At 62.7% G+C, this 86,395-nt stretch carries 62 protein-coding genes, 1 tRNA gene, 1 rRNA gene and 4 pseudogenes; 18 read left to right on the forward strand and 50 right to left on the reverse strand.

What is annotated here, in order from left to right; genetic code table 11:
* Nucleotides 1-279: 279 nt before the first annotated feature.
* Nucleotides 280-1,353 (reverse strand): fatty acid desaturase, encoded by a 1,074-nt coding sequence (locus AC07VG_RS25890; protein WP_495022133.1) that lies wholly within the window; start codon nt 1,351-1,353, stop codon nt 280-282.
* Nucleotides 1,354-1,449: 96 nt separating this feature from the next.
* Here AC07VG_RS25890 and AC07VG_RS25895 point away from each other — a divergent pair, with 96 nt between their 5' ends.
* Entirely contained in the window at nt 1,450-2,454 is a 1,005-nt protein-coding gene (locus AC07VG_RS25895; protein WP_495022134.1) for an AraC family transcriptional regulator, read from the forward strand.
* Between the two features lie 19 nt (nt 2,455-2,473).
* Here the strand turns inward: AC07VG_RS25895 and AC07VG_RS25900 are convergent, their stop codons facing one another.
* Nucleotides 2,474-3,160, reverse strand: a complete 687-nt coding sequence (locus tag AC07VG_RS25900; RefSeq protein ID WP_495003030.1) for a Crp/Fnr family transcriptional regulator — start codon at nt 3,158-3,160, stop codon at nt 2,474-2,476.
* An 86-nt stretch (nt 3,161-3,246) separates the two neighbouring features.
* On the opposite strand from AC07VG_RS25900, the gene AC07VG_RS25905 reads away from it, so the two are divergent.
* Complete coding sequence (locus AC07VG_RS25905) at nt 3,247-3,771, forward strand: Mpo1 family 2-hydroxy fatty acid dioxygenase (protein WP_495003029.1); 525 nt, start codon at nt 3,247-3,249, stop codon at nt 3,769-3,771.
* Between the two features lie 80 nt (nt 3,772-3,851).
* Here the strand turns inward: AC07VG_RS25905 and AC07VG_RS25910 are convergent.
* The 9 genes and pseudogenes from AC07VG_RS25910 to dibA form a co-directional block, all read right to left on the reverse strand.
* Nucleotides 3,852-5,705 (reverse strand): annotated as a pseudogene (locus tag AC07VG_RS25910) (GMC family oxidoreductase); the annotation flags it as partial.
* Nucleotides 5,702-6,214, reverse strand: coding sequence for a sorbitol dehydrogenase (locus AC07VG_RS25915; RefSeq protein WP_495003028.1), 513 nt, complete (start codon nt 6,212-6,214; stop codon nt 5,702-5,704). The gene AC07VG_RS25915 and the pseudogene AC07VG_RS25910, both read right to left, overlap by 4 nt.
* On the reverse strand, nt 6,211-7,584 hold the full coding sequence (locus tag AC07VG_RS25920) for a cytochrome C (RefSeq protein WP_495003027.1): 1,374 nt from the start codon (nt 7,582-7,584) through the stop codon (nt 6,211-6,213). The genes AC07VG_RS25915 and AC07VG_RS25920 overlap by 4 nt, the downstream gene beginning before the upstream one ends.
* A 271-nt stretch (nt 7,585-7,855) precedes the next feature.
* Entirely contained in the window at nt 7,856-8,845 is a 990-nt protein-coding gene (locus tag AC07VG_RS25925) for a sulfate/molybdate ABC transporter ATP-binding protein (RefSeq protein ID WP_495003026.1), read from the reverse strand.
* A gap of 3 nt (nt 8,846-8,848) precedes the next feature.
* Complete coding sequence (gene cysW, locus AC07VG_RS25930) at nt 8,849-9,721, reverse strand: sulfate ABC transporter permease subunit CysW (RefSeq protein ID WP_495003025.1); 873 nt, start codon at nt 9,719-9,721, stop codon at nt 8,849-8,851.
* Nucleotides 9,722-9,734: 13 nt separating this feature from the next.
* Nucleotides 9,735-10,553 (reverse strand): sulfate ABC transporter permease subunit CysT, encoded by an 819-nt coding sequence (gene cysT / locus AC07VG_RS25935; RefSeq protein ID WP_495022135.1) that lies wholly within the window; start codon nt 10,551-10,553, stop codon nt 9,735-9,737.
* 70 nt (nt 10,554-10,623) lie between these two features.
* Complete coding sequence (locus AC07VG_RS25940) at nt 10,624-11,634, reverse strand: sulfate ABC transporter substrate-binding protein (protein WP_495003023.1); 1,011 nt, start codon at nt 11,632-11,634, stop codon at nt 10,624-10,626.
* Between the two features lie 156 nt (nt 11,635-11,790).
* Nucleotides 11,791-11,973 carry a sulfur starvation response protein OscA gene (gene oscA, locus AC07VG_RS25945; protein WP_040071968.1) on the reverse strand — a complete coding sequence of 61 codons (183 nt, stop codon included), beginning with the start codon at nt 11,971-11,973 and terminating at the stop codon, nt 11,791-11,793.
* A gap of 337 nt (nt 11,974-12,310) precedes the next feature.
* A complete protein-coding gene (gene dibA, locus AC07VG_RS25950; protein WP_495003022.1) occupies nt 12,311-14,230 on the reverse strand; it encodes a phosphodiesterase DibA in 1,920 nt (639 codons plus the stop codon).
* 167 nt (nt 14,231-14,397) lie between these two features.
* Here dibA and desA point away from each other — a divergent pair, with 167 nt between their 5' ends.
* Nucleotides 14,398-15,582 carry a delta-9 fatty acid desaturase DesA gene (desA, locus tag AC07VG_RS25955; RefSeq protein ID WP_495003021.1) on the forward strand — a complete coding sequence of 395 codons (1,185 nt, stop codon included), beginning with the start codon at nt 14,398-14,400 and terminating at the stop codon, nt 15,580-15,582.
* Nucleotides 15,583-15,729: 147 nt separating this feature from the next.
* Complete coding sequence (locus AC07VG_RS25960; protein WP_495022136.1) at nt 15,730-16,719, forward strand: GGDEF domain-containing protein; 990 nt, start codon at nt 15,730-15,732, stop codon at nt 16,717-16,719.
* 174 nt (nt 16,720-16,893) lie between these two features.
* Here the strand turns inward: AC07VG_RS25960 and AC07VG_RS25965 are convergent, their stop codons facing one another.
* The 3 genes from AC07VG_RS25965 to gabD form a co-directional block, all read right to left on the reverse strand.
* Nucleotides 16,894-18,105: an HDOD domain-containing protein gene (locus AC07VG_RS25965; protein WP_495003019.1), complete on the reverse strand. Its 1,212-nt coding sequence runs from the start codon at nt 18,103-18,105 to the stop codon at nt 16,894-16,896.
* 132 nt (nt 18,106-18,237) lie between these two features.
* On the reverse strand, nt 18,238-19,521 hold the full coding sequence (gabT, locus tag AC07VG_RS25970; protein WP_495003018.1) for a 4-aminobutyrate--2-oxoglutarate transaminase: 1,284 nt from the start codon (nt 19,519-19,521) through the stop codon (nt 18,238-18,240).
* Between the two features lie 174 nt (nt 19,522-19,695).
* Nucleotides 19,696-21,138 (reverse strand): NADP-dependent succinate-semialdehyde dehydrogenase, encoded by a 1,443-nt coding sequence (gene gabD / locus AC07VG_RS25975; RefSeq protein ID WP_248797926.1) that lies wholly within the window; start codon nt 21,136-21,138, stop codon nt 19,696-19,698.
* Nucleotides 21,139-21,535: 397 nt separating this feature from the next.
* Between gabD and AC07VG_RS25980 the strand changes: the two genes are divergently transcribed.
* Nucleotides 21,536-21,612, forward strand: a tRNA-Arg gene (locus AC07VG_RS25980).
* Between the two features lie 323 nt (nt 21,613-21,935).
* Here AC07VG_RS25980 and AC07VG_RS25985 read toward each other — a convergent pair.
* From AC07VG_RS25985 to AC07VG_RS26025, 9 genes are all read right to left on the reverse strand, one after another.
* On the reverse strand, nt 21,936-22,859 hold the full coding sequence (locus AC07VG_RS25985) for a hypothetical protein (protein ID WP_495022137.1): 924 nt from the start codon (nt 22,857-22,859) through the stop codon (nt 21,936-21,938).
* A gap of 131 nt (nt 22,860-22,990) precedes the next feature.
* Nucleotides 22,991-27,208, reverse strand: coding sequence for a dermonecrotic toxin domain-containing protein (locus AC07VG_RS25990; protein ID WP_495022138.1), 4,218 nt, complete (start codon nt 27,206-27,208; stop codon nt 22,991-22,993).
* Nucleotides 27,209-27,340: 132 nt separating this feature from the next.
* The gene (gene pgaD, locus AC07VG_RS25995; protein ID WP_495003015.1) at nt 27,341-27,847 is read right to left on the reverse strand and encodes a poly-beta-1,6-N-acetyl-D-glucosamine biosynthesis protein PgaD; all 507 of its coding nucleotides are present in this window, start codon (nt 27,845-27,847) and stop codon (nt 27,341-27,343) included.
* Nucleotides 27,844-29,199: a poly-beta-1,6-N-acetyl-D-glucosamine synthase gene (gene pgaC, locus AC07VG_RS26000; RefSeq protein WP_495022139.1), complete on the reverse strand. Its 1,356-nt coding sequence runs from the start codon at nt 29,197-29,199 to the stop codon at nt 27,844-27,846. The genes pgaD and pgaC overlap by 4 nt, the downstream gene beginning before the upstream one ends.
* Nucleotides 29,200-29,202: 3 nt before the next feature.
* Complete coding sequence (gene pgaB, locus AC07VG_RS26005) at nt 29,203-31,200, reverse strand: poly-beta-1,6-N-acetyl-D-glucosamine N-deacetylase PgaB (RefSeq protein WP_495003013.1); 1,998 nt, start codon at nt 31,198-31,200, stop codon at nt 29,203-29,205.
* Nucleotides 31,201-31,212: 12 nt separating this feature from the next.
* Nucleotides 31,213-33,693 (reverse strand): poly-beta-1,6 N-acetyl-D-glucosamine export porin PgaA, encoded by a 2,481-nt coding sequence (gene pgaA / locus AC07VG_RS26010; protein ID WP_495022140.1) that lies wholly within the window; start codon nt 33,691-33,693, stop codon nt 31,213-31,215.
* Nucleotides 33,694-33,874: 181 nt separating this feature from the next.
* Nucleotides 33,875-36,184 carry a CHASE2 domain-containing protein gene (locus tag AC07VG_RS26015; RefSeq protein WP_495003011.1) on the reverse strand — a complete coding sequence of 770 codons (2,310 nt, stop codon included), beginning with the start codon at nt 36,182-36,184 and terminating at the stop codon, nt 33,875-33,877.
* Nucleotides 36,185-36,202: 18 nt separating this feature from the next.
* Nucleotides 36,203-37,201, reverse strand: a complete 999-nt coding sequence (locus AC07VG_RS26020; protein ID WP_495003010.1) for a FecR family protein — start codon at nt 37,199-37,201, stop codon at nt 36,203-36,205.
* 326 nt (nt 37,202-37,527) lie between these two features.
* Nucleotides 37,528-37,779 (reverse strand): hypothetical protein, encoded by a 252-nt coding sequence (locus tag AC07VG_RS26025; protein WP_495003009.1) that lies wholly within the window; start codon nt 37,777-37,779, stop codon nt 37,528-37,530.
* 235 nt (nt 37,780-38,014) lie between these two features.
* On the opposite strand from AC07VG_RS26025, the gene AC07VG_RS26030 reads away from it, so the two are divergent.
* The gene (locus AC07VG_RS26030) at nt 38,015-38,728 is read left to right on the forward strand and encodes a response regulator transcription factor (RefSeq protein ID WP_495003008.1); all 714 of its coding nucleotides are present in this window, start codon (nt 38,015-38,017) and stop codon (nt 38,726-38,728) included.
* A gap of 9 nt (nt 38,729-38,737) precedes the next feature.
* Here the strand turns inward: AC07VG_RS26030 and AC07VG_RS26035 are convergent, their stop codons facing one another.
* The 10 genes and pseudogenes from AC07VG_RS26035 to AC07VG_RS26080 all read right to left on the reverse strand — a co-directional run bounded on the left by AC07VG_RS26035 (nt 38,738) and on the right by AC07VG_RS26080 (nt 47,638).
* Nucleotides 38,738-40,252, reverse strand: coding sequence for a YdgA family protein (locus tag AC07VG_RS26035; protein WP_495003007.1), 1,515 nt, complete (start codon nt 40,250-40,252; stop codon nt 38,738-38,740).
* A gap of 276 nt (nt 40,253-40,528) precedes the next feature.
* Complete coding sequence (locus tag AC07VG_RS26040; protein WP_495003006.1) at nt 40,529-41,164, reverse strand: NADH:ubiquinone oxidoreductase subunit N; 636 nt, start codon at nt 41,162-41,164, stop codon at nt 40,529-40,531.
* 102 nt (nt 41,165-41,266) lie between these two features.
* The gene (locus tag AC07VG_RS26045; protein ID WP_495022141.1) at nt 41,267-42,715 is read right to left on the reverse strand and encodes an efflux transporter outer membrane subunit; all 1,449 of its coding nucleotides are present in this window, start codon (nt 42,713-42,715) and stop codon (nt 41,267-41,269) included.
* On the reverse strand, nt 42,712-43,611 hold the full coding sequence (locus AC07VG_RS26050) for an efflux RND transporter periplasmic adaptor subunit (protein ID WP_495003004.1): 900 nt from the start codon (nt 43,609-43,611) through the stop codon (nt 42,712-42,714). The genes AC07VG_RS26045 and AC07VG_RS26050 overlap by 4 nt, the downstream gene beginning before the upstream one ends.
* Nucleotides 43,608-43,817 (reverse strand): DUF1656 domain-containing protein, encoded by a 210-nt coding sequence (locus AC07VG_RS26055; RefSeq protein ID WP_040071952.1) that lies wholly within the window; start codon nt 43,815-43,817, stop codon nt 43,608-43,610. The genes AC07VG_RS26050 and AC07VG_RS26055 overlap by 4 nt, the downstream gene beginning before the upstream one ends.
* Nucleotides 43,814-45,898 carry an FUSC family protein gene (locus AC07VG_RS26060; RefSeq protein ID WP_495022142.1) on the reverse strand — a complete coding sequence of 695 codons (2,085 nt, stop codon included), beginning with the start codon at nt 45,896-45,898 and terminating at the stop codon, nt 43,814-43,816. The genes AC07VG_RS26055 and AC07VG_RS26060 overlap by 4 nt, the downstream gene beginning before the upstream one ends.
* Entirely contained in the window at nt 45,895-46,353 is a 459-nt protein-coding gene (locus AC07VG_RS26065) for a MarR family winged helix-turn-helix transcriptional regulator (protein ID WP_495003002.1), read from the reverse strand. Before AC07VG_RS26065 ends, AC07VG_RS26060 begins: the two co-directional genes overlap by 4 nt.
* A gap of 153 nt (nt 46,354-46,506) precedes the next feature.
* Nucleotides 46,507-46,731 (reverse strand): annotated as a pseudogene (locus tag AC07VG_RS26070) (Fic family protein); the annotation flags it as partial.
* A 90-nt stretch (nt 46,732-46,821) separates the two neighbouring features.
* The gene (locus AC07VG_RS26075) at nt 46,822-47,067 is read right to left on the reverse strand and encodes a DUF2789 domain-containing protein (protein WP_177091233.1); all 246 of its coding nucleotides are present in this window, start codon (nt 47,065-47,067) and stop codon (nt 46,822-46,824) included.
* Between the two features lie 109 nt (nt 47,068-47,176).
* Nucleotides 47,177-47,638 (reverse strand): aminoacyl-tRNA deacylase, encoded by a 462-nt coding sequence (locus AC07VG_RS26080; RefSeq protein WP_495003001.1) that lies wholly within the window; start codon nt 47,636-47,638, stop codon nt 47,177-47,179.
* A gap of 447 nt (nt 47,639-48,085) precedes the next feature.
* Here AC07VG_RS26080 and AC07VG_RS26085 point away from each other — a divergent pair, with 447 nt between their 5' ends.
* Complete coding sequence (locus AC07VG_RS26085) at nt 48,086-48,667, forward strand: NfeD family protein (protein WP_495003000.1); 582 nt, start codon at nt 48,086-48,088, stop codon at nt 48,665-48,667.
* 2 nt (nt 48,668-48,669) lie between these two features.
* A complete protein-coding gene (locus AC07VG_RS26090; RefSeq protein ID WP_495002999.1) occupies nt 48,670-49,437 on the forward strand; it encodes a slipin family protein in 768 nt (255 codons plus the stop codon).
* Nucleotides 49,438-49,599: 162 nt separating this feature from the next.
* Here the strand turns inward: AC07VG_RS26090 and AC07VG_RS26095 are convergent, their stop codons facing one another.
* The 6 genes from AC07VG_RS26095 to AC07VG_RS26120 form a co-directional block, all read right to left on the reverse strand.
* Nucleotides 49,600-50,589, reverse strand: a complete 990-nt coding sequence (locus tag AC07VG_RS26095) for a sulfotransferase family protein (RefSeq protein ID WP_495002998.1) — start codon at nt 50,587-50,589, stop codon at nt 49,600-49,602.
* A complete protein-coding gene (locus AC07VG_RS26100; RefSeq protein WP_495022154.1) occupies nt 50,577-51,368 on the reverse strand; it encodes an aspartyl/asparaginyl beta-hydroxylase domain-containing protein in 792 nt (263 codons plus the stop codon). The genes AC07VG_RS26095 and AC07VG_RS26100 overlap by 13 nt, the downstream gene beginning before the upstream one ends.
* 60 nt (nt 51,369-51,428) lie before the next feature.
* Nucleotides 51,429-52,943 carry a TolC family protein gene (locus tag AC07VG_RS26105; protein ID WP_495002997.1) on the reverse strand — a complete coding sequence of 505 codons (1,515 nt, stop codon included), beginning with the start codon at nt 52,941-52,943 and terminating at the stop codon, nt 51,429-51,431.
* Between the two features lie 75 nt (nt 52,944-53,018).
* On the reverse strand, nt 53,019-59,006 hold the full coding sequence (locus tag AC07VG_RS26110) for an Ig-like domain-containing protein (protein WP_495022143.1): 5,988 nt from the start codon (nt 59,004-59,006) through the stop codon (nt 53,019-53,021).
* Between the two features lie 120 nt (nt 59,007-59,126).
* Nucleotides 59,127-59,972: a sulfotransferase family protein gene (locus AC07VG_RS26115; protein WP_495022144.1), complete on the reverse strand. Its 846-nt coding sequence runs from the start codon at nt 59,970-59,972 to the stop codon at nt 59,127-59,129.
* Nucleotides 59,973-60,137: 165 nt separating this feature from the next.
* A complete protein-coding gene (locus AC07VG_RS26120; protein ID WP_495002994.1) occupies nt 60,138-61,724 on the reverse strand; it encodes a glycosyltransferase family 39 protein in 1,587 nt (528 codons plus the stop codon).
* 242 nt (nt 61,725-61,966) lie between these two features.
* Between AC07VG_RS26120 and AC07VG_RS26125 the strand changes: the two genes are divergently transcribed.
* Both AC07VG_RS26125 and AC07VG_RS26130 read left to right on the forward strand, forming a co-directional pair.
* A complete protein-coding gene (locus tag AC07VG_RS26125; RefSeq protein ID WP_495022145.1) occupies nt 61,967-62,557 on the forward strand; it encodes a phage tail protein in 591 nt (196 codons plus the stop codon).
* A 193-nt stretch (nt 62,558-62,750) separates the two neighbouring features.
* The gene (locus AC07VG_RS26130) at nt 62,751-63,062 is read left to right on the forward strand and encodes a DUF6916 family protein (RefSeq protein WP_495022146.1); all 312 of its coding nucleotides are present in this window, start codon (nt 62,751-62,753) and stop codon (nt 63,060-63,062) included.
* On the opposite strand, the gene AC07VG_RS26135 is transcribed toward AC07VG_RS26130, so the two are convergent.
* From AC07VG_RS26135 to AC07VG_RS26150, 4 genes are read right to left on the reverse strand one after another with little or no spacing between them, the layout of a single operon-like run.
* On the reverse strand, nt 63,055-63,549 hold the full coding sequence (locus tag AC07VG_RS26135) for a GNAT family N-acetyltransferase (RefSeq protein ID WP_495022147.1): 495 nt from the start codon (nt 63,547-63,549) through the stop codon (nt 63,055-63,057). The genes AC07VG_RS26130 and AC07VG_RS26135 overlap by 8 nt on opposite strands.
* A gap of 29 nt (nt 63,550-63,578) precedes the next feature.
* Nucleotides 63,579-65,675 carry a site-2 protease family protein gene (locus AC07VG_RS26140; protein WP_495002990.1) on the reverse strand — a complete coding sequence of 699 codons (2,097 nt, stop codon included), beginning with the start codon at nt 65,673-65,675 and terminating at the stop codon, nt 63,579-63,581.
* A complete protein-coding gene (locus AC07VG_RS26145; RefSeq protein WP_495002989.1) occupies nt 65,675-66,997 on the reverse strand; it encodes an efflux RND transporter periplasmic adaptor subunit in 1,323 nt (440 codons plus the stop codon). Before AC07VG_RS26145 ends, AC07VG_RS26140 begins: the two co-directional genes overlap by 1 nt.
* Nucleotides 66,994-67,776 carry an efflux RND transporter periplasmic adaptor subunit gene (locus tag AC07VG_RS26150; RefSeq protein WP_495022148.1) on the reverse strand — a complete coding sequence of 261 codons (783 nt, stop codon included), beginning with the start codon at nt 67,774-67,776 and terminating at the stop codon, nt 66,994-66,996. Before AC07VG_RS26150 ends, AC07VG_RS26145 begins: the two co-directional genes overlap by 4 nt.
* A gap of 225 nt (nt 67,777-68,001) precedes the next feature.
* On the opposite strand from AC07VG_RS26150, the gene AC07VG_RS26155 reads away from it, so the two are divergent.
* Together AC07VG_RS26155 and AC07VG_RS26160 are read left to right on the forward strand one after the other, a co-directional pair.
* A complete protein-coding gene (locus tag AC07VG_RS26155) occupies nt 68,002-70,176 on the forward strand; it encodes a PA5441 family protein (protein ID WP_495002987.1) in 2,175 nt (724 codons plus the stop codon).
* Between the two features lie 6 nt (nt 70,177-70,182).
* On the forward strand, nt 70,183-70,896 hold the full coding sequence (locus AC07VG_RS26160) for a DUF3142 domain-containing protein (RefSeq protein WP_495022149.1): 714 nt from the start codon (nt 70,183-70,185) through the stop codon (nt 70,894-70,896).
* Here the strand turns inward: AC07VG_RS26160 and AC07VG_RS26165 are convergent.
* The gene (locus tag AC07VG_RS26165; RefSeq protein WP_495002985.1) at nt 70,893-71,549 is read right to left on the reverse strand and encodes a DUF4276 family protein; all 657 of its coding nucleotides are present in this window, start codon (nt 71,547-71,549) and stop codon (nt 70,893-70,895) included. The genes AC07VG_RS26160 and AC07VG_RS26165 overlap by 4 nt on opposite strands.
* Entirely contained in the window at nt 71,546-72,646 is a 1,101-nt protein-coding gene (locus AC07VG_RS26170) for an AAA family ATPase (RefSeq protein WP_495022150.1), read from the reverse strand. Before AC07VG_RS26170 ends, AC07VG_RS26165 begins: the two co-directional genes overlap by 4 nt.
* A gap of 308 nt (nt 72,647-72,954) precedes the next feature.
* On the opposite strand from AC07VG_RS26170, the gene AC07VG_RS26175 reads away from it, so the two are divergent.
* Entirely contained in the window at nt 72,955-73,143 is a 189-nt protein-coding gene (locus AC07VG_RS26175; protein ID WP_495022151.1) for a DUF6124 family protein, read from the forward strand.
* Nucleotides 73,144-73,352: 209 nt separating this feature from the next.
* Here the strand turns inward: AC07VG_RS26175 and AC07VG_RS26180 are convergent, their stop codons facing one another.
* From AC07VG_RS26180 to AC07VG_RS26190, 3 genes and pseudogenes are all read right to left on the reverse strand, one after another.
* Nucleotides 73,353-75,899, reverse strand: a complete 2,547-nt coding sequence (locus tag AC07VG_RS26180; protein WP_495002982.1) for an EAL domain-containing protein — start codon at nt 75,897-75,899, stop codon at nt 73,353-73,355.
* A 283-nt stretch (nt 75,900-76,182) separates the two neighbouring features.
* A pseudogene (locus AC07VG_RS26185) lies at nt 76,183-76,290 on the reverse strand (ABC transporter permease); the annotation flags it as partial.
* Nucleotides 76,281-76,478 (reverse strand): annotated as a pseudogene (locus AC07VG_RS26190) (TauD/TfdA dioxygenase family protein); the annotation flags it as partial. The pseudogenes AC07VG_RS26185 and AC07VG_RS26190, both read right to left, overlap by 10 nt.
* A gap of 329 nt (nt 76,479-76,807) precedes the next feature.
* Between AC07VG_RS26190 and AC07VG_RS26195 the strand changes: the two are divergent.
* From AC07VG_RS26195 to AC07VG_RS26215, 5 genes are all read left to right on the forward strand, one after another.
* A complete protein-coding gene (locus AC07VG_RS26195; protein WP_495002981.1) occupies nt 76,808-77,497 on the forward strand; it encodes a GntR family transcriptional regulator in 690 nt (229 codons plus the stop codon).
* An 877-nt stretch (nt 77,498-78,374) separates the two neighbouring features.
* A complete protein-coding gene (locus tag AC07VG_RS26200) occupies nt 78,375-79,154 on the forward strand; it encodes a DUF3050 domain-containing protein (RefSeq protein WP_495022152.1) in 780 nt (259 codons plus the stop codon).
* A complete protein-coding gene (locus AC07VG_RS26205) occupies nt 79,151-80,080 on the forward strand; it encodes a diiron oxygenase (RefSeq protein WP_495002979.1) in 930 nt (309 codons plus the stop codon). The genes AC07VG_RS26200 and AC07VG_RS26205 overlap by 4 nt, the downstream gene beginning before the upstream one ends.
* A gap of 14 nt (nt 80,081-80,094) precedes the next feature.
* Nucleotides 80,095-83,538, forward strand: coding sequence for an amino acid adenylation domain-containing protein (locus AC07VG_RS26210; protein ID WP_495022153.1), 3,444 nt, complete (start codon nt 80,095-80,097; stop codon nt 83,536-83,538).
* 28 nt (nt 83,539-83,566) lie between these two features.
* Entirely contained in the window at nt 83,567-84,034 is a 468-nt protein-coding gene (locus tag AC07VG_RS26215; protein ID WP_495002977.1) for an SRPBCC family protein, read from the forward strand.
* 180 nt (nt 84,035-84,214) lie between these two features.
* On the opposite strand, the gene AC07VG_RS26220 is transcribed toward AC07VG_RS26215, so the two are convergent.
* Together AC07VG_RS26220 and rrf are read right to left on the reverse strand one after the other, a co-directional pair.
* A complete protein-coding gene (locus AC07VG_RS26220; RefSeq protein WP_495002976.1) occupies nt 84,215-86,095 on the reverse strand; it encodes a methyl-accepting chemotaxis protein in 1,881 nt (626 codons plus the stop codon).
* A 225-nt stretch (nt 86,096-86,320) separates the two neighbouring features.
* Nucleotides 86,321-86,395 (reverse strand): 5S ribosomal RNA (gene rrf / locus AC07VG_RS26225); the annotation flags it as partial.

Below are 86,395 nucleotides of genomic sequence, written 5' to 3' on the forward strand. Positions count from 1 at the left end.
ACTCCTACAGGGTTTCGCTCGGACACAAAATTTGCGAACCACTCGGACACTGTGGGAGCGGAGCTTGCCCGCGAAGGGGGCCTTGAGCCTTGCGGTGTCGATCCGGCCGTCATCGCCGGCAAGCCGGCTCCTACAGGGTTTCGCTCGGACACAAAATTTGCGAACCACTCGGACACTGTGGGAGCGGAGCTTGCCCGCGAAGGGGCCCTTGAGTCTTGCGGTGTCGATCCGGCCGCCATCGCCGGCAAGCCGGCTCCTACAGGGTTTGTATAACCACCTTCAGCCTTGTGCCGCACTCACTGCCTGCGGGCTCTGGCGCTCGGCCCGGACAAACCGATTGGCCCGCCCGAACGTCCCGAAATCATTGAAGCGCACGCCCATCTCGGCCATCACCTTGTGCGCCACCGGCGCGGTCATCTGGCGGATGTAGAACGGTTCCTTGACCACGAAATGATGAATCCCGTGGGTGCTGCCGAAGTTGAAACAGAACGCCTGCAACGGCCACAGCCACCAGGGATTGAGCACCTGGGTCTGCTGGATCACATTGCCCGCTTCAAGATCCCCGTAATAGTGCATGTTCGAACTGACGAAATGCAGGCAAAAGGTCCGCAGCACATTCGGCCCGATAATCACCACCGCGGCGATATCGATCACCTGCATCACCGCCAGGGTATGGGCCGACCAGTCGATGGAGATGCCCAACAGACCGGCGATCCCGTTGGCCGCATGAAAACCAAGAAATACATACCACGCCCCCCAGTGCAGCAGCGCCAGCGGCGCATAGACCCGGAGCGTGCGCTTGAGGAGGGTGAACTTGTGGCTCCAGGTCTTGGCCCGCAGCATGCGGATCAACGAGGACATCACGTTGTCGCCGACCATCAACAGACGGGCAATCCCCCACGGCTCGCCATTGGTAATGGCGCGCTCCTCCATGTCCGCTTCAGTGCCGGAGACCTTGTGATGATTGAGGTGCAGATGGCGCCGAATCCACGGGTTGATGGTGCTCGGCCGCGCCAGCCAGACCAGTGCCAGCATCAGGTTGTGTGGCAGCCGTTGCTTACGGAAATACATGCTGTGGATCAGGTCGTGTTCCAGCTCGTGGGTCAGCGAGGCAAAAAAAGCATTCAGTAACAAACACCCCCACCAGGCCAGATAGCCGTCCACATAAAGCACCGCCGATCCGATCATGCCGGCCAGGGCAAACGCCAGGATGCCCGTGCCCAGGGCGTCCTGATGGTTCAGCAGCGGATAGCGTCGGCGCAATTCGACGCCCCGGGCCATGACCGTTTCACGAATACCGGCTGATCGTTGTTGAGCATTCAGGCGCTCGGGACTTGCGCAAACACCGTCCATGATTCCATCCTTTGGTTATTGATGTTCGTATCCTGCGCCGTCGCCGCATCAAAGGTCGTAGCCGCGAACGCCAACCCGTTGACCGGATACGCCAACATGCCCGAACCGACCTCGCTCTCCAGCTGGACCCGCGCCCTGCGCAAGCAGCTCGACGCCCTGGGCCTCGACAGCGCCGCCCTGTGCCGCGAAGCCGGGCTCGACCCGCAATTGATGGACGACCCCAACGCCCGCTACCCGCTGTCGGCCACCACGCGCCTGTGGGCGCTGGCCGTGGCCAACAGCGGCGACCCGGCCATCGGTTTGCGGGTCTCGCGGTTTGTCAGTCCGACCACTTTCCACGCCCTCGGCTACGCGCTGGTGGCCAGCGGCAGCCTGCGCGAGGTATTCGAACGGATCGTGCGTTATCACCACGTGGTCAGCGATGCCCTGGAACTGGAATTCAGCCGCGAGGGCGAACGTTATCGTTTTCGCCTGCAAGTGCCCAAGGACGGCCCGGCGCCCGCCCCCGAAGCCATCGATGCCTTCGTTTCGATCTATGTGCGCACCTGCCGCAACCGCCTGGGTCGCGATTACGCGCCGTTGGCGGTGTATCTGCGACGCCCGGCACCGGCCGATCCAACGCCCTGGCACACGGTGTTCCGCGCTCCGGTGTTCTTCGCCGCCGAGGAGGACCGGCTGGAGTTCGCCTGTAGCGATTTCGACAGCCACCTGGACGATGCCAACCCGGAACTGGCCGAGCACAACGAGACGGTGCTCAACCGCACCCTGGCGCAATTGAAGCCGCTGACCTGGGAGCGCCGCGTGCGTGAGGCCATCGAGGCCCAGTTGCCGGAAGGCGAGCCATCGGCGGAACGCATCGCCCAGACCCTGCATCTGAGCCTGCGCAGCCTGCAACGGCACCTGGCCGATGAAGGCGCGCGCTACGACACCCTGCTCAACGAATGTCGGGAGAACCTCGCACTGCTGCACCTACGCGACCCGCAGTGCTCGCTGAGCGAGGTCAGCTATCTGCTCGGTTTTGCCGACACCAGCAGCTTCAGCCGAGCGTTCAAGCGCTGGACCGGGATCACTCCGGGGCAGTTTCGCGACGGCTTGCGCTGAGCGCACCAGTAACAGATTTTCACTCACTCGCCACGGAACGCAGGCGCTCCAGATCGAGGATCTCGAGCCCGCCATAGTGGGTGCGCAGGATGCCCTGCTGCTGGAAATCCTGGAGGATCTGGTTGGTGGTCTGGCGCGACAGCGACAACATCGCCGCCAACTGCTCCTGGGACACCTCGATCAATTGTCGCGAACGGTTCAGTTCGCCGTAGCCTTCGGCAATCAATAACAGACGGTGCGCCAGGCGCGCCGGGGCCGACATCAGGCTCAACTGTTCCAGGCCGAGAAAGGTCAGGCGCAGTTTCTGGCTCATCAGCAAGGCGAACTGCCGCCAGTACTCCGGATGTTCGTCGAGCAGCTTGAGTAAAACATCCTGAGGCACCTGCAACAGAATGGTATGCCCCACGGCATAGGCATCGTGGGTCCGTGGCAGGCCATCGAACAGAGAAATCTCGCCGAACCAGTAAGGCAGTTCGATCACCCCGAGCAAGGCCTCCTTGCCCTTCTCGCTGAGGGTCCCGACCCTGATCGAACCTTCCAGCACCGCATACAGCCCGCACGGCGGATCGCCGCGCTGGAACAGGCGCTGGCCGGGCGTCAGGCGCCGGCCCTTGGCGGCGGCGAGCAGGCTATCCTGCAAGTGAGCGGGCAGGTGGTTGAACCAGTGTCCGGTCAGCAGGCGCGAGCGCCAGGCAGATACATCCATGAGAACTCCGAGACGATTGTCGTGTAGCTGACAGAGTGAAGGTTTCGCGTAGGGCATGATCCCATCACCCTACAGGAGGAATAACAATGAAAAACCTCGTCGAGCATCTCAGTCAATACGCCGACTATCACCGTGACCCGCGCAATATCGCCAGCCACTTCATCGGCATTCCCCTGATCGTGGTCGCCGTGGCGGTGTTGTTGTCACGGCCGGAGTGGCCGGTGGCCGGGCTCGGGATCAGCCCCGCAGTGTTTTTGGCGGTGGTCGCGGCGGTGTTTTATCTGCGCCTGGAACGGGACCTCGGACTGCTGATGACAGTGCTGCTCGGCCTATCCGTTTGGGCGGGCCAAACCCTCGCGGCACAGAGCACGCTGGTGTGGTTGGCGAGCGGAATCGGCCTGTTCGTGATCGGCTGGGCGATCCAGTTCGTCGGGCATTACTACGAAGGGCGCAAGCCGGCGTTTGTCGATGATCTCAGCGGGCTGATCGTCGGGCCGTTGTTCGTGGTGGCGGAGTTGTTGTTTTTGCTCGGGCTGCGCCAGGGCTTGAAACGCGCCATCGAGGAACGTTCAGGCCCGGTCGCCTTGCGCAGTAAAAATATCTCGGTATGAAACGGCGGGTACCGGAGCGCTGAGCACTCGCTCCGGTTCGATCCTTCAGCCGCAACCGACCTGCCCCCGTCCCCTCACTTGAGATCCTTGATCAGCACATCGGCGGCCTGGAACGACAGCGCGGCGATGGTCAGGCTCGGGTTGGAGGTCCCGCTGCTGGGGAACACCCCATCGCCGACCAGGAACAGGTTGGCGTGATCCCAACTGCGCTGATCCTTGTTGACCACCGAGGTCCTCGGATCGGCGCCCATGCGGTAAGTGCCCATCAGGTGCCCGGCCCCCTGGAAAGGGTAACGCTGGCCCTCGTAGTCGAAAATACCGGCATTGAAGGCAGGGTCTGGATTGAGGTCGGTCAGCTCGGTGGCCCCCAGCAACTCCTTGATGATGTAGCTGGCGGCGATACGTGCCTGCTTGAACCCTTCCTTGGTGTAGTTGGACAGGTCATAGTGGATCTCGGGTCGCGGGATACCCAGGCGATCCTTGTAAACGGCCGAAGGGCTGATGTAGCAGTTGGCACGGTCCGGATCATCTTCCACCTGCTCCACCAGGAAGCCGATGCGGAACTGGCGGATCAACCGGTCGTTGAGGGCCTTGATCAACGCGCTGCCATAGAGCGTCTGTGTTGGCTGGTCGGTGCCCGGCAGTGGATTGCTCTTACTGGCGTTCTTGCCATCGACCAGGTCGGAAACCGTGGTATAGGGGTCACCGACCGGCCAGTTCCAGCCTTCATTTCCGATCTCTATCCGCCAGGCCGCGCGCTGGCGGCGAAACGCCCCGTCGCGCAGGCTCTCGATACCGGCGGTGGACACCGGTCCACGATATGGGAACACCGATTTCCCCTCCGGCATCATCCCCCAGGCGAGATAGATCGGATGGTCCGACAGGCTGCGCCCGACCTGCCCGCTGCTGTTGGCAACGCCGTGAGGCCACTGGGTGCTGGTGGAGTTGAGCAACAATTTGGGGGTCTCAATGGCATGTGCGGCGATCACATAACGCTGCGCGGTCGCCACCCCGGTACCGGTGGGTGGGCCATCGCCGAGTTGATACTGGATGAATTCGATGCCGCTGATGCCCTTGTCCGCCGCCACCGTCACCCGACTGGCCACGGTCTTGTAGAGCACCCGCACATTGCCGGTTTCCAGGGCCTTGTTCAGGGTCACCGTGGCATCGTACTTGGCCTGGATCGGACAGATCGGCGTGCAGTTGGTATTGCCCGCGCACACTCGTCGGCCGGCATAAGGCTCGGAGTTCCGGCCAGCGGGAGTCGGACTCACCACCAGCGGCAAGCCGGCGAACGACTTGCCCTGTACCGCCTGCACAAAGCTGCCGTCAACCAGTGACAGGGGAATGCTGTGCATCGGAAACTCGTAACCTTGCGAGAAGGTCAGGCCCAGGTAGCCCTGGTCGGCTACCGCGGCCGACACACCGATCTCCTCCTCGGCCCGGCAATAGGCGCTCTGCAAATCGTCATAGCCAATCGGCCAGTCGACGCCGACACCGTAAAGAGTCTTTAGGCGGAAGTCGTTGGGCAGCATCCGCAGGCAGGTGCCGACCCAATGCCAGGTGGTGCCGCCACCGACGCGCTCATAGGTGCTGGCGAAGGCCAGCGGACCTTTCTGTACCAGATAACTGATATTCGGGTCCTTCCAGCCATTGATCAGATCGGCGATGGTGGGCCGTGGCGCGTTTTGCATGGCGGGGTTGAGCTCGGGGTGCAGCACAGGCTCCAGCGTGCTGGCCGGCGGGTAAGGCGACTCCGGCGTTTTCAGGGTGGCGGTGTAGAAGCGCTCCATGTATTCGCTGCGGTTGGCCGGTATCGACGGACCCGACTCCAACACCAGGACCTTCACTCCAGCCAGGCCCAACTGGTAGGCGATGATGCTGCCCGCCAGGCCGGCACCGACGATGACCACATCCGCATGTTCAGTGCTCATGACCAGGCTCCTTGTTTTGCACTCGCCGGTACGCCGGTGAAAGCCTCCAGGCTCGGCGGTGTTTCACTCCAATAACCGAAATGAAACTGGCTGTAGCCCATGGGATGGGCCTGCGCGACCTTCCACGCCCAACTCTCCTGATAGGCCAGGTCAGAGACCACCCATTGCCGGTCCTTCTTGGAGAAACCGACGTTATAGGGTTGGTACCAGACCCCCAGCAGCCAGAGCTTCATGATCGAACGGGCCGCCTCGGCGGTTTGCGTCTGAGCCGGCTGTGCGCCACTCATGAGGATCGCCTGGGCAATCTGGTCAGGCGTCTGATGATCGGCCAGCAGCGTCGCATACTGGCTGAGCAGCGCGGTAAGCACCCGGTCCGTAAGCTTGGGCCGGATGTAGGTCAGAAATTGCGGTGCCAGTGCGATGGGATCGATCGGTGGCGCCAGCTTGTCGGCCGAAATACCCAGCAGGGCCGAGGACAAACCGATGAAATTATCCAGATCAGTACTCATGGCTTACTCCCTGTGCCCGTGGTGGATTGGGCACGTTCAAGCAAATAGGTGAAGTCGGCAAAAGCGGTACGCGGGTTCTGCGTCACACGGGTCGTGGCGTTGTTATGGCATTCCATGCAACTGGACGACGCCTGCGGCACCGAGCCCTGGATAAAGGTTTCCAGGGTGGTGTTGGCCAGGAAGGTCGGCGCCGGAGTGCCCAGCGGGTTGGTCGGGGACGGCACCTCGCAGTCGGCGGCCGGTTGGGTCGGCCACTGGGTGCTGATCAACTGGTAGTTGGCCCAGACACTATTGCGATTCACCGTGCGCAGCAGGCTCTGATAGGTGCTGTTCAAGGTCTTGGTCGCCGCGCTCAAGGGGGTCTCACGCACGATTTGCGAAGGCGTGGCCTTGACCGCCGGGTTCCAGGGACGCGGCGGCGGTTGATTGACCGGCGCGTTGCTGGCTGCGTTGTAGAACAGGTAAGGTCCTGTGCGCTGCGCCAGCGGCGTGGTCTTTTCCGGCACATTGTCCACGTGCTCGAAGGTCGACCAGACCCACTGCGGCGCACCGGCGGTCTTGTGCACGATGTGCAGCCCCACCAACCCCACCGGCTCGGCCTTGCAGGACTCGGCAACGATAGGCCCATGGGTCGGATCGCTGTTGCCGGGGGTGTAGACCAGAGCATCGACTGTATGGAAGCGCGAGCGCTGGTCATTGCCGTCAAGCACCTTCCAGGACGCCTTGACCATGACCGCCCCGACTTGCCGGGTCTTGTTCGAGCCACAGCTGAACGCCACGCGATTGTGCGGGTTGGCCGCGAAGAACGCCTGTTGTCCCTGGACGCTGTAGAGCCCCTTGCCGGTGATGTCGTTGAACATCGACTGGTTCACCACAATCTCGTTGCGGGTGTAAGTCCCGGTCTGATCCACCAACGGGCCACTCTGGAACGGCTGGATAAACTCATCCAGCACGTCCGGGACCTTGCCCATCTGTTGCAACAGGCGCCCGGACTTGAGGCCCTCGCAGGCCTTGGGAAGGGTCGGCGGGGCACTCCAGCCAGCGGGGGTCTGGCCCTTGGGCAGAAAGATCTGATAACTCTCTCGCCAGCTTTCCCAGACAGTGGCGCCATCCTGCTTGCCAATCTGGACACCGGTATTGGGATTACCGTTCTCCAATGCCGGCCAGTTCAGAGCGATAAAGGTCTGCCATGACAGCACATCGAAATCCTGTTGCAGGCTGCTCAGCGTAGGGGCTGGTGGAGTGACCACCGTGACATCGAAGGGAATTTGCGTCGACAACGTGGGGGCGGCGAAGGTCATGGGACTCAGCAGCGCGCAAAACAAAGCACCACCCAGAGCAGGGCAGGGCCGACAGACTTCCATTTTCATGCGTGTATCTCCTTGGCATCAGGCTAACCAGGAGGTAAAACGCCGGTCCTTCAAAGACTCTTTAACTGCGCCCTCCTGGCATAACCAGCAGCGTAGATAAGGATTCGAAAGGTCATGGAGCGCTTGTTAGATCGAAATGAACTAAAGGCAATAGCTAATAGCCGTATTTTTTGGAAAGCCCCACGGCAGCACGCCGACCGGCCAACGCGAGGAGAAAAGCGCGGACAGCAGCGGGCAAGCCATCGAAGCGTCGACGGCTCGCCCGGACGTTTCAGAGAGTGGCGAGTTTCTGCCAGACCTTGGGCTTGAAGAACAAGGTTTCCCCCCGCGTCAGGCCGATCAGGCTGTCGTGGTCCTTCACCACTTCGGCTTCGATCAGTTCGCTCTGGCCTTCAACCTTCAAGGTCACCCGGGTCGTCGCACCCAGCGGACGGATATCGCGCACTTCGGCGGCATGGTGGTCTTCCAGCTCATGGCGCGACAGCGACACTTCATGGGGCCGGAACAGCACATGGTTGTCGTCCCCCAGGTGCAGGCGGTTGGAGTCACCGAGGAAGTGGTAGACGAAATCACTGGCCGGGTTCTCATAGACCTCGCCCGGTGAGCCGATCTGCTCGATCACGCCCTTGTTCATCACCACGATACGGTCGGCGACTTCCATCGCTTCTTCCTGATCGTGGGTCACGAACACCGAGGTCAGGTTGATATCTTCGTGCAGCCGCGCCAACCAGCGCCGCAGCTCCTTGCGGACCTTGGCATCCAGCGCGCCGAAGGGTTCGTCCAGCAGCAACACCTTGGGTTCCACCGCCAAGGCCCGGGCCAGGGCAATACGCTGGCGCTGACCACCGGACAACTGCTCCGGGTAACGGTCGGCCAGCCAATCGAGCTGCACCATGTTCAGCAGCTCATGGACCTTGGTCGCGATCTGGCTTGCGTTCGGGCGCTGGTTCTTCGGCTTCATGCGCAGGCCGAAGGCGACGTTGTCGAACACCGTCATATGCCGGAACAGCGCGTAGTGCTGGAACACGAAACCGACGTTGCGATCACGCACATCGTGGCCGGAAACGTCTTCGCCGTGGAACACGATACTGCCCTCATCCGGGGTTTCCAGCCCGGCGATGATCCGCAGCAAGGTGGTCTTGCCGCAACCGGACGGGCCGAGCAAGGCCACCAGCTCGCCGCTCTGGATATCCAGATTGATGCGGTCCAGGGCCTTGAAGGCATTGAAGTTCTTGCTGACATTACGGACTTCGATCGACATGACTTATTCCTCCGCGGCGCTGGCGCGCAGGCGGTTGATACGGTTTTCGCTCCACTGCTTGAGCAGCAGGATGAAGAGCGCCAGGATCAGCAACAGGCTCGCCACGGCGAACGCGGCCACGTGGTTGTATTCGTTGTAGAGGATCTCGACGTGCAGCGGCAGGGTATTGGTCACCCCGCGAATGTGCCCGGAAACCACCGACACCGCACCGAACTCGCCCATCGCCCGCGCGGTGCAGAGCACCACGCCGTAGATCAGGCCCCACTTGATGTTCGGCACGGTGACATGCCAGAACATCTGCCAGCCGTTGGCGCCCAGCAGGCGCGCGGCCTCTTCTTCCTGGGTGCCCTGCTCCTGCATCAGCGGGATCAGTTCCCGGGCGACGAAAGGCACGGTGACGAAGATGGTCGCCAGGACGATGCCCGGCAAGGCAAAGACGATCTGGATGTCGTGATCCGCCAGCCAGGGGCCGAAAAAGCCCTGGGCGCCGAACATCAGCACGTAGACCAGACCCGCAATCACCGGCGAGACCGAGAACGGCAGGTCGATCAGGGTCACCAGCATGCTCTTGCCACGGAACGAATACTTGCTCACGCACCAGGCGGCGCTGACCCCGAAGACCAGGTTCAGCGGCACCGAGATCAGCACGGCGATCACCGTCAGTTTCAGCGCCGAGAGGGCGTCCGGTTCGAAGATCGCGGTGAAGAACGCCCCCAGGCCGAGTTTCAGGCCCTGGGACACCACGATAAACAGTGGCAAGAGTAAAAACAGCGCAAAGATCAGCCAACCAAGGCTGATCAGGATACGCCGCGAAACGGCGCTGCCACGGCGGGCAGCGTTGGCCGACGAGGCGGCGGTAATAGACGATTGGGACATTTTCCGCGCCTCCTTATGGGGTTTCAATGCGCCGCTGCAACAAGTTGATCAGCAGCAACAGGACAAAGGAAACCACCAGCATCAGCACGCCGATGGAGGTCGCGCCGGTGTAGTCGTATTGGTCGAGCTTGACCATGATCAGCAGCGGCAGGATCTCGGTTTTCATCGGCATGTTGCCGGCGATGAAAATCACCGAACCGTACTCACCGACACCGCGGGCGAAGGCCAGGGCAAAACCGGTCAACCAGGCGGGCAGCAGCGCCGGCACCAGGATGTAGCGGAACACTTGCAAGGGCTTGGCCCCCAGGCAGGCGGCGGCCTCTTCGATTTCCCGGGGGATATCGGCCAGCACCGGCTGCACGGTGCGCACGACGAACGGCAGCGTGACGAAGGTCAGCGCCAGGGTAATGCCCAAGGGGGTGTAGGCGATCTTGAAACCGAGGTCGGCGGCGAACTGCCCCACCAGGCCTGTCGGCGTGTACAGCGCGGTCAGCGCGATACCGGCCACGGCGGTGGGCAAGGCGAACGGCAGGTCGATCATCGCATCGATGATCTTGCGACCGGGAAAGGTATAGCGCACCAGCACCCAGGCCAGCAGCGTACCGATAATGCCGTTGACGATCGCGGCGCACAGCGCGGTACCGAAGCTCAGTTTCAACGCCGCCAGCACGCGCGGCGCGCAGATGATGGCGTAGAACTGGTCCCAGGTGAGTTGCGCGGCATGTACAAACATCGCCGCCAGGGGGATGAGTACGATCAGGCTGAGGTACACCAAGGTGTAGCCCAGCGTCAGCCCGAAGCCGGGTATGACGGGGGAGATACGACGCGACATAAAAGTCCTTGGTTAACGGGTAGATACCACTGTAGGAGCGTCGACCGGCGGCTCCTACAGGTAGTGTGGCTTACTGCGCCGTGTAGATCTGGTCGAACACGCCACCATCATTGAAGAACTTCGGTTGGGCCGCTTTCCAGCCGCCGAAGTCTTTGTCGATAGTCACCAGATCCAGTTTAGGGAACTGTTGGGCGTACTTGGCGGCGATCTTCTCATCCCGTGGACGGTAGAAGTTCTTCGCGGCGATCTCCTGGCCAGCCGGGCTGTACAGGTGCTTGAGGTATTCAGTGGCGATCTCGCTGTTGCCCTTTTTCTCGGCATTCTTGTCGACCACGGCCACCGGTGGCTCGGCGAGGATCGACAGGGACGGCACGACGATATCGAACTTGTCGGCGCCGCCGTCTTCCTTCAAGGCCAGGAAGGCTTCGTTTTCCCAGGCCAGCAGCACGTCGCCCTGACCGTTGTTGACGAAGGTGATGGTCGAGCCGCGAGCGCCGGTGTCGAGGATCGGCACGTGCTTGAACAGCGCCTTCACGTATTCCTGAGCCTTGGCTTCGCTGCCGCCGGCTTTCAGGCCGTAGGCCCAGGCGGCGAGGAAGTTCCAGCGCGCACCACCGCTGGTTTTCGGGTTCGGGGTGATCACCGAGACATCTTTCTTGAGCAGGTCGCCCCAGTCCTTGATGCCCTTGGGGTTGCCCTTGCGCACCAGGAACACGATGGTCGAGGTGTAGGGGGTGCTGGCGTCCGGCAGGCGTTTTTGCCAGTCCTCGGGCAAGGTCTTGCCGAGCTTGGCGATTTCGTCGATATCGCCGGCCAGGGCCAGGGTCACTACGTCGGCACGCAGGCCGTCGATCACGGCGCGGCCTTGCTTGCCCGAACCGCCATGGGATTGCTGGATCTTCACATTGTCGCCAGGATGGGCCTGCTTCCAGAAGCGGGTGAATTCGGCGTTGTAGTCCTGGTACAGCTCACGGGTCGGGTCGTAGGACACGTTGAGCAACTCGTAATCCTTAGCAACGGCGGAACCGGCAAATACGGCACTGGCGAACGCGGCCAGGGCGTAACGGCGAATCGACGACATGCTGAAACTCCCGAAAATGTGGGTGTATTGGCTTTTTTCTGATGGCGCTTGCGGCCCGCATTCGGGCTCGAACGCTCTGGTGTTGACCGGGGCTCATGGGATGGCGCCCGCAGGTGATCAGTCGCGCCGCTGATTGAACAGAGGAAGACGCGCGGCTCAGCTGGGTTTGCTGCCCGGGTTTTGCAGACGGAATTTTTCCTTGCGTTCGATCTGGACCACTTGTGCGTTGTGAACGGTGATCTCGACGGCGCCGAAACGCAGGTCGCGCAAGGCGCTCTGGATCTCACGCAGAATGGTTGCTTCGTCCTGGCCGTCAACGCTACGCAGAGATGCGCTCATGGTCGTGCTCCTGAAATGAGAGTTGCCCCGGCAGTGGGGCACTGCTTGTGGCGTGAGGGCAATCTTAGACAGGCGAAGTTATTCTTAAAAATACTATTTAAGAATTTTAATATAACCAAAATATCATTAAGGGAACTGCAAGGAGTGGCCGCCGCTGCGCGTCGGATCGCCAGCAAGCCGGCGCCTACAGGAGATCGTGTCAAATGCAGGATTTCGTATGGCACAGCCCCAGTAACAGGGGCTGTGCCGGACAAGGGATTTGTGGAAGGCACAAATCCTGTGTGGGAGCCGGCTTGCCGGCGATGGCGTCCGGACAGACGGCGTAAGACTCAAGCGGTCAGGCAATCACCGGCGCGCACAACCAATCGAGCTTCTCCGCCGGCATCGGCCGTCCGAACCAGTAGCCCTGCCCCAGGTCGCAGGACTGATCAAGCAGGAAGCGCGCCTGCTCGGCCTGTTCGATGCCTTCGGCCTGGACCTGCATGCCCATGCTTTGCGCCAGGGCGATGACCACCCGGACAATCGCCGCATCGTCTTCGTCCCACGGCAAACCGGCGACGAAGCCCTGGTCGATCTTGAGTTTCTGCACCGGCAGCCGCTTGAGCCGCAGCAACGAGGAATACCCGGTGCCGAAATCGTCGATCGCCAGGCTCACCCCCAGTTCGCGCAAGCGATGCAGTTGCTCCAGCGCCACCTCCGGGTCGTCCATCACCGCGCTTTCGGTCACCTCCAGCTCCAACAACGCCGGGTCCAGACCGGTGTCGTCGAGCACCTTCGCCACCTGCTGGTACAGCTCGCGCCGGGCAAACAGGCGACTGGAGACGTTCACCGCGATAAACGACAGCTTCACGCCGTCCTGCAACCACTGGCACATCTGCTGGCAGGACTGCTGCATGACCCAGGCGTCGATCTCGGCGATCAGCCCGGTGCGCTCGGCAATCGGGATAAACTCGCCGGGCGACACCAACCCGCGCTGCGGATGTTCCCAGCGCACCAGGGCTTCGACCCCGATCAGCCGGCTGCTGCTCAGGTCATGCACCGGCTGGTAATAGACCCGCAACTCGTCCTGCTCCAGCGCCCGACGCAACTCACCCGCCATTTCCACCCGATGCTGGGCATGGGCGGTCAGTTCCTCGGTGTACAGGGCATAACCTTCACGCCCCGCGCTCTTGGCCTTGAACAAGGCCGAGTCGGCATTGCGCAGCAATTGCTCGGCATTCAACGAATCGCTGGGGAACAGGCTGATGCCGATACTGGCGCTGATAAACAACTGATGCCCATCGAGCTGGAACGGCTCCTTCAAACCCTCGATCACCCGCTGTGCCAGGGCCGCCGCTTGCACCACCTGTGGGCAGTTCTCCGCCAACACGGCGAACTCGTCACCGCCCAGGCGGGCCAGGCTGATGCCACTGCCGAACAGCTGCTGCAGGCGCTCGCCGACCGCCTTGAGCAATTGGTCGCCGATGTTGTGGCCGAGGCTGTCGTTGATGATCTTGAAGTGATCCAGGTCGATCAGCAGCAAGGCGCAACCGCGCTTGTGCACCTGCGCCGAGGCCAGCGCCTGGCTGGCGCGGTCGGTGAACAGCAGGCGATTGGGCAGGCCGGTCAGGGGATCGTAGTTGGCCAGTTGCGCCAGCTCGTGCTGCGAGTCCTTGATCGCGCTGATATCGGAAAACACCGCGACATACTGGCTGAGCTGCCCCAGATCGTCGTGGATCGCTCGGATCGTCTGCCACTGCGGATAGATTTCGCCGCTCTTGCGCCGGTTCCAGATCTCACCGCTCCACTCGCCGGTGGCCTCCAGCGCCTGATAGACCTTCTGGTAGAAGTCCGCCGAATGCCGGCCGGACTTGAACAGGTTCGGCCGCTCCCCCAGCACCTCGGCTTCCTGATAACCGGTAATGGCGACAAAGGCGCGGTTGACGTGGACGATCAAACCGTCCTTGTCGGTGACCAATACCCCCTCGCGGGTGCAATCGAACACCGCCGCGGCCTGGCGCAAGCGTTCACGATCCTCGGACCCGGGCTTCAAGTCCGGGACGGCATGGCCGAAACGCTGGTAACGGGCATGGATCAGGAAAATCAGCACGGCGCTGACACTCACCCACAGGTAGCCGCGAGCGATCTGCCAATGCACCAACTGCTCAGGGTCATCGAAAAAACTGCTCAACAGGTGCTGGCTGAGCTGGATCCAGAGGACCGACAGCAGCAGGTAAAGCAGACCTGACCTCAGGGCATTGCGATTTGAAATCGACATAAACGGTACTAATTCCCTCTAGAAACGCCAAACTGCCCTACAAATTGGCCGGAATTATAGAGTAAGAAACATCCCGCCACTCTTATCTGAAACAGCGACTGGTTTTCTCTGTGGGCTCGGTGATAATGCACGGGCTGTTCTTTACTTTTTCGAGGGCCATACAGCCTATGTGGTACAACGGTTTTCTTGACCTGTCAGCCTGGCAAGTAGTGGCGGTCACCCTGTTGATGACCCACGTGACCATTGTCGGCGTCACGGTCTATCTGCATCGCTATTCGGCCCACCGCTCCCTGGAGCTCAACGGTGGCCTGAAACACTTTTTCCGCTTCTGGCTGTGGCTGACCACGGCACAGAATACTCGCGAGTGGACCGCGATCCACCGTAAACATCACGCAAAATGTGAAACCGTCGACGACCCCCACAGTCCGGTGATCCTCGGCCTGTCCACGGTTCTGCGTACCGGTGCCGAGCTATACCGGGCCGAGGCCAGCAACCCCGAGACCCTGCGCATCTACGGCAAGAACTGCCCGGACGACTGGCTCGAGCAGCGCCTCTATTCGCGCTACAAAATGCTCGGTATCGCCCTCATGGCGGTGATCGACCTGCTGCTGTTCGGCGCCATCGGCATCACCGTCTGGGCCATCCAGATGATGTGGATTCCCTTCTGGGCCGCCGGCGTGATCAACGGCCTGGGCCACGCGGTCGGTTATCGCAACTTCGAATGCCGTGACGCCGCCACCAACCTGATGCCCTGGGGCATCCTGATCGGCGGCGAAGAGCTGCACAATAACCACCATACCTACCCCAACTCGGCCAAGCTGTCGGTCAAGAAATGGGAATTCGACCTGGGCTGGGCCTGGATCAAGGTCTTCAGTTTCCTGGGACTGGCCAAGGTGCAACGTGTCGCGCCCATCGCCCACCGGGTCGAAGGCAAGGGTCACCTGGACATGGACACGGCCATGGCGATCCTCAACAATCGCTTCCAGATCATGGCCCAGTACCGCAAGCTGGTGATCGCCCCGCTGGTGCAACAGGAGCTGGCCAAGGTCGATCATTCGGTACGCCATCAGTTCCGCCGGGCCAAGCGCCTGCTGTCGCGGGAAACCAGCCTGCTCAGCGAAAACCACCAGGTGCGCATCGAAACCATGCTCGCCCATAGCCAGGCACTCAAGGTAATTTACGAGAAACGCCTGGCCCTGCAACAGATCTGGGTCAAGACCAGCTCAAATGGCCACGATATGCTTGCCGCGATCAAGGATTGGGTCCACGAAGCCGAGGCCAGCGGCATCCAGTCGTTGCGCGACTTCGCCGATCAGCTGAAAACCTACTCGTTGCGTCCCTCGGTTGCCTGACACCGTTGATCGGCGCGCCCCTTCCAGGGGCGTGCCGAGCGGAACTTAGCGGCCCTGGCCCTATCTCAAAAACACGTCGCCATCCCGGCGGGTTGTAGCGTGGCCGTGCCGCCTTAACGGTCGGCACGTCCTGTGAGATGAGTGCCGATGGTCAACAAGAATTCGAAACCGCCTTCCCTCCCACAGTGGCCAAAAGCCGCTGAAACCCTGCTGGCCTTGATGCACGCCCAGGCGGAAGTCGCCCGCCTGGGCGAACGCGAACAACTCTTCAGTTCACTGCTGGTCAGCGTCAATGCGGTGCTCTGGGCACTGGACTGGGATACCCAGCAGATGCTCTATGTCAGCCCCGCCTACGAGCGGATCTTTGACCGCTCGGCCGGCCTGCTTCTGGCCGACTACCGCGAATGGCGCAACAGCATCTACCCCGACGACCTCGACTACGCCGAGCGCAGCCTGGCCCAGGTGCTGGAAAAAGGTTCGGTGGAGGATCGCGAGTACCGCATCATCAGTGCCGACGGGCAGATTCGCTGGCTCAGCGACAAGTGCTTCATCAGTCGCCATGCCGAGCCGCGGCAACGGGTGATCGTGGTCGGCATCGCTGAGGACATCACCGAGAAGAAAGCGCTGGAAGACGAGTTGCAGCGCCTGGCCACCACCGATGTGCTGACCGGCAGCAGCAACCGCCGGCACTTTTTCGACAGTGCCCATCGCGCCTTCGAAGAGGCCCGCCTGCAGAATTCGCCCCTGGCGTTCCTGCTGCTCGACATCGATGACTTCAAGCTGATCAACGACACCTACGGCCACCCCGAAGGCGACCTGGTGTTGCAGCGGATCGCCGAAACCGGACGCGGTGCGCTGCGCATTGGCGATCTGTTCGGTCGGATTGGCGGTGAAGAATTCGCCGCGCTGCTGCCCGGCTGCGCACCGGAGATGGCCCGGCAGATCGCCGAGCGCCTGCAACGGGAGATCCAGCGCCTGAGCTTCAGCCACGACGGCAAAGGCTTCGGCGTTACTGTCAGCCAGGGCCTGACCAGCCTGACACCGGAGGACGAGAGCCTCGATCCGCTGTTCGCCCGGGCGGACAGCGCGATGTACCAGGCCAAGCGCCAGGGCAAGAACCAGATCGTACTGGCGTAACCCCCGTTGTAGAGGCCGTCTTGCCCCTGGACTCGCAACGCCGGTCAACGCAATCACTGTGGGGGCCGGCTTGCCGGCGATGAGGCCAGCAAGCCTTGCATTGATCTCACGGCCGCCATCGCCGGCAAGCCGGCTCCTACAGGGTTATGTGTACAACCCGGAGGCGGGGGATCATCAGTTTTTGCGCAAACGCATCAACTCCGGCAACCCGACTTTGAGCAAGCGCGCCGTGCGGCTCTTGGCGATTTCTTCAACGCCCTCATGGGGCGTCAGCCGCGCCATTTGCGCCGCCAGGTTCATCACCAGGGCCTCGCGCGAGTAAACCCCGCCACCGAGCTGATAGACCGCCGCAATCAGCTCCCGCAACTCCAGCGGCAGACGCCAGCGCGTGCGCAGCGCCGAACCGAAGCCGGCGCCAAGGGCATAGAGCGATTCGCCGATCAGTTCATCATCCAGCTCACCGCCCGCGCTCAGCCACTCTTGCAAACACCGCAACAAGGCCAGGTCACCCAGACGATGCAACAACCCGGCGCAATAACAACGCTCCTGATCCAGATCGAGCAAGCGCGCCAGGGAGTAGCCATATTCGGCCGTGTGCAGCGACAACTCCCAGTAACGCTCGGCGTAGTCACCCAGGGCCGCATCACTGAGCCGGGCGCTGCGCTTGAGAGTCAGGCCGAGGATCAGGTTCATGCTCTGCGCCGCACCGAGCCGTTGCAACGCCTGGGCCAGAGTCTGCACCGCACTGCCATGATGCTGGGCCGCACTGTTGGCTGCCGCGATCAGCACGGCGGTGATTTGCGGGTCGGTGCGGATTTCCTGCTCCAGCAGCTTCAGGTCAAGGCCGCCGGGATTGAGGCTGCGGTTGACCGCCACCTGTACATCCGCCATCAGCGGCGCACCGTCCGACTCCTCGCGACGGCGTTCGAGAAACTTCGCCACGGTCATGCCCGGTACCAGGGCCGGAATTTCGCACGAGACCGCCTGTCCTGCATCCAGCAACAGATCCTGCAGGCGCTGGGTCAGGCTCTCCATATTCAGCGGTTTGGTCAGGTAAGCCGTCGGTTGCAGCGGCAGGATTTCCCGCACGCTGGCCACGTCGTTACGCGAGCCCACCAGAATGAACGGCAGTGGCGGAGTGCGTTTTTTCTGACGCAGGCCGCGCAGCAGGCTCAGGCCATCGACACCCGGCAACTCCCAGTCCGCAATCACCAGATCGAAGGCTTGCTCGCTGAGCAACTCAAGCGCGTGGTGGCCATCAGCACAGATTTCCAATCGGGCATCACAACGCACGTTCAACAGCACCTGCTTCAACAGGTCCCGTGACCAAGGCTCCGCCTCGACAATCAACACACGGGGTACAGCGGGTAAATCCACAGCAGTCATCAAGCACTCTCCGAGAGCAATCCTGACACATTAGTCAATACACGCAGGCAGATACAGCCAAAAGCCACTATTACGCCGCCGTGAAACAAAAAAACCCGCCGAAGCGGGTCTTTTTGTCTATCGAGTCACAACTCAGGCGAGTTCAGCGAAGCACTCTTCGATGATTGCCAGGCCTTTGTCCAACTGCTCGTCCGGCGAGGTCAGCGGAACCAGTACGCGCAACACGTTGCCGTAGGTGCCGCAGGACAGCAGGATCAGGCCCTTGTCACGGGCCTTGGCCACGACCTGAGCCACAGCGGCCGCGTTCGGCTTGTGGCTGTCGCCGCCTTCGAACAGCTCGATCGCGATCATCGCGCCCAGGGCCCGCACTTCACCGATCACCGCCGGGTACTTGGCCTGAATCTTCTTCAGACCGGTCACCAGGCGCTCGCCGACCGCTTTGCAGCGATCCAGCAGGTGCTCTTCCTCAAACACTTCCATCACGGCCAGGGCCGCGGCGCAAGCGATCGGGCTACCGGCGTAGGTGCCGCCGAGGCCGCCGGGCGCAATGGCGTCCATGTATTCGGCCTTGCCGCAGACACCGGCCAACGGGAAGCCGCCGGCAATGGATTTGGCGAAAGTGGTCAGGTCGGCGGCAACGCCCATCTGCTCCATGGCGAAGAAGGTACCGGTACGACCGGCGCCGGTTTGCACTTCGTCGGCGATCAGCAGGATGCCGTGCTGGTCGCACAAGGCGCGCAGGCGCTGCATAAACGCTTTAGGCGCGACGTAGAAACCGCCTTCGCCCTGGACCGGCTCGATGATGATCGCGGCGATATCACGGGGCTCGGCGTCGTTCTTGAAGATGCGCTCGATGCTGGCGATGGAGTCGTCGATGCTCACGCCGTGCAGTTCGTTCGGGTACAGCGCGCGGAAGATGCCGCCTGGCATCAGGCCCATGCCGGCCGAGTAAGGCACGACTTTACCGGTCAGGCCCAGGGTCATCATGGTGCGACCGTGGTAGGCGCCGGTGAAGGCGATCACGCCGGCGCGGCCAGTGGCGGCACGGGCGATTTTCACGGCGTTTTCCACGGCTTCGGAACCGGTGGTGACCAGCAGGGTTTTCTTGGCGAAATCACCCGGGACCTTGGCGTTGATTTTTTCGCACAGCTCTACGTAGGGTTCGTAGGCCAGGACCTGGAAGCAGGTGTGAGTCAGCTTGTTCAACTGCTCGGTCACCGCGGCGATGATTTTCGGGTGCAGGTGACCGGTGTTGAGCACGGCGATACCGCCGGCGAAGTCGATGAACTCGCGACCTTCGACGTCGGTCACCGTGGCGTTCTTCGCGTGGTCGGCGAAGATCGGGTGGATCTGGCCGACGCCGCGCGGTACAGCGGCTTCGCGGCGTTTCATCAGGGATGCGTTGGTCTTGCTCATGGTGTCCTCATTCACCGCTCATCGGGCGGCGTGGTTCAAGGATGACGCGGCGGGGAGCCCACTGCACCAGCATACGATGATCGACTGGTACAGCGTTCCGGCCACACTAAAGTGTCGTTTGAAACGCGACAGGAGCAGCGCTCTCGTGCCCCTCTCGCTGAACCACCTGCCGGGTTAGATGCCCAGGCAGAGATATTTGATTTCCAGGTAGTCTTCGATGCCGTACTTGGAGCCTTCACGGCCCAGGCCCGACGCCTTGATGCCGCCGAACGGCGCGACTTCATTGGAGATCAGCCCGGTGTTGACACCGACCATGCCGTATTCCAGGGCTTCGGCCACACGGAACACCCGGCCCAGGTCGCGGGCGTAGAAGTAGGAAGCCAGGCCGAACTCGGTGTCGTTGGACATCGCGATCACTTCGGCTTCGTCTTTGAAGCGGAACAGCGGGGCCAATGGACCGAAGGTTTCTTCCTTGGCCACGGCGGCGTCCTTGGAGACGTTGGTCAGGATGGTCGGCTCGAAGAAGTTGCCTTCGATGGACTTGCCGCCGGCCAGCAGGGTCGCGCCTTTGCTCAGGGCGTCGGCGATGTGTTCCTGAACCTTGGCCACGGCCTTCTCGTCGATCAGCGGACCGGTGGTGGTGCCTTCTTCCAGACCGTTGCCGATCTTCAGCTTGGCGACCGCCACTTTCAGCTTCTCGGCGAACGCATCGTAGACCGAATCCTGGATGTACAAGCGGTTGGCGCAGACGCAGGTCTGGCCGTTGTTGCGGTACTTGGAAATGATCGCGCCTTCGACGGCCTTGTCCAGATCTGCATCGTCGAACACGATGAATGGAGCGTTGCCGCCCAGTTCCAGGGAAACCTTCTTGATGTCCTTGGCGCATTCGGCCATCAGTTGACGACCGATTTCGGTCGAACCGGTGAAGGACAGCTTGCGCACGATCGGGTTGCTGGTCAGCTCGCTGCCGATATCGCCGGCGCTACCGGACACCACGCTGAACACGCCTTTCGGGATCCCGGCACGTTGGGCCAGTTCGGCCAGGGCGAAGGCCGAGAACGGGGTTTGCGAAGCGGGCTTGAGCACCATGGTGCAACCGGCGGCCAGGGCCGGGCCGGCTTTACGGGTGATCATCGCAGCCGGGAAGTTCCACGGGGTGATGGCGGCGGTGACGCCGATCGGCTGCTTGATCACGATCAGGCGCTTGTCCGGCTGGTGGCCCGGAATCACATCACCGTAGATGCGCTTGGCTTCTTCGGCGAACCATTCGATGAAGGAGGCGGCATAGACGATTTCGCCCTTGGCTTCGGCCAATGGCTTGCCTTGTTCGAGGGTCATCAGGCGGGCCAGATCGTCCTGGTTCTCGATGATCAGCTCGTACCAGCGACGCAGTTTGTTCGCACGCTCTTTGGCGGTCAGGGCACGCCAGGCCGGCAGGGCCTTGTCAGCGGCTTCGATGGCACGACGGGTTTCGGCGGCGCCCATTTTTGGCACGGTGCCGAGGATTTCGCCGGTGGCCGGATTGTTGACCTTGATCGTCTGACCATTGTCCGCATCGACCCAAGCCCCATCAATGAAGGCTTGCTGGCGGAACAACTGGGTGTCTTTGAGCTGCATGTAGGCTTTCCTTAACAGCACCGCGCATGCGCGGAGCGAATTATTGATTGTAGAAAGGCGCCTTGAGGGCTGCCGTCAGGAAATTCATTCACCGGGCCGAAGCACATAAATAGCGCACATGAGATCGATGTGCGGTTCAGCACCCAGACAAGAGCGTTTGAAATCTCAAACGAATCCTAGGATCAATGGGGGTAAAGGACAATAGTCTGTTCGAAAAAAAGAACGAAAATGGCGCTTTTGCCGGTTTTTTCTGATCAACGTGAAGCTCGAGCCTTCGCGCGCCCTTTCGAAGTCGCCAAGACGGGGCGCTCAGTCGGAGAAAATCCACAAAGAGAATTTCCCGACAAAACCTGAATGGACGCCCCGGGCTGACATGGGTATGATGTCGCCCGCATAAGCACCAGTAGCTCAGCTGGATAGAGTACTGCCCTCCGAAGGCAGGGGTCGTGGGTTCGAATCCCGCCTGGTGCACCATCTGCAAATAAAATGCCCCGGATCGTTGATCCGGGGCATTTTTGTTTTCGGGCCCGGGTCGGCCGGGACAGCCACTGATCAGCCTCTTGGTCTAGAACTTCAATCAGTTTGCCTATGAATGGCTCGTCGATATCGGTACGTCTCGCCTAGCCGAATTACCAGGCTCAGATGTCAGGTGCAATTTAAACACCCGCATTTTTTTGCCCAACAAAAAACCCCTAAGCAGTCTCAGCACCGAAGCGCATCAACCGAGAGGGGCCGTGTTACCGGCGATTATAAAGGTTAAAGCCCTCCATCAACAGCCATCCCCCCCGCAGAACCCTCTATTGCGCCCTGACAAAAAACACCACCACCTGATCAGTGCCCGACACCCGTTGCAAGCCTGCGACCATTTTCACCAGGCGTCCCTGTTCCATTGCTTGCCTGACCGGCTGCAGCAGCCGGTGCTGGTTCATCGTCCTCAGCTCGGCGATTCTGCGCAGCCATTCATCCGTCAGTTGCTGCGGTGCCCCTCGGGAACGGCGCAAGGTCACCGACCAGCGTTTGGTCCATTTGAGCATGATGAAGTACAGCTGATCCGAGCCCGGGTGAGTACACAACAGGTTGACCGTATTGAAGGACCGCGACTTCGGCACCTCGGTCACCACAAAGCCATGGCGGCGCAGAATCGGCATCACCGCTTGCTCGGTATTCAGTGCCAGGCCGGCAACGCGAGGCGGTCCGCTGACGTCGAAGAGCCGTGGGTCAACCATGTGGGGAGTATGAAAATCCAGACGGGAAAACCCCGTCGTGCTGTTCGGCTCGTCGATTGGAAAGTTGCGCCCGCGGATGGGCCGGATATCAAGCTCGCTGAACAGCACATGCATGTCCACCCCGCGCGTGACCCAGGCCTCTTGCGTACGCCTCAGCCCGACCATACGACTGGCAGTCACCGATGTGCTCTCCACATCGGAGCGTTCGATCAGCCGATTGAGCGTCCTGCGCTGGGTGGCTTGCATCATGCCGTCCAGGGGCCGCGCCAGGGACTGCTCCGCAGGTACGCTGAACAAAGGCGTGCGCAGTGTCCAGGTCTGGCTCCGATGATCGAAGGTGGCCGGAATCGGCTGCTCGTCCAAATGCGCCCACCAGTGGTTGAAGTCGGTTCGAGCCTGCGCGGACAACGAACCGGGACGTTTCAGAAAAACGATGTCGGGGTGAATATGCGGACCGTCGGGAAGCAGTTCGAAATAACGATTATCGAGTTTCAACAGTCGCGTCTTGTGTATTTTCCCCTGCCGGCGATACAGCCCCTGGGGCGCCGATAACAGCTGGACCTGCTCGTCATCCAATAACAGCCCCCACGCTCTCCAATCCGTGGACAACAAGGCCGGTCGCCGTGTCATCCATTCCAATTGCGGCACCGGCGCCCCCTCGACAACCGACGCCGCCGGCGGTGCCAGATGGCCCGACTGGGGCCAGGCACGGGCTCGGGCGCGTCGGCACGCAACAGGTATTCGCCAGGCTCGTGGATATGCAGAATCAGTTCATTGTCCTGCGCGGCGGTTTTCTTCAAGCGCAGGGCCTTTTCACCCTTGGGCCGATAGACCTCATAGCTGTTGCTGCCGTCGGTGATGAACTGCACACCCTTTTTCACGTAGCTGCCGGCATTGCTCGGACCATGCAGGGCGACCGCGTCGTCCGGGCTGATCTTCACTTCATACCCCGGGAGCACAGGCCTGGGTTTGGCTGCGGCGTCGACCTTTTTCAGGGCCAGCGCACCTTTGTGCGAGAGAGCCTGGCGATTGTTGATGGCCTTCAGCGCCCCGCGCGGCCACAGCGCATGGCCGGTCCGAGCCGAGCGGGTCGCCAGGCTGCCGGGATAAAAGGTCAGCGCGGCATCGACCAGCGTCATAAGCGCGGCCTTGAAAAGCTCGAAGGCATCGCGCGAATCGCCACTGCGGTGAAACCGGCGCAAGGCCACGGCCGTCTCATGGACATTGACCGCGATACTGACCACCGGTACCACCGACAACACCCTGAGCCAGTAGGCCGAGCGTTGCTCGCGCTCACGCAATTCGCGGATCTGCGCCAGTTGCCGGGCGGAGTTCGAGACCGACCGGGCCCGCTGCTGCGCCCGCAGGACCAAGGCGTGCGCCAGGATCAGCGACAGGTCGCAGCGCTGGGTTTTCCTCAGGCGCAGCCAGTGCCCGGGATTTTCCGCGATTTCACGCCTGACCTCCTTTTCCAGCACTGCGGGGTCCGGCACCGCTTGCTCCGGCTCACTGCTCCACCAGCTCTTGATGGCCTTGACCAGAGAAGTAGCGGCGCGCGTGGAAACAGGATCAATCCCCAAGGGCGTCAGGCCCCATGCCACCCGCTCATCGCGCAGCGGCGTCAGGCCCGTTGCGCACGCCGCCCCTGGGCCTTGCTCGGCCGGGTAACCCTCGACGACTTCCGCCTCCCAGCCCGCCGCCAGCCTTTGCACAATGTCCGCCGGCCGTTGCGACGTCTGTTCGACCTTCACCAGCGCCCGTTGCGCGGCCAGCAAATCGGTGTGCTCCGTCAGCACCTGCTCATGCGGGGCACCCGGCAGATAGACCAGCGTTCTCCCGGAAAGCTTGTCGTGGATTGCCACGGCATTGCCCACATGCCGGGCCCGGGCAAACGCCCGGCCGGCAAAGGTGACGAAGTGCAGTTCGAGCTCAACATGCGCGTTGCGCAGGTCCGCGACGAACCCGGCATTCAGGGCCCTCTCGAAGACCTCGGCGGCCCAGTCGCCAAGCCCCTGTTGCCGGGCACTGAACAACTCCAGGTGGGCGCGTTGTCGGACCAGCCGGTACAACAGCGCCTGGTCGAACGCCCGCAGCGGTTCGAGCCGGGGATTATCGACGCCGTAAAAAGCCCGCTGGATCAGGCTGTCGTAGTGTCCGCCAAGGTCGAGTGCCGAAATCGTGCTGATCAGATAATCAGGCGCCAGGCGCGCTTGCCAGGCAGGATCCAGGATCCGTCCATGTTGCAGCCGACGCTTGGTCCCCGCTGAGTGCGGATCGAGGTTTTCCAGGGCCAGGCGCAAGAAGCTGTAGGTGTGGCGCGAATCGCTGACCACCGTCTTCGGGCCCGCCTCGCCCACCGTGCGTTCAGGATGGCCAGCCCACACCCGCTCGACACTGTCGGGCAGATCGAACAACGGTTTGTCGATATCCAGCCCCGGATAAAAACCGTCCTGTTTGAGTCGTTCGATGACTTTCCCCCGGGCAAAGTCATCCAGATCCGGCAACTGACGCTCCAGTTTGAGCTCCAGGGCCTGCACACTTTTCTGGTAGCGGGCCAACAGTCGTGCGTACTGCCGGCGGTCCGTTCGTGATGCCTCGGACAACCAGGCGGGAAGACCTTGCGCCTGCACGGCACCGAGTTGCAGGACAGCCATGTTATCCAACGCGCGCTCGCGGGCATCGTGACCCGGGACGCCGAGGTTCTCCGCCAGCTCATGGGCCAGCAGTTGCAAGGAGCTGCTGGCGTCAGCGATTTCCGAGAATGGCCGCAAGCCGCCCTCGATCAACCGGCAAACCCGCAGGTGGTCCTGGATCTGTTGCTGGAGACTCTCTTGTAAAGCGTCCGTTTCAATCGGCTGATAGTCGATGGGGATTCGCTCGCCACCGGGCAACCCGCGCACCCAATTGCGCAGCGCCGGCCGTCGGTCCCGGGCAATCAGCGGCCAGAAGCTTTCGCACTCCGGGCTGCGCATGCTGATGTCCAACTGTTGCGAAAGGCTGTCCAGGGTCACGAAACGTTGCAGCCCACCCAGCCGGCCCGGCACAAACAGCAGCGCCGACACGCTCAGGCGCGGATCGGCCAGCGCTGAGCGGGTACTGATGACGCAGGCCCCGCTCAGCGTCCAACGTGAGTGCGGCGGCCCCAGGCTGATGGCGGCGACCCGTGTCTCACTGGCCAGCCGCGCCAAGGGTGCTGGCAGCATATCGAGCACACGCGCCAGCTCCTTCTGATCGATCAGACCGAGTTGATGCTGCATCTGCGCCTCGTACAAAAGTCCCTGGCCACGGCCCTTGAGCAATTGGTCGGGAAGATCGCTGCCCTCCTTGTCCCGGGTGTTCCAAAACTCAGACGTTGCGTGCCCTTCGCGCTCCTGAAACAGGCTCTGGACATACACCACCTGTTGTCGCCAAAGACTGTGACGCGCCAGCAACTCGCTGTAGGCCAGGGTATCTCGCCCCGGATCCCGCTCATCGAGGAGCTTGAGAATGCCCCGTTCCTGCTGTCGGACCTTACTCTGACGCAGACGCACGGGAAGATCCTCCACCAGGCTGCCAAAGGTGATCTCCAGCATTCTGCGCTGTTCGTCGCGCCGCAGCAGTTGCGCCAGCAATGTCCCGAGGGGTGGCAAGCCCGTCAGCGCCTGGCGTGAGTCCTCTACAGCCTCAACCACCTGCAACGGCGTCAAGCGCCCGGCATCGGCCACGCCCTCGGGCAGCATATACGCCGTGTTGAGCAGCAACCCGGCAGCCCACTCGTTGGCCAACTGCGTATCCAGCCGGCTCAGGGCACTGTGGGCCAGGGCATCGCCGGTGAGCTCGGTACAGGCGTGGAAGCGATAAGCCAGGGCCGGGCGATCCGGTCGGGTAAACAGCTGGTCGCGCTCCTGCAGCGCCAGCAACTGCCAGGGCCGATAATTGCCCGGGGTATTGAACAACTCCGCAAGCCGGCGTTGCATCTCGACGTGGCTGGCAAACTCGAAGAACTCTTCGGACACCCCAGGCACGAAGACCACCTGCCTCCCCCGCTCCGCGCTACCAGAACCACGCAAGTGCAAGGCCCCGCTCAAAGCCAGCGGCGCCGAGTCCTTTCCCGGCCAGACCAGCTCCGACACCGTGAGCCGCCCCCAACGGCCACCGGCAAGCGCCCGTGCTGCGGGGGTCGGCGCATCCAACAGGCCCATCAGCATGTTGAACGCGGCAGCCGACAACCCGGCGACGCCATGGGCCAGCAGGGCCTTGTCGTGAAACAGCAACTTGTGCAGCTCGATCAGGCGCTCACGCCGCGCGACATGGCTATCGCTGGCCGGTTGATGCCAATAGCCGCGCAGGGCGGTGTCGAGCCTGGAAGACAACCCCAAGGTTTTCAGGCGCGCCAGAACCTGCTCCGGGTCCAGCGACAAGACCTTCTCCGGTTCGCCGGCCAGGCTCAGTCGCACAGTATGACCCGGCACCAGGGACAGAAACGGATTGCGCAACAGCGACATGGCCAACTGCGCCAGGGACCGAGCCGTTTGCCCGGCGCCGCAGCACAACGGCGGAACGAACAGCAACCTGTGCGGATCGTGCCCGAAGGCCTCGCTCAAGATCTGCTTGAGCAGCACGCCGATCCGCGGTGCCCGCTCGAAGAGCTTCTTGAGCTGGTGCTGACTATCGAGCCCACGCACCAGCGCCGCCTGGAGCCGGTTGAGCAACAGGCTGGGGCGTTCCACGCTCGCGATATGTTCGGCAAGTTGCTCGCCGAGGCGCTCCAGGGCGGCACCATTGGGATCGGGTAAAACCGCCGTGGCGGCCTCGTTGGCCGACTCAACGGCCTCCCCGGGAGGGTCCTCTACGGAGGGGTTCATAGGCTTTCCCTTGTTCCATGGAAAAAGGGAAAAGCCTAGAGCCCGCCACGACGTATCCGTGCATTAGATAGTTAAGGCGCAACGACCGGCGCCGCCCGCTGTTGGTCTGGGCGACGTCACTGCGAACCGGCGCTACAGGACCTGGCGGCTACCGTCATCTTCCGACGGCAGCCGGATGACCTGAGGCGGCGCCAGCGGTTGCGGCTCTTGCGGCTCAACGCGATGCAGGGACGTAATCACTTCAAGGACCCCGCCGTGCTCATCGTTGTGCACGATCATCGTCGCCGACTGGCGCATCCGGGCGAAGTTGTCCTCGCTGAGCTCGAAGCTACGGCTCAACCCCTCATCGCCGACCACTGGTGCCGGCAACCGACGCTGGGAATAGCTACGGCTCTTGCGCTGCTGATAACGCGCCCAGGCAATCAACAGCGCCGCATTCAACAGGCCGACCCACAGATACACCTGCAAGGAATTCAGGGCATCGAAGAACGAGATATCGATCTGCGGCCCCCCGTGCCCGTCGAACAACGGCCACAGCCCCTCGATCAGCAGGTACAACAAACCGACCCAGGCCAGCACGGTCAGGACCACATCGACTGCCAACATCAGTGGTCGCTGGCGGGTTCTGATGATTTTCATGAACGCACCTTCTGCTTGTGATCATCGGCCGCCTTGATCCCCCGGTCCGGGCTGACCCAGCGGGCCCGCTTGCCGCCCCGGCCGAACAACACCCGGGGAAAGCTGACCAGGGTGGTGAAGAAGCTGATAAACCAGAACACCAGCGGGTACCAGACCACCCAAAACATGATTTTCCACAGGTCTCTTTCGTAGCGGCGGTCGATCAGCACGCTGACCGCGAACTGCCCCAGGCAGACGATTGCCAGCAGCAGCCCGGTAAAGGCCGGCGGCACGATGCGGTGCACGGCAATCGAGGGCGGCAGCTCGACGAACAGACCTGCGCCGTAGAAGAGGATCGACAACAGGAAAGTAAACGCCCAGCCGGTCGACAGGCAGTACTCGAACAGCAACGGCCACAGGTAACGATGGTTCCACTGCCAGATGCCGCGGATGTTCTTGAACAACACTTCGGCGCCGCCCTGGGCCCAACGCAGCCGCTGCCTCCAAAGTCCGCGCAGGGTCTCCGGCATGAGGATCCAGCACAATGCCCGCGGCTCGTAGAAAATGCTCCAGTGATCCAGCTCCAGCTTCCAGCTGATATCGATGTCTTCGGTGATCATGTCCGGGCTCCAGTAGCCGACCCGGTCCAGCGCTGTACGGCGGAAGGCACAGATCACCCCGGAGATGGTGAAAATCCGTCCGAAGACCCTTTGCGTGCGCTTGATCAAGCCGATGATCGAGGAAAATTCGCCAACCTGGACTCGCCCGATCAAGGTCGAGCGGGTGCGGATCCGCGGGTTGCCGGTCACGGCGCCCAGGCGGGCGTTCTCCAACATCGGCGCCACCAGATAGGCCGCCGTGTGCGGCGCCAGCAACGCGTCGCCGTCAATGCACACCAGATACTCGCTGCGGGCCGCCACGGCCCCCATGCGCAGGGCCACCGCCTTGCCCTGGTTGTGCGCCAGGTGGATCACGCGCAGGCGCGGGTCCAGCAGCGCCAGGTTATCGAGCAAGTGGCCGGTGTCGTCCGTGGAACCGTCATTGATCGCGATCACTTCGATGTTCGGATAATGCTGGGCCAGCGCGGCCTCGATGGTCTCGGCGACATTCTCCCTTTCGTTGAAGCAAGGGATCAGGATCGAGATCAGCGGCTCACCCGCCAGCGGCGGTGGCAGGGTATCGGCTTCCCAGGGCCAATGGCGCTCCCAGTGCAGCCAGAAGTACAAGCCGCCGGCTATCCACAACCCCGACATGAACAACGGGTAGAAAAACACGAAGTCCATCAGAAATTGCCCGGTGACCAGGAAAATCACGCCGAGGGGAAACCCCAGGACGAGTGCCAGGACGATCAGAGCCAGGATTCGATCCATCATGATCTAAGGATTCCATTTGTAGGAAAGTGCCGGGCGCAGGGCCCGCACGGCCGGACGGTCATTCAGGAAATTCTCCGGGTAATAACCAAAACTGCTGACGCCCTGGCGTTTGAGCCGGCCCATCCAGTCCGCCAGCAGCTCGCCATCGAGGTCCAGCGCCGGCTTCTGTCGCCAGTCCCGGGCCTGCAGTTCGAACACCGTGTGATCAAGCGCGCCGGGCCGTTGCTTGACCTTGCCAACCAGCGTCTCCAGCCACTCACCCGCCTGTTTCTCGCTCTTCCCTTCCATCAGCGGCATGGCCATGGGCACGGTCCAGTCGTAGCTGGCAAGGAAGTCGTCGAGGTTCTGGGCGAACCAGGCTTCGCTTTGCGGATCGAGCACCGGCGCGGCGAACAGATTGCGCGCAGTCTGTACTTGCGGCCCACGTATGGCGCGGACCTTGGCGGTCAGCTCGCGGGTGAAATCGATCAGGTAGCGGCTCTTGAACCGCGTCCAGCGTTGCAGCGTCGCCGGATCGCCGCGCAGGGCACTGAGCGTGCCCGGCAGGCCGTTGGCGGCGTAGGTGCGCAGCGCCTGTGGGCTGGCATCCTCGAAGTCGGAGAGCACGGCATCGTCGTGATAGAGAACGCCGTCGACCGAGGTCAGCCGGGCCACGTCTTCGTAGATCTCACCAATGATCCGCCGCACGTTCGGGTCGAACGGTGACAGGCGCTTGTATTGTTTCGGGTCCACCGAGACCTGCCCGCTGGTCGGGTCCCAACGCGTCACCCGCGGCAGTTTTTCATCCAGGGCAAAACTCAGCACCGGCATCCAGGCGAAGACCTTGACGTGGGCCCGGGTGCGCAATTGCCAGGCGACGCGATCGAACAGGTCGGCGCGCATCGGCAGATGGCGGTTGGGGAAGTACAGCGAATGCACCAGGCCGTCCCCCGCCGGATCGGCGAACGCTTGCAGGAACACGGTATTGACCCCCATGTCCGCCATGCGCTGGACCAGCTTGCCGAGGTTGGCTTCCTGCTGGAGCGGGTTCGGGTCGTAGACGTTATCCAGGTCGACATGCGCCACACGCATCGGCAGGCGGTTCTGCACCGCGACAATAGCGCTGGCGTAGTGAGAGCCGTCCGGGTCCGCCGCCACCAACAGACGCGGGCTGCTCAGCAGTTGATCGAGGCTGTCGATGCCATCGTCCAGGGTCAGCGCCAGTTTGTAGCCCTGGCCCTCGATCACTTTCAATGCGGTGCCGTCGGCGGTGCCGTAGGGCCAGACCCAGACCCGTGGCGAATAACCGGTGGCGGCGCGGATCTTGGTCGAGATGGCGACCACATCCGCCCGCAGGCGAGCCTCGAAATCGGCCTCGCTTTCGTAACGACCGGTCGCCGCATCGTAGCGCCGGGCCGCCGCCGCCGGCTGCAGATTACCCTGGGGATTGGCGAGCAAACCCTGGTGGCTGGCATCGGTGTGGGCGACGATTTCCACCTGTCCGGAGGCCGCTATTTCCTTGATCTGCGTCCAGTTCAGAAACTCGGAGCGCGGGCGCAGTTCACCGGCGAAATTTACCGGTTTATTCGCCGGGGTATCGATCCAGACGCCGACCGGGGCCAGCAAGGCCGGCCATTGATAGCTCCTGAGCAGCGGCATCACGCGGGTATAGAAACTCGCATAACCATCGTCGAAGGTCAGCAGGATCGCCCTCGGCGGCAACTCCGGCCCGCCATTGCGCGCCACCAGGATCTGGTCCACGGTCACCGGCCGATAGCCGTTCTCCCGCAACCACGCCAGCTGTTCGAGCAGTCGCTCCGTGCGCACCGCAACCACCGCCTGATCCGGGTCGCTATCCTCGATGTCATGGTAGGTCAGGCTGAGAAAATGATTCTTCGGCCAGGGCGCTTCATTGACCGGCACCGCCCGTTGCGCGGGCGCGACAAACTCGGCCGGCTTCTGCGCACAGGCGCCGACCAGCAAGGCTCCCAGCAACAGAATGCAACGCGTGATCCAAGGCATCATCAATCCCTTCTAGAAACGGTAAGTCAGGTCGACGGTCAGCTGCACGTCGCGTTCGCGGTCACCGTCATAGGGCCGACTGATCCAACTCAGGTTGGCCCCGGCCTCCAGTACATCGTTCCAGCTCACCCGCTGGCCGTAGCCCAGCAGCGCGACCGCGCCCGTCGAATGATCGCGCTGACTGTAGGCCCCGGCGCCGACCTGGAATTGCTGGCTCCACTGGGTTTCGTAGCGGCGATAGAGAACGTGGTTGACGTTCACCGTCGGCAGCACGCTGAAGTCGGTCTTGGGGTTGAAGTACGGCACGTCTTCGCTCTTGCTGTTGTGGCTGGTGCCGACCTCCAGGCCCAGGTCCACCTGCACATGGGCCGTGCTGTAGATGCCTTCGCGGCCGGTGAGCAGGGTTTCGGTGCGATTGTTGCCGTCGCTGAAATGCGAGGGCGTGACCGCCAGCTTCCATTCGCGACTTTCGTCGGCACGCCAACGCAGGAACGCACTCGCCGAGTTGGCGCTGATATCGCTGTTCAAGGCGCGCAACGGTGTCGCCGCCGACAGCCGTTCGAGGCTGCCGCCGTATCGCCAGTGATCATCGATATCGAAGGCCGCCGCCAGGCGCGCGCCGAGCTTGTCGCCATGGCCGTAGGACTGGTTGGAGACCTCGGCTTCGAGGCTCGTGTCACGGGAACGATTTTCCACCCCGAGGCGCTGCCAACGGCGCTGGGCGTCGCCTTCGGTAAAGCGACCAAAGGCGTAGCCGGCCCCGGTGAACAGCCGCCAGTCGTCGTTGATCGGCGGGCTGTAGAGCGTGCTTTCAATCCCGTAGTCGCGACTGCCGGTGACCGCACCGGCACCACGAGCGCCACCACCGAAACTCTTGCCGGTATAGGCCTCGACCCGCAGTTCGGCCATGTCATGGACTTCCCGCAGACGCTCCAGGCGCTGGACCTGCAGGCTCTCGGCAAAACGGGCGGCGACGTCATCGGTGAGCACATCGAGCTGGCGCCATTCCTGCAACGCCAGGGCGGTGTTGGCCTGGGCCACTTCCAGCCCCAGGTTGCGCGGTGCCTCGCTTTCGGTTTCCTTGTTCAAGGCCTCGGCACGCCGTGGCCATGCGCGGGCCAGGTACATATCGGCCTGGGCCACCCGTAAGCCGACATCGCCCGGCGCCTGGGCGACCAGCGCGTCCAGACCTTGCTCGCTGGCGGCCAGATCACCGTTGTGCTGTCCCATCTGGATCGCCAGTTGCTGGGCGTCCAGCCAGGCATCGTTGGGAACGCCACCCGGCAGGCCCTTGAGCTGCAATCGCGGCGGTACGGTGATCGCCAGGGCGTCTGCCAACGAGCGGGCTTCTTCCGGCTGGTCGCTTTCGATCAAGGCATAGACCAGTGCCGAGGTGTCACCCGCCTGGTCGACAGGATCCGCGCTGGGCGCCGAGAGGATCTGCCGATACAGCGCGACGGCCTTCTCCGGCTCGCGCACCGCAAGGTAGGCCGAGGCAATCCAGCGCTGGGCATAGGGCGGAATCGTCACCCCTTCATCGATCAGTTTTTGCGCCTCGGTCAACACCTCGGCATTACGCGAACGGGCCTTGAGCGCACCCAGGCGGTCGATGCGCCAATGCACCACATCGTCATGGGCCTGCGGGTCCGCGGACCAGGCCGCGAGCAAGCGGTCGTAGTCGGCCAGGGCACGATCGGCGACGACAAAACGTTCCTGTTCGGTGCGGGTCGGCAACTCGGCCAGGCGGACCCGCTCGGCCGCCAGCTCGCCTTCGAGGCGCCGGGTCGCGGCCGCGTCGATCAGCCCGGGATGCCGCTGGGCCAGGCGCAAGGCCGGTTCCGGCAAACGTGCGCGCTCCAGGGCGAACAGGTATTCGCGTATCACCTCGGGTTTGTCCGAAGCCCGGACAAAGGCCTGGTCGTACTCGAACAAGGCCTCACTGTTAGCGCCCGAACGGGTCAACGCATACCCCAGGGCCATGCGCCGGGAAGGGTCATCGGGCTGCCGGGCAACCTGCTCGCGCGCCCGACGCACCGCGTCCTGGGGATCACCGCCATCGGCCTCGGTAATCGCCAGGCCCAGTTGCAGGTCAGCATTCTGCGGTTCACGCGCCAAGGCCTGGCGATACAGGCGCTCGGCCTCATCCCAGCGTTTCAGGTTGCGATAGGCACGGGCAACGGCGGTCAGCGCCTGGGTCGGCAAGGTCCGCTGGGCACCCTGGGTTTCATAGACGCTGACTACCTCGGCATCCAGCCCGGCCCAACTGGCGATCTGCAAGTGATCGCTGATCTGGCCGACGGATTGTTGCGGAGCAGGCAACTGGCGCAAGAACACCAGCGCTGGCGTGTAACTGCCATCACGGGCCTGCCAGATAAGCTGGTCGTAGGATGCATCGGCCCAGGCGTTGAGGGGCCAGAGCAATTGGCTGTACAAAGCCACCCCCAGCAACGGGTGCAATCTGCCGCCCAGGCAGAGCAGAGCATTACGCGGCATATCGTCCTTTCCCCAGTGACAGCCGGAGCTCAATGCCCCTGCCTGATCCAGAAACACAGGGCGGAGCCTAGCGACAGCGGTCGAACACGCCGCCCGCCTGTCGTTCTCGAAGGGTAGACCAAAAAACAAAAACCAAGATTTATTCAGCCGGCGCCAACGAAAAAGACGGGGCACCGCGGGTTCAGTCCTCCCAGAGTGGCAGGCAAACCCTGAACGTCGTGCCCCCGCCCTCGACACTGTCGCAGTGAATGCGTCCGTCGTGCCGGTCGATCACCGCCTTGACCATCGACAGGCCCAGGCCCAACCCCTCGGTATTATCAGCGCCAGCAAAGCGTTTGTACGGTTCGAAGAGTTGCGGTAACGCCTCAGGGCTGATGCCTCGGCCCTGATCGCCGATGCGGCAGGTCAGTTCGTGCTCCGTCACCGTTACGTCGAGGCTGACACAGGTGCCGGATGGGCTGTATTTGATGGCGTTTTCCAGCAAGTTGAACAACGCCCGGGTCAGCAACGAGGCATCGGCCCGGACCAGGCCTTCATCGACCTCATCGAGCCGGTGGCGCAGTTCGATGCCCTTGAGCTGGGCCAAGGGCGCCACCTGGTCGAAAGCATCCAGCACCAGCATGGCAAACAGCACCGGATGGAACTGGTAAGCCTCCGACTCGGCCTTGGCCAGGTGCACGAACGCCTCGGTCAGGCCCAGGGCCCGGCGCACCTGCTGTTCGATCTGGCGATGGACCGGCGCATCGTCTTGCTGCGCGCGCTGCACTTCCAGCAACGCCAGGATCGCCGAGTGCGGCGCGCGCAAGTCATGGGACAGAAAGCGCAACAAGGTCGCCCGTTGCTGCTCGGCCTCGCGCACAAGGCTCAGGTCCGCCAGGCTGAACAGCCAGCCGACGGCAACTTCATCTGCCGCCGAGCGCAGCGGCGCCAGGTCCAGGTGCAGGGTGCGCTGGCGGCTATCGCGAAATTCCTGGCTCAGCAGTTCGGCCAATGCGGGCCGCGCCGGCCGGTCAATGCCGGGAAAACCGAGCTCCGCCAGGCAATCGAGCCAGTCCTCGCCCAACAGCGCGGATCCCAGCAACTCACGCGCGCTGCGGTTGGCGAGCAACACCTGGCCCTGGATGTCGGTGATCAGCGTAGCGACGGGCAGGCATTCCAGGCCATCGGCCATAAACCGCCGGGTATCGCGGGTGCGCCCGAGGGCCTGCTCCAGCGCGGCGATGCGGCCTTGCAGGACATCGCCCTTGGGCAACATGGGGCGGTGTCGTTCGGGCAGTACCCGAGGCTCGTCGTTCAGACGGGCCAATTCCCAGCCGAAGTAGGCCAGCACCGCACTCAGGCGCCGCCAGTTCCAGATCAGGTAGGCCAACAGCAATCCGCTCAGGCTGGCGGCCGGCGACCACCAATGGCCGAGTCGCAACAGCCCCCAGGCGGCCAGCAGTACCGCGGTCATGCAGCCGAGTGTCAGCCACAACGCATAACGCGCGCGCAGCAACAGCCCGCCCAGCAGCAAAGCCACCGTCAACACCGATAGCAGCAGGCCCGACAGCGGCGCCAGCTCGACAATGTTGCGCTGCTGCAACAGGCCATTGAGCAGGTTCGCCTGGATCTCCACCCCGGCGGTGGTGCCGGCCTGCTCGGAAAGCGGGGTGACATAGCGATCCCCCAGGCCCGGCGCGGTGGCCCCCACCAGGATCAACCGATCACGCAGCAGCGCCGCCGGCACTTCACCGCGCAGTACGCTGATATAAGGCACGCTGGGGAAACCGCCAGCCGCCGCGATGAAGGGCACCAGGATTGCGTTCTGTCGCTGCCATCCCTGAAGCTCGGAGCCGTCCCCGGCACCGGGCATCGGCTGCCGTTCGGCCGCTGGCAGGGCCATCTGGTAGGCGAGCCAGGCCAACTGTTCACGGGGTTGCCGGGCCGGACCTTCGCGCAGATACACCCCACGCACCACGCCATCGTTATCGGCTTCGACGTTGATATGGCCGACCGCCCTGGCACAGCGTCGCAGCGGCTCGATCGGCTCGATTTCCCCCAGCGCCGTGGCAAATCGCGGCACGCCTTCGCGCAGCAGCGGCAAGACGACATTCCCAGCCCGACACAGCGCCTGGGCCAAGTGCTCGTCGCCGCTGCCGGCCGCCTCCGGCTCGCTGAAAACCACATCGAACAGCACACCCCGGGGCTGCGCCGCGCTCAAGCGTTCGAGCAGCTCGGCATGCACACTGCGCGGCCAGGGCCAGCGCCCCAGGGCCTCAAGACTGCGATCGTCGATGCTGACCAGGAGGATCCGTGGATCGACCGGCAAGGGACTCAGGCGACTCAACCGGTCATAGAGAAAATGGCTGAACGCCAGGTTCTGGCTCAGGGAGAGCACAGCCGTCAGCGGCAGCAACAACACAGCCACCCACAACCATTCGCGCAACAAGCCACGAAACAGCCGTTGCGCCTGCGTCGACTCGCGTCCCCCATGCCGCCGCCAGAACCTCATGAATGCCGGGTACCGCCGCTATTGCTCATGAACCGTCCTGGGCCAGTAGTAGATATCGTAGACCCCAGTCTGGCCTTCAAGTCCCTGTTCGTCGAATGCCGACAGCCGCACATGGTAGAACGCCGCCTGCAAACCGCTGAAACGGATATCCGGGGTACTGGAAAAACGCTCCTGCCTGATATTGAGGAACGCCGCATCGGTGGCGACCTGCGCACGGTAGCGCCGGGCGCCGTCCAGGGGCTGGAGCAAGAGTTGCCAGACCGGCTTATCACCCCGCTGGCCGTCCTGCCCGAGCAGGCGCGGGGCCGCGAGCAGATCGACCGGTTTGAGTTCGCCCTGGCCCTGGATCTTCAGGCCTTGCCGGGCGTTGACCTTGACCGCCGGCACGGCCACAACGGGCAGCGTGCCGCGCGCCGGGTTGCCTGACGCCAGCGGCACTTGCGCGCGGCTCACCGCGACCTGGCCGTCGAGCACTTCGACCAGCGCCTGACCGTCTTCGCTGCGGGTGCGAAAATGCGTCCCACGAACCCCGAGCACCCCGACCGAAGTGCGAATCTGGAAGCGATCATGCTCGCTGATGCGTTTGATCACGTAGGACTCGACCTGACCTTGTTCGAGCTGTAGTTGCGGAATCGACTGCGTCTCGTCCAGTTCCAGGCGCACCTGCGAGTTGGACGGCAGCACGATCCGCGAACCATCGCCCAGCCTAAGGCTGACAAAGGCGTCGCCCGAGGTTCTCAGCCCTTCGTGCTCCTCCAGGCTCATCCCCTCTTCCAGGGCCAACTGCTTGCCCTGGGCATCCAGCTTCCAGGCCTCGCCCGCCAGGTGCAGCACCAGCGCCGGAAAAGGTTGCGGGCGACACTGGTGCTCGCGATCAAGGTAAGGCGCACGCAGGGCCGGTGGCGCCGCCAGGGCAGTGTGAGCGAACAGGCAGAAGGCAGCGCCGAGCAGCAGGCGCAGGCCCGGACGAGGCAGGAGAACAGGAAAATGCGGATGCGAAAGTAAGCGTTCGCTCATGGGCTTGGCCGCTCAGACTCCGTAAGGAGCAGGATCGAAGTAAAGGAAGACGGCACACAACCATCCGGGCCCATCATGCCACAGCGCCACCAGTGAGCCTGGCCACACTGTGTTGCTTCGTATGAATGCACACCAGGGTGTGACGGAAAAATGGCCAAGGGCGGACATCCTGACCGTCCCTTGGCGGCGGTCCGTGTGGATCCGAACCGCCACCCGTCCATGGGTCGACTTGCTCCAAAGTGCCCCGTTATTGCTGGAGCTACTCTATGGGTAAAACCCCGCTGCTCGGCGAATCTGTCAGATTTGTTCAGAATTGCCCCGCCCGTTCAGAACACCCAGCGCGGCGGTTCCCGTGGGGCGCTGACCTCGCGGGTGGTCCACAGCGTCGGCGCGGAAAATCGCCCTATCCCGCGGTCCTCGGGAACCACCGGCAAGCGTTCGACGACCAGCGAGGGACGGGCAGCCCCGTAATGGAACAGCCCGATGACAAAACCGAAACCGAAGCACAGGCTCAACCCGGACAACAACCCGAGCACCGCCCAGGACGGCAAACTGCTGAAACGAAGGGGACTGCCCATGGATCCTTCTCCTTGACCGTGCAAATCGTTACCCTGCACCTGCCCCCACAGGGGTCATGGCGCGCCAGGTAAAAGCCATTTGACATCAGCCTAGCCAGCCGCCGCCTGTCCTTGAGGAATTCGTCAGAATTGTTCAGATTTGACGGCCGACTTACAGACTTTCATGTAGGAAATAGTCTGTAGAGTCACCTTTTGAACGACAGAACCGCCGCTAAACGAGGAGAGAGGCCCAGACATGCGTGTCGCCATACTCGACGACGAGCCCGCCGAACTGCGCCGGGTTGAACAGACCCTGGGGCAGATGGCCGGTGTCGGGGACGCCCCCTGGACCCTGCACGGTTTCGAGCGCGGTGAAGACCTGTTGCGCCAGTTGCGCCGGGAAACCTTCGACCTGTTGATTCTCGACTGGCAGGTGCCGGACCTCAGCGGCCTGGCGCTGTTGCGCTGGACCCGCGAGCACATGGAGGTACCGCCGCCGGCCATCATGCTCACCAGCCGCGATGCCGAGAGCGATATCGTCCTGGCCCTGGGCAGTGGCGCCGACGATTACGTGAGCAAACCGTTCCGCGCCAACGAACTCAAGGCGCGGGTCAACGCGGTACTGCGCCGGCACGCCGGACAGCGCGGCAGCGCCAGCGAAATCGCCACCTTCAACGATTTGAGTTTCGACGATGCCGAACTGACCGTGACCCGCTCAGGTCGCCCGCTCAACCTGACCGAGCGGGAGTATCGCCTGGCGCGCTGCCTGTTCAGTAACCTCGGACGGCCGCTGTCGCGCGAGTATCTCTATGAGCGCTTCTGGCCCCATGAAGAAATGCTCTCCTCGCGGCCCCTCGATACCCATATCTATCGCCTGCGCAACAAGCTGGGCCTGACCGCCGAACACGGTTGGCAACTGCTGACGATCTACGGCTATGGGTATCGACTGGAAAGCGTCACCTCTGGCTGAACGTCGGGTTCAAGGCTGTTCGCCGCCGCCCGCACCACCGAACTTGGTCAGCAGCAAAGTGATGAAGTCTTCCACCGGCATTTTCTGCCCGTTGAAGTCCACCTGACCGTTGGTGTAGTGCAGCGTCGAGACGATATCGCTGCCCTGCACCGTCGCCATCTCCGTGGACAAGGCCATGGTGCCGGCCATTTCACTGGCCATCGAGGCTTGGCGGGTGACGGCCGCTGGGTCGGTCTGGCCCTGGATCTGCGCTTGCAGGCCGGCCAGATCGGCGATCATCGGCTTGGACAACAACACCTTGGCATCAAGTTGCGAGACCAGTTGCTTGCCCAGCTCCACCGGTGGCAGTTCGGTGGAAGACGGGTTGGTCAGGTCCACCACCAGGCTGGCACGGCTCTCGCCATTGGCCGTCTTGAGCGAGAAGTTTTCCAGGGCGATCTGCGGCTTGCCGACCAACAATTGCTTGATATCCGCTTCGGCCTGGGTCTGCTGGGCCGGGGTCAGTTCCGGGACCGCCGCCTCAGGGTCTTCAGCCCCTGCCGCCTGGGCCTTTTGCAGCGCCTCCAACTGGACCTGGTAGAGCTTGATCAGCGATTGCATCGCCGGGAAATCCAGGTTCTTCGCCGTCCAGCTCATCTGGGCACTGCCCACCGGCTTGTCGTTGTAGTCGATGGAAGCGATGTTATAGGCCAGACGTCCGGCGAGCACATTGCCCGCCGCCTCCGTCGAGTCTTTCTGCTCGAACCCTTTGATCGTGACCACCGCCGGCTTGACCCCGAAGCCCACCTTGGTCTCGCTCAGTTCTATGACATTCTGCCCCAGGTAGAAACCCAGGTCGCTCTTGGTCAGGTCGCTGGCCAGGGTCAGGCCGTTCAGTTCGACCTGCACCGGGCCCTGCTCCGGGGACACGGCGGAGACCTTGAGATTGTCCATATAGCCGTTGAGTTTGATCTTGGCGGCCTGATCGCTGGCGGTGACCGCCAGGTTCAGCCCGGAGAATTTCAGGCTGGTGGTCGCGTCCGGCGCGAAGTCCAGCGGCACCAGCTCGACATTGCCGTCCACCGAACGGTTGTAGCCCAGGGCAACCTGGCCCTTGAGCGGCGCGGCGCCTTTGGCGGCGTCAAACCACTTGGCGGTGTCGTCGTTCTTTTCCAGCTCGTAGTTGCTGCTGATCATCACCGGTGCCAGCTTCAACGCCTTGAGACGCGACCATGGCAACGGCCCGTGCTCGATATGGTCGACGAACAGCAGCTCGATGTCCTTCTTCTGCGCGCCGGCCTGCGGGTTCTGAAACTTGACGCGGTAGTGCGCGGTGCTGGTGAACAGCTGGCGATCAAGCGAGACCAGCTCGATATTCGCGCTGCCGCCGGTGCTGGCCAGGGCGGTCTTCAACTGTTGGTTGGCGTCCTGGATCGAGGTGTTCAGCACCCCTTCCAGTTGATTGCCGGTGTACCAGGCGCCGACGGTGCTCACCGCACCGACCACCACGACAAAACCTAAAAGCAAGCCTGCTGATTTATTCATGAATTGACCCGATCGATGTCCGTTGTGTGGAGAAATGCTGGTCTTCCTGACCCCTGACCGGAGCCGGCTCGACAATGCCCGAAAGGACGCAGAGTAGCATTTGCCGGAGCCGCCCCCAAGGCTTTGCCCGCGGAGCCACTGGCCACTACCTCGTCCTATGGACAATAGCGAAATGACTGACAGCGCAGCACGGGAATCGTGCGCTCGGCAGTGCCCCTCGGCGACCTCCGCGCCTGGGTGGCGAATCGGCAGCCGACGGGCAGGAACAGGGTTTACTCAGGAGTACTGGACTTCCATCTCATCCAGTTGATGGTCGAAGGTCTTCAAGCGCGCGGTCCAGGTGTATACCAGCACCTCGAAGTCGCGGTTGATCACCACGCCGTCCGGCGAGTCGTTGCGTGGGTCGCAGACGTCCAGTTGATGGCGCTCACGGGCCATGGCCGTGGCCACATCGGACAATTCGCGGGCGTTGGTCAGCCAGTGGCGCTCGTCATGGGCCACTTCACGGTCGAGTTTCAGGCATTGGATCTTGAGCAGTTCCAGGCTTTTTTCCAGCGGCGTACCGGTGAGTTCGCCCATGACCTCCTGGAAGGTCCGACCGGGTTGCCAGTAGCTGCCCCAGAAATACCGGTCAAAGACGGTTTCGACCCGACGCAGGGCGACTTTGGTGTCCCAGACCAGCACCAGGGTCTTGCTCTGGGACAGCTGGCGTTTCTTCACCTGCTGCGTCTGGTAGCTGGCCCAGGCCACCACGGCGATGGACATCACCGCGATCAACGCCGTGGCGCTGTCGAGAAAGACCAACGCCTTGTCGATCTGGTGCGCCAGCATGACGCCATAGAAGTAGGTCGCCGAAAGCAGGACCAGCGCCACCACCGCACACCAGAAACCAGGAGCATAAGGGTTTTTCATTATTAGAATCCCCATCGGGCCACGCTGACCGCGATGGTTAGGATTCACCCAGCGCTCCCCACCAGCGGCGACCAGCCGATAGTTCAAAGCATAGCAACGGACTCAGGGTTTCGCGTGCTCGGCAGGTGGCGTTCGTCCACTTTCCCAACCGCCACCGAGGGCCAGGAACAACTCGATCTGGCTCATTGCGACCTGAGTGTTGGCTGACGCCAGCTGCGCGCGGACGTCGGTGTAGGCGCGGGTCGCCTGCAGGTCGGCGAGGAACGACGCGCGACCGGCGGTAAAGAAGCGATGCGTCTGGTCCGCCGCCTGTTTGGCCGACTGCTCGGCATCGGCCAGGGCATCGCGGCGGTCGAGTTGCGCGGTGTACTGGGCCAGGCTGGTCTGGGTTTCGCGGATGGCGTTGAGCACCACGCCGTCGAAATGCGCCAGGGCCCCCTGGGTACCGGCCTCGGCTTCGCGGATACGGGCGCGGGCGCCGTTGGTCGGCACGGTCCAGCTGATCGCCGGACCGAAGCCCCAGCGATTGGTCGATGGCTCGCCCAGGTCCTGCAGAATACCGACCGTGCCCACCGTGGCACCAATACTGATGTTCGGATACAGCTCGCCGGTGGCCACGCCGATACTGGCCGTTGCCGCGGCCAGCCGACGTTCGGCCTGGCGAATATCCGGACGGCGCTTGAGCAGCTCGGCACCGTCGCCCACCGGCAACAACTGGGTAATATGTGGCAGCGCGGCGCAATCGGCGACACCGGCCGGCAGTTGCTCCAGGGGTTTGGCCAGCAACATCGACAGGCGGTACAGGCCGGCCTGGCGCGCGGCCTGGTAGCGCGGCAGTTCGGCGCGCAGGGATTTGAATTGGGTCTGGGAGCGGGTGACCTGGGTTTCGTCACCGCGCCCGGCATCGCGAAGACGCTTGGTCAGCTCAGTGCTCTGGGATTGCAGTTCGAGGGACTGCTCGGCAATCTTGCGTTCTTCGTTGGCCGCACAGACCTGGGTGTAGGAGCGCACCACATCCGCCACCAGGGTGATGCGGGCCACGTCACCCGCCGCCTGGGTCGCATCGGCATTGGCTTTCGCCGCCTCGATGCCACGCTGCAGGGTGCCCCACAGGTCGAACTGATAGGACGCGGAAAGCGCGATCTCACCGATGTTGGCCACCGGGACCTTTTCCGGCAGCAGGAACGCTTGGCCGGACTCCTGCAAACGCTGGGCACCGGCTTTCACCCCGGCACTGAAACCGCCAGCCGCCTCGGCCTCTTCCACCTGGGCCCGGGCCCGCGACAGGCTTGCCGCCGCCACCCGCAAGTCGGTGTTGGAGGCCAGCGCCTGACGGACCAGCGCATCCAGGCGCGGGTCCTGGTACAAGCGCCACCAATCGGTCGGCACCGGCGCCGACACCACGTTGTCGCCTTCGCCGGCGAGCGTCCCTTGCAGGTCCTTGCGCTGCATCGCCGAATCAGCCGGCAGATGATAATCCGGACCGACCATCGAGCAGGCCGACAGCATCAGGCCCAGCCCCAGGGTCGCGACTTGCGCCAGCGCTTTCATTGCGCGGCCTCTTTCTTCGGCGCGACCTTGGCGTCATCGATGATCGACACCGTGGCCGTGCGTCCGGCGATCATGCGAAAGTCCGCCGGCACGTCGTCGAAGGCAATCCGCACCGGAATCCGCTGGGCCAGGCGCACCCAGCTGAACGCCGGGTTGACGTTGGGCAACAGGTTCGAGCCGCTGCTGCGGTCGCGGTCCTCGATCCCGGCGACGATGCTTTCGACATGCCCACGCAAGCGCGCGTTGTCGCCGATCACCCGGATATCCACGCCCTGGCCGACATGAATACCGTCGAGCTTGGTTTCCTCGAAGTAGCCGTCGATATGGAAGGAACTGCTGTCCACCACCGCCAACACTGGCCGCCCGGCGGTGACGAACTCCCGCTCACGGGGGGCGCGATCGTTGACATAGCCGTCCACCGGGCTGCGGATCACCGAGCGGTCGAGGTTCAATTGCGCGGCGTCCACCGCCACCTGGGCTTCGGTCAGGGCCAGTTCGGCACGGGCGACCCGCGACTGGCTTTCTTCCAGTTGCTCGCCGGCCACCAGGTTCCCCAGGCCACGGTTACGCTTGTTCTCGCGTTGAGCCTGGGCCAGGGTTTCCTGACGGTCGGCCACGGCGGCCTTGGCTTGGCGCAGCGCCAGCTTGAAGCGGTCCTGGTCGATGCTGAACAGCACCTGACCACGGCTCACCGGTTGGTTGTCGCGCACCTGCACCTGCTGGATCAGCCCGGACACGTCCGGGGCGATCTGCACGATATCGGCGCGGATATGCCCGTCCCGGGTCCAGGGCGCGAACATGTAGTACATCACCATGCGCCAGACCACCAGGCAGGCGAAGATCACCACCAGCAAAGTCAGGACTACACGGCCAATGGTCAAAAGAGGTTTTTTCATGTCATCAGGTATCGACTGAACGAATCCACAACGCCCAGCAACAAAGCGTAGAGACCGACGTTGAACAAGGCCCGGTGCCAGACCAGGCGGTAGAAGTGAAGGCGCGTCAACAGCCCGTGCACCACCAGGTACAGCGCATACGTAATGCCCATCAGCACCAGCAGCGTGGGCAGGAACACCCCGCTGATATCCAGGTCACCGATCATAAGGGCACCCCATTGATCCCATATGGAATACTCTCCGACTGATCGCCGCTATCGACGAACTCGACGCCAGGCAACAACGCCAGGCGCAGGCCACTCAAGGCGTGCAACAGATGCAGGCGGGTTTCGCCATCGTCCAGCCCCTGGGAACTCAGGGCCCGGCGCGTGCGGTCCAGAGTCATCAGCAAGGGCGCCGGTGCCGGCAGGCGCTCGCGGGCCTTGAGACAGGCACGAAAATACTCGCCGACCTCCTCCACCACCTGCTTGAGCAACACATTCGCCACGCCCAGTACACGAGGGGTGTAGGCCAGCAGGTCGAGCAGGTTGAGCGCGACCCGCAACTCACGCAGCGCCGCACCGGTGTCCTGGCCGGTCATGGCCAGCCGTGGCAGGTGCTGCATCAGCCGGTCGAGCATCTGTGCGCCCAGGTGCCGGTGCTCGGCCAGGGTCGCCGGCTCGGTCAGCCCGACGATGTCATGCCAACTGAAACGGGTCAGTCGCTTGGCCGCCAGCTCAGCCCCGAAGGGCCGGGCCACCAAGGTCCAGACAAAAGCGAACAGCAGGCCCACGGGACCGGCCAGGTTGGCGTTGGCGAAGTTCAGGAAGTCCGCGTCATAGGCGCCCTGGATGCTGATAAAGGACGAGGTGTTGACGATGGTCAACAAGGTTCCGAGGTAGAAACGCGGCTGCACGGTGAGGGTGCCGACGCAGATAAAGGGCACGGCGAAGGCCAGCACCAGCATCGGGAAATCGTGCAGGTTGGGCAGCACCACGAACAGGTAGAGGCTGGCGAAAATCACCGACATCGCGGTCCAGAAAAAGAATCGGTAGATCTGCGGCGCCGGATCGTCCATCGCCGCGAAAAAGCTGCAGGCGACCGCCGCGAGGATCACCGCGCTGGCACCATCGGTCCAGCCGAGCAGGATCCACAATACCGAGGCGACAATGATCGCCAGCACCGTCGAGCCCACCGAATACAGCATCAGGCCGCGATCGAGGAACGGCGTCAGGCGGCCCAGGCGCCAATGGCGGTAGACCGCATGCCAGCTGTCCTGGCTTTCGCAGCGGATGGCGTATTGCAGGCTGCGCAGGTCCTGCCACAGATCGATCCACTCGCCGAGGCGGTAGAGCGCGTTGGAGAACAGCAACTGGCGCCGGTCATCCAGCTCGACCGGGCCGGGTTGCAGGCTCTCGACCTGGGTCCGCAGGGCTTGCCAGCGTTCGAGCGGTGCGTCTTGCGTGGTGCTTTCCAGCCATTCGCGGGTGGCCACGAGCAAGGGCTCGAAACGCGCCACCAGCTCCGGCGTGCGGCGCGCCATCGCATACAGGGCGTCGTCCAGGGCATCGACCACCGGCAGCAGGTGAATCATCCGCCCGCGCAACTCCTTGGTGTTGCGCACCGTCTGTGGCCGCGCACCTTCGTGGGGTAGCTGGCCGATCATCAATTCAAGGCTGTTGAAGGTCGCCACCATCGCCGAGCGCAAAGTGCTGACTTCATCGGCCTGCACATCACGGGAAAGGAAGCGCAGGCTGTAGGTCGAAGCATCGGCGAACCACTTGCCCGCCGCGTCGATAAACACCGGGGCCAGACGCCGGGGCCAGAACATGCTGCCGACTACCGCCGCCACGACGATCCCGAGAAAGATTTCCTCGGTCCGCGACACCGCCACATCGAACACGCCGAGGGGGTTGTCGACCACCGGCAGGGCGATCATCGGCATGGTGTAGCCGGCGAGCATCAGCGCGTAGCTGTTGGCGGTGCGCAGGTGCAGCGAGAGAAACAGCAGGATGCCGGTCCAGAGCGCGACCGCCACCACCAGCAGAAAGGGGGTCTGCACGAACAGCGGGACGAACAGCACCGCCGCCGAGGCGCCGAGAAAGGTGCCGACCGCGCGGTACAGGGCCTTGGAACTGGTGGGGCCGACGAAGGGGCTGGAGACGATGTAGACGGTGGCCATGGCCCAGTACGGGCGCGGCAACTCCATCAGCATGGCGATATACAGCGCGATCATCGATGCGGCGAAGGTGCGCACGCCGTAGAACCAGTCACGGGCAGGTGGCATGCCGGTCCAGAAACCGTTCACGGGTTCGCCACTCCCAGGCTCTGCCCGGCCGCTTCGAAAGCGCGGATCACTCGCAGCGCGGCCTCCAGATCAGCCGGCGCGATGCCGTCGAGTACTTCGCCGCGCAGGCGAATCAACTGGCTTTCGATGTCATGCATCAGGCGCTCGCCGGCCTCGGTCAGGCTCAGGCATTTGGCGCGGCGGTCACTTGGGTCTTCGCTGCGCAACACATAGCCGGCATTGCACAACTGGTCGAGCAGGCGCACCAGCGACGGGCTCTCTATACCCGCTTCGTGGGCCACCGTCACCTGGCGCACGCCCGGCCCCATGCGGCCGACCAACAGCAACGGCATGGCGCAGGCTTCGGAGACCCCATAATTGACCAGCGTGGTCTGGCACACCCGGCGCCAATGGCGCGAGGCGACGACGAGGCCGGCACTGATGTGCTTGTGCAGCTGTTCGAGGTGCTTGGACACAGGGAGATTCGCATTGTTAGCTTGCTAACTATCAATATCTCGCATCAGTTGGGGCTCGTCAAGTTTTGAAGCAATTACTTCATTCGGCCGGGTGAAGGCTGGGCGGCGGAGTGGTCCGGCTGAACTCAAGCCTGGTTCACGGGTGATGAGCTGCTCGTGGAGGTAAGCCCAGTTGATGGCACGATCCATCATCTCCGGGGGTAAGCTGGCCAAAAAAGCTTTGGCGCGTCCCAGGATATCGAGGCTCAGCAAGTCTTCCGGCTCGGGAGTACGCTCTACCGTAGCGCAATAGTGCAGAGAGCCCAGGCCGTTAAAATCAACTCGCCACCGAGCATTACGCACGCTAGGGCCCGTTAAATAGTGTTTCGGGTCGAAGAGCGGAATAACACTGACTAACGCGATTAAAGCTCAGATTTTTTTATCTCTTCCCCAGATTTTTTTACATTTAGGGCATTTTCCACATTTTTTTTACACCCCTCTCCCCTTCCTCAACAACACATCCAACTGATCCACCACTTCCGCCCAGTCGGCATCGTCGAGAATCTCGTCACGCAGAAAGTCCGCCTGGCTCTTGCTCCAGAAAAACGCGTCGGCCAGGTGCAACTCCGGCTTGAGCGGCGAATGAGTGGCGATAAAACGATCAATGCTGACGGGGTCGTCGGGCAGGCCCAATTGCTTGAACAGGGACGGCAGGCTGTGGTCAGGTGATTCCATTGGGCTCTCCGGTATAAGGAAAATGGCGGTGCGGGTCAGACAGTTTCGCGAGCAACCGCGTTCCCGCCGTGAAGCACCGCGTGAGTAGCAAACAGGCAGTGCACGGGCCTCAGTGGCAGACCTCGCACACCTCGGCATGGGGCACCAGTTTCAGGTACTGGTCCATCTGCATATGCACCAGGTTGTGGTGATTGCCGGCTTCCAGGTAGATGTCCTGCTGACGGGTCAGCAACGGGTCGACCACCATCCTCAAGCCGTAGGACTCGCCCAGCGCCGGCACGGCACCGCGTTCGCAATCCTGGAACAGATAGGCCAGGGTGCTTTCCCGGGTGATCTGCCAGGTACTGGCGCCACGGACCTTGCTCAGGTCCAGGTGCTGGCTGGCGGGCAGGACCGCCATCAGGTAGTGGCCGTGCTGGTCGTCGAGGACCACCGACTTGGCCATGCGCTCGGCCGGGATCCCCGCCAGGCGGGCAGTTTCCAGGCTGCTGGACGAATGCGGATGAGCGACGATGTCGAATTCGCAACGCGCCTGCTCCAGGCTGCGCTGCACGGTTTTTGCCATACGCATGATGCACCTCCGAGCCCTGTCGAATGCCCCAGGGCGATGGGTTTGCTGTATTCCCTGGGTAAGAGTCTAGGCAGTTCACCGGGGGACGTCGGGTTAACCTCAGTAACCGTTCTCGCTATCACGGGGCCTCGATAGTCGAGTCGGATCTAAAAGCTTCGCGGGCAAGCCCCGCTCCTACATAACAGCGCCATACCCGAATGGTGTGTACGCCTCAAACCTGTAGGAGCTGGCTTGCCGGCGATGAGGCCCGTCAGTCTTGCATCGCCTGGTCGACCACCATCGCCAGCAAGCCGGCTGCCACAAGGACCCTGTTGGCCGGAGTTGCAAGGTCGGGATCGAGGTAGCATCGACGGGTCCAGGAGAGCTGTGAGCCCGTGTTTATCCGGCGGGGCGCCGCCACTCGACTAAGCTTTTAGGTGGGGATGACGAAACTCGCGGAGAATTCAAGTGAGCAGTCGTTGCTGGTGGGCCTGGTTGTTGTTCGGGTGGCTGATCGTCTGGCCCGTGGGGCCCCAACTTGCCGAAGGCGCCGACTCCGTCGTGACCCTGCTCGTGCTGCCCATCGGCGACTCCGGTTCCGGGCTGATCCTGCTGGGTATCGCCCTGATCGTCGCCGAAGCCCTGGTGCCCAGCTACGGTGCGATCGGCGCCAGCGGTCTGGTCGCGGTGGTGGTCGGTATGCTGGTCCTGTTCAACCCACAACTGTTTGACGATAACACCGCCCAGCCGTTGAAAATCAGTCTGATGCTCATCGGCATACTCTTGCTCATCGGCGTGATCGGCGCCGCACTCAAGGCCCATCGACGTCAGGTGGTCAGCGGCGATGCCGGGCTGGAAGGCAGCCTGACGCCCATCACCACCCTGAAAGCCGGTGATGCCTACGCCGGTTGGGTGCGCTTGCAAGGCGAAAACTGGCAGGTCCTGAGCCCCACACCGCTGCATCCCGGCCAACAGGTACGGGTTATTGCGCGCAAGGGCCTGCTGTTGGAAGTGCAAGCCGTTGACGACCCACCTAGGCGAGGAGATTGATTATGGTCCTGCAATTGGGTTCCGGCGCGCTGCTCGCGTTCCTGCTGCTGATGCTGGCGGCCTCGACCTTTCGTATCCTGCGTGAATACGAACGCGGTGTGGTGTTCCAGCTCGGACGCTTCTGGCAGGTCAAGGGACCCGGGCTGATCATATTGATTCCGCTGGTGCAGCAGATGGTCCGGGTGGACCTGCGTACCGTGGTCCACGATGTGCCGCCGCAAGATGTGATCACCCGCGACAACGTCTCGGTGAAGGTCAATGCGGTGCTGTATTTCCGCGTGCTCGATCCGCAGAAGGCGATTATCCAGGTAGAAAACTTTCTCGCCGCCACCAGCCAGCTGGCCCAGACGACGCTGCGCGCGGTACTCGGCAAGCACGAACTGGATGAGCTGCTGGCCGAGCGGGAAAAACTCAATTCCGATGTCCAGCAGGTGCTGGATGCCCAGACCGATGCCTGGGGGATCAAGGTCGCCAACGTCGAGATCAAGCACGTCGACCTCAACGAGTCGATGATCCGCGCCATCGCCAAGCAGGCCGAGGCCGAACGGGAACGGCGGGCCAAGGTGATTCACGCCGAAGGGGAATTGCAGGCTTCCGAGAAGCTGATGCAGGCCGCCGAAATGCTCGGGCGTCAGCCAGGGGCCATGCAGCTGCGTTATATGCAGACGCTGTCGTCGATTGCCGGGGACAAGAGTTCGACCATCGTGTTTCCGCTGCCCATCGAGTTGTTGAAGGGCATGGCCGATCTGTCACCGAAAGATAAAACCTGATGCCGTTCTCTGTGGGCGCTGGCTTGCCGGCTCCCAGCCATGCCACAAATTATCGTCATGCCCAAAACCCTGTAGGAGCTGGCTTGCCGGCGATGAGACCCTTGAGCCTTACGGCGCCCCTCCGGACGCCATCGCCGGCAAGCCAGCGCCCACAAATCCGCGTCAGCGTTGGCGGCCATTGCGCGCAAGCTGGCGGTGGCCGGCGGCGCCTGGAGGATTGCGTTCCGCGCGCAAGGCTTCCAGTGCCTGATAAGGGGCTCCGGCCCACAACGCCACCCGTTCCTTGAGCCACTCGGAGGCTTCCCGATGCTTGTCCTGGCTGTCCGGCACAAACACTTGGTCCGGCTGCTTGGCGTGCTGTCGGGCGACCGCAAACACCTGGCTGCGCTGCCGGTCGTCGAGCCCGAAGAACTCACCCAGATGCCCCGCCAACGCCCCCGGCAGCTCGTTGTAATTGACCGGTAAACCGCCAAAAGCAAGACAGTGTTCCCAACCCTGCTGGAGGATCCGCCCGAGGCGCGCGGCGATGTAGTCCTCCCGCGAGTCGTCCTGCCCCGGGGTGTCCAACGAGCTGCCGCCAATCATCCCCGGCACCATGTGCAGCCCGGACCGCCGCAAATGGGACACGGCGATTTCCAGCGGATCGCGGTACAGGAACAACCAGGGCGTCTCGGGAAAACACTCGCGCAGCAGGGGCAACTCGCCGATATTCCAGGCGTCCAGCTTGATCACCAATGCCTGTTCGCCACCACACCGCCGCTGCCCATAGGCCGCCAGCAAACCCTGCAGGGCCGCGCGCCGTTCCTGCGGATCGAGCTCGTCGCGCAACAAGCGGTCGAGCGGTGGCGGCTCGCTGATCACGATATGGCTGTCCAGCTGCGCCAGCATCTGGCCGATCAGCGTCGAACCGCACCGCGAGGCGTGATAGATGAACGCGCTCGGCGCCACCGCCGGCACCTGCCATTCACTGAGCACCGCCAGTGGCGTCTCACGTCGGAAGACCTGATTGAACGGCAGTTGCAGGGCCTCCTCCACCGAGTCGCCAAAGAACGGCTGATCCAGCCGGCGCCCGCCGAACCAGCACCAGTCGACGCGCCAATAGACGTCTTCGCGCCAGACGCGAATCGGCAACCAGTCCTTCAGGCCGTCCATGGCGGATTCCAGCTGCGGCGGCCACGGCTCATGGCCGCGCGCAGATCCTCACGGGCGAAATGCAGGCCATGGGCGGCGGCGCGCTCCAGGGTCCAGACGATAAAGGCTTCGCTGTCGGTGTGCGCCTGCAGTTCCCGGCACAGTTGCGGGTCACGCTCCAGCCATTGGCGAAACTGTTCGAGCGCCACGGCGGCCCGACCCAGGCCGGGCGTCGGAGTGCTCGGCAGGCCCGCGGCGATCTGCTCTTCCAGCCAGGCACTCGGACGACAGTCGAGTACCAGGTGGACCCTCTCGTGATCGCCCCAGTTGTCGACACTGTGGGGCCGCGCCAAATCGAGAAACCAGCATTCCCCGGCCTTCATGGGGATGCGCTGCCCATCGAGCATGAACTCCACGTCGGGAGGGCTGAGCAAGGGAATATGCAGGCGCCGATCGGCGTCCGGGGGACTGAGGTCGTAATCGCGGTGTTCATGAATCCGCCCGCCCGGCCCCAGCCGCAACAGCCGCGCCGAGCGGATTTCCAACGGCAGCCCCTGCAAGCCATAGGACCAACGCGGGTCTTCCAGCCAAGGCTTGCGTGCAACCGCCTTACCCTTGCCCGGCGCCAGTTCGCCCGGGGCATCGTTGGCGGACACCAGCGCCACCCCGCTCCACTCGCCAGTGAAGTAATCGCGATTGAAATGCGCCACCCAGGCGCTATCGCCCAACTGTGCCAGGGCCTGGCGCAGCAGTGGCAAGTCCACGGCGACCGGCAGGCGGGAAAACGCCGGCCGGCTCAGGGGATCACTCCGCCCGCGCGCACCCCGTCGAGCCACTGCCCGGCACCGGCCGCGCGGCGGTCATTTGGCCTGGGCATGGCTCACAGGCTCATCAATCTTGCCCGCGGCCCATTCGGACTCGCGCGTGGCCAGGGCCCCGGCAATCGACTGGATCTTGGTCGAAGACACTTCCGCCGGCAGCGGATCGAGCCCGGCGCTGGCAAAGATCTGCCCGTAGGCGTTGCGCAGGTCGGCATAGGCCAAGTCGCGCCGCAGGTCGGCCTGCAAGGTGTTGAGCTCGCCCTGGATCAGGTCCAGTTCACCGAGCCCCGCCGCCTTGTAGCGGTTGCGCAGTTGACCGGCGATCTGCCCGTCGATGTTCGACAGTTGCTGGCTGGTCTTGAACTGACGCAGCGCTTCATTGAAGTTGGCATTGGCCACGTAGAGCTGGGCCAGCACCGCGATGGACATGGCCTGACGGCGTGCCGTGGCGACTTCCTCACCAGCCTTGGCCACATCGATGGCCGCCGGCGCGGAAATCACGTTGAACAGGTTCCAGGTGACTTTGACACCGTAGTCGGCCCACTTGTCGTTGACCAGGAAGGAGTTGCTGTCGTAATGGCCGCCGGCGGAGAACTCCAGGCCCGGCAGCAGGCGCAGCATGGCCTTGCGGGTTTCGTTGGCGCTGATGCGGGTCTGGTAGTCCTGCTCGCGCAGTTCCGGACGGTTGGTCAGGGCCTCCTCTTCCAGCTTGCCCATGTCGACCTTGAGTTCCGGGATCTCGTAGTTGTCCGGGGTCGCCAGGGTCAGCTCGGTGCCCATGGGCAGGTTGATCAGGGTCGCCAGTTCGGTCTTGGCCAGGGTCAGGGCCTTGCGCTGCTCTTCCAATTGGCGCGTGGCGACGATCAAAGCGCGCTGGTAACCCAGGGCCTGGATCGGATCGCCAATCCGCTGGTCGCTCATTTTCTCGCTGTTACCCTGGGCCTGCTCGACCCGCGCCATCAGTGCGTCGATCTGCTTGAGCAGGCGCTCGGCGGCCACGGCGCGCCAGTAGGCCGAACGCACGTCCTGGACGATGGTGTTGACCACCTTGCGCCGGCGCTCCTGGACGATCAAGCGTTGGTCGCCCTGTTGCTTGGCGTTGATGTAGCTTACGCCGAAGTCGAGCACGTTCCAGACCATGGTCAGGTCGCCGACACGACGGTCGCGGTCCTGGGAGGTCGAAGGTACCAGCGACTGCTCACCGGTCTGGACGTTCTGGCTGCTGGAGGCGCTGACGTTATTACGCCCGGCATAGCCGGCGGACAGCGCCATGCGCGGCAACATGTCGAAGCTGGCGAGGTCGAGCTGACGCTTGGCCAGGGCCTCTTCCATGATCTTGAGCCGGCCTTCGAGGTTGTACTTCACCGCGCGGGCCATGGCCTCGTGCAAGGTCAGCGGGCCGCTCAGCGGCTCCTGATCCTTGAACATGGTCTGCATATCGCTCTTGGCGCGTTGTTCGCTGACGCTACGATCGATCGGCTGGCTGGTGACGGCACAACCACTGACTACCAGCGCCAAGACACTGACGCTGAACAACCTATGACTTCTTCTCATCCCTAGCACCGCCCCTGACTAGCACATTCTTTTTTATAGGCGCCGACAACCGCCGACGCAGATTCCCAATCTTGTTCAGGCCGACATTTCGCTGATGCCGACCTGCTCCAACGCCCAGGCTAGTTCATGCAGCTGTTTCTGCTCACCGTCTTTGATCTTCTGCAATTGCTGCCCCAGGGTCGGCGCGCCGAAAATGCCGCGCACGCCCTGGGCCGGATCGCCCAGGCCCTTGCCATTACGGTCGAAGACCTGGCTGGTGGAGCTATCGCTGTTGCCCGACTCGTGGTGGAAAATGCTCGACATAGTACTGCTGCCGAACACCCCGCCATCACCGCCGCCAAAACCGAGAAAACCACTGGTGCTGCCGCTGGCACTGTTATCGGTGCTGAACACCTGGGCGATAAAACTCGGCGCCAGCGCGTTCTGGTTGATGAAGATATTGCCCACTGGCGGCAAACCGTCGCCCGAGGTGCGCTGTTCAAACAACGGCGGGAAGCCCAGCGGCGAGCCGAGGCCGCCGGTCGGCGTGATGCTGATCTGTGGCTGCAACGGCTGGTTCGGCACATCCGGCCGCGCCACCGGCGTGTCGACGCGGAACTGCGGATCGCCACCCAACGCCACGGTGTTGACCGCGAAGTTGTTGGAGTTGGCGAAGCCGGTCCCGGCGTTGCCGGCCAGGTCGGTGACCAGGCTGTTGTCCAGGGTGATGAAGTTGCTCGGGTCGGTGATGTTCGCCGTCGGCGTCAGGGTCGCGGTCCAGGTCTTGCCGCCGTCGGCGCTGGCCAGGTTGGACAGCACGCCATTGGCCACGCTCAGCTCAGCGAGGTTGAAATTGCTGACCTTCTCGCTGAAGGTGAAGGTCACCACGGTGGTCTGGCCGGCGGTCAGGTTCGGGTTGGCGACGCTGATGGTCGCCGTCGGCCGGTCGGCATCGACTGAGTAGTTGTTGGAAATCGCGATGCTCGCTCCGGCATTGCCCGCGGTATCGTTGACCAGGCTGGTGTCCAGCACGATCAGGTTGGTGGCATCGGTGATGGCTGCCGTCGGGGTCAGGGTCGCGGTCCAGGTCTTGCCGCCATCGGCGCTGGCCAGGTTGGACAGCGTGCCGTTGGCGACGCTGAGCTCGGACAGGTTGAAACCGGTCACCACTTCGCTGAAGGCGATGGTTACGGTGGTGGTCTGGCCGATGCCCAGGTTGTTGTTGGCCACGGAGATGGTCGCGGTCGGACGCTGGGTGTCGATGCTGTAGTTGTTGGAGTCGGTGACACCGCTGCCGGCGTTGCCCGAGGCGTTCGCCACGAGAGTGTTGTTCAGCTCGATCAGGTTGCTGCTGTTGGTGATGTTGCTGGTCGGGGTGAAGGTCGCCGTCCAGGTGATGCCGCCATCGCTGGTGGTGACGCCGGTCAAGGTGCCGTTGCTGATCGTCAGGTCGGCGTTGCTGAAGCCGGTCACGGCTTCGCTGAAGGTGATGGTCACCAGCGAGGTGTCACCGACCTTCAGGGCGTTATCCGCTACCACGATGGTTGCGGTCGGACGCACCGTATCAATGGTGAAGTTGCCTGAGTTGGTGATACCGGCGCCGGCGTTGCCCGCCAGGTCCGTATAGCCTGCATTGTTCAGGCTGATCAGGTTGGTGCTGTCGTGGATGTTGGCGGTCGGGGTGAAGGTCGCCGTCCAGGTCACGCCACCGTCGCTGGTGCTCACCGCACTCAGGGTACCGTTGGGCACGCTCAGGTCGCTGTTGTCGAAACCGGTCACCGCCTCGCTGAAGGTGATGGTCACCAGTGAGGTCTGTCCGACGAGCAGGCTCGGGCTGGCCACCACGATGGTCGCGGTTGGCCGCACGCTGTCGATATTATAGGCGTTCGAGCTGATGGTCCCGGTGCCGTTGTTGCCCGCGATGTCGGTCACCGTGCTGTTGTCCAGGACAATGTGATTGTTGTTCTGGGTGATACCCGCCACCGGTGTCAGGGTCGCGGTATAGGTGATGTTGTCGCTGGTGCTCAGGCCGCTCAGGGTGCCGTTGTCGGTGGTCAGGTCGGCCAGGCTGACGCCAGTCACCGCTTCACTGAAAGTGATGGTCACCAGGGACGTACCGCCGATACCCAGGTGGTCGTTCGTCACCACCACGGTGGCGGTCGGTCGCTGAGTATCGATGGCGTAGTTGTTGGACACGCTGCTGCCGCTGCCGACATTGCCCGAAACGGCCGCCTGGACGCCGGTGTTGTCCAGGGTGATCTGGTCACTGGCGTCGGTGATGCCCGCCGTCGGGGTGAAAGTGGCAGTCCAGGTGATACCGCCATCGCTGCTGTGCACCGCGCTCAGGGTGCCGCTGGTGATCGACAGGTCGGCATTGCTGAAACCGCTCACCGCCTCGTTGAAGGTGATGGTCACCAGCGAGGTGTCGCCGATCTTCATTGCCGGGTTCGCCATCACGATGGTCGCGGTCGGCTGCACGGTGTCGATAGTGAAGTTCGCCGAGTTGGTGATGCCCGTGCCGGCGTTGCCGGCCTGGTCAGCGATACCGGCATTGGCCAGGGTGATGATGTTGGTCGCGCTGTTGGTGTTCGTGCCTGGCGTGAAGGTCGCGGTCCAGGTGATACCGCCGTCACTGGTGCTCACCGCGCTCAGGGTGCCATTGGCGATGGTCAGGTCGGCATTGGTGAACCCGGTCACCGCTTCGCTGAAGGTGATGGTTACCAGCGAGGTTTCACCAGCGGTGAGCGTCGGATCGGCGACGACGATGGTCGCGGTCGGGCGCTGGGTGTCGATGGCGTAGTTGTTGGAGTCGGTGGTCCCGGTGCCGATGTTGCCGCTGGTGTCGCTATAGGCGGTATTGTCCAGGGTGATGACATTGATGGTGCTGGTGATGCTCGCATTCGGGGTGAAGGTCGCGATCCAGGTCACGCCACCGTCGCTGCTGCTCACCGCGCTCAGGGTGCCGTTGGACACCGTCAGGTCGGCATTGGTGAAACCGACCACGGCTTCCGAGAAGGTAATGGTCACCTGCGAGGTCTGGCCAATGATCAGGGAGTTGTTCGCAACCACCACGGTCGCGGTCGGACGCACGCCGTCGATGGCCACGTTGTTCGACGTGGTGCTGCCGCTGCCGGCGTTGCCCGCCAGGTCCTGGACCCCGGTGTTGTCCAGGGTGATGTGGTTGCTCGCGCTGACGATACTCGCCGTCGGGGTGAAGGTCGCGGTCCAGGTCACGCCGCCGTCACTGGTCTGCACCGCGCTCAGGGTGCCATTGGACACCGTCAGGTCGGCGTTGGTGAAACCGGTCACGGCTTCGCTGAAGGTGATGGTCACCAGCGAGGTCTGGCCGATGCCCAGGTTGGTGTTGGCGAACACGACGGTGGCGTTCGGCCGCTGGGTATCGACGGCATAGGTGTTGGAGTTGGTGGTACCACTGCCGGCGTTGCCCGCGCCATCACTGACCGCGGTGTTGTTCAGGGCGATGACGTCGCCGGTATGGGTGACCCCAGGGGTTGCCGTCAGAGTTGCGGTCCAGGTGGTACCGCCGTCGCTGCTGCTCAAGTTGCTCAGGGCGCCGTCGGCGACCGTGAAGGCGCCGGCGGTGAGCCCGGTGACCGCCTCGCTGAAGGTGATGGTCACCAGCGACGTGTTACCGCTGATGTTCAGTGCTGTATCGGACACCACGATGTTCGCGGTCGGCCGCACGGTGTCGACCGCATAGGTGTTGGACGTGGTCGTGCCGGTACCGGCGTTGGTCGCGGTATCGGTATAGAGGGTGTTGTCCAGGGTGATGACGTTGCCGCTGCTGTTGTTGCTGGCGCTCGGCGTCAGGGTCGCGGTCCAGTGGATATTGTCGCTGGTGGTCAGGTTGCTCAGGGTACCATTGGACGCCGTCATGTCGGCCAGGCTGAAACCGCTCACCGCTTCGCTGAAGGTAATGTTCACCGTCGAGTTGACCGTGGTGCTCAGCGTAGGCGCAACCACCGAGACGGTCGCGGTCGGGCGCACGGTATCGATGGCGTAGTTGTTGGACGAGGTGGTGCCGGTTCCCGGTGTACCCGTCGACGTGGCGGTGACGCCAGCATTGTCGAGGACGATGTTGTTGGTGGCGCTGGTGACACTCGAGTTCGGTGTAAAGGTCGCGGTGTAGGTGATGTTATCGCTGGTATTCAGGGTGCCCAGGGTACCGTTGGCAATCGTCAGGTCGGCGCTGGTAAAGCCGGTCACTGCCTGGTTGAAGGTAATGGTCACCAGCGAAGTGCTGCCGATATGCTGCGAGGTGTTGGTGACCACGATGGTTGCGGTCGGTGCCGGCGCATAGGCGGTGTTGAGCGTACCGCCGTCGTTGAAGATATTGTTCACCGCCGCCACGCTGGCGCCGGTGCTGCCGCCGCCCAGTGCCGGACCACCGGAGCCGCTGCCACCGACGTTGCCGGTCATCGCCGCGAAGTTGGCGGCGGTCATCAACAACGTGCCTTTGTTCCAGATCGCGCCGACGCCTTTGCCGGCCGCGCCACCGGAGTCGGCGGAGCCGCCCAGGCCACCGCCACCGCCACCACCGCCGCCAGCCGCGATGTTGCTGGAAATCACTGAAGTACCGACGATCGTCAGGGTACCGGTGCTGGCGTTGTAGATACCGCCGCTGGCCGATGCGCCGGCCCGGCCAGGCTTGTCCCAACCGGAGCCACCACCACCACCGCCAATCGAGATGGTGCCGTTGTTCGCCGTGCCACCGTTACCGCCGCTACTGTAGTTGGCGGCGCCTATACCGCCCGCGCCGCCGGTGCTGCTCCCCCCCTTGCCACCCATGTAGCTGGGGTTGTAGCCGCCGCCGGTACCACCATGGTTGGCGGTGCCGGAGGTACCGCCATAGACCCCCGTACCGAAGCCCGAGCTACCACCATGACCCCCATTTTGTCCGCCAAGAGCACCACCGCCGCCGCCGCCGCCACCAACCGCGCCGCCGACGTAGGGCGCCGTGACCCCGCCGCCGCCGCCGCCGCCCGAGGCCGCGTTGCTGGTCACCGTGACATTGTTCAGGGTCAGGTTACCGGCGTTGACAATACCGCCGCCCATCGCCGCGGTGCCGTCGACCCCGGCCGCCGCGCCATCGCCCACCGCCAACCCCTGGGTAATGACCAGCCCGTCCAGGGTCGCGGTGATCCCGGAATTGACCATGAGCACCTGGGTCTTGTATTGCCCGCTGAGGGTCACATCGGGTGTGCCGTTGTGGTCCAGGTCGCCTTCGATGGTGAGGTTCTTGCTGATGACCAGTTGCGAATTCAGATTGACCGTCATGCTGGCGTTGAAGGTAATGATATCGCCCGCCACCGCATTGCTCAGGGCCGCACGCAGTGAGCCGACGCCACTATCAAGGGTATTGGTCACCGTAATGGTCGACAGGCCGTACTGGTACGCAGCCATGGCATCGGCCGAGAGCACATTGTGGCTTTCGATGACCCCGGTGGAAATTTCCAGGGTCCAGTCGCCGCCCAGGCCGGTGCGGTTGGTCGACGCGGCGATATCGCGCCCGGTGTATTGCGCCAGGGAGTCGACAAAGCCGAGGCCGGTGGCGCCTTCGGCGGTATTACAGGCGTAGATCAGGATATCGCCGCCGACATTCATGTCATTGCCGATGCGCGCCAGCACGTCGGCCCGCGCCGCGACGTTAGTCGACGATAGATAGGTGCTGCCCAGCCACAGGTCGCCCGAATTGCCGTGGGCGATGATTTCCACGGTGCTCACACCCTGGTGGGTGTCCAGGTAATCGGCGATCTGTTGCAGGCCATCCTTGCCGGCCTGCAGCACCACCACCTGGGTGCCGGGGGCGACGCCCTTGAGCAGGGCACTGAAATCCTGTACCCGCGAGTCGACGAAGACCACCGACTGGCCAGGTACAGCGGCCGGCGCCGGGGTCGGCGTGGCATCGGATTGCGGGTGGGCATCGGCGGGCGCGGTCGCATGATCGGTGGCCGGTGCCTTCGCCGCATCGGTGGTGGCGTGGTTGGCCGGCTGCGCGGCCTCGACCACGGTGGCCGCCACGGCGCCGTCAAACAGCATGCGCGGCTCAAGCGGGATGATCATGGGTGAAACCAGGCTTCTCACGCCTTCAGCCGGCGATTTCTGTTTACTCCACCACATGCTTCACCTGCACTTGAGCGCGTGTACGCTCAAAGGATTTTTTGTCGGAATAAAAAACCGCGATCAACTGACCCCGGTATTGGTTTTCATACGAATGACATTCGCGGCGCTGGCTGAGCCATCGTTCCAGAATGACAATTCCGCATATTTTTCGAACAGATCCGGCGGCAGGATCGTGCGCCGTGGCTCCAGCGCCACCTTGGGCTTGACCTTGTGCAGGCCGGCGACCCCGAGGGCCTGGTCGAATGCCGGCGCGTCATACACCAGGTGCTCGAAATCGTGTTCGAAAAAGGGCTCGCCGATAAAGTCGTAGACCAGCCGCAACACCCGCTCCGGGGCCTGGGACAGCAGGTCGTAATCGACCAGCAACACGGAATCGGCGTGTTCGCCGTAATAGGCTTCCTTGAGCGCCGTCCAGGCGAACCCCACCAGGCGATTGCGCTGGGCCAGGGTTTCGCAACGGCTGTAGACGGTGTTGCGCTCGATCTCGTCGTTGAACAGCTTGGTGTTCTCGAAGGGGTTGGCGCGGTACAGCCGCTCGAGGCTGTCCATGACCCAGGCGACATTGCGCACGCAGGCGATGACCTTGGACTGGGGAAACAGGTCCATCAGCGCGGGCAGGCGCGCCGACCACTGGCGATTGGTATCGAAAACCACCGATTGTCCGGTCTTGTCGGCGTAATAGGACTCGAACAGTCCGCGCAACAGGCGGCGGCGCATATCGGTATCGATCACCGAGCCGAACTCGCTGCCGGCGCTGCACTGGTCCAGCACGCTGTTGAACAGGGTGCCGACCGGACTGCTCATGCCGGCATGAAAACGGGGGTTTTGTAAAAGAATGGCAGACAGCAGGGTCGACCCTGAGCGCGGTAAACCGGAGATAAAGTGAAAACTGCGCAATCCCTTCACCCTAGCGGAAGTCCATTTGTAGGACAAAGCGTAGCGTAAGGAATTGTTCCGGACTAGTAGTATTTTGACATCAATTGTAGGGGCTTTACGTCGAAAAGACCCATGATCATTGGCGTTCATGGATCTTTAGCGCGACTTTATCGCTGTATTTCAAGCCCTTAGCGGTTAGTTCCCGCTACATGAAGCGCCGCAGACCTCATACAACACCGCTTGGGTGTCGCCACCGGCATGCTGGTCAATTTTTCGCCAGTTATCCGGAATGGACGGGAATTCATCCGGTGCAACCCGGCTCATCACCAGCCAGACCCGGCCGTTACCTGCCGGCAGGTCCTCCAGATGATCAAGGTAGACGCCGCTGTTTTCATCGATCAGGGTGCCGAAACCGTAATTGTTGGGCCGGGTCGACACGCCCTTGGCCGAGGGCGGCGTATACAACCGCGGCGCGGTGGCGCTCTTGTCGTAGTAGCCCCAGGTGAGCAACCAGAACATGTCGCCCAGCACTACCTGGTCGCCGGCCACCGTGTGCTGGTTCATGTACTCGACCATGTTGTTGAACTGGTCGCCGGTGTCAACGGTGTAGTTGTTCTTCAGGCCCACGCCCTCCACCGCCAGGACCGCCACCAGCAGCAGCACGGCCAGGACCTTGAAGCGCTGTGCCAGACGGTCGATGCTCAGCGCCAGGACAATCGGCAGGCCGAGCGCTGGCACGGTCAGGTAGCGTTCGATGAACACCGGCGAGAGGAACGAAATGGCGAACACCAGCACCAGCGGCAGTGCGCTGTAGATCACTACCATCGTGTCGAAATGATAACGACTGCGGTCAGTCCAGACGAGGAACGTCATCACGGCCGCCATCACCCCCGGCAGGGTCACGAACAGCCACAGCGGCATGCCTTCGCCGTCATCCTGCGCCATCAGTTGCCAGATCATCGACGGCAGCGAGCGCAAGGTGACCGGGGGTTCCCAGCCGACATCACCACCGACCTTCAGCTCTTCCATATGCCGCACCAGGTCGATCAACCCCGGCAACCAGGGCAGGAACAGCAGCACGATCGCCACGTTGGCCAGCCACCACTCGCGGCGGGCGATATAGCGGTGCGCGCTGCCCGGTTGCGGACGGATCACCAGCAGGTAGAGCCAGTGCGACAGCACGCACAACGCCGAGAAATAGTGGGTATAGAACGCGGCCGCCATCAGCAGCGCATAGATCAGCAGATAACGCTTGCGCGCGGGCTCGCGGACCCAATACACCAGCGCAATGGTCGCCCCCAGCAGCCACACGCCCATCAGCGAATACATGCGTATTTCCTGGCTGTAGCGCACGGCCGTGGGCAACAGCGTCAGCAGCAGGCAAGTCAGCATCGTCGCCCGCCGGCTGGCGATCAGGTGCGCCAGCCAGGTGCCGAGCAGCACCGTGAGCACTCCCGGCACCGCGCTCATCATCCGAATCGACAGGATCGAGTCGCCGAACAGGCCCATCCAGACATGCAGCAGCATGAAATACAGCGGCGGATGGACATCGTGGGACGCATGGAACCAGATGCCGGCCAGCGGGAACTGGGCCAGCAGCAGGCTGGAGCCTTCATCGCCCCAGATTGCCGCGGCCGTCAGCTCATAAAGACGCAACGCGACGGCCAGTAGCATGAGCGCTATCAGCCAGGGTTCGCGAAGCAGCTGGACCAGCGATTGCGGATGCGTGACAGGCTGACAGTAAAGTCGCTTTGCTGCTTCATCATTACTCGGAACGCCCATCACCATCCTCTAAAAATCGACAACTGCACCCGCCTGGGGGGTATGACGCGGTGATTGTAGGCTAGAACGACATCGCCTTGCCTGACTGTTCCAATCACGACCTTGACCACGCAAAAAACCGGTCCCCCGCAAAGACAGCGTCTACGCTTTCAGACGGTGCACAGCAGACCCGGACCGGCGGCCTATACAACCCGATCAACGGGCAAGGCACTTCACTTAACACAGCTGAAGGATAAGGATCTATGGAAGTATTTCTCGGCAATATCCAGATGTTCGGCTTCAACTACGCCCCTTACGGCTGGGCACTGTGCAATGGGCAGTTGGTACCTCTCTCGCAATATCAGGCGTTGTTCGCGGTGATGGGCACGACCTATGGCGGCAACGGCCAGAGCAGCTTCGGCCTGCCCAACCTGCAGAGCCGGATTCCCATCTGCCAGGGTACCGGACCGGGCCTGACGACCCGGGTCATGGGCGAATTCAACGGCACCGAAAGTGTTTCGGTCCTGGGCAGCAACCTGCCGCCGCAGGTGATCCCGACCGCCAGCCTGACCGTCACCACCACCGTCAACCTGGCGAGCGTCCCCAGCAATCCGGTCAATGCGCCCACCACCACCCACGCCTATATCGGTGCATCCGCCCCGGCTGGACCGCCCTCGGCCGCGATCTACTCCGATGCACAAGGCGCGTCGCCGATTGCACTGAAAGGCACGACCAGCACCATTGCTGGCACCCTGAGCACGCCCGGCGGCAGCCTGCCACTGGCGACGATGAATCCATTCCTGGCGGTGAACTTCAGCATTGCCCTGCAAGGACTATTCCCGTCTCGTAACTGACGAGAGGATGGGATCACCGCGAAACCTGTAGGAGCCAGCTTGCTGGCGCTGGCGTCCGAATGGACACCGCAAGGTTCAAGGGCCTCATCGCTGCGATGCGGCGTCCCGACAAGCCCGCGCCTACAGATTTCGCGTTGCACCTTGACCGATCAGGGCCAGACGCCCCATTTACCCTGCATGACGGAGCATATCGATGCTGCAACAGGTTTCAAGTGAACACTTCCAGTTGCTGATGAAACAGCACTGCCTGCTGCACCTGCCCGACGGCAGCCAGCTGCCGATCCAGATCGAAGCGGTCGAGCTGCGCCCGCAATCGCGCCTGCCGGAGAGCCCCCGAATCCCCTTCAACGTGACGTTGCGCAGCCTGGAACCGACGGATTTCATCGACGGCCCGTGCGCCCTGGAGTTACCGCAGCTGGGCCGCGTGGACGCCATGTTCGTCTCGCGCGAGCCGCCCCAGGGCCGCGACCCGGCCCTGGGCTATTTCAATATCGTCTTCAACTGAAGCCCGGGTACCAGACCAACCGCTCAGCCGCTGGCGAACTCTCCTCGACCCGAAACCCCAGCGCCAGGTAATGCTGGCGCGCCTGGGGATTACTCGCCCAGACCACCGTCGCCACCGGACAGCGCACCTGTTCGGCGGCCTTCTGCACCCCTTGCAGCACACTGCGACCAAAGCCCTTGCCCCGCGCCGCCGGGATAAACGCCAGGTACAGCACGCGGATTTCATTAGGGCCGAAGTCGGCGCTCAGCACGCCGATGGGGGTGTCGAGCTTTTCCACCACATAATGAATCGCATCGGGGAAGTTATCGCCGATCCCCTGCTCCTGCACCTGGAATTGCTGGGCAACCACCTGCTCGACCACTTCGGGGTCGGCGTCGATCCACTGCAACTCGGGCCGGGCCGACTGATAGAGGCTCTGCAGAAAAGGCCCATCGGTAGGCCGTGACGGCCGCATGGACAAGCCGGCGGCAGACGAACTGTTCAACATCGGTTGTACTCCCTGAACCGTTGTAACGACTAGAAACCACTCTCCCGCACGCCCAGGGCGGCCATGCGCCGCCAGGCCGTGCCCAGTAATGACTCACTGCGTCCCTGCAACACCGCCACGCCGCGCAACGGATGGCTCGGCGTCGGCACCTCCTCGAGCACGCGCAGGCGGGCGCCGTATTGCGCCTGCACCGGTTCCGGCCGGCGGTTTTCGTCGCGACGCACGGCAATCGGCCCGTGGTGATCGGAGGTCAGGGCCTCCTGGTCGATGGCCGCCACGCCATTGGCGTCGACGTCCAGCAATTCCACCGGCCAGGCCGGGCGCATTGGGTCGTCGGCGACAAAACGGCCTTTCGCCCCCGGCGCGACCCGCCACAAGTCCTCTTCGGCCAGGTAACCGCGCAGGCGAGTACCGTCCTCGACGACCCGCGCCAGCGGCTCCTTGGTCGAAACCCAGCGCCCGACGCTCAATTGCGGCATCAGGTCGCGCACCTGGCCGGCCTGCGGCGCCTTTAACAACAAGCGCTCACGACGGGCCTGCAAACCCCGGTATTCGGCCACGGCCTCCGCCAGTCGCTGTTCAAGAATGCCGACATCCGCCGCGGTTTCGCTGCGCCCGGCCTGACGGCGCATCTGCAATTGCAGGATATCGATTTCCCGCCGCACGATGATCAACCGCGAGTCGACGTCCGGCGACTCCAGCGCCACCAGCACCGCGCCCGCCTCGACCATCTGCCCATCGCGCACATTGACCTGCTTGACCCGCGCGGCGACCGGCGCATGCAACGCCGTGACCCGCCCGGCCTCGAGCATCACCGGTATTTCCACGCTGCTGCGCCAGGGCACCGCCACCAGCAACAGCAGCGCCAACAGGCCCAGGCCGCTGAGCAGCACCCGTGGGGTGTGCGCCTGTTCGCGCCGCGACCACCATTCGCGGGTTTCCTTGAAAATCGGCAGGAAGATGAACCAGCCCAGCTCGACCATCATCAGGAAAATGCCCAGCAGCTTGAAGAACAGGTGATAGACCGCCAGGGCGATCCCGAAAAACAGCGCCGCGCGCCACAACCAGGAAAGGAACCCCCACCACAGCAGCCGTCGGCGCATGGCCGGCGGCCAGGGTTCGGGGGCCGACTCGTCGTAGCCGAACAAGGCCTCACGCAAGCGCCAGCGACACAGGGCAAAGGCCCGGCCCTGGAGGTTGTCGATTTCCCAGAAATCGCTGAGCAGAAAATAACCGTCGAAACGCATGAACGGGTTGAGGTTGACCGCCAGAGTGGTCAGCCAGGTGGCGCTGGCGAGCATGAACGCCGCCGTGCGCGCCGCCCCGTCCGGCAACAGCGACCAGGCCAGCAGGGCGATACAGGCCAGCAGCATCTCGGCCATGACCCCGCCGGCACCGATCAACAAGCGCGCCTTGCGGTCGTTGATCCGCCAGGCATCGCTGACATCGGTGTAGAACAGCGGCAGCATGACCATGAAGGCCACGCCCATGCTCTGCACCCGACAGCCGGCGCGCTTGGCCATGAAGGCATGGCCGAACTCATGGCAGAGCTTGGCGAAGAACAGCGCGATGCCGAAGGCCATCGCCCCGCCGAGGCTGAACAGGTGCGGAAAGGTCGAGAGAAAGCGCTCCCAGTCCCGCGACACCAGAAACACCCCAAGCCCCAGGGTGGCCGGCAAACCATAGCGCAGCAGGCGCGGGCCAAAGCGTTGCAGCCACGGCCAGGCGCGATTGAGGAACGCATCCGGGCGCCACAGGGGAATGCGGAAAAACAGGTATTGATGCAGGGCCATCTGCCACAGGCTCTGGCGCGACGCGGCGGCTTTCCAGGCGTAGCTGGCGCGCTGTTGCGGGTCCAGCGAAGCAATCAGGTCATGGGCGCGCAAAAAGCCCAGCAACTGCTCCAGCTCCGGGTCGCCCAGCGGCAGGCCCGGTTCACGGTTCGCCGCTTGCAGCACGTGCTCCGGATCACCCAGCGACCAATGCCGCAGCAGGCGGATGGCCTGGGCGCCAAGCTTGAAATAACGCCCGCGCACCGGATCGGCCAGGGTCCAACGCGGTGAACCGTCCAATGCCGGCGAGGCCGCGGTGAGTTGCAGGTCCGCGCGCAGGCTGGGCAGGTTCATTACAAGCCGACACTCTGGCGCAGCCCGGCCAATGGCCGGCGCAGCAGGTACAAGGCCAGCGGCGCGCGCTGGCCGAAGAGTTTCGCCGTACCGCGCAAGCCGATACGCGGTACCGGGGTATCGATAAAGCCGGCATCCAGGCGATAGGCCAACTGCCCGGCCGGGGTCGATTGCGCCTCGTAGGCCACCCGCTCCAGCTTGGCCGAATAACGCTGCAAGGGGTCGCTGTCGAGGAACAAGGCGACTTCGGCGTCGGACGCCAGGGCGATGGCATCGCCGACCGCCAGCTCGATACGCAGTTCGGCCTGGCTCGGGTCGGCGATCTCCATCAACCGTTCACCGGTCTGCACCGGCTTGCCGGTCCAGCGCTCGGCGTCGGCGAACACCGCGATACCGTCACGTTCGGCGCGCACTTCGCTGCGTTTGAGTAACTCGGCAGCGTAATCGCGTTCGGCACGTTTCTGTTCGACCCGCGCCGCCAGCAAATCGATCTTCGAGCTCGACTCGGCATCGGCAAAGGCCCGCTGGGCATTGGCCTTCAATTCGGCTTCGGCCACACCGAGGGCGCGCTGAGCCACATCGGCCTGGGCCTTGAGGGTGGTGCTTTCAAAGCGCACCAGCAGGTCGCCGGTTTTCACCGTCTGGTTCGGCTTGACCAGGAACTCGGCAATCACCCCGTCCAGCGGGGCCGCCACCACCCGGCCGGCCAGCGGCACGACTTCCGCCGGCGCCAGCACCGACTGGCGCACCGGAATCAGCAGGCTCAGCAGGGCCAGGACCACCAGCAACGCCTGGCGCTTGCGGGTGAAGCGCAAACGCCACGGCCGCCGTGGCTGCAAGGCGAGCCAGGCATGGCTGTAGGTGTCGCCCAATTGCGCCAGCAGCACCTGTTCGGAAGGACTCCAGGGATTGTCGCGGGCCAGCCACAGGCCGCCAAAGACTTCACCCTTGTGATCGAGCAGCGGTAACCAGAACACCTGGGGCGCCGACAGGCTCTGCCAGTCCTCGCGCACCGAGGCGGTAAACGCCTCCATCGGCACCACGGTCGCGGGCTTGGCCCGTTCCAGCTTGAAAACCTGCGCCACGGCGTGTTCGACAAAGGCGACAAACGGCGCATTTGGTTCCACCGAGCTGACCCCGGTCACCGCCCGCACCTTACCGGCGATCAGCAGAGCGGCATGGCGAAAGCCAAACAGCGCCTGGCCGTCGTTGACCAGGCTATAAGCCAGCTGTTCGGGGGTGCGGGCGGCGCGGGTCAGGCGCTCAAGGTCGAGGAACTGGGCGAATACCCGCTCCACGGCACCCGCTACCGGTGCGTTCACTTCAGCGCCTCGAAACGCGCGGTGCCACTCATGCCCGCCAGCAGGCCGTCGGCCTTGGGCAGGCTGGCCACCAGCAACAGGGTCTGGCTGCCTTCATCGATCCGCGCGCCCAGGCGCTTGATGGTGGCGGTCAGAGGCTGGCCGGTTTCATCCGGGACGAAGCTGAAGGTCTGCCCGGCCTTGAGCTTGCCCATCCAGCGCGACGGCACCAGCAAGTGGATTTCCAGGGTGCGGTTGTCGACGATCTCCAGCATCGGCGACCCGGCCGAGACGCTTTCATAGCGCTGGACCTTGCGCTGCACGACCTGGCCATCATAGGGCGCGATCACGCTGCAACGCTTGACCTGCACTTGGTAGACCTGGGACTGGGCCTGGGTTTCGGCGAGCTTGGCCTCGGCGCGGGCCACTTCGAAGCGACCGACGGAGTTCAACGAAGCCAACTGTTTATTGTGCGCCAGTTCTTCACTGGCACCACGGCTGGCGGCCTGGGCGGCATTGAGTTGGGCCTGATAGGCCGAGCAGTCGAATCGCGCCAGGGTGTCGCCCTGCTTGAAGGTCTCGCCTTCACTGAACGGCAACTCGACAATGCGCCCCGACAGCTCGCTGGCGAGCATTGCCTGGTCACGGGCGCGCAACACACCACGGGCCTCGCTGGTGGCGACGGCATGCGGCGCGGCGGCATTATTGTCCAACAACGGATCAACCTCGACCGGCGCCTGCGCCTGCGCCAGGCACGCCATGCAGGACAACCCAAACACACCCACCCGCAAACACCACATATAAAGAGACTCCTTGTCGGATAATCGCGAGTCTACGGCAGCCGTATCAAGCGTCAAGCCAATTGCCACTATGTTTATCGAAGAGCCGGGCGACCGCCGATGTGCGGCAGATCACAGGCTGCAACACCGCGCTGGCTACAAGCATAGGTGTTACGGCCCGGCTTCGGTATTATTCGCGCCATTCCCGGCATCGCTGCCGCTCGTTTACCGAATTAGGGACAATTCATGCGTATTGGTCTTCTGACATCTCTGGCCCTGGCGATGAGCGCCAGCTTCTGCTCACTGGCCCAGGCCAGCTCCGACGACACCTGCTACCCGCACTGGTCGCTGCTCAAGTACAGCCTCGACGGTTGCAGCAACCTGACCTTCCTCAGCCCGGGCAACGACAGCCGGGTCAACCTGCGCCTGCTGCTGTCCGACCAGGGCTCCTTGCCCCTGGCGCCCAACCCGCTGAGCGAGGAAGACCTGAACGCCGGTTTCGGCCCGGTGCCATTCGCCAATAGCCGTCTGGACACGGCCCCTGCGCCGACCGTCAGCAGCGCAGCGGGCACGCCCGTCGCGTCTCCCCTCGACGAGGCCTTGGCGAAGCTCGGTATCACCCGCGACCACGGCGAAAACGTCGTCAGCCTGCTGTCTGGCGAGGGCGGACGCTGCCGCAGCAACGATGCCGAGAGCGCCACCACCTTTATCAACCAACTGCTGGCCAGCCCCGAGCTGCCCGACCCCGAGCGCCAGGCCCTGGCCCGCGCTCGCCTGCAGATGCTCGACACCTGCGCCTGGGAGCCGACCCAGCAAGCGAGCCTGGTGCCCGCCGTGCAATCGGCCCAGGGCCAGGCATTTGCCAGCTACTTGAACGGTGCCATCAGCTTCTACAGCGGGCGCTTCGCCGAAGCCTCCCAGGCCTTCGCCAGCCTGAGCGAGAACCCGCAACCCTGGTTGAAGGAAACCGCGCAGTACATGCAGGCGCGCACCGCCCTCAACCTGGCGCAACAGAACACCTTCGACAGCGACGGGATGCCAACCAAGGAAGAGGCCGACAAAGCCCAGTTGAAACTGGCCGAGGAAGGTTTCCAGCGCTACCTCGGCACCTGGCCCCAGGGCCTCTACGCGACCTCCGCCCGAGGCCTGTTGCGGCGAGTCTACTGGTTGGCCGGGAATTCCGAGAAGCAGGCGGCCGAATACCTCTGGCAACTGGGCCAGGCCAAGGCCGACGAACGCAACGTAACGCCTGACGAACTGGTGCAGGAGATCGACAACAAGATGCTGTTCGGCAGCGGCAAGGTCGAGCAGCCCTTGTTCCAGGCCCTCGACGACCTGATGGGCATGCGCCCCGGTTACGGCGAGAACGCCACGCCCAAGCTGACCCTGGAAATCTTGCAGGCGCAGAAGCCGATCTTCGCCGCGCAACCGGCGCTGTACGACTACCTGCAGGCCGCGTTCCAGCTGTATGTCGCGAAAAACCCGGAACTGGCGCTCAAGAGCCTGCCGACCGAGATCCCGGCGAAACTCGACTACCTCGCCTTCAGCCAGCAGATGCTCCGTGGTCTGGCCCTGGAAGCGAAACAGGACGGGAACGGCGCCGAAGCCCTGTGGCTGAAACTGCTGCCGCAAGTCCGCCAGCCGCTGCAACGCGAGCAGGTCGAGCTGGCCCTGGCCAACCACTACGAACGCAACCAGCAGGTGGCCAAGGTCTTTGCCAGCGACTCGCCGATCAAGACCCCACAAGTGCGCGCCATCCTGCTGCGGCATATCGCCGACGCCGGCCTGCTGCGTCAGGTCGCCCAGGGCGAAGCGTCCACCGAGCGGGATACGGCCTTGTTCGTATTGCTCTACAAGGACCTGCGTCTGGGCCATTACGCCGATTTCGCCGCCGACCTCAAGCAGTTGCCCGCCGAGCCGGCCGACACCAAGTTGGGCACCGCCCTGGGTTACACCTACAGCGGCGGCCAGCCGCTCAAACTGTTCCGCTGGAGCGGCGCCAAGGCCGAATCCGGTTATGCCTGTCCGACCATTGGCGAGACGGCGACGACTTTGCAAGCCGACGCCAAGCAGCCGCAGGCGCTGAACTGCCTGGGCGAATTCATCCTGCGCAACAGCCTGGACGGCATGCCGCTGGACAGCCAGCGCAGCGCGGATGAGCTGGGTGGAACCGCATCCTTGTTCAAGGGCACCACCTTCTCGCGTCTCGACGGTTACCAGAGCGTGATCGCCGACGCCAAGGCAACGTCCACCGACAAGGCCTACGCCCTGTTCCGAGCGATCAACTGCTACGCGCCCGCGGGCTACAACAGTTGCGGTGGCAAGGACGTGACGCCGGCGCAACGCAAGGCCTGGTTCAAGCAGCTTAAAACCAGCTATGCCAGCACCCAGTGGGGCAAGTCGCTGCAGTACTACTGGTAAGTGGCCGTGGATCGCTGGCGCTGGCTGTTGCTGGCCGGGCTGCTGGCGTTGGCCGATGCCCGGGCGGCGGTCGATGCGCGGGACTACGACAGTTTCTGGCTGTGGAGCGGCGTCGCTCCGCAGCCGGTGCTGAGCCAGGCCAAGAGCCTGTACATCCTGCAAGGTCAGGTCAGTGAGTCGCGGCGCTCGCCGCAGCGGACGGTCAACTTTATTGCCCAGGGCATTGCGATTCCGCGCCTGACCCGGGGCGAGGTCTGGGTGGTCTATCGCGCCCACACGCTGCATTGGCCAGAGTTGGTTTATCAACAGCTGCTCAGCCAGGTAAAACGCTGGCAACAGGCGGGCAACCCGGTGATCGGCATCCAGATCGACTTCGATGCCCGCACCCGCTATCTCGACGAATATGTCGCCTTTCTGCGCGACCTGCGCCAGCGGCTGCCGACGGAGTTGCACCTGAGTATTACCGGGCTGATGGACTGGAGCAGCAACGCCGACCCGGCGGCCATCGCCCAGCTCAAAGGCGTGGTGGATGAGGTGGTGGTGCAGACGTATCAGGGACGGCACAGCATTCCCGATTACGCCGCGTATCTGCCACGGATGAACCGGCTGGGCGTGCCGTTCAAGATCGGTTTGATCCAGGGCGGTGAGTGGCAGGCTCCGGGATATTTGAAGGGAAATGAGTGGTTTCGGGGGTATGTGGTGTTTCTCCAGAATCCCTAGCCCGCCAATGCATCCAATCTGCACAACCATGCGTCGAAATGCGGGCAAGCAGCACGCATAACGTCCAAACCGATATCGCAGGCGATCAAAGGGCCGTGAAACGTCTTCTGGTAATCGGGCATGGCCTTAAGCACCCGCTTTGACGGGGCTGTATTCGGGCTATCATTGATATCTTCCGGCGTTGTGTGCGCTGCGGTAACGGCGCTGAGCGTGGACACAACCGCTGGATCATCAACCCATTGGCCGAACTGCTCGGTCCCGGCGAACAGCAGCGCTTCAAACTCGTGCACCAGCAAATTCGGAATGAAGTTTGGTTCGCTGATATCCAATGCCAACTGCGTCTCCAGAAAGGTTGCTTTCTGTGCGCCAGTGCCTTGAGCCGGGAACCCTGCCGTGTTTTTACCTGGAAAATCGGTGGGCAGTGCATAGAGATCAAAAAGCGTCGAGACATACGCCCTGCCGTCCTGTCGACACAAGCGGATCAGTTGTGGCTTAACCTTGGCATAGCTCACTACACCCCCTTTGTATCCGGGGCTGGTACTGACAATGATCGACGTGATGTAGACACCCAGACGGGCGTAATGCGGCATTAGCAGTTCCCGCACGAAGGCCTCTTCCGTTTGGCCTTCAACCAGCAAAATCAGGCGATTCATCGGGACGGCCTCCCGCCCAGAAGGTTTTTCTTCCAGAGATCGCCCAGGCTGTACTCCTCAAGCCATTCGGCCAACAGGCTTTCATCGGGGCGCTTGAACACAGACCCGCCATCGACCTTGTCCACGACGATGAGGTCGTGCGCATCGAATTCATTCACCAACTCGACCGATTGTGTCGAGATGATCAATTGGTGCTTCTGCGCCGTGGACTTCATCAGCGCACCCAGTGTGGTGATCGCAAAAGGATGCAGACCCAGCTCAGGCTCGTCGATCAGGATCGCGGAAGGCATGAAGCTTTCGGGTTGAAGCAGCACGGTTGCCAGGCAGATAAAACGCAGCGTGCCATCGGATAACGCACTGGCGTTGAAGGGCACATCCTGCCCTTTCTCCGTCCATTCGAGTTGGATCTTTTCTTTGTTATCCACGGTAGGGCGCAGATGAAAATCACCAAAGAAGGGAGCCACCAGTTGGATCGATTTGACGATGCGCTTGTAGTGAGCCTCGTGATGATTTTTCAGACGATAGAGAAAGGCCGCCAGATTGCGCGCATCGTCACGCAGGTACTCGTTGTCGTTGATCCCATGGATCTGTTTGACCCAGGCGCTTTGGCTCGTATCGTGAAAATGGTAGAGGCGCCAGCTACGCATGGCCGGTACCACATGCTCGTAAATCCGTGTCTTGCTCTTTTGCGCTTCTGCATAAGACTCAAAGTGTCCAGTCATCGGGCGCCAATCGCCCGACCCATTCCACCAAAGCGCCTCATAGGCAAACATCATTCGATTGTCTTGAGTCGGCTTCAGCATGAATTTATAGCCGTTATTACCAAAATACAGCTCTGCCTCCAGCGTCTCGCTTTTCTTGCGCCCAAAGTGCAGGAGGGCATCCGGACCACCCGCGGCTCCCACAGTGGCTTGCAACTGCTCATCAAGGATTCGGTTGATCAGACGGAAAAAACCGATGAAGTTGGATTTACCGGCACCGTTGGCCCCAATCAGGACGTTGATTTTGCCCAACTCGATATCGCATTCCGCGATCGACTTGTAACCGCGCAAGACCAACCGCGATAGCTGATCCGAGTCATACACTTTCTTGATCATTTGCATATCCCGAATGGCGGTACATGCCGAAATATAGGGCATACCGTGTCAAATACCGGACATTATCGCTAGAATAGGCGAGTGTTGCACCCGCGAATACTCGTCACGGCTGAAGTGAAAACCTCACACGGCCCGCCAATCATTTTCCCGGCGTCACGTCGCGCCAACACCGGAACACCTCACTTCGACGCCGCCGCCGAACGCGCTTTCGCGCACTACGGGCTGCCGTTGAGTGACGACCCGCTCTCAGACCTCACCCAACCTTCTCGCCCTCGCCCTCGCCCACACGTATCCCGGCGTCACTCAGCATGGAAGACAAGTTGGTCAATGCGCTTTCGATTCTGCAATCGGCGGCGGCCACGGCTTATGAATCCGCCGATCAATTCGACGGGGCGAAGCGCAAGTTGGCAATGGGGACGGTGCATCTGATCGAGTTGGCGCAGTCGTGGGTCGACTCGATGATTGATGAAACGTCGACGATGGGGACAACGGGCTGATCCAGGGCCGGCGGTGTTGCTGAAGACGCCTTCGCGGGCAAGCTCCGCTCCCACAGTCGTTCTAGGTCGCACGCAAACTCCAGGCTCGCCGCGAGATTTACTGTGGGAGCGGAGCTTGCCCGCGAAGGCGGCAGAACAGGCACCACAAAATCAACGGGTGTTCATCACCGCACTAAAGGCTGCGGCCGAGCGCGGTCGACAACAGGAACTCAGGCATTAAGCCGAAAACTCTCCAGCCAAGGCCCCAGTTCGGTCGCCCGCAACGGTTTGGAAATCAGAAACCCCTGCGCCACTTCATAGCCCTGGGCCTGGAGAATCTTTTGCTGGGCCAGGGTTTCCACCCCCTCGGCCACCACCCGCAACTCCAGGCTCTCGCCGATCCGGATCACAGCCTCACTCAAGGCCTGGCTGGTCTCGTCGGTTTCCAGGTCATGGACAAAACTGCGATCGAGCTTGAGTTCCTGGATCGGCAACCGCCGCAGGTAGCTCAAACTCGAATAGCCCGTGCCGAAGTCATCCATGGCCAGACGGACCCCGAGAGCATGAACCTCATCGATCGTGCACAAGGTATCCGGGTTGCTGTCCATCAACACATTCTCGGTGATCTCCACCGTCAGGTCCGCCGCCACCAGGCCGTTCTGCGACAAGGCCCGACTGATAAAGCGCGGCAGATCACGGTTGTGGAAATTGGTCGGCGAGAGATTCACCGAAATGCTCGGCACTTTCAGGTGCTGACGGCGCCAGCTCGCCAACTGCCGACAGGCCTCGCGCAACGTCCATTGGCCGAACTCGCCGATCAAGCCACACTCCTCGGCCATGGGAATGAACGTGTTGGGTGACACCTCGCCGAATTGCGGATGATTCCAACGCGCCAAGGCCTCGACACCACAGAGGTCCTGATGATTGAGACCGACTTGCGGCTGATAGACCAGGTGCAGTTTTTTCTGATCAATGGCCTCTCGCAGGGCTGTTTCCAGGCTCAGTCGGCCCTTGGCCATCTGATCCAACCCGTGACTGAAGAAACTGACGCTGCCCCGTGCACGGGTCTTGGCCTGGTACATGGCAATGTCGGCCCGTTGCAGCAAGACATCCATGCTCCGACCATCCTCGGGAAACATACTGACGCCAATGCTGGCGGACGGCTTGAGGGTCACCCCAGCGATCTGACACGGGGCGCTCAGGCAGCTTTTCAGACCGACGAGAAGATCGGTCACTTGCTCCAGCGAGCATTGCGGCAACACCAGCACAAACTCATCGCCGGACAGCCGACAGACAATATCCTGCTTGCGCCGCCGCTCCTGCAAACGCCGGGCGATCATGCACAGGAACTCATCGCCCGCCGCATGCCCAAGGGAGTCGTTGACCTGCTTGAAGCGGTCCAGGTCAATAAAGACCACGGCCAGGCTGCTCTTGCTGCGCACCGAATCGGCAATCGCCTGATCGGCCTTGGCGTGCAGCATATTGCGATTGGGCAGCCCGGTCAGGTCATCGTAAAACGCCAGCTGACGGATATGCGCGCGCGACTCTTCGCGCTCCAGGGCCAGTGCACAGAGGTGGATCGTGGCATTCACCAGCAGTTGATCCAGTGGACTCGGCTCGCGTGTCTCCCGGTAGTAAAACGCGAACGTCCCCAGCACCCGGCCAGAACTGGACTTGATCGGCGTCGACCAACAGGCCTTGAGCCCCAATGGGATCACCTTGTCGCGAAAGCCTTCCCAGAACGGGTGATGCGCAATGTCCGTCACAACCACCGGCTCACCGCTGAACGCCGCCGTACCGCAAGACCCCACTTGCGGCCCGATGCGCAAGCCATCCAGCGCATTGGAGTAATGCTCGGGCAAGCTGGGGGCGGCCAGGGGATGCAAGGTGCCCGCTTCGTCGACCCGCAGAATCGAGGCAATCACGTCGGGGGCAATCCGCTCGACTTCGCGACAAACCAAGGTCATCAGGGCCGCCAATGATTCCTCTCGAACCATGGCTTCGAGCACTTTGTGCCGCAGGATCTCCGGCATCCGCGTATGGGTCACGTCGATCAGGACACTGACGGTATGGGTCAGGTGGCCGAGGTGATCGAGCACCGGATAGGTGGTGACATTGCACCAGACACGACGACCATCATGCCGATAACCGAACGCCTGTGAGTGATAAGTCTCGCCGCGCATCAACTGAGCATGGAGAGTCGCAATGTCTTCCAATTCGAAATAGGGGGCGATGACACTGATAGGCGTTCGTCCCACCACGACGGCTTCGTCGTAGCCGAACATCAGGGTGAAGCCACCGTTGACGTAAAGAATCTGCCACTGGGCATCGGTGACGATGATCGCGTTTTCGGTGCTGTCGACCACCAGCGACAGCAGCGACAGGCGCTCGCGCTCTTCATGCTGGACCGTGATGTCCTTGATGAAGGCGGTGTACATCACCTGGTCGTCGGTCTTGACCTTGGAGATGGACATTGCGCCCCAACGTCGGGTGCCGTCCTTGCACTCGATCAGCACGTCGCGGCTGGTGCCGACGATCTTGTTGAGCCCCGTGCGACGATTGGCGTCGATGTAGCTGTCGTGATCCGCGCGAATCAGTTGGGGCACCAGGAGACTGACATTTTGCCCGATCACCTCTTCCTGCTCGTACCCCCAGAGTTTTTCCGCGGCGGCGTTGAACAGGATGACCCGGTTCTGGCTATCAATGACCACAACACTGTCGATGCTCTGCTCGAGGGTCTGGATGAAAACTTGGGAAAGATCCTGAATGTCAGGCATGGCGGTAGCCCACTCACGGGAAGGAAGACAAACACAGTGTCGGGCTCCTTCCCGGTGCTTCAGGACTTTGCTGATCGCCGCCCCACTTTTTGCAGAGATCGGAGGGGGTTGAAGGGGACACCCATCTCGGTGCCCAACAGTAGTAAGGTCATCATGTAAACACTGATATCAATATGCCGCTATCCGATCATCGGACTATTGACCTGCATCAAAGGCCCCCAAAGGACAGATGTAATATCTTCGTCGCGGCCTCGCGACGAAGGCGTTCTCAAAAGCATTCTCATTAGCTGTAACGTTGCATCCCCCAACGCTTCACCGTCACCCGCTCCAGGGTGTCGAACACCAGGTTCTCCACCAGCAGGCCGATCAGGATCACCACCGCCCGGCCAGCAGGAACTGCTTGAGCACATGGATCTGCAACACGCCGAAACGGCGACTGAAGGCGATCTGTTGCTCGGGGCTGATGCGCTGGTCGCGGAACACCACCACGTGGTGCTCCAGGTGCGCGCGATGAATGCGGGCAAAATCCTCGTCATTGAGCGCTTGGCGCAAATCGAGGCCAAGGATTTCAGCGCCCAGGCGTCGGAGCGGCGAAGGATGAGTACTTTTCCGCGCGACTCAAGGACCTCTCCGACAGGCTTGGATGCCTTGAAAACCCGGGTTCTGGAACCTTGTGCAAAACACTGGGGTCGCGGGAAGCAATACGCATCGCCAAGAGGGCGAGTCCCTACAGCCACTTGGGAATCGATTGATAGTTTCAGGGGGGACTGGTGAAAGAGAATGGCACCATGCAATCATCCGTCATAGCGCGCCTCAGGCGCAGAAAGTGGTCGGTTTGACAAGCACCCGGGCAGCTTCTAGTGTGCCATCGGATCACCCTTCAACCTTGTTCAAAACAGAGTAGTCGCGTGGCGGAAAAACCGAATCCCTTGAACAGCGTTCACGTCAATGGACCCATCCCCGCCCACCTTGCCCGGGCGGTGATAGAGGAGACCTTGCGTAGCGCGATCCTGGACGGGCGCCTTCCCTGTGGCCTGGCCTTGCGCCAACAGGAACTGGCGACGCTGTTCGGCGTCAGCCGCATGCCTGTGCGTGAAGCCCTGCGCCAGCTCGAAGCCCAGGAACTGCTGCATGTGGTGCACCACAAGGGCGCCGTGGTAGCGCCATTGATCGTCGATAACTCCATCGAAGCCTACGACTTGCGGATCCTGCTGGAAACCGAAGCGCTGCGCTTGTCGGTACCCTTGCTCGAGGACAATGACTTCAAACAGATCGAGGCCTATATCGATCTGCTGGAAACCGAAGACGACTATACCCAGGTCGGACGGCTCAACCGTCTGTTCCATATGGGGCTCTACAGCAAGGCGCCTAATCACAAACTGTTGAAACTGATCGAGCAGGGCCTGGTGGAAGAAGAACGCTTCCTGCGTTTCAACCTGTCGGCCATGGGGCTGGGCCAACTCTCCCAGGCTGACCATCGCGCCCTCCTCGCCTCCGCCCGGGCCGGCGAGATCGAGGTGTGCGTGGAGAACCTGCGGCACCACCTGCAACGTGGCATTGAAGTGATCCTGCGCTATCTGGCCCAGACCCGGTCTTGACCCCCTGAGCCGATACGCCCACGGGGGCCCAGGCCCCATGGCCTGCTGTTTTACCCATGTGCACGGCGGCCCGCGGGCCGACGAGACGGGTTGCCTGTGAACGGCAACGGCGGCGCCGACAAGCTGTCATCAGCTGTTTTGCATGATTCGTGAAAGAGAGCTTGGGCGCACGCCCCGCCACGCGGGATGACCCTATCTATTCACCGCTTCGGACAGGTTTCGCCTCTTCAGGCGATAGCAGAACTGCCCGTTTGGGCACAGGCTTGCTCATTGATAATGAATTGACGAGTGACGTACGGCTCTGCGCCTGCAACTTTCGGATTACATCACTCACCCAAGGAGCACTTCCACGCGCCGGAAGTACGGTTTAGCCGTGTCTCGGCCACGCCTATCAAATTATTAATCCATTCCGTTGAGAGCCATATGAATGAGGTATTCAATCATTCATTTAAATTCTGATCATTATTATTCGGAAGGGGCACTCTCACCCCTAAAAACACGGCATCGCCCGTGTTATAGGCAACACTCATCCGTTAAAAAACCCAACTTACAATTGTTCTAAAAATAACTTGATCCACGCTGATTATTTGTATTAATTTTTAATGGCTTTCGGGCAGTCCCTGTCGCAAAGGCCTTAGCCAGCCTAGACATACACGCCCCGCAAGACCAAACAAAATACGCTCAAAACGCTTGCACAATGACGTTTGGGTGCATGTTAAACAGGTGATGGTTCCTCTCGATACTTTCAATTTCTTATTGAGGACCCTGCTCGTCCGCCGGTTAACCAATGCGACATTACCCACCCCTCAGAACGATTAGAAGACCGCTTGTAACCTGTCACAACCCTTTCAACTTTGCAGCCACGTGGTGATTATTAATGAGCGCACTAAAAGCCCTTCTCGACAGCCGAAAAGAACAGTTGACCCAACACCCTGTATTCAGTGAGATTCATTCACTTTCACTACTTCGACGGTTCATGGAAGTCCATGTTTTTGCGGTCTGGGACTTCATGTCGTTGACCAAGCGCTTGCAACAGGAACTGACCTGTACCACCTTGCCCTGGCTCCCACCCAAGGATCCCCAGGCCGCGCGCCTGATCAATGAAATTGTCCTGGGCGAGGAGTCCGACCAACGCGAAGGCCCTGGTCATTGCAGCCACTTCGAGCTGTACCTGGAGGCGATGCACGAGGTGGGCGCCAGCACGGTCGTCATCGAGCGCTTCATTGAGCTGTTGCGTGAAGGCGTGACGGTCGACACCGCGCTGCGCACGGTGAACGCGCCGTCGATGGTGATCGGCTTTGTCCGCAATACCCTCGAGATCGCCCTCGGCGCTTCGGCTCACCAGGTGGCCGCGGCCTTTCTGCACGGCCGGGAAAGTGTTATCCCGCAGATGTTCCAGCGGATTCTCGATGAATGGGGCATTGATCACGCCCAAGCCCCGACGTTGCGCTACTACCTGCAACGGCATATCGATGTCGACTCCGAGGACCATGGGCCGGCGGCCGAACACCTGCTGGAGCGCCTGGTGGACGGTCAGTCGCAGCGCGAGGTGGAGATCTACGGCGCAGCCCTGGCGGCCGTGGACAGCCGCATGGCGCTATGGGACGGCTTGCAGTTGAGCCTGAGCGAGCATGCGGTCGAGGTGGCCATCTCATGAACGCCGCCGACTACACCTCCTTCGCCGATGCCTGGGAAAGCCGCGCCAGCATCCGCACCCGTCCACGCCGCCTGCTCGAGGACGACGACCGGCTGATCTATCCACTGAGCCGCCAGCCGCTGGTCAGTAGCGAGAGTTTCCTGACCCTGTGTCCCGAACAAAGGGATTTCGTGCTGCTGCAGAGTCTCTACAAATTCATCAATGACGTGGTGATTTTCGAGACCGATATCGTCGACCGCACCGCCCGCCGCATTGCCAAGGGACGCTTCCCGATCCACTTCCCGTTCGCCTGTCGCTACGACGCCATGACCGTGGTGGTGGACGAGGATTACCACGCCCTGGTGGCCATGGACTTCATGCAGCAGACCGTGGCCATGACCGCTATCGAACCCCTCGAACTGCCCGAGGAAATCGAGTTGAGCCGGGCGATACCGGCGGCCATGGGCATGGCCCCCGAGCATCTGCAGGCGGCCATGGAACTGATCTGCGTGGCGATCTCGGAAAACACGGTGACCAACGATGTCGCGGCCTTTGCCAAGGACGACACGATCAAGCCCTCGATCAAGGGCCTGATGGCCGACCACCTGCTCGACGAAGGCCGGCATGCCACGTTCTGGACGCGCCTGGTGCGTCTCTACTGGCAGACCGCGAGCGAAGACGACCGCGACCTGATCGCACAGATCCTGCCGGTGTTCATCGTCCATTACCTGACCAACGACATCCAGAAGGCCTTCGACTTCCGCGTGATCGAGCATCTGCCGGTGAGCGAGGCGATTCGCCGGGCCCTCAGGCGTGAGGCACTGGGGCTGGCGTATCCGATCAATCGCCACCATCCGCTGGTGATCAATATCGTGCGCTTCCTGCGCAACAGCTCGCTGCTCGATTCGCCCTGTGTCCAGGACGCCTTGAGCGACTACCTGATCTAGCCAAGGAGATCATCATGAGACGTCTCACCCTTTTGCTCGTCGGCAGCAGCCAAGCGCTGGATGAATTGCTCCGCGAACTGGAACAGCACGGTCATTCGATTCAACGCCTGAATCAGGCCCAGGCCATCGAAGCACAACCGCCGGGCGCGGCGGATCTGTTGATCGAAGATGGCAGCCTGGCGTTGCCCACCAGTTGGCGGCGCGACCTCGGCGCTTGCACGCACCTGGCCCTGCGCCTGGAACAAGGACCACCGACACCCCAGGGCCTGCCCGAACTCAACCTGCTCTGCCATCTGGTCGAGGACAGCGGGAGTCGCCTGATCCAGCGTCTGGCCGTTGCCCAGGACGACTCCGGGAACGGCCAGGCGCTACGCCTCGCCGCGGTCCAGGCCCTGGTGGAACAGGTGGCCTTGCAGGTCAGCCGTTACTCCCGTGATGTCGAACACTTTGCCGAGGCCGTCACGCTGCCAACGGCCTCAGACCACCCGGAACAGGACCTGCGGATGCTTGAGGCGCTGGCCTTCGAGCACCGCTTCAACCAGACCGCTCGCCCCGAGTTGCTGGCCCTGGCCCAGGTGTCGGTCATTGAGCATATCGAAGCCAGCCTGCTGCGCTTCGCCGATCGCCCGGCGCTGACCCTCGACGCAGAGTCACTGACCTACCGGGAACTGCATGACCTGAGCCGAACGATCCAGCAAGCCCTGCTGGCCCGGCTCGACGCCTTGGGGCCGCTCTCCGCGCCGCCGGTCATCGGGCTCTGCCAGCACAAGGGGGCCGCGTTGTACGCCAGCATCCTGGCGATTCTCGGTGCCGGGGCGGTGTATCTGCCGCTCGACCCGGGCCACCCGCTGCAGCGCCAACTGTTCGTCCTCAAGGATGCCGGTGCCAGCCTGCTGCTGCACGACGGGCAAGACCCGCTGGCCGGGCATCTGCCGGCCCTGGATGTCCGCGGCCTGACGAACGAAGCGCCAGACCAACCCCTGGTGCGCCAGGCATTGGCCGCCCAGGCGCCCTGTCTGGCGCTCTACACCTCGGGCACCACCGGGCAACCCAAGGGCGTACTGCTCAGCCAGCACAACCTCAGCCACTTCACCGCCTGGTATGCCGACTACGTACAGCTCAGCGAAACCAGCCGGGTCCTGCAGTTTTCCACCCTGAGTTTCGACTCGTCGCTGATCGATATTTTCCCGACCCTGGTCCGTGGTGCGGAGCTGGTGGTGCCCACTGAAGACCAGCGCCGCGACCCCTTGCAGCTGCTGGCGCTGATTCGCGGACAACAACTCAGTCACGCCTTCCTGCCGCCGGCGCTGCTGAGCATCCTGCCGCTGGACACGCCGCTGGGCCTGAGCCACGTGATGACCGGCGGCGACGTCTGCGAACCGGATGTCATCGAGAAGCTCGCGACGCAGTGCCATTTCTACAATCTCTACGGGCCCACCGAGAGCACCGTGCTGGTCACGGCCAGGCAGTTCCAGGCCGGCTCCGGCAATCGCAGCCTGGGCCAACCGATCGCTAACAGTCAGGTGCTGATTCTCGACGAGCAGCGCCAGCCGGTCCCTGAGCAGACCGTCGGCGAGTTGTACATCGTCGGGCCGGGGGTCGGCCTCGGTTATCTGAACAACCCCGACAAGACCGCCGACAGCTACCTGCAACTGACGTTGGGCCAGGGCGTCGGCCTGCGGGCCTACCGCACCGGCGATATGGCCAAGTGGACCGGCGAAGGCATCGAGTTGTGCGGCCGTCGGGACAACCAGGTGAAGATTCGTGGTTTCCGGGTCGAGCCGGAAGAAATCGAACAGTGCCTGCGCGACAGTCGGCTGTATCGCCAGATCGCGGTGGTCATCGATCCCCGGCGGCGGGTGCTGGCGTTCATGAGCCAGCCACAGTCTGCCGCTGGCCAGGACGCCCTCAGGCAACATGCCGAGCGCTATCTACCGGACTATATGCAACCGACCGTCTACACCGAGCTGGCCAGCCTGCCTTCGGCCAGCAACGGCAAGATCGATCGCGCGGCGTTGCTCAAGCTGCCGGTCGAGGCGGCGGAAAACAGCCGTCGCCGGTTACCGGCCACAGAGGACGAAAGCCGCCTGCTGGCGCTCTGGGCCGAGCTGCTGGAACTGCCGGTCGAAGATATTTCCACCGACGAGAGTTTCTTCAACCTGGGCGGTCACTCGATTCTGCTGTCAAAAATGTTGCTGGGCATTCGCGAGCAGTATGGCCGGGGCATTTCCATCAACCGCTTTATCGAGGAGCCGACCCTGTGTCGGCTGGCGCTGCTGGTCGGTGGCGCCGCCACCCACCAGGCCCTGAGCGAACAGATCGAGGTCGACGCCTGTCGTGAACTGGGCCTGAATGTGCTGCCCGCCGATCGGGCCGGCGATGTGAACAAAGTGGTGGTGACCGGCGCCAACAGTTTTGTCGGCGTGCACCTGGTCGAAGCGCTGCTGGCCGGCGGGGCTGTCGAGGTCGCCTGCCTGGTCCGCGACAGCGCCGCGGAACCGGCGAACGAACGCTTTGCCCGAGCCCTGCGGGAAAACCGCCTGGAGCACCTGGACCTGAGCCGGGTGCGGGTCCATGCCGCCGACCTGACCCGTCCGCGGCTGGGACTGGCCCCCGCGGTCTATGAGCGGATCGATCGTGAGTTCGGCGCCCTGGTGCACAACGCGGCCAACGTCAATCACGTACTCGACTACGAGTCGCTGGCCCCGGACAACGTCGATCCGCTGTTCGAATGCCTGCGCCTGTGCGAAGGCCGCAGCAAGAAGATCTTCAATTTCATCTCGACGCTGTCGGCCTCCAGCAGTGTCGATGCCGAAGGCCGGGTGCTCGAACAACCGGCGGCGCAGACACCGCCGATCTATATCAGGAACGGCTACAACCTGAGCAAGTGGGTCGGCGAGCGGATCCTGCAACGGGCCCGCGAGCAAGGCGCCTGGGTCAATCTCTACCGGCCCGGCAACATCAGCTTCAACAGCCGCAGCGGGGTCAGCCAACCGCACAAGAATCGGCTGATGCTGATGCTCAAGGGCTCGTTGCAACTGGGCCAGGTGCCCGCCCTGGAGCTCAATTTCGACCTGATGCCGGTGGACTTCCTCGCCCGCTTCATTGCCCTGCATGGTCGACGCACCAGCGCCCACGGGGTGTTCAACCTGCATAACCCGCAACCCTTGAGCTGGGCCGACTATGTGGCCTCGTTCCGCGAGGCCGGCCGCGACTTCCAACTGGTCAGCGTGGCCGACTGGCAACGCCAGTTGCATCGGGTAGACAGCGCCAATGCGCTGTTCGAAGTCCTGGGTTTCTACCTCAACGGCTTCGAGGAGGACATCGGCGATATCTCGGCCATCGGCCATGCCCATGCCGCCGCCGGCGTGCGCGAGATGGGCGAGCAATACCCGGCCAAGACCCCGGCGCTGCTGCGCAAGGGCTGCGACTACCTCACACAGATCCAGTTCATCTGATTCACCCCCACCCACAAGGAGTTACCTCATGAATAACCTGCAACCTGACAGCCTGATCCGCAACCCACAAGGCAGCCCGGTGATTTCATCGGTGGAGATTGCCCGCGACGCGGCCACGGTTTGGGCCGTGGTCGGCGATTTCGGCGGATTCGCGGCCTTTATCACGGCGCTGGAGCGCATCGAAATAACCGGCGATGGCGTCGGCTCGCTGCGCAAGAAATTCTTCAAGGACGGCAATCTGGTGGTCGAGCAGCTCAACTCGCGGGATGAGCAGGCACGGCGGATGACCTGGACGACGATCTACAACACCCTGGGGGTTGGCCAGCTGTGGGCGGCGATGACCGTGGAGGCACTGGATGCGCGGCGTTGCCGGGCGACCTGGACCATCATTGCCGAACCGGCCAGTGGTGGCGAGGAAGCGCTGCCGGGGTTCCGCAGCTTCGTCCAGGGGTTTGCCGATGATGCGATGAACAATGTGCGGACGTTGTTGGCCTGATCAAGTTCGGCCCCCGCCGCCAGGTTTTGCCTGCGGTCTGGTGAACGACAGATCTCCCCTGTGGGAGCGGTGCTTGCCCGCGAAGCTTTTGGCGTCCTTGAGGCCGCCTTCGCGAGCAAGCTCTGCTCCCACACAAGCCCTGCTTCCGCAAGAGGGGGGGTCAACACCGGTATCGCGGGATCAGATCCGGAAACTGTCCACCAACTGCTTCAACCGTCCAGCCTGCTGCGCCAGCGCATCGCAATCCTTCAAGGTCTCATTCAGGTTCGCCACACCCTGCTGGTTCAGCAGGTTGATCTGGTTGATATCAACGTTGAGGGTCTCCACCACCGCGGTCTGTTCCTCGGTCGCAGCGGCCACCGATTGGTTCATCCCGTCGATCTCGGTAATCCGCTGGGTCACGCTGACCAGGCGGGCACCAGCCTGGTTGGCGACTTCAACGCTCTCCTCGCTGGACACCTGGCTGGCGTTCATGGTGGTCACCGCTTCCCGCGAACCGACCTGCAACGAGGTGATCATCTTGTGGATCTCCTCCGCCGATTCCTGGGTCCGGTGGGCCAGGTTGCGCACTTCATCGGCCACCACCGCAAAGCCACGTCCCGCTTCACCCGCCCGCGCCGCTTCAATCGCCGCGTTAAGGGCCAGCAAATTGGTCTGCTGGGAGATACCCTTGATCACATCGAGAATGTGCCCGATGTTGTCGGTGCTGGCGTTCAGCGTTTCGATCTGGGTGCAGGACAGGCTGATCTTCTGCGACAGCTCAGTCATCGCCAGGATAGTTTTTTCCACCACCTGACGCCCGTCATCCGCCTGTTCGCTGGCACCGCTGGCGTGTTGCGAAGCATCGGCGGCATTGCGGGCGATTTCCTGGGTGGCCGCCCCCAGTTCGTTGATCGCCGCCGCCACGCTGTTGGTCCGGGCGCTCTGCTCGTCGGAACCGATAATCGAGGCATTCGAGGAGTTCATCACCCGCTGTGACAGGTCATGCACCTGCCGCGTGGCCGAGGACACCTCACTGATGGAGGCGTGGATCCGCTCGACAAACTGGTTGAAGGAGCCGGCGAGTTCGCCGAATTCGTCCTTGTTCTCGATGGTCAGGCGCCGGGTCAGGTCGCCCTCGCCCTGGGCAATGTCCTGCATCGCACGGCCCATGGTGGTCAACGGACGCATCAGGAACTGGATCAACAGGGTCAGCAGCACCGCGATCGCGACCACGGCAATCAACATCGCGATCAACGCCGAAGTCCGGAACTTGCTCAGTGGCGCGTAGGCCTTGTCCCTATCGATGGACAGGCCGATATACCAGTCCGCCGAAGGCAAGCCCGCCACCGGGGTGAACGAGATAATCCGCTCCTGGTTGTTCAGGGTAACTTCCTGGATGCCCTTGGTAATCCGCAGCCCGGAGTTCGGGTAGAGGTCCTTGAGGTTCTTCATCACCTGGCCTTTGTCCGGGCTGACGATCACTTGCCCGTCGCCACTGACCAGGAAGGCCTGGCCAATACCGCCGAAGTCCACCGAGTTGATGATCTTCACCAGGGTTTCCAGGCTCAGGTCACCGCCCACCACGCCCAGTAGTTGCCCGCCGCTCTTTACCGGAAGGGCAATAGTCACCACCAACCCACCGACCGAAGCCATGTAAGGCGGGGTGAGCATGGTCTTGTCCGCCACTACCGCGGACTTGTACCAGGGACGCTGACGCGGGTCGTAACCGTCAGGCATCTTCGCGTCAGGGCGCTGGGTGAAGGTGCCGTCAGTCTGACCGACATAGGTGAACTGGAAGTTGGAGGTCAACGCCGGTTGATCGACCAGGCCCGGGTAGTCGGCCTTGCTGCCCTGATGGGCAACGTTCTGTGCCAGGTTCTCCAGTACCAGGATCCGCCCGCCCAACCAGTTCTGCACGCTACTGGCGGTCAGGTCACCGGCTTGCTGGACGGAGGATTCGAGGTTCTGCCGGATGGTGCTGCGCTGTAGATAGTCGTTGTAGAAGGTGAACAGCGCGAAGGCGAGAACCACGACACCAGAGGCGGCCAAAAGGATTTTATGGCTGAATTTAATATTCATTTCATAGACTTCTTATGCCGAAAGTGGGGATGCGTGCGGGTACAACATTCGTTGTGCGCGTAGGCGAGCTTCTATGGCCGCTCTACTTTGGTGCACGCATTGTCACCATGCTGTCGGCACCATGGAGTGAAAACTTAACTCATTTCAGGAGATGTCAGGAGGCTTTTCTACGGGCCAAAAACAAAACCCCCGTCTGCGTGCGCAGACGGGGGTTTCGGAATTCAATCTTGACGATGACCTACTCTCACATGGGGAAACCCCACACTACCATCGGCGATGCATCGTTTCACTGCTGAGTTC

The organism is Pseudomonas sp. GW821-FHT03C07 (genome assembly GCF_059420925.1).

Excerpts from the sequence above, each read along its gene's own strand:
- AC07VG_RS25890 (WP_495022133.1), bottom strand. The coding sequence starts at position 1,353 with ATGGACGGTGTTTGCGCAAGTCCCGAGCGCCTGAATGCTCAACAACGA.
- AC07VG_RS25895 (WP_495022134.1), top strand. The coding sequence starts at position 1,450 with ATGCCCGAACCGACCTCGCTCTCCAGCTGGACCCGCGCCCTGCGCAAG.
- AC07VG_RS25900 (WP_495003030.1), bottom strand. The coding sequence starts at position 3,160 with ATGGATGTATCTGCCTGGCGCTCGCGCCTGCTGACCGGACACTGGTTC.
- AC07VG_RS25905 (WP_495003029.1), top strand. The coding sequence starts at position 3,247 with ATGAAAAACCTCGTCGAGCATCTCAGTCAATACGCCGACTATCACCGT.
- AC07VG_RS25915 (WP_495003028.1), bottom strand. The coding sequence starts at position 6,214 with ATGAGTACTGATCTGGATAATTTCATCGGTTTGTCCTCGGCCCTGCTG.
- AC07VG_RS25920 (WP_495003027.1), bottom strand. The coding sequence starts at position 7,584 with ATGAAAATGGAAGTCTGTCGGCCCTGCCCTGCTCTGGGTGGTGCTTTG.
- AC07VG_RS25925 (WP_495003026.1), bottom strand. The coding sequence starts at position 8,845 with ATGTCGATCGAAGTCCGTAATGTCAGCAAGAACTTCAATGCCTTCAAG.
- cysW (WP_495003025.1), bottom strand. The coding sequence starts at position 9,721 with ATGTCCCAATCGTCTATTACCGCCGCCTCGTCGGCCAACGCTGCCCGC.
- cysT (WP_495022135.1), bottom strand. The coding sequence starts at position 10,553 with ATGTCGCGTCGTATCTCCCCCGTCATACCCGGCTTCGGGCTGACGCTG.
- AC07VG_RS25940 (WP_495003023.1), bottom strand. The coding sequence starts at position 11,634 with ATGTCGTCGATTCGCCGTTACGCCCTGGCCGCGTTCGCCAGTGCCGTA.
- oscA (WP_040071968.1), bottom strand. The coding sequence starts at position 11,973 with ATGAGCGCATCTCTGCGTAGCGTTGACGGCCAGGACGAAGCAACCATT.
- dibA (WP_495003022.1), bottom strand. The coding sequence starts at position 14,230 with ATGTCGATTTCAAATCGCAATGCCCTGAGGTCAGGTCTGCTTTACCTG.
- desA (WP_495003021.1), top strand. The coding sequence starts at position 14,398 with ATGTGGTACAACGGTTTTCTTGACCTGTCAGCCTGGCAAGTAGTGGCG.
- AC07VG_RS25960 (WP_495022136.1), top strand. The coding sequence starts at position 15,730 with ATGGTCAACAAGAATTCGAAACCGCCTTCCCTCCCACAGTGGCCAAAA.
- AC07VG_RS25965 (WP_495003019.1), bottom strand. The coding sequence starts at position 18,105 with ATGACTGCTGTGGATTTACCCGCTGTACCCCGTGTGTTGATTGTCGAG.
- gabT (WP_495003018.1), bottom strand. The coding sequence starts at position 19,521 with ATGAGCAAGACCAACGCATCCCTGATGAAACGCCGCGAAGCCGCTGTA.
- gabD (WP_248797926.1), bottom strand. The coding sequence starts at position 21,138 with ATGCAGCTCAAAGACACCCAGTTGTTCCGCCAGCAAGCCTTCATTGAT.
- AC07VG_RS25990 (WP_495022138.1), bottom strand. The coding sequence starts at position 27,208 with ATGAACCCCTCCGTAGAGGACCCTCCCGGGGAGGCCGTTGAGTCGGCC.
- pgaD (WP_495003015.1), bottom strand. The coding sequence starts at position 27,847 with ATGAAAATCATCAGAACCCGCCAGCGACCACTGATGTTGGCAGTCGAT.
- pgaC (WP_495022139.1), bottom strand. The coding sequence starts at position 29,199 with ATGATGGATCGAATCCTGGCTCTGATCGTCCTGGCACTCGTCCTGGGG.
- pgaB (WP_495003013.1), bottom strand. The coding sequence starts at position 31,200 with ATGCCTTGGATCACGCGTTGCATTCTGTTGCTGGGAGCCTTGCTGGTC.
- pgaA (WP_495022140.1), bottom strand. The coding sequence starts at position 33,693 with ATGCCGCGTAATGCTCTGCTCTGCCTGGGCGGCAGATTGCACCCGTTG.
- AC07VG_RS26015 (WP_495003011.1), bottom strand. The coding sequence starts at position 36,184 with ATGAGGTTCTGGCGGCGGCATGGGGGACGCGAGTCGACGCAGGCGCAA.
- AC07VG_RS26020 (WP_495003010.1), bottom strand. The coding sequence starts at position 37,201 with ATGAGCGAACGCTTACTTTCGCATCCGCATTTTCCTGTTCTCCTGCCT.
- AC07VG_RS26025 (WP_495003009.1), bottom strand. The coding sequence starts at position 37,779 with ATGGGCAGTCCCCTTCGTTTCAGCAGTTTGCCGTCCTGGGCGGTGCTC.
- AC07VG_RS26030 (WP_495003008.1), top strand. The coding sequence starts at position 38,015 with ATGCGTGTCGCCATACTCGACGACGAGCCCGCCGAACTGCGCCGGGTT.
- AC07VG_RS26035 (WP_495003007.1), bottom strand. The coding sequence starts at position 40,252 with ATGAATAAATCAGCAGGCTTGCTTTTAGGTTTTGTCGTGGTGGTCGGT.
- AC07VG_RS26040 (WP_495003006.1), bottom strand. The coding sequence starts at position 41,164 with ATGAAAAACCCTTATGCTCCTGGTTTCTGGTGTGCGGTGGTGGCGCTG.
- AC07VG_RS26045 (WP_495022141.1), bottom strand. The coding sequence starts at position 42,715 with ATGAAAGCGCTGGCGCAAGTCGCGACCCTGGGGCTGGGCCTGATGCTG.
- AC07VG_RS26050 (WP_495003004.1), bottom strand. The coding sequence starts at position 43,611 with ATGAAAAAACCTCTTTTGACCATTGGCCGTGTAGTCCTGACTTTGCTG.
- AC07VG_RS26055 (WP_040071952.1), bottom strand. The coding sequence starts at position 43,817 with ATGATCGGTGACCTGGATATCAGCGGGGTGTTCCTGCCCACGCTGCTG.
- AC07VG_RS26075 (WP_177091233.1), bottom strand. The coding sequence starts at position 47,067 with ATGGAATCACCTGACCACAGCCTGCCGTCCCTGTTCAAGCAATTGGGC.
- AC07VG_RS26080 (WP_495003001.1), bottom strand. The coding sequence starts at position 47,638 with ATGCGTATGGCAAAAACCGTGCAGCGCAGCCTGGAGCAGGCGCGTTGC.
- AC07VG_RS26090 (WP_495002999.1), top strand. The coding sequence starts at position 48,670 with ATGGTCCTGCAATTGGGTTCCGGCGCGCTGCTCGCGTTCCTGCTGCTG.
- AC07VG_RS26095 (WP_495002998.1), bottom strand. The coding sequence starts at position 50,589 with ATGGACGGCCTGAAGGACTGGTTGCCGATTCGCGTCTGGCGCGAAGAC.
- AC07VG_RS26105 (WP_495002997.1), bottom strand. The coding sequence starts at position 52,943 with ATGAGAAGAAGTCATAGGTTGTTCAGCGTCAGTGTCTTGGCGCTGGTA.
- AC07VG_RS26110 (WP_495022143.1), bottom strand. The coding sequence starts at position 59,006 with ATGATCATCCCGCTTGAGCCGCGCATGCTGTTTGACGGCGCCGTGGCG.
- AC07VG_RS26120 (WP_495002994.1), bottom strand. The coding sequence starts at position 61,724 with ATGGGCGTTCCGAGTAATGATGAAGCAGCAAAGCGACTTTACTGTCAG.
- AC07VG_RS26125 (WP_495022145.1), top strand. The coding sequence starts at position 61,967 with ATGGAAGTATTTCTCGGCAATATCCAGATGTTCGGCTTCAACTACGCC.
- AC07VG_RS26130 (WP_495022146.1), top strand. The coding sequence starts at position 62,751 with ATGCTGCAACAGGTTTCAAGTGAACACTTCCAGTTGCTGATGAAACAG.
- AC07VG_RS26135 (WP_495022147.1), bottom strand. The coding sequence starts at position 63,549 with ATGTTGAACAGTTCGTCTGCCGCCGGCTTGTCCATGCGGCCGTCACGG.
- AC07VG_RS26140 (WP_495002990.1), bottom strand. The coding sequence starts at position 65,675 with ATGAACCTGCCCAGCCTGCGCGCGGACCTGCAACTCACCGCGGCCTCG.
- AC07VG_RS26150 (WP_495022148.1), bottom strand. The coding sequence starts at position 67,776 with ATGTGGTGTTTGCGGGTGGGTGTGTTTGGGTTGTCCTGCATGGCGTGC.
- AC07VG_RS26155 (WP_495002987.1), top strand. The coding sequence starts at position 68,002 with ATGCGTATTGGTCTTCTGACATCTCTGGCCCTGGCGATGAGCGCCAGC.
- AC07VG_RS26165 (WP_495002985.1), bottom strand. The coding sequence starts at position 71,549 with ATGAATCGCCTGATTTTGCTGGTTGAAGGCCAAACGGAAGAGGCCTTC.
- AC07VG_RS26170 (WP_495022150.1), bottom strand. The coding sequence starts at position 72,646 with ATGATCAAGAAAGTGTATGACTCGGATCAGCTATCGCGGTTGGTCTTG.
- AC07VG_RS26175 (WP_495022151.1), top strand. The coding sequence starts at position 72,955 with ATGGAAGACAAGTTGGTCAATGCGCTTTCGATTCTGCAATCGGCGGCG.
- AC07VG_RS26180 (WP_495002982.1), bottom strand. The coding sequence starts at position 75,899 with ATGCCTGACATTCAGGATCTTTCCCAAGTTTTCATCCAGACCCTCGAG.
- AC07VG_RS26200 (WP_495022152.1), top strand. The coding sequence starts at position 78,375 with ATGAGCGCACTAAAAGCCCTTCTCGACAGCCGAAAAGAACAGTTGACC.
- AC07VG_RS26205 (WP_495002979.1), top strand. The coding sequence starts at position 79,151 with ATGAACGCCGCCGACTACACCTCCTTCGCCGATGCCTGGGAAAGCCGC.
- AC07VG_RS26210 (WP_495022153.1), top strand. The coding sequence starts at position 80,095 with ATGAGACGTCTCACCCTTTTGCTCGTCGGCAGCAGCCAAGCGCTGGAT.
- AC07VG_RS26215 (WP_495002977.1), top strand. The coding sequence starts at position 83,567 with ATGAATAACCTGCAACCTGACAGCCTGATCCGCAACCCACAAGGCAGC.
- AC07VG_RS26220 (WP_495002976.1), bottom strand. The coding sequence starts at position 86,095 with ATGAATATTAAATTCAGCCATAAAATCCTTTTGGCCGCCTCTGGTGTC.